At 45.4% G+C, this 111,907-nt stretch carries 129 protein-coding genes, 1 other RNA gene and 1 pseudogene (1 of these 131 cut by a window edge); 46 read left to right on the plus strand and 85 right to left on the minus strand.

Features of this window, described 5'->3' with window-relative positions; genetic code table 11:
- The 6 genes from AOC28_RS08750 to AOC28_RS08780 all read right to left on the minus strand — a co-directional run.
- Positions 1-2,975: filamentous hemagglutinin N-terminal domain-containing protein (locus AOC28_RS08750; RefSeq protein WP_143143920.1), on the minus strand; the 2,975-nt coding region annotated here is incomplete at its 3' end.
- A 357-nt stretch (positions 2,976-3,332) separates the two neighbouring features.
- Positions 3,333-5,102 carry a ShlB/FhaC/HecB family hemolysin secretion/activation protein gene (locus AOC28_RS08760; RefSeq protein ID WP_072583599.1) on the minus strand — a complete coding sequence of 590 codons (1,770 nt, stop codon included), beginning with the start codon at positions 5,100-5,102 and terminating at the stop codon, positions 3,333-3,335.
- A gap of 222 nt (positions 5,103-5,324) precedes the next feature.
- Positions 5,325-5,639 (minus strand): helix-turn-helix domain-containing protein, encoded by a 315-nt coding sequence (locus AOC28_RS08765; RefSeq protein WP_158009055.1) that lies wholly within the window; start codon positions 5,637-5,639, stop codon positions 5,325-5,327.
- Positions 5,640-5,706: 67 nt separating this feature from the next.
- Entirely contained in the window at positions 5,707-6,393 is a 687-nt protein-coding gene (locus AOC28_RS08770; RefSeq protein ID WP_072583601.1) for an ATP-binding protein, read from the minus strand.
- Positions 6,393-6,755, minus strand: a complete 363-nt coding sequence (locus AOC28_RS08775; RefSeq protein WP_072583602.1) for a hypothetical protein — start codon at positions 6,753-6,755, stop codon at positions 6,393-6,395. The genes AOC28_RS08770 and AOC28_RS08775 overlap by 1 nt, the downstream gene beginning before the upstream one ends.
- A gap of 35 nt (positions 6,756-6,790) precedes the next feature.
- Positions 6,791-7,132, minus strand: coding sequence for a hypothetical protein (locus AOC28_RS08780; protein WP_072583603.1), 342 nt, complete (start codon positions 7,130-7,132; stop codon positions 6,791-6,793).
- Positions 7,133-7,233: 101 nt separating this feature from the next.
- On the opposite strand from AOC28_RS08780, the gene AOC28_RS08785 reads away from it, so the two are divergent.
- Positions 7,234-8,130 (plus strand): transporter, encoded by an 897-nt coding sequence (locus AOC28_RS08785; RefSeq protein WP_083564282.1) that lies wholly within the window; start codon positions 7,234-7,236, stop codon positions 8,128-8,130.
- A 148-nt stretch (positions 8,131-8,278) separates the two neighbouring features.
- Here AOC28_RS08785 and AOC28_RS08790 read toward each other — a convergent pair whose 3' ends face one another.
- The 3 genes from AOC28_RS08790 to AOC28_RS08800 form a co-directional block, all read right to left on the minus strand.
- On the minus strand, positions 8,279-8,944 hold the full coding sequence (locus AOC28_RS08790; protein ID WP_072583605.1) for a nucleotidyl transferase AbiEii/AbiGii toxin family protein: 666 nt from the start codon (positions 8,942-8,944) through the stop codon (positions 8,279-8,281).
- Between the two features lie 3 nt (positions 8,945-8,947).
- Positions 8,948-9,430, minus strand: coding sequence for a helix-turn-helix transcriptional regulator (locus AOC28_RS08795; protein ID WP_072583606.1), 483 nt, complete (start codon positions 9,428-9,430; stop codon positions 8,948-8,950).
- A 65-nt stretch (positions 9,431-9,495) separates the two neighbouring features.
- The gene (locus AOC28_RS08800; RefSeq protein ID WP_072583607.1) at positions 9,496-10,668 is read right to left on the minus strand and encodes a hypothetical protein; all 1,173 of its coding nucleotides are present in this window, start codon (positions 10,666-10,668) and stop codon (positions 9,496-9,498) included.
- 282 nt (positions 10,669-10,950) lie between these two features.
- Here AOC28_RS08800 and AOC28_RS08805 point away from each other — a divergent pair, with 282 nt between their 5' ends.
- The 7 genes from AOC28_RS08805 (at position 10,951) to AOC28_RS08835 (ending at position 13,182) form a co-directional block, all read left to right on the plus strand.
- On the plus strand, positions 10,951-11,148 hold the full coding sequence (locus AOC28_RS08805) for an antitoxin VbhA family protein (protein WP_072583608.1): 198 nt from the start codon (positions 10,951-10,953) through the stop codon (positions 11,146-11,148).
- Complete coding sequence (locus AOC28_RS08810) at positions 11,145-11,663, plus strand: zeta toxin family protein (RefSeq protein WP_072583609.1); 519 nt, start codon at positions 11,145-11,147, stop codon at positions 11,661-11,663. The genes AOC28_RS08805 and AOC28_RS08810 overlap by 4 nt, the downstream gene beginning before the upstream one ends.
- Before the next feature lie 2 nt (positions 11,664-11,665).
- On the plus strand, positions 11,666-11,863 hold the full coding sequence (locus tag AOC28_RS08815) for a hypothetical protein (protein ID WP_072583610.1): 198 nt from the start codon (positions 11,666-11,668) through the stop codon (positions 11,861-11,863).
- A 192-nt stretch (positions 11,864-12,055) separates the two neighbouring features.
- On the plus strand, positions 12,056-12,346 hold the full coding sequence (locus AOC28_RS08820) for a hypothetical protein (protein WP_072583611.1): 291 nt from the start codon (positions 12,056-12,058) through the stop codon (positions 12,344-12,346).
- Positions 12,324-12,653: a hypothetical protein gene (locus AOC28_RS08825; RefSeq protein ID WP_072583612.1), complete on the plus strand. Its 330-nt coding sequence runs from the start codon at positions 12,324-12,326 to the stop codon at positions 12,651-12,653. The genes AOC28_RS08820 and AOC28_RS08825 overlap by 23 nt, the downstream gene beginning before the upstream one ends.
- A complete protein-coding gene (locus AOC28_RS08830) occupies positions 12,640-12,798 on the plus strand; it encodes a hypothetical protein (RefSeq protein WP_237767781.1) in 159 nt (52 codons plus the stop codon). The genes AOC28_RS08825 and AOC28_RS08830 overlap by 14 nt, the downstream gene beginning before the upstream one ends.
- A 192-nt stretch (positions 12,799-12,990) precedes the next feature.
- Complete coding sequence (locus AOC28_RS08835) at positions 12,991-13,182, plus strand: antitoxin VbhA family protein (protein WP_072583613.1); 192 nt, start codon at positions 12,991-12,993, stop codon at positions 13,180-13,182.
- Here AOC28_RS08835 and AOC28_RS08840 read toward each other — a convergent pair.
- Together AOC28_RS08840 and AOC28_RS08845 are read right to left on the minus strand one after the other, a co-directional pair.
- A complete protein-coding gene (locus AOC28_RS08840) occupies positions 13,179-13,721 on the minus strand; it encodes a DUF6036 family nucleotidyltransferase (RefSeq protein WP_072583614.1) in 543 nt (180 codons plus the stop codon). The genes AOC28_RS08835 and AOC28_RS08840 overlap by 4 nt on opposite strands.
- Positions 13,718-14,050, minus strand: coding sequence for a hypothetical protein (locus AOC28_RS08845; RefSeq protein ID WP_072583615.1), 333 nt, complete (start codon positions 14,048-14,050; stop codon positions 13,718-13,720). The genes AOC28_RS08840 and AOC28_RS08845 overlap by 4 nt, the downstream gene beginning before the upstream one ends.
- A 123-nt stretch (positions 14,051-14,173) precedes the next feature.
- On the opposite strand from AOC28_RS08845, the gene AOC28_RS08850 reads away from it, so the two are divergent.
- Both AOC28_RS08850 and AOC28_RS08855 read left to right on the plus strand, forming a co-directional pair.
- The gene (locus AOC28_RS08850) at positions 14,174-14,371 is read left to right on the plus strand and encodes a hypothetical protein (RefSeq protein WP_072583616.1); all 198 of its coding nucleotides are present in this window, start codon (positions 14,174-14,176) and stop codon (positions 14,369-14,371) included.
- A 153-nt stretch (positions 14,372-14,524) separates the two neighbouring features.
- The gene (locus tag AOC28_RS08855; protein WP_072583617.1) at positions 14,525-14,998 is read left to right on the plus strand and encodes a hypothetical protein; all 474 of its coding nucleotides are present in this window, start codon (positions 14,525-14,527) and stop codon (positions 14,996-14,998) included.
- A gap of 288 nt (positions 14,999-15,286) precedes the next feature.
- On the opposite strand, the gene infA is transcribed toward AOC28_RS08855, so the two are convergent.
- Together infA and AOC28_RS08865 are read right to left on the minus strand one after the other, a co-directional pair.
- A complete protein-coding gene (gene infA / locus AOC28_RS08860; RefSeq protein ID WP_072583618.1) occupies positions 15,287-15,547 on the minus strand; it encodes a translation initiation factor IF-1 in 261 nt (86 codons plus the stop codon).
- 85 nt (positions 15,548-15,632) lie between these two features.
- Positions 15,633-15,836, minus strand: a complete 204-nt coding sequence (locus AOC28_RS08865; protein WP_072583619.1) for a cold-shock protein — start codon at positions 15,834-15,836, stop codon at positions 15,633-15,635.
- Between the two features lie 395 nt (positions 15,837-16,231).
- Between AOC28_RS08865 and AOC28_RS08870 the strand changes: the two genes are divergently transcribed.
- The gene (locus tag AOC28_RS08870) at positions 16,232-16,927 is read left to right on the plus strand and encodes a haloacid dehalogenase type II (protein ID WP_083564286.1); all 696 of its coding nucleotides are present in this window, start codon (positions 16,232-16,234) and stop codon (positions 16,925-16,927) included.
- A 282-nt stretch (positions 16,928-17,209) separates the two neighbouring features.
- Here the strand turns inward: AOC28_RS08870 and AOC28_RS08875 are convergent, their stop codons facing one another.
- The 4 genes from AOC28_RS08875 to AOC28_RS08890 form a co-directional block, all read right to left on the minus strand.
- Positions 17,210-18,523, minus strand: coding sequence for a ClC family H(+)/Cl(-) exchange transporter (locus AOC28_RS08875; RefSeq protein WP_072583621.1), 1,314 nt, complete (start codon positions 18,521-18,523; stop codon positions 17,210-17,212).
- The gene (locus AOC28_RS08880; RefSeq protein ID WP_072583622.1) at positions 18,523-18,924 is read right to left on the minus strand and encodes a hypothetical protein; all 402 of its coding nucleotides are present in this window, start codon (positions 18,922-18,924) and stop codon (positions 18,523-18,525) included. The genes AOC28_RS08875 and AOC28_RS08880 overlap by 1 nt, the downstream gene beginning before the upstream one ends.
- Before the next feature lie 134 nt (positions 18,925-19,058).
- Positions 19,059-19,400: a helix-turn-helix domain-containing protein gene (locus tag AOC28_RS08885; protein ID WP_158009056.1), complete on the minus strand. Its 342-nt coding sequence runs from the start codon at positions 19,398-19,400 to the stop codon at positions 19,059-19,061.
- A 44-nt stretch (positions 19,401-19,444) separates the two neighbouring features.
- The gene (locus AOC28_RS08890) at positions 19,445-19,771 is read right to left on the minus strand and encodes a hypothetical protein (RefSeq protein ID WP_072583624.1); all 327 of its coding nucleotides are present in this window, start codon (positions 19,769-19,771) and stop codon (positions 19,445-19,447) included.
- A gap of 276 nt (positions 19,772-20,047) precedes the next feature.
- On the opposite strand from AOC28_RS08890, the gene AOC28_RS08895 reads away from it, so the two are divergent.
- The 3 genes from AOC28_RS08895 to AOC28_RS08905 are packed head-to-tail and all read left to right on the plus strand — an operon-like array spanning position 20,048 to position 23,132.
- Positions 20,048-20,641: a response regulator transcription factor gene (locus AOC28_RS08895; protein ID WP_072583625.1), complete on the plus strand. Its 594-nt coding sequence runs from the start codon at positions 20,048-20,050 to the stop codon at positions 20,639-20,641.
- Between the two features lie 3 nt (positions 20,642-20,644).
- Positions 20,645-22,402, plus strand: coding sequence for an ATP-binding protein (locus AOC28_RS08900; RefSeq protein WP_072583626.1), 1,758 nt, complete (start codon positions 20,645-20,647; stop codon positions 22,400-22,402).
- A gap of 25 nt (positions 22,403-22,427) precedes the next feature.
- Positions 22,428-23,132 carry an outer membrane beta-barrel protein gene (locus tag AOC28_RS08905; protein ID WP_072583627.1) on the plus strand — a complete coding sequence of 235 codons (705 nt, stop codon included), beginning with the start codon at positions 22,428-22,430 and terminating at the stop codon, positions 23,130-23,132.
- 159 nt (positions 23,133-23,291) lie between these two features.
- Here the strand turns inward: AOC28_RS08905 and AOC28_RS11405 are convergent, their stop codons facing one another.
- Positions 23,292-23,450, minus strand: coding sequence for a hypothetical protein (locus tag AOC28_RS11405; RefSeq protein ID WP_158009057.1), 159 nt, complete (start codon positions 23,448-23,450; stop codon positions 23,292-23,294).
- Positions 23,451-23,711: 261 nt separating this feature from the next.
- Between AOC28_RS11405 and AOC28_RS11600 the strand changes: the two genes are divergently transcribed.
- The gene (locus tag AOC28_RS11600) at positions 23,712-23,840 is read left to right on the plus strand and encodes a hypothetical protein (protein WP_255407150.1); all 129 of its coding nucleotides are present in this window, start codon (positions 23,712-23,714) and stop codon (positions 23,838-23,840) included.
- A gap of 46 nt (positions 23,841-23,886) precedes the next feature.
- On the opposite strand, the gene AOC28_RS08910 is transcribed toward AOC28_RS11600, so the two are convergent.
- The 7 genes from AOC28_RS08910 to AOC28_RS08940 all read right to left on the minus strand — a co-directional run bounded on the left by AOC28_RS08910 (position 23,887) and on the right by AOC28_RS08940 (position 29,197).
- Positions 23,887-24,822 carry a hydroxymethylglutaryl-CoA lyase gene (locus AOC28_RS08910; protein ID WP_072583740.1) on the minus strand — a complete coding sequence of 312 codons (936 nt, stop codon included), beginning with the start codon at positions 24,820-24,822 and terminating at the stop codon, positions 23,887-23,889.
- Positions 24,823-24,832: 10 nt separating this feature from the next.
- Positions 24,833-26,026 carry a CaiB/BaiF CoA-transferase family protein gene (locus tag AOC28_RS08915; protein WP_072583628.1) on the minus strand — a complete coding sequence of 398 codons (1,194 nt, stop codon included), beginning with the start codon at positions 26,024-26,026 and terminating at the stop codon, positions 24,833-24,835.
- A 119-nt stretch (positions 26,027-26,145) separates the two neighbouring features.
- The gene (locus AOC28_RS08920) at positions 26,146-26,754 is read right to left on the minus strand and encodes a glutathione S-transferase (protein ID WP_072583629.1); all 609 of its coding nucleotides are present in this window, start codon (positions 26,752-26,754) and stop codon (positions 26,146-26,148) included.
- Between the two features lie 22 nt (positions 26,755-26,776).
- A complete protein-coding gene (locus AOC28_RS08925; protein WP_083564283.1) occupies positions 26,777-27,088 on the minus strand; it encodes a hypothetical protein in 312 nt (103 codons plus the stop codon).
- A 110-nt stretch (positions 27,089-27,198) separates the two neighbouring features.
- Positions 27,199-27,351: a DUF2256 domain-containing protein gene (locus AOC28_RS08930; RefSeq protein WP_072583631.1), complete on the minus strand. Its 153-nt coding sequence runs from the start codon at positions 27,349-27,351 to the stop codon at positions 27,199-27,201.
- An 8-nt stretch (positions 27,352-27,359) separates the two neighbouring features.
- The gene (locus AOC28_RS08935; RefSeq protein WP_072583632.1) at positions 27,360-28,931 is read right to left on the minus strand and encodes a cryptochrome/photolyase family protein; all 1,572 of its coding nucleotides are present in this window, start codon (positions 28,929-28,931) and stop codon (positions 27,360-27,362) included.
- Entirely contained in the window at positions 28,928-29,197 is a 270-nt protein-coding gene (locus AOC28_RS08940) for a TIGR03643 family protein (protein ID WP_072583633.1), read from the minus strand. Before AOC28_RS08940 ends, AOC28_RS08935 begins: the two co-directional genes overlap by 4 nt.
- Positions 29,198-29,238: 41 nt before the next feature.
- Between AOC28_RS08940 and AOC28_RS08945 the strand changes: the two genes are divergently transcribed.
- Complete coding sequence (locus AOC28_RS08945; RefSeq protein ID WP_072583634.1) at positions 29,239-29,589, plus strand: HNH endonuclease signature motif containing protein; 351 nt, start codon at positions 29,239-29,241, stop codon at positions 29,587-29,589.
- A 178-nt stretch (positions 29,590-29,767) separates the two neighbouring features.
- Positions 29,768-29,986 (plus strand): hypothetical protein, encoded by a 219-nt coding sequence (locus AOC28_RS08950; protein WP_072583635.1) that lies wholly within the window; start codon positions 29,768-29,770, stop codon positions 29,984-29,986.
- A gap of 9 nt (positions 29,987-29,995) precedes the next feature.
- Here AOC28_RS08950 and AOC28_RS08955 read toward each other — a convergent pair whose 3' ends face one another.
- From AOC28_RS08955 to AOC28_RS08965, 3 genes are all read right to left on the minus strand, one after another.
- Positions 29,996-30,373, minus strand: a complete 378-nt coding sequence (locus AOC28_RS08955) for a hypothetical protein (RefSeq protein WP_072583636.1) — start codon at positions 30,371-30,373, stop codon at positions 29,996-29,998.
- On the minus strand, positions 30,373-30,600 hold the full coding sequence (locus AOC28_RS08960) for a hypothetical protein (protein WP_072583637.1): 228 nt from the start codon (positions 30,598-30,600) through the stop codon (positions 30,373-30,375). The genes AOC28_RS08955 and AOC28_RS08960 overlap by 1 nt, the downstream gene beginning before the upstream one ends.
- A 92-nt stretch (positions 30,601-30,692) precedes the next feature.
- Entirely contained in the window at positions 30,693-31,922 is a 1,230-nt protein-coding gene (locus AOC28_RS08965) for a dicarboxylate/amino acid:cation symporter (RefSeq protein WP_072583638.1), read from the minus strand.
- Between the two features lie 119 nt (positions 31,923-32,041).
- On the opposite strand from AOC28_RS08965, the gene AOC28_RS08970 reads away from it, so the two are divergent.
- Positions 32,042-32,707: a dienelactone hydrolase family protein gene (locus tag AOC28_RS08970; RefSeq protein WP_072583639.1), complete on the plus strand. Its 666-nt coding sequence runs from the start codon at positions 32,042-32,044 to the stop codon at positions 32,705-32,707.
- Here the strand turns inward: AOC28_RS08970 and AOC28_RS08975 are convergent.
- The 4 genes from AOC28_RS08975 to pmbA form a co-directional block, all read right to left on the minus strand.
- Positions 32,700-33,485 (minus strand): sulfite exporter TauE/SafE family protein, encoded by a 786-nt coding sequence (locus AOC28_RS08975; RefSeq protein WP_072583640.1) that lies wholly within the window; start codon positions 33,483-33,485, stop codon positions 32,700-32,702. The genes AOC28_RS08970 and AOC28_RS08975 overlap by 8 nt on opposite strands.
- Before the next feature lie 9 nt (positions 33,486-33,494).
- Positions 33,495-34,772 (minus strand): divalent metal cation transporter, encoded by a 1,278-nt coding sequence (locus tag AOC28_RS08980; protein WP_072583641.1) that lies wholly within the window; start codon positions 34,770-34,772, stop codon positions 33,495-33,497.
- A gap of 114 nt (positions 34,773-34,886) precedes the next feature.
- Positions 34,887-35,969 (minus strand): TRAP transporter substrate-binding protein DctP, encoded by a 1,083-nt coding sequence (dctP, locus tag AOC28_RS08985; RefSeq protein ID WP_072583642.1) that lies wholly within the window; start codon positions 35,967-35,969, stop codon positions 34,887-34,889.
- A 74-nt stretch (positions 35,970-36,043) separates the two neighbouring features.
- Positions 36,044-37,390, minus strand: coding sequence for a metalloprotease PmbA (gene pmbA, locus AOC28_RS08990; RefSeq protein ID WP_072583643.1), 1,347 nt, complete (start codon positions 37,388-37,390; stop codon positions 36,044-36,046).
- Positions 37,391-37,416: 26 nt separating this feature from the next.
- Here pmbA and mog point away from each other — a divergent pair, with 26 nt between their 5' ends.
- Positions 37,417-38,049, plus strand: a complete 633-nt coding sequence (gene mog / locus AOC28_RS08995; protein WP_072583644.1) for a molybdopterin adenylyltransferase — start codon at positions 37,417-37,419, stop codon at positions 38,047-38,049.
- 56 nt (positions 38,050-38,105) lie between these two features.
- Here mog and orn read toward each other — a convergent pair whose 3' ends face one another.
- The gene (orn, locus tag AOC28_RS09000; RefSeq protein ID WP_072583645.1) at positions 38,106-38,714 is read right to left on the minus strand and encodes an oligoribonuclease; all 609 of its coding nucleotides are present in this window, start codon (positions 38,712-38,714) and stop codon (positions 38,106-38,108) included.
- A 15-nt stretch (positions 38,715-38,729) separates the two neighbouring features.
- Here orn and AOC28_RS09005 point away from each other — a divergent pair, with 15 nt between their 5' ends.
- Together AOC28_RS09005 and rsgA are read left to right on the plus strand one after the other, a co-directional pair.
- Positions 38,730-39,983, plus strand: coding sequence for a M48 family metallopeptidase (locus AOC28_RS09005; protein ID WP_072583646.1), 1,254 nt, complete (start codon positions 38,730-38,732; stop codon positions 39,981-39,983).
- Positions 39,984-39,985: 2 nt separating this feature from the next.
- The gene (gene rsgA / locus AOC28_RS09010; protein ID WP_072583647.1) at positions 39,986-40,999 is read left to right on the plus strand and encodes a ribosome small subunit-dependent GTPase A; all 1,014 of its coding nucleotides are present in this window, start codon (positions 39,986-39,988) and stop codon (positions 40,997-40,999) included.
- Here rsgA and AOC28_RS09015 read toward each other — a convergent pair.
- The 6 genes from AOC28_RS09015 to rpsP form a co-directional block, all read right to left on the minus strand.
- Positions 40,944-41,903 carry a CobD/CbiB family protein gene (locus AOC28_RS09015; protein ID WP_072583648.1) on the minus strand — a complete coding sequence of 320 codons (960 nt, stop codon included), beginning with the start codon at positions 41,901-41,903 and terminating at the stop codon, positions 40,944-40,946. The genes rsgA and AOC28_RS09015 overlap by 56 nt on opposite strands.
- The gene (locus AOC28_RS09020) at positions 41,900-42,637 is read right to left on the minus strand and encodes a CoA pyrophosphatase (protein WP_072583741.1); all 738 of its coding nucleotides are present in this window, start codon (positions 42,635-42,637) and stop codon (positions 41,900-41,902) included. Before AOC28_RS09020 ends, AOC28_RS09015 begins: the two co-directional genes overlap by 4 nt.
- Before the next feature lie 64 nt (positions 42,638-42,701).
- Entirely contained in the window at positions 42,702-43,094 is a 393-nt protein-coding gene (gene rplS / locus AOC28_RS09025) for a 50S ribosomal protein L19 (RefSeq protein WP_072583649.1), read from the minus strand.
- A gap of 136 nt (positions 43,095-43,230) precedes the next feature.
- Complete coding sequence (trmD, locus tag AOC28_RS09030; RefSeq protein WP_072583650.1) at positions 43,231-43,977, minus strand: tRNA (guanosine(37)-N1)-methyltransferase TrmD; 747 nt, start codon at positions 43,975-43,977, stop codon at positions 43,231-43,233.
- A gap of 36 nt (positions 43,978-44,013) precedes the next feature.
- Entirely contained in the window at positions 44,014-44,580 is a 567-nt protein-coding gene (rimM, locus tag AOC28_RS09035; protein ID WP_072583651.1) for a ribosome maturation factor RimM, read from the minus strand.
- A 92-nt stretch (positions 44,581-44,672) separates the two neighbouring features.
- A complete protein-coding gene (gene rpsP, locus AOC28_RS09040; RefSeq protein WP_072583652.1) occupies positions 44,673-44,918 on the minus strand; it encodes a 30S ribosomal protein S16 in 246 nt (81 codons plus the stop codon).
- 224 nt (positions 44,919-45,142) lie between these two features.
- Here rpsP and AOC28_RS09045 point away from each other — a divergent pair, with 224 nt between their 5' ends.
- Both AOC28_RS09045 and AOC28_RS09050 read left to right on the plus strand, forming a co-directional pair.
- Positions 45,143-45,673, plus strand: coding sequence for an META domain-containing protein (locus tag AOC28_RS09045; protein ID WP_072583653.1), 531 nt, complete (start codon positions 45,143-45,145; stop codon positions 45,671-45,673).
- Positions 45,674-45,711: 38 nt separating this feature from the next.
- Positions 45,712-46,158: a hypothetical protein gene (locus tag AOC28_RS09050; RefSeq protein WP_072583654.1), complete on the plus strand. Its 447-nt coding sequence runs from the start codon at positions 45,712-45,714 to the stop codon at positions 46,156-46,158.
- A 68-nt stretch (positions 46,159-46,226) separates the two neighbouring features.
- Here AOC28_RS09050 and AOC28_RS09055 read toward each other — a convergent pair whose 3' ends face one another.
- The 5 genes from AOC28_RS09055 to AOC28_RS09075 all read right to left on the minus strand — a co-directional run bounded on the left by AOC28_RS09055 (position 46,227) and on the right by AOC28_RS09075 (position 52,455).
- Positions 46,227-48,014 (minus strand): acyl-CoA dehydrogenase, encoded by a 1,788-nt coding sequence (locus tag AOC28_RS09055; RefSeq protein ID WP_072583655.1) that lies wholly within the window; start codon positions 48,012-48,014, stop codon positions 46,227-46,229.
- Positions 48,015-48,071: 57 nt separating this feature from the next.
- Positions 48,072-49,007 (minus strand): electron transfer flavoprotein subunit alpha/FixB family protein, encoded by a 936-nt coding sequence (locus AOC28_RS09060; RefSeq protein ID WP_072583656.1) that lies wholly within the window; start codon positions 49,005-49,007, stop codon positions 48,072-48,074.
- Entirely contained in the window at positions 49,008-49,757 is a 750-nt protein-coding gene (locus AOC28_RS09065; protein WP_072583657.1) for an electron transfer flavoprotein subunit beta/FixA family protein, read from the minus strand. It lies immediately after the preceding gene.
- Between the two features lie 88 nt (positions 49,758-49,845).
- Entirely contained in the window at positions 49,846-51,498 is a 1,653-nt protein-coding gene (locus AOC28_RS09070; protein ID WP_072583658.1) for an acyl-CoA synthetase, read from the minus strand.
- 36 nt (positions 51,499-51,534) lie between these two features.
- Positions 51,535-52,455, minus strand: coding sequence for a histone deacetylase family protein (locus tag AOC28_RS09075; protein ID WP_072583659.1), 921 nt, complete (start codon positions 52,453-52,455; stop codon positions 51,535-51,537).
- Between the two features lie 95 nt (positions 52,456-52,550).
- On the opposite strand from AOC28_RS09075, the gene AOC28_RS09080 reads away from it, so the two are divergent.
- On the plus strand, positions 52,551-53,783 hold the full coding sequence (locus AOC28_RS09080; RefSeq protein WP_072583742.1) for a lytic murein transglycosylase: 1,233 nt from the start codon (positions 52,551-52,553) through the stop codon (positions 53,781-53,783).
- On the opposite strand, the gene cysM is transcribed toward AOC28_RS09080, so the two are convergent.
- From cysM to gyrA, 16 genes and pseudogenes are all read right to left on the minus strand, one after another.
- Positions 53,780-54,691, minus strand: a complete 912-nt coding sequence (gene cysM / locus AOC28_RS09085) for a cysteine synthase CysM (protein ID WP_072583660.1) — start codon at positions 54,689-54,691, stop codon at positions 53,780-53,782. The genes AOC28_RS09080 and cysM overlap by 4 nt on opposite strands.
- Before the next feature lie 41 nt (positions 54,692-54,732).
- Positions 54,733-55,161: a helix-hairpin-helix domain-containing protein gene (locus tag AOC28_RS09090; protein ID WP_072583661.1), complete on the minus strand. Its 429-nt coding sequence runs from the start codon at positions 55,159-55,161 to the stop codon at positions 54,733-54,735.
- A gap of 134 nt (positions 55,162-55,295) precedes the next feature.
- Entirely contained in the window at positions 55,296-56,027 is a 732-nt protein-coding gene (locus tag AOC28_RS09095; protein WP_072583662.1) for a hypothetical protein, read from the minus strand.
- A gap of 9 nt (positions 56,028-56,036) precedes the next feature.
- Positions 56,037-57,065, minus strand: coding sequence for an ADP-glyceromanno-heptose 6-epimerase (gene rfaD / locus AOC28_RS09100; protein WP_072583663.1), 1,029 nt, complete (start codon positions 57,063-57,065; stop codon positions 56,037-56,039).
- On the minus strand, positions 57,062-57,991 hold the full coding sequence (gene rfaE1 / locus AOC28_RS09105; RefSeq protein WP_072583664.1) for a D-glycero-beta-D-manno-heptose-7-phosphate kinase: 930 nt from the start codon (positions 57,989-57,991) through the stop codon (positions 57,062-57,064). The genes rfaD and rfaE1 overlap by 4 nt, the downstream gene beginning before the upstream one ends.
- Before the next feature lie 41 nt (positions 57,992-58,032).
- Positions 58,033-59,397, minus strand: coding sequence for a UDP-glucose/GDP-mannose dehydrogenase family protein (locus tag AOC28_RS09110; protein ID WP_072583665.1), 1,365 nt, complete (start codon positions 59,395-59,397; stop codon positions 58,033-58,035).
- 66 nt (positions 59,398-59,463) lie between these two features.
- Positions 59,464-60,675, minus strand: a complete 1,212-nt coding sequence (lapB, locus tag AOC28_RS09115) for a lipopolysaccharide assembly protein LapB (protein WP_072583666.1) — start codon at positions 60,673-60,675, stop codon at positions 59,464-59,466.
- 108 nt (positions 60,676-60,783) lie between these two features.
- Positions 60,784-61,080: pseudogene (locus AOC28_RS09120) on the minus strand (integration host factor subunit beta); the annotation flags it as partial.
- Positions 61,081-61,132: 52 nt separating this feature from the next.
- Positions 61,133-62,806, minus strand: a complete 1,674-nt coding sequence (gene rpsA / locus AOC28_RS09125) for a 30S ribosomal protein S1 (RefSeq protein WP_072583667.1) — start codon at positions 62,804-62,806, stop codon at positions 61,133-61,135.
- Positions 62,807-62,950: 144 nt separating this feature from the next.
- A complete protein-coding gene (gene cmk, locus AOC28_RS09130) occupies positions 62,951-63,613 on the minus strand; it encodes a (d)CMP kinase (RefSeq protein ID WP_072583668.1) in 663 nt (220 codons plus the stop codon).
- A 4-nt stretch (positions 63,614-63,617) separates the two neighbouring features.
- The gene (gene aroA / locus AOC28_RS09135) at positions 63,618-64,937 is read right to left on the minus strand and encodes a 3-phosphoshikimate 1-carboxyvinyltransferase (protein WP_143143925.1); all 1,320 of its coding nucleotides are present in this window, start codon (positions 64,935-64,937) and stop codon (positions 63,618-63,620) included.
- 8 nt (positions 64,938-64,945) lie between these two features.
- Complete coding sequence (locus tag AOC28_RS09140; protein ID WP_072583670.1) at positions 64,946-65,827, minus strand: prephenate dehydrogenase/arogenate dehydrogenase family protein; 882 nt, start codon at positions 65,825-65,827, stop codon at positions 64,946-64,948.
- Positions 65,827-66,945 (minus strand): histidinol-phosphate transaminase, encoded by a 1,119-nt coding sequence (gene hisC, locus AOC28_RS09145; protein WP_072583671.1) that lies wholly within the window; start codon positions 66,943-66,945, stop codon positions 65,827-65,829. Before hisC ends, AOC28_RS09140 begins: the two co-directional genes overlap by 1 nt.
- Positions 66,946-66,999: 54 nt before the next feature.
- Positions 67,000-68,079 (minus strand): prephenate dehydratase, encoded by a 1,080-nt coding sequence (gene pheA, locus AOC28_RS09150; protein ID WP_072583672.1) that lies wholly within the window; start codon positions 68,077-68,079, stop codon positions 67,000-67,002.
- Entirely contained in the window at positions 68,079-69,176 is a 1,098-nt protein-coding gene (serC, locus tag AOC28_RS09155; RefSeq protein ID WP_072583673.1) for a 3-phosphoserine/phosphohydroxythreonine transaminase, read from the minus strand. Before serC ends, pheA begins: the two co-directional genes overlap by 1 nt.
- A gap of 25 nt (positions 69,177-69,201) precedes the next feature.
- Positions 69,202-71,910 (minus strand): DNA gyrase subunit A, encoded by a 2,709-nt coding sequence (gene gyrA / locus AOC28_RS09160; protein ID WP_072583674.1) that lies wholly within the window; start codon positions 71,908-71,910, stop codon positions 69,202-69,204.
- 159 nt (positions 71,911-72,069) lie between these two features.
- Here gyrA and ompA point away from each other — a divergent pair, with 159 nt between their 5' ends.
- The 4 genes from ompA to ssrA all read left to right on the plus strand — a co-directional run bounded on the left by ompA (position 72,070) and on the right by ssrA (position 74,527).
- Complete coding sequence (gene ompA / locus AOC28_RS09165; RefSeq protein WP_072583675.1) at positions 72,070-72,633, plus strand: outer membrane protein OmpA; 564 nt, start codon at positions 72,070-72,072, stop codon at positions 72,631-72,633.
- Positions 72,634-72,729: 96 nt separating this feature from the next.
- Positions 72,730-73,419 (plus strand): bifunctional 2-polyprenyl-6-hydroxyphenol methylase/3-demethylubiquinol 3-O-methyltransferase UbiG, encoded by a 690-nt coding sequence (ubiG, locus tag AOC28_RS09170; RefSeq protein ID WP_072583676.1) that lies wholly within the window; start codon positions 72,730-72,732, stop codon positions 73,417-73,419.
- 8 nt (positions 73,420-73,427) lie between these two features.
- A complete protein-coding gene (locus AOC28_RS09175) occupies positions 73,428-74,108 on the plus strand; it encodes an HAD-IA family hydrolase (protein ID WP_072583677.1) in 681 nt (226 codons plus the stop codon).
- A 60-nt stretch (positions 74,109-74,168) separates the two neighbouring features.
- Positions 74,169-74,527, plus strand: a transfer-messenger RNA (tmRNA) gene (gene ssrA, locus AOC28_RS09180).
- Between the two features lie 71 nt (positions 74,528-74,598).
- On the opposite strand, the gene AOC28_RS09185 is transcribed toward ssrA, so the two are convergent.
- The 7 genes from AOC28_RS09185 to AOC28_RS09215 all read right to left on the minus strand — a co-directional run bounded on the left by AOC28_RS09185 (position 74,599) and on the right by AOC28_RS09215 (position 81,340).
- Complete coding sequence (locus AOC28_RS09185) at positions 74,599-76,677, minus strand: TonB-dependent receptor (RefSeq protein ID WP_072583678.1); 2,079 nt, start codon at positions 76,675-76,677, stop codon at positions 74,599-74,601.
- An 84-nt stretch (positions 76,678-76,761) separates the two neighbouring features.
- Complete coding sequence (locus AOC28_RS11605) at positions 76,762-76,941, minus strand: hemin uptake protein HemP (protein WP_072583679.1); 180 nt, start codon at positions 76,939-76,941, stop codon at positions 76,762-76,764.
- Between the two features lie 3 nt (positions 76,942-76,944).
- Positions 76,945-77,382: an energy transducer TonB gene (locus AOC28_RS09195; RefSeq protein ID WP_158009058.1), complete on the minus strand. Its 438-nt coding sequence runs from the start codon at positions 77,380-77,382 to the stop codon at positions 76,945-76,947.
- A gap of 288 nt (positions 77,383-77,670) precedes the next feature.
- A complete protein-coding gene (locus AOC28_RS09200) occupies positions 77,671-78,843 on the minus strand; it encodes a class I SAM-dependent methyltransferase (protein WP_072583681.1) in 1,173 nt (390 codons plus the stop codon).
- Positions 78,844-79,698, minus strand: coding sequence for a pirin family protein (locus AOC28_RS09205; RefSeq protein ID WP_072583682.1), 855 nt, complete (start codon positions 79,696-79,698; stop codon positions 78,844-78,846).
- 41 nt (positions 79,699-79,739) lie between these two features.
- A complete protein-coding gene (locus tag AOC28_RS09210) occupies positions 79,740-80,291 on the minus strand; it encodes a carboxymuconolactone decarboxylase family protein (RefSeq protein ID WP_072583683.1) in 552 nt (183 codons plus the stop codon).
- A gap of 35 nt (positions 80,292-80,326) precedes the next feature.
- A complete protein-coding gene (locus AOC28_RS09215; RefSeq protein WP_072583684.1) occupies positions 80,327-81,340 on the minus strand; it encodes a tripartite tricarboxylate transporter substrate binding protein in 1,014 nt (337 codons plus the stop codon).
- 88 nt (positions 81,341-81,428) lie between these two features.
- Here AOC28_RS09215 and AOC28_RS09220 point away from each other — a divergent pair, with 88 nt between their 5' ends.
- The 7 genes from AOC28_RS09220 to AOC28_RS09250 all read left to right on the plus strand — a co-directional run bounded on the left by AOC28_RS09220 (position 81,429) and on the right by AOC28_RS09250 (position 87,801).
- Positions 81,429-82,205: a sulfurtransferase gene (locus tag AOC28_RS09220; RefSeq protein WP_072583685.1), complete on the plus strand. Its 777-nt coding sequence runs from the start codon at positions 81,429-81,431 to the stop codon at positions 82,203-82,205.
- Positions 82,206-82,281: 76 nt separating this feature from the next.
- Positions 82,282-83,286 (plus strand): tripartite tricarboxylate transporter substrate binding protein, encoded by a 1,005-nt coding sequence (locus AOC28_RS09225; RefSeq protein ID WP_083564284.1) that lies wholly within the window; start codon positions 82,282-82,284, stop codon positions 83,284-83,286.
- Between the two features lie 53 nt (positions 83,287-83,339).
- A complete protein-coding gene (locus AOC28_RS09230; protein WP_072583686.1) occupies positions 83,340-84,713 on the plus strand; it encodes an MmgE/PrpD family protein in 1,374 nt (457 codons plus the stop codon).
- A 24-nt stretch (positions 84,714-84,737) separates the two neighbouring features.
- Positions 84,738-85,715 (plus strand): D-2-hydroxyacid dehydrogenase family protein, encoded by a 978-nt coding sequence (locus AOC28_RS09235; RefSeq protein ID WP_072583687.1) that lies wholly within the window; start codon positions 84,738-84,740, stop codon positions 85,713-85,715.
- Between the two features lie 17 nt (positions 85,716-85,732).
- Positions 85,733-86,281 (plus strand): chromate transporter, encoded by a 549-nt coding sequence (locus AOC28_RS09240; protein ID WP_072583688.1) that lies wholly within the window; start codon positions 85,733-85,735, stop codon positions 86,279-86,281.
- Entirely contained in the window at positions 86,278-86,802 is a 525-nt protein-coding gene (locus AOC28_RS09245; RefSeq protein ID WP_202816847.1) for a chromate transporter, read from the plus strand. Before AOC28_RS09240 ends, AOC28_RS09245 begins: the two co-directional genes overlap by 4 nt.
- 21 nt (positions 86,803-86,823) lie before the next feature.
- The gene (locus tag AOC28_RS09250) at positions 86,824-87,801 is read left to right on the plus strand and encodes a tripartite tricarboxylate transporter substrate binding protein (protein WP_072583690.1); all 978 of its coding nucleotides are present in this window, start codon (positions 86,824-86,826) and stop codon (positions 87,799-87,801) included.
- A 44-nt stretch (positions 87,802-87,845) separates the two neighbouring features.
- Here AOC28_RS09250 and crcB read toward each other — a convergent pair whose 3' ends face one another.
- Genes crcB through AOC28_RS11410 form a run of 4 tightly spaced genes read right to left on the minus strand, consistent with a single transcriptional unit; the run spans position 87,846 to position 89,374 of the window.
- On the minus strand, positions 87,846-88,223 hold the full coding sequence (crcB, locus tag AOC28_RS09255) for a fluoride efflux transporter CrcB (protein ID WP_072583691.1): 378 nt from the start codon (positions 88,221-88,223) through the stop codon (positions 87,846-87,848).
- Between the two features lie 12 nt (positions 88,224-88,235).
- Entirely contained in the window at positions 88,236-89,015 is a 780-nt protein-coding gene (gene ygiD, locus AOC28_RS09260) for a 4,5-DOPA dioxygenase extradiol (RefSeq protein WP_072583692.1), read from the minus strand.
- A gap of 9 nt (positions 89,016-89,024) precedes the next feature.
- Positions 89,025-89,162, minus strand: a complete 138-nt coding sequence (locus tag AOC28_RS11470) for a hypothetical protein (RefSeq protein ID WP_169709848.1) — start codon at positions 89,160-89,162, stop codon at positions 89,025-89,027.
- A 44-nt stretch (positions 89,163-89,206) separates the two neighbouring features.
- Complete coding sequence (locus AOC28_RS11410; RefSeq protein WP_158009059.1) at positions 89,207-89,374, minus strand: hypothetical protein; 168 nt, start codon at positions 89,372-89,374, stop codon at positions 89,207-89,209.
- Positions 89,375-89,402: 28 nt separating this feature from the next.
- Here AOC28_RS11410 and AOC28_RS09265 point away from each other — a divergent pair, with 28 nt between their 5' ends.
- Positions 89,403-90,065 carry a site-2 protease family protein gene (locus AOC28_RS09265; protein ID WP_072583693.1) on the plus strand — a complete coding sequence of 221 codons (663 nt, stop codon included), beginning with the start codon at positions 89,403-89,405 and terminating at the stop codon, positions 90,063-90,065.
- 68 nt (positions 90,066-90,133) lie between these two features.
- Positions 90,134-90,586, plus strand: coding sequence for a cytochrome c (locus AOC28_RS09270; RefSeq protein ID WP_072583694.1), 453 nt, complete (start codon positions 90,134-90,136; stop codon positions 90,584-90,586).
- Positions 90,587-90,603: 17 nt separating this feature from the next.
- On the opposite strand, the gene AOC28_RS09275 is transcribed toward AOC28_RS09270, so the two are convergent.
- On the minus strand, positions 90,604-91,284 hold the full coding sequence (locus tag AOC28_RS09275) for a cytochrome b/b6 domain-containing protein (protein WP_072583695.1): 681 nt from the start codon (positions 91,282-91,284) through the stop codon (positions 90,604-90,606).
- A gap of 42 nt (positions 91,285-91,326) precedes the next feature.
- Here AOC28_RS09275 and AOC28_RS09280 point away from each other — a divergent pair, with 42 nt between their 5' ends.
- Positions 91,327-92,532 carry an MFS transporter gene (locus tag AOC28_RS09280; RefSeq protein WP_072583696.1) on the plus strand — a complete coding sequence of 402 codons (1,206 nt, stop codon included), beginning with the start codon at positions 91,327-91,329 and terminating at the stop codon, positions 92,530-92,532.
- 22 nt (positions 92,533-92,554) lie between these two features.
- Here the strand turns inward: AOC28_RS09280 and AOC28_RS09285 are convergent, their stop codons facing one another.
- On the minus strand, positions 92,555-93,496 hold the full coding sequence (locus AOC28_RS09285) for a 3-hydroxyacyl-CoA dehydrogenase NAD-binding domain-containing protein (protein WP_072583697.1): 942 nt from the start codon (positions 93,494-93,496) through the stop codon (positions 92,555-92,557).
- A gap of 85 nt (positions 93,497-93,581) precedes the next feature.
- Between AOC28_RS09285 and AOC28_RS09290 the strand changes: the two genes are divergently transcribed.
- From AOC28_RS09290 to AOC28_RS09305, 4 genes are all read left to right on the plus strand, one after another.
- On the plus strand, positions 93,582-94,511 hold the full coding sequence (locus AOC28_RS09290) for a 2-hydroxyacid dehydrogenase (RefSeq protein WP_072583698.1): 930 nt from the start codon (positions 93,582-93,584) through the stop codon (positions 94,509-94,511).
- Positions 94,512-94,523: 12 nt separating this feature from the next.
- A complete protein-coding gene (locus tag AOC28_RS09295) occupies positions 94,524-95,450 on the plus strand; it encodes a dihydrodipicolinate synthase family protein (RefSeq protein WP_072583699.1) in 927 nt (308 codons plus the stop codon).
- A 32-nt stretch (positions 95,451-95,482) separates the two neighbouring features.
- On the plus strand, positions 95,483-96,433 hold the full coding sequence (locus tag AOC28_RS09300; RefSeq protein ID WP_072583700.1) for a TAXI family TRAP transporter solute-binding subunit: 951 nt from the start codon (positions 95,483-95,485) through the stop codon (positions 96,431-96,433).
- Positions 96,434-96,531: 98 nt separating this feature from the next.
- Positions 96,532-98,544: a TRAP transporter fused permease subunit gene (locus tag AOC28_RS09305; RefSeq protein ID WP_072583701.1), complete on the plus strand. Its 2,013-nt coding sequence runs from the start codon at positions 96,532-96,534 to the stop codon at positions 98,542-98,544.
- An 86-nt stretch (positions 98,545-98,630) separates the two neighbouring features.
- On the opposite strand, the gene AOC28_RS09310 is transcribed toward AOC28_RS09305, so the two are convergent.
- A complete protein-coding gene (locus AOC28_RS09310; protein WP_072583702.1) occupies positions 98,631-99,764 on the minus strand; it encodes a mandelate racemase/muconate lactonizing enzyme family protein in 1,134 nt (377 codons plus the stop codon).
- Between the two features lie 424 nt (positions 99,765-100,188).
- Here AOC28_RS09310 and AOC28_RS09315 point away from each other — a divergent pair, with 424 nt between their 5' ends.
- Positions 100,189-101,625, plus strand: coding sequence for a M23 family metallopeptidase (locus tag AOC28_RS09315; protein ID WP_237767782.1), 1,437 nt, complete (start codon positions 100,189-100,191; stop codon positions 101,623-101,625).
- A gap of 69 nt (positions 101,626-101,694) precedes the next feature.
- On the opposite strand, the gene AOC28_RS09320 is transcribed toward AOC28_RS09315, so the two are convergent.
- Entirely contained in the window at positions 101,695-102,135 is a 441-nt protein-coding gene (locus tag AOC28_RS09320) for a universal stress protein (protein ID WP_072583703.1), read from the minus strand.
- 86 nt (positions 102,136-102,221) lie between these two features.
- Between AOC28_RS09320 and AOC28_RS09325 the strand changes: the two genes are divergently transcribed.
- Together AOC28_RS09325 and AOC28_RS09330 are read left to right on the plus strand one after the other, a co-directional pair.
- The gene (locus tag AOC28_RS09325) at positions 102,222-102,623 is read left to right on the plus strand and encodes a DUF2177 family protein (RefSeq protein WP_072583704.1); all 402 of its coding nucleotides are present in this window, start codon (positions 102,222-102,224) and stop codon (positions 102,621-102,623) included.
- A gap of 20 nt (positions 102,624-102,643) precedes the next feature.
- Entirely contained in the window at positions 102,644-104,269 is a 1,626-nt protein-coding gene (locus AOC28_RS09330) for a SulP family inorganic anion transporter (RefSeq protein ID WP_072583705.1), read from the plus strand.
- Between the two features lie 7 nt (positions 104,270-104,276).
- Here the strand turns inward: AOC28_RS09330 and AOC28_RS09335 are convergent, their stop codons facing one another.
- Entirely contained in the window at positions 104,277-104,996 is a 720-nt protein-coding gene (locus tag AOC28_RS09335; protein WP_083564285.1) for a sulfite exporter TauE/SafE family protein, read from the minus strand.
- Positions 104,997-105,072: 76 nt separating this feature from the next.
- Between AOC28_RS09335 and fnr the strand changes: the two genes are divergently transcribed.
- Positions 105,073-105,843, plus strand: coding sequence for a fumarate/nitrate reduction transcriptional regulator Fnr (fnr, locus tag AOC28_RS09340; protein WP_072583706.1), 771 nt, complete (start codon positions 105,073-105,075; stop codon positions 105,841-105,843).
- Here the strand turns inward: fnr and AOC28_RS09345 are convergent.
- The 9 genes from AOC28_RS09345 to AOC28_RS09385 form a co-directional block, all read right to left on the minus strand.
- A complete protein-coding gene (locus AOC28_RS09345) occupies positions 105,840-106,100 on the minus strand; it encodes a hypothetical protein (protein WP_072583707.1) in 261 nt (86 codons plus the stop codon). The genes fnr and AOC28_RS09345 overlap by 4 nt on opposite strands.
- Positions 106,097-106,300, minus strand: coding sequence for a FixH family protein (locus AOC28_RS09350; protein ID WP_072583746.1), 204 nt, complete (start codon positions 106,298-106,300; stop codon positions 106,097-106,099). Before AOC28_RS09350 ends, AOC28_RS09345 begins: the two co-directional genes overlap by 4 nt.
- A gap of 26 nt (positions 106,301-106,326) precedes the next feature.
- The gene (ccoG, locus tag AOC28_RS09355) at positions 106,327-107,784 is read right to left on the minus strand and encodes a cytochrome c oxidase accessory protein CcoG (RefSeq protein ID WP_072583747.1); all 1,458 of its coding nucleotides are present in this window, start codon (positions 107,782-107,784) and stop codon (positions 106,327-106,329) included.
- A 12-nt stretch (positions 107,785-107,796) separates the two neighbouring features.
- Positions 107,797-108,723 (minus strand): cytochrome-c oxidase, cbb3-type subunit III, encoded by a 927-nt coding sequence (ccoP, locus tag AOC28_RS09360; protein WP_072583708.1) that lies wholly within the window; start codon positions 108,721-108,723, stop codon positions 107,797-107,799.
- Entirely contained in the window at positions 108,720-108,887 is a 168-nt protein-coding gene (locus AOC28_RS09365) for a cbb3-type cytochrome C oxidase subunit 3 (protein WP_072583709.1), read from the minus strand. Before AOC28_RS09365 ends, ccoP begins: the two co-directional genes overlap by 4 nt.
- 19 nt (positions 108,888-108,906) lie before the next feature.
- A complete protein-coding gene (gene ccoO, locus AOC28_RS09370) occupies positions 108,907-109,557 on the minus strand; it encodes a cytochrome-c oxidase, cbb3-type subunit II (RefSeq protein WP_072583710.1) in 651 nt (216 codons plus the stop codon).
- Positions 109,558-109,567: 10 nt separating this feature from the next.
- Positions 109,568-111,010: a cytochrome-c oxidase, cbb3-type subunit I gene (gene ccoN / locus AOC28_RS09375; RefSeq protein ID WP_072583748.1), complete on the minus strand. Its 1,443-nt coding sequence runs from the start codon at positions 111,008-111,010 to the stop codon at positions 109,568-109,570.
- 166 nt (positions 111,011-111,176) lie between these two features.
- Entirely contained in the window at positions 111,177-111,356 is a 180-nt protein-coding gene (gene ccoS / locus AOC28_RS09380) for a cbb3-type cytochrome oxidase assembly protein CcoS (protein ID WP_072583711.1), read from the minus strand.
- 9 nt (positions 111,357-111,365) lie between these two features.
- Positions 111,366-111,907: the 3' portion of a heavy metal translocating P-type ATPase gene (locus tag AOC28_RS09385; RefSeq protein ID WP_072583712.1), read on the minus strand. It continues 1,891 nt past the right edge of the window; only the last 542 of its 2,433 coding nucleotides appear in the window; the start codon falls outside the window, past its right edge; it ends in the stop codon at positions 111,366-111,368.

A 111,907-nucleotide genomic window follows, 5' to 3' on the forward strand; every position in this document is an offset into this window, starting at 1 on the left:
TAGGTGTTATCAATTGTGATTGCGCCTTTTAAGTTGATTGCGCCATTGGCTGAAATTGCCCCACCCGCTGAAATTGCATTCAAGCTAACACCTGAACCTGTCCCCGCTGAGTTATCCGTAATGGCGATTAGGGTGATTGCTTGTTTAGATCCGCTAGTGTTATTTAGCGTGAGGGTTGGCGTTAAGTTCGCACCAGTGATGTTGAAAGTTAATGCCGTAGTTTGAGTGATGGTTCCATCTGCAATGATTTGAATGCTTGTTCCAGCATTAATTGCAGTTTGGATTTGTGTTGCACTAACGTTTGTTTGATTGGTGAATAAGAGTGGATTGGTTCCGGTTGAAGTTCCAGCTGTTGTGCTAATGGTGACGTTAGTTGGATCTAGTAGCCACATTCCACCACGACCTGCATTAATACTCGATAGTAGATTAAGGGTTGCACCGGAGGTTTCGATCAAACCACCATTTTGGTTGTTGATGTCAGTTGTTTGCTGAGAGGCATTGAGACTCGTTACTTGATCTAGGCTGACAGATAAAGCAAAAGGCAATGTCCCATTTTTTGCATCATTGCCTATTAATATTTTGCCACCTTGGTTTGCGCCAGTTGCTTCGATTGAAGCATTTTGGATGGTGACATTATTGTTTGCGGATAAACCAATGCTTCCACCACGACCAGTGGAGCCGTTTGTCTGAATAATGCTGTTCTGAATATTGAGATCGCCGTTGTTAGCGATAAGAGTGATGGCGCCGCCATCTGTTGAACCGTTTGCTGCAATGTTGCCTGCTACTGTTATTTGATCGCCTGAGAATGCAATCAAACCACCTGGGCCATTATTGCCATTGGCCTGCACTACGCTACCGGATTGAGTATTGATGCTTGGGGCTGATGCATAAATAGTTCCACCCGTTGTACCGTTCGCCTTGACCTGCGCTGTAGCCTGTATGTTCAGCAAGTTGCTAGCTACGAGGTGAATCACGTTGCTATTAGATTGAGTGACAGTCGCCTGGATAGCGCTTGCATCGTTAGCTGCTGAGCTGGAGTAAACCCGATTCAGATTTTGATCGGCGCTCTGCGCTAAAAGGTAGGCAGGTAACTCATCTGGGCGCTTAGCTATGCCGTTAACGGTAACGATACTGACGCCATTGACTGGCAAGTTAGCATTCAGGCTAAGGCCACCTGATACATAGATAGCTTGAGCTAATAATTGAATGGAATTACCCAGTGAACCTGAGTTTGCGCCAAAAAGATAGTTAGTTGATTGGATAGACCCGGTGCTATAGATAGCCTGAGCCTGAACAGTGACCTTGCTTGCGTTAATAGAGCTACCTACGTTCAAGTAGGCAATAGATGAACTAATGATCACATCTAAATTTTGCCCGCTGATATTGGCATTTAGATTAAAGATACCTGCTGAGGACAAGGTTAGAGTTGTGTAATTCAATCCTGCTTTAAGGATATCGGCCCCGCTAGCAATGGTTAAGCTACCACTACCGTTTTCAGTGCAAGCGCCCATTACTGGGCAAGACGTTGTATTGGTAGTTACCGCAATCGTCACGTTGTTGTTTGATAAAGCAGCAGAAATCACATTAGCTGCTGAACTGTTAATGATGAGATCGATAGGGTCTAGTAACCATGTGCCGGTTTTGCCGTTACTTGCACCGGTATTGATCTGAGCCTGGGGAGCTAGCGCCACAGATCCTTTAGAACTAGTTTCAATAAAGCCGCCATTGCCCGATATTGCACCGCCCATAGACTTGAGAACGCCAGCAACAGTGGTTTGCACTTCAGACCAGATTGCAATTGATCCGCCATTACCTGACTTTGTTGCCGAAGTATCAATCAGAGCATTTTCTTGGACAGTCACTGTCTTGGCTAGTTGTTTGCTATTAGCGGCCGCATCAGCATTGGCTTTGATTCCAGCCTGGCTTGAAGTGTTGATCTGACTTCCGCCTGATACTACTGTGTTAGCAAGGCCGATATTGACTTGGCCACCGGCAGTTGCACCAGTAGCTGTTGTTTTGGAGTTTTGGCTAATCGTGATGTCATTACCCACGATATTGATCTGTCCACCTTGACCATTTTGGCTATTGGCACTGATCTTACCAGCCTGGGTCACCGTATTAGCTACCAGCTCAATAACACCACCATTGTTCACCATACTGCCAGCCGAGATTTTTCCAGTGTTATTGATAACGCTGGCCATGATCTGATTTGCAGAACCTACAGCAATCACCACTAAACCGCCGTTAACCTCAACTACCCGCCTATTTTCAATAAGTCCTTGATAGATCGCTTTATCCACCTTTAGGGAAACCAGGGAATTTCCCTTGAAATCGAGGGTAATTTGCTCCCCCGATCCTAAAGCAACCGTTCCAGCCCCTTTTTTAGCGATCAGGTAGCCATCATTACGAACTTCTGGAGCCAGCAATGCAATGTATCCGCCATCAACATTAGTTTTAATTTTTCCTTCGTTGATAACCTGTCCCATGCCATTACCTTTGTAGGTTGACTTACCTTCCATGAAATCTTTATCAGCAATATTCATAGTGGTCGCAACAACACCAGCAGCGTTAACTTCAGACCCCTTAGCAAAAGTTACACCGTTTGGATTTACAAAAATCACTTGGCCATTTACTCTAACTGCACCTTCGATCATCGAAGCAGATGCGCCAGTAACACGATTCAAAGTCACCGCGCTTGTATTCGGCTGATTGAAGTTGACCGTGGCATTTTTCCCAACATTAAAACTATCCCAATTGATAACCGCACGTTGTGAAGTTTGGTTCACATTCATCGTTGCCGATGTCGCAGTTTGCGTTTGCAAAATCGATGCATTACCAGCAACCACTTGACCGTTTGTTGGGAGAGCTAATTTTGGCAGAATAGGCATTGCTGGATTTGCAAATGCGCTTGCCGTTGCCATGATTGAAGTTGCAAAAAATATGCGTGCAATTGCGCCTGCGAAATGTACTTTCACAAAACAATTTTTTATTGAAATTTTTGACTTCAGGAGCGACCCGAATTCAAGCGTATTTTTCACTAGACTTTCTACTACTTATGGGAGGTACGTATTGTCCCAAAGGCTTATAGATATTGGTATTAGCTATGGGGATAACATGCTAGAGCCCCTGATTTAAGAGGCTCTCTTTAACCCCATGAGGTGTCGGAAATACAAAAACTAACAATACCTCTAAATTGATTCCAGCTTTTCAGCTTCGTGAAGTTGTTTTTGTAACTCTCAGCTCATGACAATTTAGAGTGCGAATTTGCTAAAAATAATTCTATTTTTAGATGTTGCTGCCAAGACAATTTGGCGTGCGGAATGAAGGCTGCTCTAGAAGTTGTAACTTGCCGTAATCCAACCTCTAGGCTGCGTTGTTGTGCCATCAGTATTGACTGCCTGACCATAAGAGTTATACAGTGGATTTTGACCTACTTTCCAAGCCACCATTGCTCCTAAATTCCATCCCTCATAATCCCACTTCACTCCAAAACCAGCCCCCATTAAAGAGTAAGTATTGTTGGCGTTAGTATTGCCTTGCCAAGCTGGGTACATAAATTTGTATTGCTGTACTACGCCACCATCAAAGAATGCAGAGAGCGTTAATTTAGGCTGCAACTCATGACGTACTTCCAAGGTGAAGATACCGCCCTGAGCGCCACCAGACTGAGCAACTGGATATGCTCGCACTCCATAAGGACCACCTAAATAAAACTGCTCTGCTGAGTTCAAATTAGTAGAAGCAAATTGACCAGATAAAGCGGCATACAAAGTGGTTGTGCCTTCTTCTACCAATTGTTGGTTGCGATTACCAGAAAATGTCAGCTTGCTAAAGTTACTTGGTGTAATGGGCTGGTAAATCGCTGGCGATGTACCTGGCACCGCATACATGCTGTAGTTAGCCATACTCGTTGCCAAGATATCTAGGTGTCCCAATACTGCAGTCACTGATCCACTCGTAATAGCCCCATACCCCAAGCTATCAACAAAATTACCGGATAAGCCTGCTGAGATATTGTTAATGTTATAGGCGCTGATAGTGGTGCTGGTAATTGTGTTGCGGTTGTTATAGCTCTTAATATCGTAATTGAGACTGGTATTGAGATTGCCTCCCTGCGCACGTATTAAAGGATATGCAGCACTGACTCCAGTAGTCCACGCATCACCGGCGCCGCCAGTAGATGCGTAGTTACTCACGTTCTTATATTGCAAATAGGTTCCTGCAAGACCTAGCCTTAAGCCATCCCTAGAGCCTGGTAGAGAAATGGCACCCTGCAAATACTGCGACCCCTGCGAAAAGATTCCATTCACAGAAGCTGAGTCGCCGATACCCAGGGGGCCATTGAGATTCATGGCAAAGACACCTTGGTTTGCCCCGGTCGTGCGGCTTCCGTAGTTGTTTGCTTCAACTCTCCCCTGCACCATATCTGGCTGAGTTAACTGCAAGCGCAAATTAGTTTCACCTTCTTTCTCTCCAGGCTCTAATTGGCTGGAGGCCATCACACCAGGAGTTTCATTGAGGATGACGATTGCTCGCTCAACCTTATCTAAATTGAGGGGATCACCTAGAGGATTGGCGTAAGTAATATAAGAAGCGGCGCGCTCCTTACTAAAGCGTGTTGGACCTTGTGGGTTTTCTACCTCAACCTTACCGAGCTTTGCTTCAGTGATCAGAATCTTTACAACACCATCGGCAATCTTTTGCGGCGGTAATATTGCTTGGACTGTGTAACCTTTGCTGCGGTAGAAGTTCTGAATTGCGTCGCACGCCCTTTGCAAATCATCAAAGCTGACTGGTACGCCCACCCATGACCGAATAGCCAATTGAACTTCAGCCTCAGGAAGAATACCAATTCCCTCCAATACGAATGACTTCACCGTAAAACGTAACTCACCCTCTTTGGGCGCACTCGGTTGAATTGGAGCAGCCCTTCCAGGCTCAGGAAGTGCAAGGGGGGATGGCAACGGTAACTGCTGCTCTAATCCCTGTTGCAAAGCACCAGCATCTACTTGAGCATAGGCGTGTGATGTGGCAAATAAAACCAGAATCGCACAAGATAATCGCGAAATTTGGATATGAGAAAATTTGGCAACTGAAATCACAAGAGATATTCCAATAAAGGGACATTCTCCTTACAGAGAATAGAGTTAAAAATATCCTGTAAATTTAAATGGTTATAGGAGAAATTCCCATTGGCTCTTAGGCTAATAAAGAATGGGGGAATCTAATAAGCTGATCTTAGAACCTGGAATTGTGCAGACAATAAAAAACCACTTTAAGTTTTCACCCAAAGTGGTTAAACCCGTAGGAGCGGGCAAGCAGAACTAATTATTTTTTCTTAAAAAGACTGGAATAAAGGCTTCATCATTTTTAGCCTTTATTGTTGTTACTCCAGAATGCTGTCTCCCCACACCATCTAACTCAACATCTAATGCTTTGGCATAAACCTCAGCATTACTTAAAGTATTTTTTGGTGCTTGCTTGAATCCCAGCAATTCACCATTTTCAATGCGAACCAATTCATAAATTGCTAAGCCACAAGAACCCGCAATCGCAGACAATGTCAGGCCACGCGTCTCTCGCGCATCACGAAGATGCCTACCGATCTGCCTAAAGGATTGTATGTGTGCTAAGTTCATAAGACCCTGCATAAATTAAGGTCTCTATAGACTTCCCCGCGAGGACGCTAGTCAATTAGCCGAGAGGCTAACTAGATGAAATTTCAATCACAAACTTAGCGCCGCCGCCAACAGTATCTTCATAATGGATCGAACCACTATATCTAGTGACAATATGCTTACAAAGCCATAGCCCTAGGCCCATACCGGTCTGCTTGGTTGTACTCAAGAGCTCAAAAAGATGGGATTTGAAGTCCGCAGGTACGCCTGGTCCATTGTCAGAAACACAGAGGCGGACGACCTCACCAATCTTAGTAGCCTCTATAGCAATATGACGCTGGAGCGTTCCTGAGTTAGCCAAAGCCTGTGCGGCATTGTTGACCAAGTTCAATATCACTTGTTCAATTTCAGATGGATTAACCATAATTACCAAGTCATCATCAACTCGAAGCTGAGTTTGAATATTCTTAGACTTTAGCTCTGGCCTCACAATATCTAGAACTTTTGCTATTAAATCACCCAATTGAACTTCTTGAGCATTCGCTTCACCTTCTGCAAATATTGACCTGAGTGATTTAACAATCGTAGCCGCACGCCGGTTGTCGGCCTCTAGGGAATCCAGGATTTCTTTATCTAACTCAGGATTGAGAACTCCCTTTTCTAATTTCATTTTAAGAAACTGGATATTGAGGTTAGATGCCCCAAGCGGTTGATTAAGTTCATGAGCAATAGATGCAGATAAGGCACCAGTAGCGGCAGTTTTATTAGCCTTCATCAATCCGTAGATGAGGCGCGCTCTTTTTCTTTTAAGAGCTCAGTGATTTTTTGGTTTTCTCTAGCAACTTGGATATTCTCAATACTGAGCCTTTCCATCCAATACCCCAGTACTGCTATATAGGAAAGAATATCGATGCCAAGCCAAGACCATCTAATGGCGGAGCTAATCGCACCTTCTTGATATAGATTAATGGCTGATGGAGCACCCTCAATATATAAAGCTAAAATTCTTGCAAACGTGAGGGCTAATTCAATGGCAATCGTATAGAACAAAAACCTCAGTTGAGTAGATTGAACTTTCTTTAATTTAGTTAATTCAACTAATTCCCAAATAAAGCAAGCTGCAGCCAAAAAACTCACTAGGGAAACTCGTTGCGCAAAAGATCCGCTTTGTCTTAAGTATTCAAAAAAACTGCAAAAGCCAATAACCCTACAACAATCAGAATATGAATATATTTTTTTACTGGCATCGAAAGAGCTCGACAAAATAGCCCTAAATAAAAAAAATTTGCAATAAAGCATGTGTTAGCTAAAGTAAGTAGAGTTAAAGATAAAGTTGATGCAGCTGAGAAAAGCGTGAAGGCGGACGCATTCAACGTTAGGGCAATCAACCAAAATTTTTCAGGCTGCTTATTTTTGATTGGCCTGAATACGGATATTGAACCGAATAGCAGTCCCCACAAGATTAGGGCAGCAACAAAACAAAAGATCTCATTTGGGTATTTCATGGCTGCCATCCTACTACTTTTGTACTTTATATAAGAAATATGCCTTTAAAAGACCGCTTAAAGCAAAGCAATCTACAATTCCTCCAAACATAAACCCTATCCCAGAATTAATGAAGCAATTCTTAAAAAGACTCTCGTGTTGCGCTCTGTGCCTCTACCCATTATTGGGCTGGGGGGTCGATCTGCAACCGAACGATATTGTGGCGCCATTGCCCGATAAGCGTTATGCGCAGATCACCTACTACAACACTGAAAACACCACTTACTATAAGAATGGTTCAGTAATTTCTGCTAGCCCCTTTGCTAGTCCAGTAGTTGATGCCCAAAGTGTTATCCCCAAATTTATTGGAACTTACACAATTGCCAATCTTCCAGGCGCTTCTTATGTGCAGCTACCTTACGGCACCGTTAGGCCTGCTGGCTCACTGTCAGGCACCCCTTCAGATACCGGCATTGGAGATATTGCCTTAGCAACGGCAATTTGGCCCTACTCTAATAGAGAGACTCGTACCTATCTAGGATTAGCCGCCTATCTCACTATTCCTACCGGCGGTTATTCGAGCATGCAACCTTTTAATATGGGTGGCAATCGTTACACAACTGACATTCAATTGGGATATCAACAACCCATCGTTGGCGATCTTGATGGTATGTTTGCAATTGACACTATGTGGTACGGCGGTAATAGCCAATGCTCAGTAGCATGCCTATCCTCTACTAATGTTCCACTTAATCAAAAACCAGTTACCACTACCCAAGTTGGCCCGATCTATAAGATCAATCAAATCTTCACAGTATCTGCCCAGTACTACTACGTAGCAGGTGGCGCCACCACCATTAATAATGTCTACCAGAATAATGTCATCAATACTCAGCGCTTTATGCTCAGCAGCCTCATGCATACCGATATCGGAAGATTTTCTCTACAGTATGGGCGAGATATGGGAGTGCAAAATGGGCTCATACAAACCCGTGTATTTACTTTAAGGTTTTTGAGGGAGTTTTAAATTCTCACTTAATCTTCTGCATTCATCGATATGAACTTTTAAGGCAACTTCGATTCATCTAAATAGCCCGAAGACACGCGGATCAACAATCCGACGAACATATATCGCCACTCCGTAACTAGATTACCGCGTCAAAGTGATGAAAAATTTATTTAAGAGACTGTAAAAATTTGGTCGCCCGCTGAACTGCCTCGTCGTAGCTTGGCTTGTAATTTAATACATCAATCTCAGCAAACTGCGCCTTTAATACTGATGCTCTGATTGCTATCTGACTTATAAATGGATCAGCATTCTTTCGCAAGAATTTAGCTGCTTTTATCAATGCCTCGGGCTCACGCTCAATGACTAAAGACAAGTCAAATAAATCACGGGCAGTTGCCCTGTCGCCTCGATGCCATAATTTCTTTGCCACAATCTCTGCAGCTGTTTCCACCCGAATATGTTGCCCACCAATATTCCACATCTCAAATGGTGCTTCAGTTAGGTTTGGAGAGGCTACAAAGTCAATCTCCCCCTCTGGGCGAATTAGCTTAACGTATGAACTTTGATCTTCGACATAATCTGTACTCACTGCTGCAGCTACATCGCTTAGACGCGGCGTTATAAAACCCAAGTACTGCGGATCTGGGACAAAGATATCAATGTCTTTACTAAGACGATGCTGATATCGAAACATTAATACGGTACCACCCCCGAAAGTCCAGAATGGATCGGGTGTCCCATGACTCTTAATATCTTCAATAATCGAAAGTGCATGTAGCAGCAAATCCTCCCAAACCCCTGAAGGTAAATTACGTTCAACGATAGTCGTCATCAATTAAGCCCATGCCGATCTTGGTGAATGCATCTCATGCGCCCACCGATCAATATTTTTCCAAATTAGTTTGGGGGCAACATGATTTACTGCTGCCGCCTCCTCAACTGCGGACACAATAATTTCTAAAGGCGCCTCATCTAGCAATGTTGCCACATGCGGAAAAATACTTTCCGGTAATTTTCCACATGCTAATGAATGAGATAAGTCGCTACTGTGAAGCTTAGTCTTATAACTAACGCTTGCAGTTTTACTGGCCATATCCAAGCCATGATGTTTTTTGCTGTGCTCTTGAGTGATGACATCCAAACCCAATAGGGACAGCAAGGAGAGCAATTTAGCGGCACCCAAATCCTTCAAAGTGCCTTTCTCTAAATGGTGGATAGTGGACCTTGAAAGACCGCAAAGCTTTGCCAACCGATCCTGGGATAAACCCAGATCAGCACGACGCTGCCCAACTTTGAGACCAATTTCGCGTAAGTTCATGAAGATATTATCCCATAAATTGTGTAATATATTACACATTATTTAAGTCTAATTAGCTAAAAAAGCTATATTGGGGCGCCCGGAAGGGCTTTCCCATTTCTAATCTTGTAAATAGGATCGCGTCTATTCACCTGATCCGAGGCCCAACTTACCCATAAGCGCCAATCAGGGTGTTTTTTGCGGAAATACCTATCAGCCTTCACGGCATTGATAAATGCTCTTATTTCTTGAAGAGCAGCCCATTCAGAAGCATTTTCTTGTAGCTCCTGCCACTGACGCTTTTTCCTCTCAATCTCGTCAGCCTTGTCTTGCTCGATCTTTCGCAAGCGCTCTCTCTCAAGTTCCCTCGCCTCCCTCTCAATCCGCTCAGCCCTACCCTTCACCATTAGGTCAGAGACTATTTCAGAGATTGCAGAGAGCCCCTCTTCAACCGATTTATTGGAGGAATCTTTCAGCATTCGCTCTGAATACGGATCTACATGACTAATCTTTAGTTCAAGCTTTCCACTAGCCGTGTAATTAATGCTAGCCATATAAGCCCTTCTGTGTCCGTCATAACTCATGTAGGAAGATTGGCGCCGTAGAGGTGGAATATGCCTAGTGGCAGTTTCATAAAAACTAAACTGGATAGACTCACCATCAATAACTAAAACTGGTCGGGAGCGGCTATTCGACCAACGCTGATAATTTTTAACCTCAGCACCTTTGCTCAAATACATATTGAGAATCGTTTGAAGAATTCTTTTTGCCCTGGGTACATTATCGGGAGATATCTGAGCATCAAACCCAAATGTAGACTCCCAACGCCCGAAGCGATTGGTTTTTGACTTATCCAAATCCTTAAAAGTTTCTTCAATTGCTGGATGAAATGATCGGCCCTGATAGATAGAAAATTCACCATCAGCTAGCGAAGAATCGGATGCCTCCACCGTTTCTGCAGCAGGTATAGGTTTAACCAAAGACTTAGCCTTAGCCGGCTTCTCCATTTTTTGAAGATTATCAAAGGTAGAAAACTCTGGCTCATCCCCATCATTCCAAGCATGAAGTAATGGCTTTTCAGGCACTGGCTTGCCTAACTCTTTTTTGATCCAATGGCCCATAGGTGGTTTAGGGACATCCGCAATCGAACACCATTTTGACAATGCACTATCAGCAACACCAAGTTGGCTAGAAACCTTAGAAATGGGGAGCGACCAAATTAAATCTAAGATTTCCTGTCTAGAGTATTTTTCCCTCATCTTAACCCCAGGCTTTAGTAAAAATTTAGCTTAAATCAGGAGTATGTTTATTTGTGCATTTCTGTGTTAGATTTACGTTATCAAAAGTTGCGATGTGTCAGGCGGACCCTTTTAATCCGTTGGTAGCGAGTTCGAATCTCGCCCGACCCACCAGCAATACTAAGCCTCGCTTCTGCGGGGCTTTTTTATTGCCAGCGATATCTTTTAAAACTGTCCTTTTTAGCCTGTTTTAGGATCATTTATTGGCTAGGGAATCCAATCCAAATCCAATAAAATAGCGAAATGCCAGCAAAGATTGTCACAACACATCAGCTTCGCCAAAACATCGTTTGCAACGCCATTGCCTCTGCTCGAATTGAAGGCATCGCCCTAGCAACGCAGTTTGAACAAAAACTTACTGACTATATAAACGGCAAAAAAAGTATCGCCCAATTAATAGAACAAACTAAGCAAAGTTATATTAAGAGCACAACCAAATGACGGTCAATTTAAATAAAAAAATTATCATAATTGCCGGACCCAATGGAGCCGGTAAAACTACCTTTGCCAAGAACTTCTTGCCACATGAAGCGCATACTTTTCGCTTTGTTAATGCTGATCTCATAGCTGCTGGTTTAGCGCCATTTAACCCAGAGTCTGTTTCATTCAAAGCAGCTCGATTGATGCTAAACGAATTAGATGAGTACACCAAATCAGGCGAAAGCTTTGCCTTTGAAACTACTCTATCTGGCACACATTATCTGCAACGTATTCAGGAGTGGAAAGATCTGGGGTACGTCATCAAACTCTGGTTTATTGCACTAAGTTCCTCTGAGTTAGCTATTTCACGTGTAAAAGAGAGGGTGGCACAAGGAGGGCACAACATCCCTGAAGAGGTCATTCGTAGGCGATATACCGCTGGCCTCGAGAATTTGCCCAAATATCAAAAAGTTGTAAAATCATGGATATTGTTAGATGGAGATAAAACTCCGCCCGAGCAAACAGACCAAGGTTAACCGTGACGATTCCAAGCAAAGATATACGTAATTCATCAGATCCTGATATTGCTGGATCCTACTACGCCATGCAACGTGCTGGACAAGCTGCAATAGACTTGGCAATTCAAACCAATACTGCAATCGTAACTACCGTTGATGGCAAGATTGTTCGGATCCCTGCTGCAGAACTCATCAAACAGCGTCAACTTACAGCCTAAACACCATTGGTCGCGAGTTCGAATCTCGCCCGACCCACCAGTAATACAAAAGCCTCTAGAGAAGTCTAGGGGCTTTTTCTTTTACCAATCAGCTTAATTAGCATTGTCCCTTCTCTATTGAAGCCTTAACTAGCATCTTGTTTTAATATCATGCTATAATGCATTCATGCTGCATGAATATAGGAGAATGCCATGGGCGCAGTGATAGATCATCAAGTTATTAAATCCATTGGATCCAGCGGGCAGATCTCGCTTGGCAAAGAGCATGCGGGACGTCAGGTATTAGTGGAAACGCCTGAACCTGGCGTTTGGGTGATTCGCACCGCCACAGTTATTCCCGACAATGAGCGTTGGGTACATACGCCAGCCATTAAAAAGGATTTATCAGCAGCCTTGGCCTGGGCACAAAAAACGCCGGCCAAAGCAACTGACCTTTCTAAACTAAAAACGGCTAAAGCTCATGGCGAGAAACGCAAAGCCTGAGCCCTTAGTTGAGCTTGATCTGAATAGCCCCATCTTCCAATCTACCTGGGAGAGTCTGGAGCCAACCGAGCAAGAGAAAGCCTTTGCCACTTTTGAGAAAATCACGCAATTGACCTGGAACCAGGTTTACCGCGACAAGGGATTGAAGTGGGAAAAGATTCATAGCATTCCTGTACCAAAAGATATTGATGCACTCTACTCATTTCGAGTTAGCAAATCAATCCGGGGCATTGGCTTCAGAGAAGATCATTTCCTAAGGGTTTTATTAATTGAACCAGATCATGATGCTGCTTATGGCAAAAAATAAACCGCCACACAAAAGCGTTGGTTACACCACTGTTGAGCAGATCTTCAATTCGCCTGATCCCGATATTGTTGGATCTTATTACGCCATGCAGCGTGCCGGTCAAGCGGCGATTGACCTAGCCATTAAACGAACACCGCAATCGTAACCATGGTTGATGGGAAGATCGTTCGGATCCCAGCTTCTGAGCTCATTAAAAAGCGCCAGCCTAGCGTCTAAGTGCCCTTGGTCGCGAGTTCGAATCTCGCCCGACCCACCAGTTATACAAAAGCCTCTAGAGAAATCTAGGGGCTTTTTCTTTAGATATAAAGAAAACCATAACTCTATATAAAATTCTTTAATGTCAAAAAAATACTCTAGCGAGCCTTTAAGGCGCCAATTTATTGTCAATAACGCTTTAGCATCTGCGCGTATTGAGGGATTTACGCCTTCAACAGAATTTGTTAAGAGTCTTTTAGACTACATTCAAGGCCATCGAAATATTGATGAATTGATAAAAATGGCTAAGACTCGTTATAAAAAAGAACTTTAAGTTTCTTGATCTAAATTTAGCAATTTTTTATCTTCAAAAATTCTTTGCTTGACAGATTTTTCTTCCATCTCATCTAAGAATGCAGTCTCTCGCAGGCGATAATCAATCGTAGGCATTGATAGTAATTTCGCCTTAAGTCCCTCTTGAATCCAAACGCGGTCCCGAATTTCACCGCGGGCGTATTTGGATATCGCGGCATCATTTAACTCTAAAAATAATGCCCTTACATCGCCAAAGTCATGAATCACAAAACGGTCTTCCCAACCATCTGGCAATGTTGGCAAGTCGGGACTAGCAGCATCTACATAGTATCCATACTCATCTTCAAACGGACTGCCCTGGCCAATTAGCGCAGCTATTTCGCCAGCGCGACCTGGATCATCCTTTGGGTACATGTCCACATCGATGGAGCGAACCATTTCATCCGGGGGATCCGCTTTCATCCCAAGCGCAGTCAAACTACCAATAATGACGTAGTCAGTATGGTTGGTGATCTTTTTGGCTTCGGTGAGTACGTGATGAATATGGCTCAGATTCACTGAACTTCTTTCATCAGAAAACTAAATGGTGAATTTTGGGCTAGTGCATGTGCTTGCGGAGCATCTCCACAAACCTCTCGCTCCATTTCGGAGGGGTCTGAATTTATCAGTCTTCTCCAAGAGTCTATATAGAAGCGACTACATAAATCCCGCTCTTCCCACTTTTGAATACGGCCTTCAGCTTGATGTAATACATCATTCCGGCGATCGGAGCGGAGCAAAACCAAGACGTGTTGATGCAACCTACTGAGCTTTTCATACTTCTCGGCATCAGCCTTACGAGCTAAAACACGCATAGGAATGGAGGGCTTTGACTTAATGCTTTGCATTGTTCAAGTATATATAGGAGGCTATAGAAGGGCAAGATTGGCAAAAAACCCTTCATACCATCAAGTTTTAAGCAAAACAGAGGCTTTCAGTTACGTAAAATAATCAGATAAACAGGAGGAAAGATGAAGTCCATTGTTAAAGATATTCGTAACTCTCCAGACCCCGACATTGCGGGCTCCTACTACGCCATGCGACGTGCTGGGCAAGCAGCAATTGACTTAGCAATTCAAACGAACACCGCAATCGTAACCATGGTTGATGGAAAAATAGTTCAGATCCCAGCTTCTGAGCTCATTAAAAAGCGCCAGCCTAGCGTCTAAGTATCCTTGGTCGCGAGTTCGAGTCTCGCCCGACCCACCAGCTATGCAAAAGCCACCTTCGGGTAGCTTTTTCTTTGGAATCTAGAAGCTTGGATTACGGAAGTTAATTTGGGGTAATGTATGCCTAATATTGCTTAATTTGGAGATGCAATAGTGCCATTCAAAAAATTACTGAGCATTACTTTGTTCGCCCTCTTGGCAGGATGTCAGAGCATGGGGTATCAGGAAGGCGCCGCCCCCGTGAATCCCGGCGGAGATGTCACCCTTACCTTTAATTGCACAAGTACGGTTTTTTTTGGACTTGTGAAAAGTGCCCAAGTTTATGTGGATGGCCTTAAAGTCTGTGTCATCCCCAATGCAGGTAATTGCACCGTAAACATACCTTCAGGAAAACATATTCTTAAGGTAGACGGCACAATGTCCGGCTCTTTCGGCGTATTTTCTCAAACCTATCAATTTGACAGCGGTAAAACCTATCGATTTGTTATTTCGCCAAATAGATCTGAAATGCTTTTAGAAGATCCTAGCGGCCCCGTAGGATTCATAGCTGAACCTACATACTACGAGCTCAATAAAACCGCTAACAGCAGCGATAACGGCGAGTTCACTATGAAACCAGCTGATTAGTCGTCAGTGATTGATTAGTCGCGAGTTCTAATCTCGCCCGACCTACTAGTTATAAAAAGGGATTACAGAAATGTGGCCCCTCTTCTGTTGATTGCTTGGAATGTGTCGGTAATTTGTGGTGGCAATAAGCGATCCGTTGGACCGTTGTTGCCTAGGATGGCAAACGACCAAATAAAAAACCACCCGAAGGTAGTTTTAGTATCTCTTGCTTGCCTGGGGCCACATCAAACAGGGCCTGCGATTCTTGGCAAATATTAATTTAACTTGCAGTTTTAAACCTCAAAGCTATCAATATCGTCTCTTAGGCGCACCAGCAAAAGATTGCTTCTTCTCAAGATGTCTAAATGTAATACGGCCTTTGCTCAAGTCATAAGCGGAGATCTCCAAAGAAACCTTATCTCCCGCCAATATACGGATGTGATTTTTTTTCATTTTCCCCGCTGTATAGGCAATAAGCTTATGGCCATTATCTAAAGTAATCCGATAACGAGAATCTGGCAGAATTTCATCAACCAGGCCTTCCATTTCAAGCAACTCTTCTTTTGCCATTTAACATCCTTTATAAAAATAAAAAGCCCAGTCATGCTGGGCTTTAGGCCAGGCAAATAATTTCCGCCTGGCATTTGCTTCTGATTTAAACAGGTTGAATATTGGATGCTAACTTGCCTTTAGGGCCAGTAGTAATATCAAAAGTCACTTTTTGACCTTCAGCTAAAGACTTAAATCCGCTGCTATTAATTGCTGAAAAATGGGCAAATAAATCTTCGCCACCGAGTTCAGGGGTAATAAAGCCGAAGCCTTTAGCGTCGTTAAACCATTTCACAATTCCGTTTGCCATATCTGACTATTCCTTAAAAAATATAAAAGGGGCTATGCCCCAAATGAGGCGAAAGTCAAGAATGGCGGGGGAGATGCTAAGAAGAACTATCGCAGAACTGCGGTATTAATTAATAGTACAACAACACTATTAGCTTGAAAATCGCTAAGTGTATTTTACTCTACTTTCGCTATAAAAGATTATTTATTTACAGATCACCCTTTAAAACAGCCATAGATAAAGGTAAAAGTGCCTTGGCAATCCGTTGGTCGCAAGTTCAAATATCGCCGGACCCACCAGTAATATCAAGCTCCAAATGAAGGTTCGGGGACTTTTTCTTTGGAGTTCCGCTAATATCCAATAACAGGCGTTCCTTTCCGCTAAATATCAACCCAAAAAGAACTTTAAAAATGAGTATGGACCCAAAAATACTAGCCTTTGATGTCTTTGGAACAGTAGTTGACTGGCATGGATCAATCGCGGCTGAAGCCAAAAGACTCAGCCTGCCAGTTGATCCCAATGAATTCGCTGCAGCATGGCGTAATGGTTATAAACCAGCAATGGCTAAGGTGCGCTCTGGAACTCTGCCATGGACAAAGATTGATGATTTACATCGTATGATTCTTGATGACATATTGAAGACATTCAACATTACCTCGCTGTCCGAATCACAAATACATGAATTTAATCTAGTTTGGCATCGCCTCAATCCCTGGCTAGATACAGTCGAAGGGCTGACAAGATTAAAAGGTAAATTTACTATCGTTACCTTATCTAATGGAAATCTTGGCCTGCTTGCAGATATGGCCAAGAATGCAGGACTTCCTTGGGACTTAATTCTTTCAGCTGAAGTATTTCGTCACTACAAGCCTGATCCAGAAACTTATTTAGGTGTCGCGGAGATTTTCAATGTCCTCCCCGAACAGGTGATGCTTGTGGCGGCTCACAAAGATGATCTTCTGTCAGCAAATGCCTGTGGACTTCAAACAGCTTTCATTGAAAGACCACTAGAGTTTGGCCCTAACTTCTCAAGGCAAGATTTGCATCGTGAAGAATTTACCACTTACCACGCCGAAGATCTTATGGACCTTGCAACACAATTGAATTGCTAATCCCAAATTATTGCAACAGGTATCAGGCAGTCGCTCAATCGCATATTCATCCAATAAGACCCAACCCGGGGATTACTTCAATATAGAACCACTCAATGCGGCTACTGAGTCCTGCAATATTGCCCATCCAAAATAGCTTTTATCCAGCACGCCTAGTGGATCAGCGGTGCATCAATCACTACACCCCAATTCTAGAAGCTAGACTTAAACTTGCAGGTGAACGACTGGCTCAGTTACTCAATAAAACCCTTCAATAGACTTCAAAGAGATGACAGCTGAGTTTTATTTAGTTCTATCCATTAATGCATCATAAATAGGTTCTTGTTTTAGCAAGACAGGGATGATGGAGCAAATCACACTAGTAATCAGCAGGGGAATAATTAAGCTAACTTTGCCACTCATCTCTATTGCGAGCAAAATTCCGGTAAGGGGCGCTCTAACGACTACTGTAAAAAATGCCGCCATTCCCACTAATGCAAAGGCAATGGGATCAAGTTGACCGAGTGCAAGATGGCTCAATATTGGGTTCATTGCAAGTACAAATAACACGCCAATACCAGAGCCCATCAACAGGATTGGTGAAAATATTCCGCCTGGCACTCCTGTGGAATAACTAATAGGCCCCAGAAAGAAACGGCCAAGTATCAAGAGCATGAGGGGCAGCAAGAAATAGCCTTTACTCAAGATGGATTGAACTTGTAAATCTCCTCCACCCACTAGATTTGGATAAAAATAAGCCAGTGACCCCACCCCAAAACCAATGATGAGCGCTTTGTTCACCGGAGAAATGCCAGAAAATGAATCGGTAATATTTAAGGCGCCAATAATCGTTCGACTATACAGAGTGGCTATGAAACTCAATAGCACTGCAAATACACCATAGCAATACAGACTAAAGCCAGAATCTGGCAACAGGTCACCAACTACAAATTCAATTGAATTTCCGAAGTAAGCTCGAAACACAATGACACCTGAAGCTACTGCAGCAATAGACACCATGAGTCTTTTAATGGAGATTTTTTTAGATATCTCCTCAAATGAGAATGCAATTCCCGATAGTGGCGCATTAAAAGCCACTGACAATCCTGCGCCAGCTACAGCGGTATATAAAAGTGATTGCTCAACCACTTTATGGCGGAATAATTTTCCACATTCGGAGCCAATAATGGCAGCCATCTGAACCGTTGGCCCCTCCCTGCCCAAAGCCATTCCAGATCCAATGGATAACAAGCCGCCAAAAAATTTAATTGGTAAGGCCCTAAACCTACTAGGTTTAGCTGCCCCGTGCATGACTGCCTCTACATGCTGAATACCACTACCGATTGTCGAAGGCTCTAACTGAACCAACATGCGAGCTATTCCTACACAGGAGCTAGTGATGAACCCCACTACGATAAATCCAGAAATGAACCATCCTGTATCGATGGTATGCAAATAGGCAATAAATGAAAGAAAGTGAATAGTGATGAAATTTAGTGCAGCTCTAAATGTGCCGCCCACTATGCCCACCAAAGCCCCTGCAAAGGCAGCCACCAACAACACCTTAAGAGTGTCGAATGGCGAATCAGGTAAATCTTCTGATTGAATGCTATTCATTATTCACAAAGCCCGGTCAAAAGCAGGCTTCCTGAAAAGAAACCAAATGGCTTCTTTTTTCCTTTTACAAACTCATCGATATTCAAATAATCAACAAAGGCTCCGCCACTACCTTCAGCCTTCTGCTCCCAAATTACTTTGTAGGAATTTTTCCCACCAATTGACGGAAATACTTTAGGATTATTAAGAGCATCCATTACGTCCCCAATCACCTCACCGGTACCCTTTATCACAGTAAACTTCTCCCCGACCCTTGGGCTATCTCGCAATACATCTAGAGAACCATCCGCCTTAATGTAGGCATCGCTCATCACTTGGCACTGGTAAAAATGAGGATCGGCATAGGCTTGCAATGGGGCGACTACTGCAGCCATAAAAAATAGAGTGGTTAAGCGATTCATAGTTTTATCTTTTGGCGACTGTTTAGAAATGAAAATTTGATGCGAATAGTTACACTCAGTCTACTAGAAATACAAAAGCCACCCGAGGGTGGCTTTTGTATTTTAGCTATATCAATCTTTGGGCTAAGTGGCCCTTAATGAAGGCGCTCTGCTGCAGGCAGAGCCACAGTCGCAGGATTATCCGTAAACAGCTCATTAGTACTGAGTCCCGAAGCAAAGAGTTGGGCTAGCTCAGGCGGAATGTTCTCATTGGCACAATAAATTCCTCTTTGGCAGCCAAACTTTAGAACAATCAACCCTACAGCCGCAAGCCTCTTTAAATGAAAATCCAGCGTCCCTGAGTCCACTCCAAATCTATCAATGATTTCCTTTGGTCTAACCCCGGCTTTTCCGGAACGATAGATGGACATGAATACCTTAAATCTAGTCTCGTGACCAAGAGCTTCAAAAATCGGCAAGTAAAGAGAGATTTCCATATATTTATCCCCAAACATTCAGAACGAAGATCTAGACTCTTGAACTAGTTTGATGTGCCAGTGGTGAAATCCAAGATAGGTTGTGATTGGCCATGAAAATCGCGCATAGCAACGACATGCATCGACTCCCCTACCTCTGCCACCTCTTCTCTCGCTTCATATTTAATGAGTCGGATTTCTTTGGACAGGCTTTCAGACTTCGGATTCAAATACTCAGGAATTTGATGCGGATTATTTGGATTAGCGCGAACAGCGTCATCCCCGCTCAATTGGATGTTCGTTGCGGCAATCGCCACAGAACCAAATACGAGCAATACCAGCATCAACATAGCAACGAGCTGGTGGCGACCAAAAATAGAAGTTGATAGCATGGTGGATCTCCGAAAAATTGAACTTGGACCATCCTAAGGGCGCCACTATCTCTTAGCCATAGCACTTTAGCTCTAGTCACTCAATTGACACAATTACCCGCAACTTAAATCTCAGGAAAACCCTTAAATTAGCGAGCCAATCAGGGTCTAGCAAAAGATTATTGATCTTGGTCAAGTGTTTATATAGAGCTAAAGTACTAGAAATAGAAAGATAATAGATGTCACAATCATTCTAGATAAAAACACACCCCAAATAGGCCAAGAATAAGGGTCGCCATGCATTCTGTTTCATTGTTAATCGTTGACGATCATCCGGTTTATCGGGATGCACTTCACCAGTTTTTAACCCGCAAATTTTTCTCATCAGGCAATCAGGTCTTTTCTGCAAATTCCATCACAGAAGGCTTGCAAATTGTCCGCTCCCAAAAATCCAGTTGGATCATCCTCTTAGATCTTCTTATTCCAGACTCTGAAAATCAGCTCTTTGGTATCAAAGAATTCAAAAAGCTGGATGAGGTGGTTGCAATTGCAGCCATTTCTGGTCTTGAAGAGGAAAACTTAGAAAAAGAATGTCTCGAAGCGGGCTGCAGTATCTTCATACCTAAAAGCAGCGATACCTCATACATCTATGAAAGCCTTTGTAATTTAATGGGCTTAAGCTCTGAAAATTCTAAGCTGGAGCCGCTTACCGATCGACAAAAACAAATACTGACCCATATTTCTAATGGTGACTCAAATAAGATGATCGCCTACTCCCTGAATATTAGCGAGCAGACTGTAAAGATCCATTTAGGCGATATCTTTAAGAAAATTAAAGTATTTAATCGCACTCAGGCAGTCATCAAAGCCAAAGAAAATGGATGGGTCTAGGACATGGATGCCTTCTCCATTCAAAACAACGACGAGCTACTACTAGAAGAAAAGTACCAGTTTCTTGAGACGGCTTCAAAAACGAATACTGCCGGTACGATCATCGGCCCTTTACTCACTGGAATCTTAGTTTTTCAGGAGGCTGATTTAACAGCGATTCTAATTTGGCTGATCTCTATGTTCATCTGCGTAGGATTCAGAGCCTACATGGTCTTTGTCAAAAATAAAGACCAAAGCCAATCAACGAAACGTAAGATTCTCAACTTAAATGTGGGTGTTTTTTCTGTGACAGCATGCTGGGGTCTTGGATGGCTCATAGTTACACCAACATTGCCATTTAACCTGCAATGTCTTTATCTCCTCATGAGTTCAACAGCAGTCTTTGTTGGGCTTTATGGCTACTCAATTCATCGATCAACATTCTTATGCTTTGCAGCACCGATCTTTATTGGCCAATTCATCATCTCCCTCATTCCTCCGTTTATGTTTCCGTGGCCCATTCTGATGGGTGAATTTGCGTTTTCTTTATATGCTGTCAAGATGGCCTCATATTTTTCTAAATCATGGGTCAAAACAGTTAGCCTACAAATTCAAAATCAGACCCTAAATAAGGAACTTGAATCTGAGCGTAATGTTGCAATCGCTGCAAATATTGCTAAATCAAAATTTATTGCTACTGCTAGTCACGATTTACGACAACCTCTTCATGCCGTCAATATTTATCTTGATTTGTTTGAGCCAAACAAGCTAAGCCAAAAAGAAAAAATTAACTTCCTACAAATCAGAAAAAGCATTCAAACCTTAAACTCGATGTTTAAGTCGCTACTAGATTTAAGTAAGCTGGATGCAAATAGCTCGGACAACCTTGAAAAGTCATTCGAACTAATAGAACTTGCGGGATTTTTATCTAATACCTACACCCCCATTGCAAAAAATAAGAATTTAGTTCTGCAGTTTGATTTTATGAATATGGGGATTAATGGAGATAAGCTGCTATTGCAACAGCTGCTCGGAAATTTAATCTCCAACGCCATCCAATACACAGCTTCTGGAACAATATCCATCAAGCTATCCCCCCAAAATGATCATCTTCATATTTTGATTGAAGATACAGGCTGCGGAATTGAACCAGCTCTACTAGATAAAATATTTGATGAATTTTTTAGAGTAGACAGCACCAGAAATATGCACGATGGTCTAGGTCTGGGCCTATCTATTGTTAAAAGGCTTTGCAAGATATCGGGTACTGAGCTCGCCGTTAAATCTACCCCGGGCGTTGGCACTACATTCACACTGCAAACTCAATATTTAGCTCTAGCCATGCATGATGGTGCGGAATCCTCCACTCAAAATATACTGCATGATCACCAGAATCCTCAAGAGTCGCTCTGGGAAACCAAAACCATCGCCGTATTCGAAGATGATCACACTATTTTTGAGGCCTACAAGCAAGCCTTAACCCAGAATGGCTTTGCCGTTCTCTCGTTGCCTGAAAACAGCCAAGACTTAATGAAACAGCTAGCAAACATTAATCATATTGATTGCATCCTGAGTGACTACCGCCTTGAAACTACGACGGGCGATTTGATTATTCAACAACTGAGAGACAGTTTTGGCGTAGATATACCAGCCATCATCATTACAGCCGATACATCACCGCAGCATATTCAACTCTTCAAGGAGCTTGATATTGAAGTGCTCTATAAGCCAATTGGATATAGCGATATTGTTAATGCCATTAAATTACTTTTAACCAAATAATTCATAAGAAAATAGAAGATATCAAATGAAATTTATCCAATACAGTCTCATCGCATTCATAGCCCCTCTATTGTGCTTAGGGAATGCGCATGCCCAATCCAAAACAAACCCTTGGGAAGGCGCCTACGGACAAGTAGGTTTAATTGGATATGAGAGCTATATCCCCAAAGGAATAGGCGGAACAACTACAGCGGGCGGTGTCACCTACCCCAATACCTCAACGGCAAACCATGCTAATGGTCCTGCGGCAAATATCGGCATTGGCTATAACTTTGATATCGGTAAAAACTACTTACTGGGTATTGGTGCAGCACTATACCCAGGACATTCTAGATCTGCTAGCTCAACTCTGGTAACAACTACACCTGCGGGGGCATCAGTGAAAACCGGCACGTACGATGTTTCCAACACCTTTAGCCTCTCCCTAATCCCAGGGTATGTGATTAATGAAACACGCTTAGTCTATGCAAAGATAGGTTACGCAGGATCAACTATCAATGCTAATTCGCCTGGAAACTACCCCCAGCAATCTAACCGAGTAAATGGAACGGTTTATGGTATTGGCTATAAGCAATTCATCACAGGATCAATTTATGCCTTTGGTGAAGGCAACTACGCCGTGAATCGAGCAAAGGCAATCACCGTACTTACAGATAGCGGCGCCACCGTAAAATCGACTGCCGATGCCACTGGTTATGACATTATCTTTGGAGTTGGCTACCACTTCTAGAGCCAAACTAACTGAAAAAAAACCACCCCGAAGGGTGGTTATCAATATTCAAAAAACCGTCATGGAAATTTGAATAGCTACTGGAACTCTTTTATAAAAGCAATCGTTAAGAGGAATCTTGATCCAGATCAATAATTCACTAGCGCTAGAACTAAAGTACTAGTCTTGATGCGCGCAAACCTTACCCAGCGCATCCGTCTTGCCTATCGATATCTTTAGAACATCATCAGAATCAATCCGACTTAGCGCTGATGCGCTTGCAAGACCAAAAAAGAATGCCACAACTGCTACAACTAAATTTGTACTAAGTTTTTTCACTGTAATGCCCTTTTGTAAATAAATTATTAAAGCTAATTCTTTTTAGCCAGCGAGATCTTAATCGAAGAATCTCTATAAATTATTCAAAATTGGTCACCCTAGAACAAAAGTATTAGGCAAGAAACAAAGCATTTAGAACTAAAGTTTTATATCGCAATTATTTTGGCATCTTATGATGAATCATCATTTAGTCATCAATGAAAGGAATGCCAAATGCATGCAAAAAAAGAGCCTAGTCAGACGCTAAATATAATCAGAATCATGAATCACCCTCGCCATCATGAGTTAACTAGAATTCTTGAATTAACAACTCAGAAAAGTGCTCAGCAAGAAATGGTGTCAGCGAATCAAGTCAAGACTGTTGATATGAACTTAACCGCTTTAGCTTAACCCACCTCATTCAAGCAAATGATAGGCCAACCAGATTATTTCTTATTTATTGAGCGCGGCGTAATTCATCTACATAACTAGGCTCAGAATGCAATACGTTGGTAGTGCCGGCCTTTGCCACTTGCCCGGGAACCTCGTGCCCCACAATCTTTGGTAGTTCTCTTGCTAGTTGTATTAACTTAGGAATATTCATACCGGTGTCATAACCCATCGCATCAAGCATATGGATCGCATCCTCACTAGATATATTGCCGCTAGCTCCAGGCGCGTATGGGCATCCGCCCAGGCCACCTAGCGAACCATCAAAGCGAACAATACCAGACTGTACTGCAGCTAAGACATTGGCTAAGCCCATGCCTCTGGTGTTGTGGAAGTGCAATGTCAGTTGTAGATTTGAGAATTGCTTCTGCAATGAGTCGCACATTCTCTTTACTTGATCAGGATTTGCCATGCCCGTGGTGTCGCAGATTGTTACACCTCTTACACCGAGGTCTGCAAAACGTTTTGTAAATCCTTCAACCACCACTTGAGAAACCTCCCCTTCCATGGGGCAGCCAAAACTGGTGGAGAAGGAAACATTAATAGGCGTTCTGCCATCAACATACTTAATTACTTCAGCCAATCCAGCAAAGCTCTTTTCTCGACCCATTCGTAGGTTGGCTAAGTTATGAGTCTCTGAAGTGGACATCACGAGATTAAATTCATCGGCCTTAGATTCCAGGGCGCGCTCGGCACCTCTTAAATTGGGGACTAAGACGGTGTACTCCACTCCAGGTACGCGCTTAATGCGCCCCATCACTTCCTCAGCATCTCGTAGCATCGGAATAGCTTTGGGAGAAGTAAATGAGGTCACCTCAATTTTGGCAAAGCCACACTCACTGAGCGCATCAACCAGCTTTACCTTATCGTCCGTTGGTACAAAGTTGGGCTCAATCTGAAAGCCATCCCGCATTACGACGTCATTGAAATAAATTCTGGTCATGGTTTTATCTTTATTTAGTAAATGCAATGCCGCGCTCTTTTAAAGAGGCGACCTGATCATCACTCAAACCAATGCTTTTGAGTATTTCATCGGTATTTTGTCCAATATCAGGCGCAAGAGTCTTAATGGATCCCGGTGTACGCGATAACTTCGGAATCACGCCCGGTACATCCAACTTCGTGCCATCTTGCATCTGGATCGTTTGAATATTTTCACGGGCTTTGTAGTGTGGATCGCTTGCGATATCAGCAACGGTATAAATTTTTCCAGCTGGTACAGATACAGAATCCAGTGCTTCCAAAGCTTTGGTAGTACTCACTGTTTTAGCCCACTCACCGATAGCTTGATCAAGCTCAGCCACTCGTTTGACGCGACCATCATTGGTTTCCAGCTGGGGGTCATTGCCTAAATCTTCGCGCCCAATCACTGTCATCAGGCGCTTGAAGATGCTATCACCATTGCCAGCAACCAATACATAGCCGCCATCAGCGCACTGGTAGGCATTGGTTGGGGCAATACCAGGCAAAGCGCTACCAGCCGCTTGGCGCACCTCACCAAATGCGCTGTATTCAGGCAACAGGCTTTCCATGCAATTAAAGACTGCCTCATACAATGCAATATCAATAATCTGACCCTTGCCACTGTTATGGCGTTCTTGCAGAGCTAGCAAGATACCAATCACACCATGCAAAGACGCTAAAGTGTCACCGATGCTGATACCAACGCGCACCGGTACTCTGCCAGGTTCAGCAGTGAGATGTCGCAAACCGCCCATAGCTTCCGCAACCACACCAAATCCTGGTTTATCTCTGTATGGACCAGTCTGACCATAACCGCTGATACGAAGAACAATTAACTTGGGATTGAGTTGAAGTAATTTTTCTGGATCAAGACCCCAGCCCTCCAATGTTCCAGGACGAAAGTTTTCGATTAATACATCCGCCTCTTTTACCAGTGTCCTGACAATATCTTGAGCTTCTGATTTTCTTAAATCCAGGGAAAGTGATTTCTTATTGCGTGACTGCACTTGCCACCAGACTGAAGTGCCATCTTTAAGAAGGCGCCACTTGCGCAATGCATCGCCCTCTTTGGGTGGTTCGATCTTGATAACATCCGCACCAAAATCAGCCAAGGTCTTAGCAGCAAATGGCCCGGCGATGAGCTGCCCCATCTCCACGACTTTTAACTTTGATAATGGCTCCATCAAATCCCCTGAAATATGCTTTTGTGCCCTAAGTGGGTACTTTAAATCAATCAGCAATTGATCTAATAAAAGTCCATTTTCTTAGCCTAAAACACAGCTCTTTTTAAGGTGGGTGTTACTCAATCTTTCCAGGTGGGATGTTTTTGCATCACTGAATCGAATAAATCAGATTCAAGCTGCTGATTGAGCCATTTTTTGACTGCGGGTATAGGGAGTTGCTCAAACCTCTTGGAGTCAACCATTGAAAACTGCCTAATAAATGGGAAGATGGCCACATCCACCCAAGTTAATCTACCCCCCATTAGGTATTGGAAGTTTTGCAGCACCTGCTCCATAGGAATCAACATGACTTGCAATACTTCATCGAGAACTGCTTCTGGATCTAGCTCTGGGAATCGATTAGGGTATTTGTATTGATCCAATAGAGTCTTAAATGGGCCATCATTTTTTTCAATCCAAGAATTGGCAATAGACTCATCAACCTCTTTCCACCCATGCGGGTCAGACTGTTGCAATGCCCAGTGCAAGATATCCAGGCTTTGATCTATTACGAGATTATCCATCCGTAAAACAGGGACCGTTCCCTTGGGAGAGAGTTGCAACATCGATTGCGGTTTATTGCGTAACTCAATCTCTCGGTGTTCAACCTGAATACCCGCATACTTCAATGCCATGCGGGCTCGCATGGCATAGGGACATCTTCGATAAGAATACAAAGTGGGTGTCATGCAAGCACTTTACTCCTAGCATTTAATATGCCACTCGTTGCCAGCCACTTGGACAGGCCTGTGTCTGTGGATAGTACAGTCCATTTTCAGGGCAATAGGCAGCAGCTTGTGGTTGCGGTGGATAAACATATTGCGGGGCGTAATAAACGCGCGGAGGTCTGTAGTACGCATTGGCAACAGCCACTCCAGCCACAGCACCAACCGCAAAAGGCGCCCAGCCGCCACGCCAACCGCCATATCCACCATACCAACCCCTACCACCATGAGCACTGGCTGAGCTGGCCACCCCTGCAAGCATGACACCTGTAAGCAGGCATATTAGTATTTTTTTCATATAGACCCCCATTCATAAAGGCATTAAGCCTTTTCTTACATAACGGATCAGCTTTAAGGTGGGTTGACGCTATCAAATTAAATACTTTTGTAAGCATTAATAGGCAGGTCTTAAGGGAGTTTTTTCTTCCTACAAGCATCAGAGCAGTATTTGACCGATTCCCAATTTTTGGCCCAGGATTTTCTCCAGGTCATTTCTTTTTTGCAGGCAACACAAATCTTACTTGGGAGAGCGCTTTTGTTTCCCTTAAACGTTATCTTCATGAGTGTTTTTATAGCGCGTCGAGCTGATTCAGAATCTTTTGGGCATGCAGCACAATTTCTTTTTGATCTTCATCACTAATTCTTTTGAGGTTGGCCGTCATTAACTTAGTACGTGGGCTCGCTTCAAATTGAGCACGATGCTTGATCAAAAAGTTCCAATACAAAGTTGTGACGGGGCATGCCTCTTCCCCATAGCGTATCTCAGGCTTGTATTTACATGAGCCACAATAATTGCTCATGCGTCTGATGTATGCGCCACTGGCGATATAAGGCTTACTGGTAAACCGTCCGCCATTCGCAAATAAGGCCATCCCAGCCGTATTAGGTAACTCCACCCACTCAATCGCATCTACGTAAATTGCTAGATACCAGTCACACACTTCTTGAGGCAGAATTTCAGCTAGAAGTGCAAAGTTTCCGGTCACCATTAAACGCTGAATATGGTGCGCATAACCATATTGCAGTGTTTGACCAATAGCATCTTGCATACAAGCCATCTGGGTCTGCCCAGTCCAATACCATTTGGGTAATGGGCGCTGATGTTGATAGTAGTTATCTTGTGCCATTTTTGGCATGTCAAGGTAATACATGCCCCGGACAAATTCTCGCCAGCCTAATATTTGTCGAATGAAACCCTCGATTGTTGATAGATCCAAGGCATACTTTTTCCAAGCAATGATGACCGCATCAATCACCTCACGAGGATTTACTAGCTTTAGGTTTAATGCGCTCGACAAAATAGAGTGCCATCCAAAGGGGGTATCCGTCCACATAGCATCTTGATACACACCAAAATTTCTGAGGCGGAATTCGACAAAATACTCCAGAGCTTGGAGAGCCTGGCTTCTGGTAACGGGCCAGTTAAATGACTCCAGAGATCCAGGATGATCTGGGTAAGTCTTTGTAACGAATGCCAATACTTCCTTGGTAATCACATCTACTTCAAACGCCGCAGGGGCATCGATGATGCCAGGTCCCTTTTTCGGATAGGGCTTGCGATTATCTTGATCGAAGTTCCACTGACCACCCTCGGGGTTACCTTCAGCGTCTATTAATACCTGGTGCTTCTTACGCATTAGGCGGTAAAAGTACTCCAGCCGGAGTTCTTTCTTGTTTGCCGTCCACTCCACAAACTCTTGTCGCGAGCAATAGAAATGCTCATCCTCAAGCATTACCAGCTCAATATTGAGTTCTTTTGCTAATGCCTCAATCGCCTGCTTGAGACGCCATTCACCAGGTTCAATACAAACTAAATGCTTTATCTTCTTTTGCAGAATATGCTCTTTGAGAACCTCGACAATAGGCAGATGAGAGCCTTGAACGTAAGTCAGCGTGTATTCCAGCTTTTTCAGCTCAACTGCAAAGTGACGCATTGCCGAGAGAAATAAAGCAATTTTGGCTTTGTGCGACCAAACATACTGAGCCTCATTAGCCGACTCAATCATGATGATTTCATCTACTAGAGGATCAAAGTCTCGTAATGCGGCGCTCTGCAAATCGAGCTGATCCCCTAAAATCAGAACTAAGCGTTTAGGCTCCGTGGCTTGCTGCTTGATTTGCTGCTTGATTTGCCGCTTCATTTATTTTTGTATTGAGTGGGGCAATAGGCTCGAGTCACATCTTCACTGCGCAAGGCGCTATGTTTTGTGGCTCTTCCAGTTACCCGCTTGCGCCAAAGCTCAAAGGAGCTCCGTTTCAGCTCTTTACGCATAATGGCTATCACCTGAGGCTCACCTAGGCCAAAGGTTTTCTCAATGGCATCAAATGGCGTGCGATCCTCCCAGGCCATTTCAATGAGGCGAGATAAATCGGGTTCTGCGAGGGTCTTGGGGGCTGGTTTTGGCACTCTGCAAGTTTAAGACTTATTCAATAAACTAGCTTGAGCCCATGATTGGAAAAATTCGTCAAAAACTGATTTCTCAAGAGATTCCGGCCATACAAAAGCCGGTGGCAATCATTTGCCCTATCTGTGATCGACCCATCCCAGATTCCCAGAAGGATGCCCACCACCTCATCCCCAAATCTAAGGGCGGGAAGACAACCGAATACCTTCATCGTATTTGCCACAAGCAAATACATGCCTTGTTTACCGAATCCGAGTTAGACCAGCAATACCATCATGCCCAGATCCTAAGAGAACACCCGGAGATGAAGAAATTTATTCAATGGGTAAAAGGCAAGCCCAATTCTTTTTATGAAAAAACCCGCAAGAGCACGCGCTTGAAAGGCTCTAGTTAAGTATTTACCTTGCCCTATTTAAGTGCATTAAAGAGTCTAATAGACTTATTAGCGACTCAAGAACCTTTTCTTAAAAGGCTGTCGAAGAGATTTCAATAAAAACCCCTCTTTGGTGCATGAGTTTTCGAGCTTGTGCAAACCTAAATATCGTTCTAATTATTAAAACCTAAGATACGTTATGCGTATAAAAATTACAAAGAGCCTGGTATTGCCGGCCCAAATACTCGAGACCGAAAGCATTCCTGAGGCCCTCTTTCCTGAGGGGGATTATCTTGCCAACCTCACCCCTGATGGGAAGATTGAGGTGATCAATACACGGAAAATAAAAGCCCTTTTTTCCTTCTCGCAATTTAGAGAAAGAATCTCGCTAGGCGAATTTATTGTGATGGAGGCTTGAGATCGGATTTCAGCGGGATAAATCCAGACTTACTACTACCGCCGTCATTGCAGAAACAGATTCAAATGCTTTGGAATTAACGCCACTAGTATCAACATCCTCCCAGTTGAACTCCAAGGAGAAATGGGCAGACTCGACAATCAGCTCATAACTGGTAGACACCTTATTGCCCTCAACTCCTTTAGGCTCATCACTCACAGGAACGCGTAAAGACTCGATCGCAGCAATTAATGTACTCACTTCGTTACCCGTTAACTCTCGGGTACGCAGCACATCATCTGTGCGCTTAATAGAAATCTTAGAGACCTCGTCAATCGTCACCTCGTATTGATTAAGCCCTAAATCTTCCCAAACAGTTAATTCCAGAGCAATCGGATATGTTTTCATCAATCTACCTCGTCAACATGGGGTTCGTCAAAATGCGTCTTTTGAGGTCGGGGCTTTACTGCTAGCCGAGTCCATTTACTTTGATGGATTCGGTAATCGCAATCCTCAGCATGATTCTCTAGCAAACCAAAAATGATGGTGGTGGGAATTTTGCAATGAAGGCAGCGATAAGCATGCTGATGCTCTTCAATCTTCTCTTGGGGGTAGTCGATATAAAACGGTTTCATTTGAGTCCCCCTTTTTTTATAACTAGATCAAGTTAATAAAACCATCTTACACCTGTGCTTTATTAAAGTGGGATTCATTTAAAGGTATTTAACTAGCCCTCAAGCTCACCTTCCCATTTAGAGATAACGGCCGTTGCCAAGCCATTACCCAATACATTGGTTGCTGAACGCGCCATATCCAAGAAGTGATCTACCCCAAGGATCAATAGGACGCCTGCTTCTGGCAAGTTAAATTGGGATAGGGTTGCGGCAATAACTACCAATGAGGCTCGCGGTACACCTGCTATCCCCTTTGAGGTGATCATTAACACTAGCAACATCAAGAGCTGCTGGCTGAGCTCCATCTCAATACCGTAGACCTGCGCAATAAAGATGGCAGCAAATGTGCAATACATCATCGACCCATCTAAGTTAAAGGAATATCCCACCGGCAAAACAAAAGAAGCAATATTGTTTTTACAGCCAAAACGCTCCACTCTCTCTAGAGTCATTGGATAAGCTGCTTCTGAACTCGCAGTTGTAAACGCAAGTAAAGCCGGTTCACGCAACATCTTCACTAAAGCCCATGTGCGATTTTTTAATACCAAGGAACTAATCAGAATGATGACGATCCACAAGGTGAAAATAGCAGCATAAAAACTCAGCATGAATTTTCCGTAGGTCATCAATATGCTGACACCATTTTCCGCAATGACGGATGAAACTGCCGAGAAGACTGCGATAGGAGCCATCTTCATTACTGCAGTCGTAATCTTGAGCATGATGTGGGAGAGCATATCCAGATTACGAATGAACTCATCTGCTCTAGCCCCCATGCCTGCTGCGCCAACACCAAAGAAAACAGCAAAAACTACGATCTGTAAGATCTCATTTTTAGCCATCGCATCAAAGATGCTGACCGGGAAAATATGTCTCACAAAATCTGGAAAATTAAGGCTCGCTTTATTTAATCCAGTATTGGCTGCAATCTCCGGCAGAGTTAATTCCACGCCAATACCCGGATGCAGAATATTGACCATGACCAAGCCCAACAATAAAGAAACCAGCGACATGGAAATAAACCAAGAGAAGGTTTTTAAACCCACTCTACCGATAGTCGAGGCATCACCCATTTTGGCTATACCAACAACCAAGGTGGCAAATACCAAGGGAGCGATGATCATCTTGATCAAACGCAAAAAGACATCCGTCAAGATTGAAATGTAAAGGACGTACTGATCGGGGAAAGAAGTTCCTGCACCGTATAAGTTGACGAGGTAGCCAACCAAGACACCCAAGACCATCGCCCCTAGAATAAAGTGAGTTAGCTTTTTAGAGTTCATGGATGGCCTAATTAATGAGGGGAACAGAAAGATTCTACCTACCTTTAGGCCCGCTAGGCATCAATCAAGACTGAAAAAGTTGATAATGAGTGATTGAACATACTTCATGGAAGATAAATATGCTGCCCTGCATCGAATTGGAAACCAGCCCAAATCCAACAGCTGCCGTTATCTGGTTGCATGGTCTTGGAGCCGACGGCAATGATTTTGTACCCATCATTCCTGAATTAAAGCTAGCTGGATGCCCTGGCGTTCGCTTTGTATTTCCGAGCGCCCCAAGCATGCCCGTCACCGTCAATGGCGGTTACGTTATGCCAGCCTGGTATGACATCATTGGCAGAAACCTGATGGATCAAGAAGATGCGGCAGGCATTCAAAAATCAGCAGCAGCGATTGTTCAGTTAATCGAAAATGAGGCTGAGCGCGGGATTGCCTATGACAAGATTGTTTTGGCTGGCTTTTCTCAAGGGTGCGCAATGGCCTTGCATATTGGCTTACGCTTTCCACACAAGCTTGCTGGCATTATTGCCCTATCAGGCTACCTACCCTTAGCAATGACTGCCAATATTGAAAAGCATACTGCCAATGCTAAGACACCGGTCTTTATGGCACATGGTACTTACGATCCCGTAGTTGCTCTTGATCGCGCCCAAGCATCGCATGCCTTACTAGAACAAATGAGTTATCCAGTAGATTGGAATGAATACCCCATGGAACACTCCGTTAATCATGAAGAGCTCATGGATATCTCGCGCTTCTTGCAAGAAGTATTGGCGGCTAAATAAGCCCATCCGCTATTAACTTGATGCTGGCAATCAACAAAAAGAATCTCACTGTTCGGTAATACCATTTCATTGAGATTCTTTTGGCTAAGTAAAAGCCAAAGTAGACACCTACTGGTGCGCAAGGTAACAAGATGATGGAAGTTGCCAGCTGCTGGAAGTTCAGCAGATTCAAATAGGCGTAAGGGCCTAGCTTCCCAAAATTAATGATCGTGAAAAAGACTCCTAGGGTCGAGGTGTACACCATCGGCAAAAGTTTTTCTCTGAGCATATACACCGTTATCGGCGGCCCACCAATATGCGCTACAAAAGAAGTGAAGCCAGACGTTAAGCCCATTACGCGCCCAAGCCAAGGATAAGACTTAGTCTCCTTTAAATCCATGCGTGACATGGCAAGATTCTGAATCAAAAAGAGTAGGGTAAAAATACCAATCGACAGAGTTAATACCTGAGGCGTGATGGCAGTAAAGAAAATCATTCCCAACAGAAGACCTGCTATGGCTGGCGGAATAACAATCTTCAGAATGTCCCAGTTCGCATTCTGAATGTATCGACGCAAACCCACTAAATCAATCACAATTAAGAGTGGCAACATAATTGCTAAAGCTTCATTAATTGGAGCCTGGCTAGCCATCAAAGGTAGTGAGAGGGTGCCAAGCCCGGCCCCAAAGCCGCTTTTAGATATACCTAGAATGGTGACGCTGATGACTGCACATACAAAAAAAGCAAGTGAGTGTGCGTTGAAAGATTGCACCAAGGAGGTAAAGAGTAAATCAAGCATCCAGCGATTTTACCAAGCTATGAATAGGTAGGCAGCGGCTACAGCCATAAAGCCTGTGGCTAGCCATCCGAAAATCCTCATACTCAAAGAGGCGACATGAGCCCCCATCACTGACTGTTTTGATGACAAAACCATAATGGCCACCATGAGTGGTACAGCGACGATTCCATTGATTACCGCACTCCAAAATAAGGCCTTCATAGGGCTAATGGGTGAGTATTGAATCGCCAGAGCAATCAACACGCTCAGAGCAATGATGGCGTAAAACTTGCTTGCTTGAGCAGCGCTATCCTCCAAGCTAGAGCGCCAGCCAAATACCTCTGACAAAGCATAGGCAGCCGAGCCAGCAAGAACAGGCACTCCCATCAGCCCGACGCCCAAGATCCCCAGCGCAAAAAGCAGAAAGGTAAACTCGCCGGCGAGAGGTCTCAGTGCTGATGCAGCTTGAGCAGCAGTATTGATGTCACGTATACCAGCAGCATAGAGAGTCACTGCCGTAGCGAGAATAATGCAGTACGCAGCCACATTGGAGTACAGCATACCGCTCCACGTATCCCAATGAATTCTTCTGAGTTCTGAAGTGATCACCTCGGGATTTTTCTGTTCAAGCAGACTGGGCTGACCACGCAAGTTCATATCCTCGACCTCCTGAGAAGATTGCCAAAAAAATAAATAAGGGCTAATGGTGGTGCCAAAGATCCCGACCACCACTGCAGCCGAATCTGCACTCCAAGTCAACTGAGGAAAGAAGGTGCTCCAGATGACATCGCCCCAAGAAATATGCACCGTAAAAAGGACGGCACCATACGCCAGTAGAGAAAGTGATAACCACTTCAAAAAGAAAACATAGTGGCGATAAGGAATCAGTATCTGCAAAACCAAAGTCAACAATACAAAGAGGCCGGTCATGATATGCCAATTAATACCCGTAACCAACTGTGCTACCTCACCCATCGCAGCAATATCTGCAGCGATATTGAGAACATTTGCAATCAATAGCAGCAACACTAGAGAAACCAATACAACTGGCGGAAAAGCCAACTTAATATTGGCAGATAAACCACGGCCAGTCACCCTACCGATACGAGCGCATAAGACTTGAATTGTCGACATCAAAGGATATGCAAAGGGCATTGTCCAAAGCATATTTAAACCAAATTGCGCACCCGCTTGAGAATAAGTGACGATCCCACTTGGATCATCATCCGCTACACCCGTCACCAATCCCGGACCTACCCGAGATAAAGGATGTTGCTTAATGCGGACCCAGATTTCCGAGAGATTCATATGGGTTTCGGTGAGAAGATCATCCTTTGAGTGTAGTCTTTAATAGGATATTCGGGAGGATCGGCTCAAAAGATAAGGGCTCATACAGAGCCCTTATGCTGATTGATTTAACTATCAAAGTTTCTTACTAAAACTATATTGAGCAAATGCTTGCTCAGCCACATTAAACCACTGCGCTTCCATGTTTCTAAATGCACGGTAGTCCTCAAAAATCTTTTTGAATTGCGGATTCTTGGCAGACTCCTCTGCATAGGTTTCTTGACTTGCTTTAAAGCACGCATCTAGGATAGAAGTATTGAACTTACGAAGTACGGCACCGTTTTGCAGGAGGCGTTGCAATGCAGGTGGATTAAGCGCATCGTACTTTGCGCACATATCGGTATGCGCTTCGAAACAAGCTGCCTCCCATGCTGCTTGATAGGCAGGCGGCAAAGAATCCCACTGCTTTTTATTGACCAAGAAAGAAAGTCCAGCGGCACCCTCCCAGAAAGCTGGGTAGTAGTAATTCTTGGCAACCTTTGCTAGGCCTAGCTTTTCATCATCATAGGGTCCAACAAATTCTGCAGCGTCAATCGTGCCCTTTTCCAGCGCCGAATAAATCTCACCAGCTGGAAGCTGCTGTGGCACTACACCGAGTTTTGCAAGTACCTGCCCTGCAAATCCAGCGATGCGGAATTTCAAACCCTTTAGGTCTTCTGGTGATTTAATTTCTTTGCGAAACCAGCCACCCATTTGTGTACCAGTTTGACCGCCTAAGAAATTCACAATGTTGTAGCTGGCATAGAGTTCGCGCATTAACTTCATGCCATTACCATGCAGCATCCAAGCAGATTGTTGGCGAGCAGTTAAACCAAATGGTGCAGCAGTATCGAAGATGAAAGCACTATTTTTACCTAGGTAGTAATAACTTGCGGTATGTCCACACTCTACGGTGCCGTTTTGTACGGCATCCAATACCTGAAGAGCTGGAACGACTTCACCAGCTGCAAATACCTTGACGTTAAATTTTCCGTCAGTAGCTTTACGCAAAGCGTTAGCAAATACTTCAGGCGTACCAAATAAAGTATCTAATGATTTAGGGAAGCTCGAAACCAAACGCCAGTTCAGAGTTGGCAAACTTTGTGCAAGCGATGGCGCTGCTAAGGCAGCAACTCCGGCACCAATAGTGGCTTTCTTTAAAAATGAACGTCTTTGCATTTCCGTCACCCCTTTTAAAAATAATGAAGTTTTATATTGATACTATTTTTAGAGTCCGCATTGATTGTCTTGATTTATTTTCCACCAACCGTCATTGAGCCCAGCAAAATCGATCCCGTTTCTTTGGTGCCACGAATGAGGGTATCGCTCCCAATCAACTGAATATCCATCAGCATATCGCGTAGATTGCCAGCGATGGTAACCTCTTCAACAGGGTATTGAATAACTCCATTTTCAACCCAGTAGCCAAATGCACCGCGAGAATAATCACCCGTCACGTAATTGACGCCCTGCCCCATTAATTCTGTCACCAATAAACCGGTTCCCATTTCTTTTAATAGTGCAGGCAAGCCACCCTTAGGCGTTTTCTTACTTTGTAAAGTCAGGTGATGTGACCCACCAGCATTACCGGTGGTTTTCATGCCCAACTTGCGAGCAGAATAAGTCGATAAAAAATAACCTTCGAGTATTCCTTTATCTACCACTGTTCTAGCAGAAGTTTTGACGCCCTCTTCGTCAAAAGGTGCACTACCAGTCATTGACTTCAGATGTGGATCTTCAAACAAGCTGATATGTTTGGGCAACACTTGCTTACCCAAACTGTCGAGTAGAAAGCTGGAGCGGCGATACAAAGCGCCGCCTGAAACAGCTTGTACTAGACCTCCCAATAATCCCGCAGCGAGAGGCGCTTCAAAGATCACCGGGCAACGTCGAGTTGTCAAAGATCTGGCCTTGAGACGCGACAGGGCCCGCTGAGCTGCATACGTTCCGATTGCGGCAGGATCGGCCAACTCCTCAGGAATGCGGGAGCTGGAGTACCAATCGTCACGTTGCATGTGAGCTTTCTTGCCACCTTCGCTAGCGATTGGCGCACAAGAAATATAGTGACGAGAAAAAGGATAGCCGCCCATAAATCCATGCGACGTTCCCATCATGAAATGCGCATGGTGTGCGGATACCGATGCGCCATCACTATTTTTAATTTGTTTGCTCACTGAAAATGCCGCGCCCTCAGCACTACGTGCGATTTCTACTGCAGCAGCTGCATCAATATTCCATGGATGAAACAAATCTAAATCCAGCGGACTTTTTTCTAAGAGATCAGCCTCAGCAGGACCTGCACACAAATCCTCTGCCGTGTGTTGTGCGATGTGATAGGCAGCATCAACCGTTGCCTTTAATGATGCTTTTGAGAAATCGCTAGTGCTGGCGTTACCGCGGTGATGACCCAAAAATACGGTGACCCCCACTTGCTTATCCAGACTTTGCTCGATAGTCTCAACCTCACCCTTACGAACAGTAACGGAGAGGCCCTGACCCTCTGAAACCTCCGCTACGGCATCTGAGGCACCCCTTCTTTTGGCCTCTTTGAGCATGAAATCGATGATTTCTTGAAACTGGTTGGATGTATATGTAAACATACCCTAATAATAGCTAGAATAGAAACATGAAGCATACAGAAGCCCTGAAACGAAACAGCCCTAATGAGGTCAAAATTGGCCTCATCTCCATCTCGGATCGCGCTAGCAAAGGCGTCTACCAGGATGAAGGCATTCCCGCCCTACAAACCTGGCTCATTAAAGCCATTAGCAATCCCTGTGTTTTTCATGAGCGCCTCATTGCTGATGAGTCGGAAGCCATTACCGAGTCGATCATTGAGCTTGTAGATGAGCTAGGTTGCGACCTCGTTCTTACTACAGGTGGCACTGGGCCCTCTAGAAGAGATGTGACCCCTGAGGCCACTCGTGAAGCTAGTACTCGTGAGATGCCTGGGTTTGGTGAGCAAATGCGTCAAATTAGCTTGAGCTTTGTACCGACCGCTATTCTATCCAGACAGACAGCCGTCCTCAGAGAAATTGATGGTCATGCCGCACTGGTCATTAACCTGCCCGGACAACCTAAGGCAATTGCAGAAACGCTTGAAGGCCTGAAAGACGAGAACGGTAAATCGATTGTTCCCGGCATCTTTGCAGCGGTGCCTTACTGTATTGATTTAATTGGCGGCCCGTATATCGAAACTAACGAAACAGTCATTAAAATCTTTAGACCAAAAAGTGCTCTTAAGAAAACTGGGGCTTGATTCGCTCCAACCATCAATAAAAAGGTCCGCATTGCGGACCTTTTCTTTTGAGATGGCTACTGAGGAAGCGGCACAATAAATTTCTCACGGTAATACTTTAGCTCTTCGATAGACTCTTCTATGTCTGCTAATGCTGTATGCGCCTGGTTCTTTGTGAAGCCTTTCACCAACTCAGGATGCCAACGCTTACAAAGCTCTTTCAAAGTAGAAACATCAATGTTTCGATAATGAAAGTAAGCCTCTAACTTCGGCATGTATTTCGCCATAAAGCGTCTGTCTTGCCCAATCGTATTGCCGCACATTGGGGCGATACCGGCTTTAATATATTTCTTTAAGAAGGCAATGCATTCTGTCTCCGCCGTTGCCTCATCTAGAGTGGATGCCTTCACTTTATCGATCAAACCAGATCGCCCATGCGTACCTTTATTCCAGGCATCCATGGCATCCAAAACGGCATCCTCCTGATGCACTACCCAGACTGGGGCCGTGGCAATAGTATTGAGGTGGGCATCTGTCACGATAATAGCAATTTCCAGAATCCGTTCGGTTTCCGGGTTTAGGCCTGACATCTCCATATCCACCCAAATCAGGTGTTCATTCGCTGGCGCCGCCTTGGTTGCCGCTGTGACTGCTGCTGTGGTTGTAGTGTTAGTTTGCTCGCTCATATCTATAATGATCTCATGACATTCACAATTATTTTTCTAATTGCCTTTATTGCTAGCTTTGGCTTACGCCACTGGCTTTCCCAACGTCAAATTCGCTATGTGGCGCAGCATCGTAATGCCGTCCCCACGGATTTCGCTGAAAAAGTGACTTTAGCTGAACATCAAAAAGCAGCTGACTACACCATCGCTAAATTACGCCTTGGTATTTTAGAGAATGGGGTCAGCGCTATCATTTTAATTGGCTTCACCTTATTGGGTGGCCTACAGATTCTGAACATGGCATTACTGCAATTTTTGGGCGAAGGCATTGCTCAACAAATTGCTCTACTGGTTTCCGTCGTGATCATTTCTGGCGTGATTGATATGCCTTTCTCCTGGTACAAGCAGTTCCATTTAGAGGAACGCTTTGGATTTAACCGCATGGGTAAAAAACTATTCTTCACGGACATGTTTAAAGGAATGGCAGTGGGCGGCGCGATTGGCATTCCACTACTGTGGGTCATTCTGACTTTAATGTCTAAGGCTAGTGAGTTATGGTGGCTTTGGGCATGGGCAGTGTTGACAGCATTTAGCTTGCTCATGCAGTGGATCTTCCCAACTTTTATCGCACCACTTTTCAATAAGTTTCAAGCCTTAGAAGATGGTCCTTTAAAAACACAGATTGAAGCGCTACTGAAACGCTGCGACTTTGCGAGCCAAGGTCTGTTTGTGATGGACGGCAGTAAACGTAGCGCTCACGGCAATGCATTCTTTGCCGGCATGGGTAAAGCCAAGCGCATTGTATTTTTTGACACCTTGATTGAAAAGCTTAATCCGGGCGAAGTCGAGGCGGTTCTCGCACATGAGCTTGGCCATTTCAAATGCAAACATATTCGTAAACGTCTCTTGGTCTCGTTCGCTCTCAGCTTTGGGATGTTTGCTCTATTGGGTTGGATCAGCACCAAAGTCTGGTTCTACACTGACTTAGGCGTGATGCCCAACCTCAATGGTTATAACGGTGGCCTCGCATTGGCACTCTTTATGCTGGTCTCACCTGTATTTAGCTTTTTCTTCACGCCACTTTCTAGCCTAGCCTCACGCAAGCACGAGTACGAAGCGGACGGGTTTGCTGCCGAGAAATCTTCCGCAAAAGATTTAATTGCGGCACTAGTGAAGTTATATCAAGATAATGCCTCGACCCTCACTCCCGATCCGATCTATACCGCTTTTTATAGCTCACATCCGCCTGCGCCCTTGCGCATTGCCAACTTACAGCGGTTTAGCTCATAACGATGGAGCAATTTCATGCGCTACTCATTGCCTCCTACGGAAGGCATTATTTAGCGCAGCGTTTAATTGCAGATGCTGCTGGTCAAGAATCACCTGATGGTCCATTAATACAAGTCAGCACGCCAGCTAAGCAACATATTGGCGCTGTGGGTGATCGCATGTTGCTTGAAATGACTTCAGCTGATCAAGCGCGCATTATCAAAATTGAGCCCCGAGAAAATCTTCTCTATCGCTCGGATGCATTTAAGAGCAAGTTGATTGCCTCGAATGTAGATCAAATCTTAGTAGTGCTTGCTACTCAACCCGCTTTCTCACCAGACTTATTGGGAAGAGCAGTAGTAGCTGCTGAAACCAATCAAATTGGTCTACATATTTTGCTTAACAAGTGTGACCTTAAAGACAATCTTGAGCACGCACGCAAAATCATCGCGCCCTATGCTCGTATGGGTTATCAAGTCAGCGAAGTCTCTGCCAAATTTGATCCAGCCTCAATCGATTCCCTACAGACCGCTCTACAGGGTAAGGTCTCCGTCTTTGTGGGCCAATCAGGCATGGGCAAATCCAGCCTATTAAATGCTTGGATACCGAATGCGGCCGCACTGACCCAAGAATATTCTGTGCGCCTAGATACCGGCAAGCACACTACTACTGCATGCCGTTATTTTGAATTGCCTGAGGCTTGGGGTAGAGATGCGACAGGTAAGCTTGGTGCTTTGATTGATTCACCAGGCTTTCAGGAGTTTGGTTTAGCGCACATGTCTGTTAGTGAATTGCAGCATGCCTTTAGGGAATTTAAAGACTTGCTAGGTAAGTGCCGCTTTCATAACTGCGCGCATTTGACTGAGCCAGATTGCGCAGTACGTGAAGCGGTAGATAGAAATGAAATAGCGCCAGAAAGACTGGCGCTATTTAGACAGCTGCACTCGGATTCAAAAACAGCTGATGTACAAATTCAGGGAATTAGCCAAGCCAAAGAGCGATGGTCAGCATTAGCAACAAAGCCATCCAAGCGATAACTAAGCGCCATACCAATCCTACGGCAGAGCGCATCGTACGCTCAGTAGGCTCAAGACCTACTTCATAAACAACCGGTTCACCGGCTTCAGCCATACGTAATGCCTCATCACTATCAGGCTCACTCATTGGCTCACCAAGACGCACACCCAATGCACCACTACCTGCGGCCAAAATCACTGCAGACAAAGAGTCTGACCATTTTTGCGTGAGATAGCGCCAGCCATATAGAGCACCTTCGAAATTGCCAACAATGGCAAAGCCCATTGCGGTAATGCGCGCAGGAACCCAATCCAATACGTAGAAGAAATGACGGGCAGATTCGCTGAGGTTAAAGTCACCGCGCTCTGACCAACGTTGAGAGGCAATATCAGCCAAGCGGTAGAGCACAACACCAGCCGGGCCCATTGGCATCATGAACCAGAACAACACACCAAACACATGGTGGTGTGAACCGATGATGGCGCGTTCTAGTGCCAAAGAAATCACCTCTGTCTCTGAAAGATTGGACGTGTCTAATTCAGGGCCATACCACTCACCCAAGGCCGCACGCGCAGCAGGTAAGTCATGCGCTTCAATTGCATCATGCACGGCAGTAAAAGAATGACTGAACTGACGAAAACCAAAAAACAAATAAGCGATGACGATATTCCAAAGAAAACCCAAGATTGGATAAGTCACCATACAAGTAACATACACAATGAAGACTAAAAAAGTTGGCAATATGAAGGCAACTAAACAGGCCATGCGAGCACCGACAGGGCTTGCACCGTCTTCAGTCTTGCCGCCGAATTCAGCAGCAACCCAATCTAACCAGCGAGCGCATACGCGCGCAATCCAATGGCTTGAAGTGACTGGGCGGTATTGCTCAGCAATAAGGGCGAAGAGAATAGAAAAGAAAGTCATACTTTTAATAAATGATAAAGGTTACGCAACATTCCCGCAGTGGCACCCCAAATAAAGCGGTTCTCATAAGGCATTGAATAAAAACGTCGTCCACCCTGCTCACTTTGCCACAATCTGACTTGATGATTAGCGGGATCTAACAAAAAACTCAGGGGCACCTCAAAGACATCGGCCACCTCAAACTCGTCTAAGACATATTCTGCCTGAGCTTGGACCAATCCTACTACTGGTGTAACGCTATAGCCAGAAACCGTTAAATACTGTGGCAAATGACCAATAATCTCCACTCGCCCAGGATCTAATCCGATCTCTTCTTTGCTCTCACGCAAGGCGGTGTCATTAGGACTTTGATCCTCAGGATCCATACGACCCCCTGGAAAACTAATTTGGCCCGCATGATCGCGCAAATGATTGGTTCTTTGCGTGAGCAATACTGACAAACCATGCTCCCCCAATAGAAGTGGAATCAGTACTGCTGCTTTAGTGACTTTTCCGACAGCTTGGCGCTTAGCAATAATGTCAGCCGCAATCACATGACGATTTTCATCGGTAATCTCTGGCTCCCATTGAGGGGGTGAGTTCAGCCTAGCCCTTAAACCAGCTGGCTCCAAAAATTCTGGTGCTACCCTTTTTTCACCAGCACACACCGCATGAATCGGAATCGCCTGTGCATCAAACCCTGGAGGCGCAGCAACATTGATTGCATTATCTTCAGGTGTTGAGGTCTTGGGCATATTCATATTCTAAGGCAACAAAAAAGGCGACCGAGGCCGCCTTTTTAAATCAAGCCAGCATTAATTATGCAGCTGGAGTTGCTACTGCTACTTTACGTGCAGGAAGCTTCTCTTTAATACGTGCAGACTTACCTGAACGATCGCGCAAGTAGTACAACTTAGCACGACGTACATCACCGCGACGCTTCACTTCAATGCTAGCGATCAATGGTGAGTAAGTTTGGAATGTACGCTCTACACCTTCGCCAGATGAAATCTTGCGAACGATAAAGCTGGAATTGAGTCCGCGATTGCGCTTTGCAATCACAACACCTTCAAACGCCTGAGTACGCTTACGCGCACCTTCAACAACGTTCACACCAACAACTACTGTATCGCCAGGAGCAAAGCTTGGCAAAACCTTGTTAGCACTTAAGCGAGCAATTTCTTCTTGCTCAATTTTTTCAATTAAATTCATTTTTAATCCTTAAACATCGTATTAGCGTTTAATCCCGAGACCTAAATCAACGGACCTAATAGAGGATGCAGTTAAAACAATTTCACTAAACCAAAAACTAAACCACCCATTCACCACTGCACACTACTGAAAGTATTTACAGAGAGCGAAGAAATTGTTCATCTTCTCGGGTTAGCAACCCTTTGGCTCTGGCCGATTCAATTAAGTCCGGCCTTAACCTGAACGTCAGCTCTAAAGACTTCTGCCGACGCCAATCCGCTATTTTAGCGTGATGTCCGCCCAAAAGCACGTCCGGGACGGATAAATTTTCATATATTTCGGGGCGGGTGTAGTGCGGATAATCCAAAAGACCGTTCATAAAGCTATCCTGAGTGGCAGATTCACCATCTCCAAGCGCTCCTGGAATCAATCTAATTACCGCATCCATCATCGCCATAGCGGGGATTTCACCCCCAGAAAGCACAAAATCACCGATAGAAAGCTGTAAATCAACGTTTCGATCGACAAAACGTTGGTCAATGGCCTCATATCGACCACAAATAAAGCTCAAATTGCCGTAATCCAGGATATCTGCCGCTATCTTCTGAGTAAAACGCTCGCCCTGGGGTGCCAATAAGCAAATTGGGCCTGATTTGATGTTTGCCACCTGATGGGCTGCCTTAATTCCGGCAACTGCATCTTCTAAGGGCTTGGCCATCATCACCATGCCAGGTCCACCGCCATAAGCACGGTCGTCCACGGTTTTACGAGGATCAGAGCAAAAGTCACGAGGATTCCAAAGATGCACGCTGGCTAATGATTGTTCACAGGCGCGACCAGTAATGCCCCACCGCGTTAATGCAGAGAACATTTCAGGAAACAAGGTGACTACATCAAAGCGCATATCGGTAATTATTTTTTGAAATTGATCTTTGCGTTCTTATTGCCAGTCAGACTGCCAATCAAGAGTAATCGTTTTATTTGGCAAGTCGACGTTTTGCACTACTTCTTTTACAAACGGCACCAAATACACAATCGTTTTAGTTTCTGGATTACCAATCGCGATAACACCATGTGCACCATTCTCAGTGACATCAATCACTTCCCCAAGCGCTTCGCCTTGCAAATTCACGGCATGACAACCAATCAGATCAACCCAATAATAGGAATCACTATCCGCCTTTGGAAACGCATCGCGTGCCACCAAGATACGAGAACCTTTTAATGCGAGTGCCTGATCACGATCAGTTACCCCATCCAGAGTAAGCACCACATTACCGCTATGCATCTTGGCGCTTTTCACTTTGTATTGCGTCAAAGAGGCTTGCTCTAGTGACGCAGAAACGCCCGCATCCCTACGAGGAATCAGAGACAGCCAAATGGATTTAGAAGAAAGAAGTGCTACAGGCTCTGATGAGTGAGGTCTTACCTTCACTTGGCCTTGCAAACCTTGCGCCTCAGATATGGCGCCAAGCTCAATCAAATCATTCAGGGAAGGCGTACTCATTTGTAAGACACCTTATTTTCCCAAAATAGAACTACTATAAATTCTGCCGCTAAAAACCTCATCACATCGATGAAGTTTTTAGCAATCGAATATTAAACAGCTGGATTGTTTTTGATCAAACGAACTACTGTTGGGGAAACCTGCGCGCCAACACCAGTCCAGTATGTCAAACGGTCTTGAGCAATACGCATTGCTTGCTCAGTTGCCGCTGCTTGTGGATTGAAGTAACCAATACGCTCGATGAAATTCGAGTCACGACGGTTGCGTTTATCAGTAGCAACAATGCTGTAAAAAGGGCGCTTCTTAGAACCGCCGCGTGCCAGTCGAATGACGACCATACTTATTCCTTAAAATCTAAAATGAAAACAGGTTGATTACAACCCAATGAAATTTCTACAAAAAACCTTGGGCTCCAGCTCACCAAATACAGATACGGTAGAGCGGAAAACCTCATATTCTAGACGAAAACCCCTACTTCTTCCACCTATTTAAGCATCTAAGACAGTAGAATAGAATGTGTACTTAGATAAAAAATACATTAAAAACAATAACTTAGGTAAATATGATCCTTAAATCCAGACTTTTAGACTCCCTCAGAAGGCCTTCAAAAGGGTTCTTTCTGACACTTTCTTGCCTAAGTCTTGGACTTTTAAGTGGCTGCGCAAACGTCATACCTCCATGTGGAGCCAAAATAAGCCCACCAAGCAGCGAACTCAAAAATACCAAATGGGAGCTGACCCGCTGGAACTTACCCCCCAATAGCAATGGAGAGGTGCGTTCCCGTCAAATTCCGCAAGGCGATGCCAGCAACCCGATTCAAATCATTTTTGATGCTAGCGGACAACGACTGAGCGGCTCGACAGGATGCAATCGGTTTACTGCAACCCTCGATGAAGACGCCCGCGGTTTTTCCCTTAAGCAAATCGCCAGTACCAAGATGGCTTGCAACCCTCAGCGTATGGAATTAGAAAATGATTTCCTCTATGAGTTAAATGACTATCGCAGCATTGTGCGCAATGGTGATCAATTACTCATGATCGGCACTGATCGTGAAGTACTCAGTTTTATTCAAAAGCCAAACAACACTAAGTAAGCACTCAATTATTCATTAGCAATATCACTGAAAGATTCATGAAAAAATCCAAACTTCTTTTTTGCGCACTCGGATTACTCCTTCCGGGCAGCGGCCTCAATTGTTTTTATCTACAAGGACTCAAATCTTTTTGGGCATGGGTTCAGCTATTTGCCTTGATAGGTGGCGCAGTAGGCTGGGTCATTCTTAAGGACGCCCACTTTCATTCGGCGCCAGGATGGGTGCTCGTTACTTTTGGTTTTATGGCTATTGAAGCAAGCTGGTTAACCACCATTGCCTTTGGTCTTCGCTTGGATGAGAAGTGGGATGCCCAATTTAATCCCGGCATTGAAGAACACCGACGGAGTCGCTCTGGCTGGCTCGAGATACTGACAGTAATTTTCTCTTTGGTATTGGGTGCTGGTGTAATGATGACTTTTTTAGCAGTCTCATTTGAGCAATTCTTCATTTCTCAAATCTATGAAGCAAAAAAGCTATCCCAATAATTGCAGATAGCTTTCATTTTGCAAGAGCCGCTCTTAAGCGCGGTTTTTTTATTCTCTTTTGCGCCCCTTTAGAACTGCTCTACTTCTAGGGCATTGGTAGAGTGACCGCTTTCAACAATCGAAGTTGCCAGAGCTTGTGCTTGAGGCATGAGATTCTCAGCAAAGAAACGGGCAGTAGCAATCTTCGCGCCATAGAATTTTGGATCATCATCACGCAAACGCTCAGAAGCTAACAGTGCTCTCGCCATTTGCCAGCCGCCCAATACGAAGCCAGATAAGCGTAAGTAAGCAAAGCTACCGGCATAGACAGCCTTGATGTCCGTCTTTGCATTCGCAACAATGTATGCAACTGCTTGTTCGAAGGCCGCGCGTGCCAAAGTGAGTTGCTTGAGAACCGCTTTAGCATCAGCACTTCCACTGGCAGCTAAATCTTTTTCAGTAGCAGCAATTCTTTGGGAAAGCTCTTTGGCAATCGCCCCACCATCACGTACTGTTTTTCTACCAACTAAGTCATTCGCCTGAATTGCAGTAGTGCCTTCGTAAATCGTCAAGATGCGGGCATCACGGTAATACTGCGCTGCGCCAGTTTCTTCGATAAAGCCCATACCACCATGCACTTGAACCCCCAGACTAGCCACTTCAATCGACATTTCTGTAGAAAAGCCCTTAACGATTGGGACCAAGAATTCATAGACAGCTTGATTGGCCTTGCGAACCGCTTCATCAGGAGCAGCATGCTGTGCATCATATGCAGAAGCAGCGTAGTAGGCTAATGCACGCGATGCTTCTGTGTAGGCACGCATCGTCATCAACATGCGCTTCACATCAGGTTGATGAATAATAGCAACAGGGCCCGGTGAACCGGTTAGGTCACGGCTTTGTACTCGATCTTTGGCGTATTGCACTGCCTTTTGATATGCGCGTTCTGCAACAGCCACGCCCTGCATACCTACTGCAAAGCGAGCCGCATTCATCATCACGAACATATATTCAAGACCGCGATTTTCCTCGCCAACCAAGTAGCCGATCGCACCACCATGATCACCAAACTGTAGAACCGCAGTTGGACTCGCTTTAATGCCTAACTTATGCTCAATCGAAACGCAATGAACATCATTACGTTCACCCAATGAACCATCTTTATTTACCATAAACTTCGGCACTACAAATAATGAAATACCCTTTACGCCCTCTGGCGCATCGGGTGTTCTGGCTAACACCAAATGGATAATATTCTTAGCCATATCGTGCTCACCATAGGTGATATAAATTTTGGTACCAAAAATCTTGTAAGTACCGTCACCCTCTGGAACAGCACGTGAGCGAACCATCGCAAGATCAGAGCCAGCTTGCGGCTCAGTCAAATTCATTGTTCCAGTCCACTCACCAGAAATCATCTTCGGAACGTATTGCTCCTGAAGTTCTGGGCTAGCAGCAGTTAAGAGAGCTTCAATAGCACCATCAGTTAGCAAAGGACATAATGCAAAAGAAAGATTGGCTGCATTCACCATCTCTAAACATGCAGTAGAGATCAATTTTGGTAAACCTTGTCCACCAAACTCTGCGGGATGAATGACGCCTTGCCAACCAGCAGCAGCGTATTGCTCGAAAGCTTGTTTGAAGCCGGGGGTAGTTGTCACTACACCATCTTTTAAGGAGCTTGGGGTTTGATCGCCAGCCCAATTGAGGGGGGCCACTACGTCTTGATTAAATTTGGCTGACTCCTCCAAGATCGCAGGGGCCAAATCTACATCCGCACCAGCATCAGCATAGGAGGGGTAGGCGACAACATCTGATAGCCCAGCTAGTTCATTCATCACAAACAACATATCTTTCACTGGGGCTACGTATGGCATTACAACTCCTCTTTATACAGTTAGATACTTAATTAATCTTTAGCTTCAATCTTCAACTCAACCAAGTGCTTTTGTTAACTCCGGCACAGCAATGTTCAAATCCGCCACTAGACCATAGTCAGCAACACCAAATATTGGCGCCTCTGGATCTTTGTTGATTGCTACGATAACTTTGGAGTCTTTCATACCAGCCAAATGTTGGATGGCACCAGAGATACCAACAGCGATGTAAAGCTGAGGAGCGACAATCTTGCCAGTCTGACCCACTTGATAATCATTGGGAACGTAACCCGCATCCACCGCAGCACGGGATGCACCCAAAGCAGCACCGAGTTTGTCGGCCAAAGGCGCAATGAGCTCCTGATACTTTTCACCGGAACCCAAACCACGACCACCAGAAACAATAATCTTGGCGGCGGTCAATTCTGGACGATCAGATTTAGTCAGCTCACGACCAACAAAGGATGATGAAACTTTACTATCAGCAACAGCAGCTTTTTCTACAGCAGCCGAACCACCAGTAGCGGCAACTGGATCAAAACCAGTAGTACGCACAGTAATCACTTTGATTGGATCGGTGGATTGCACGGTCGCAATCGCATTGCCCGCATAAATTGGACGCTCGAAAGTATCCACAGAGATGACTTTGGTAATGTCAGACAACTGAGCTACATCTAACTTAGCAGCAACGCGTGGCAAAACATTCTTTCCGTTGGCTGTTGCAGGAGCGAGAATATGGCTATAGCCATTCGCAATGGAGAGGATCTGCGCAGCCAAAGGTTCAGCCAATTGATCAGCCAAATTAGCGGCATCAATTTGAATGACTTTGCGCACGCCAGCAATTTGCGCTGCGGCAGCTGCAGCAGCATCAGCACCACTCCCAGCAACGAGCACATCCACCTCAGGAGAGCACTGCAAAGCAGCTGCTACAGCATTAAGGGTTGCCGCTTTTAATGATTGATTGTCGTGTTCAGCAATAACAAGTGCAGCCATTTAGATCACCTTCGCTTCATTTTTGAGTTTTTCTACAAGGGCTGCCACATCAGCAACCATCACGCCAGCAGAGCGCTTTGGCGGCTCTTCTACTTTAAGTGTTTTCAGGCGTGGGGCAATATCGACACCCAATTCTTCAGGCTTCACGATATCAATTGTTTTCTTCTTGGCCTTCATGATATTCGGCAAAGTGACATAGCGTGGTTCATTCAAGCGCAGGTCAGTGGTAATCACTGCCGGCAAAGTTAGTGCAATAGTTTCTAAGCCGCCATCGACTTCACGAGTCACAGTGGCTTTGCCGTCTGCAACTACAACCTTAGAAGCAAAGGTTGCTTGAGGAATATCCAGCAAGCTAGCCAACATCTGACCGGTTTGATTGCTGTCATCGTCAATTGCTTGTTTACCAAGAATGATGATTTGCGCTTGCTCTTTATCAGAGAGCGCCTTGAGAATCTTCGCTACTGCTAAAGGTTGCAGCTCTACATCTGTCTCCACCAGGATGGCACGATCCGCGCCAATTGCTAAAGCGGTACGGAGGGTTTCTTGGCATTGGGTTGCACCAGCAGATACTACAACCACCTCAGTTGCGACACCCGCCTCTTTTAAACGCACCGCTTCCTCTACTGCGATTTCATCAAAGGGATTCATACTCATTTTGACGTTCGCTAAATCAACTCCAGAGTTGTCTGATTTCACCCGAATTTTGACGTTGTAATCAACAACGCGTTTTACAGCCACTAAGACTTTCATCCCTCAAACCTCTCCAATAATATATAAATCGAGGATAAACCCTCAATAAAAAGCACGATCGTTTTATTTTACCTGAATATTTGCCAAATTAAACATCAATTGCGGTAGCTGAACCCGCCTGTTTCCGAAGCTCAAACTTCTGAATCTTGCCAGTCGAGGTCTTTGGTAGTTCACAGAAGACAATAGCTCTCGGAACCTTAAAGCCTGCTAAATGCTTTTTACAGTGGGCAATAATCTCCTCGGCAGTCACCTCTGAACCAGGTTTGATTTCCAAGAAGGCGCAAGGCGTTTCACCCCATTTAGGATCAGGCTTAGCAACCACCGCAGCAGCGTTAATAGCTGGGTGTCGATAGAGTACATCCTCAACCTCTACAGAGGAAATATTTTCACCTCCAGAAATAATGATGTCTTTGCTGCGGTCCTTCATCTTCACATAGCCATCTGGATTCATTACTGCCAAATCGCCCGAGTGAAACCAGCCACCTTCAAATGCCTCTTGGGTTGCTTTTTCGTTCTTCAGGTATCCCTTCATGGCAATATTGCCCTTGAACATAATTTCACCCATGGTTTCACCATCTGCTGGAACCGCCTGCATGGTTTCTGGATCAAGAACAGCAATTGCCTGTTGCATGTGATAACGCACACCTTGGCGTGCATTTAAACGAGCACGCTCACCGATATCAACATTATTCCACTCGTCTTGTTTAACGCACACAGCTGCTGGCCCATAGGTTTCAGTCAAACCATAGACGTGCGTTAAATCAAATCCTAACTTTTCCATACCCTCAATAATCGATGCAGGTGGTGCGGCACCGGCGATCAAGCCTTTAACTCCTGTGGGCACTCCCACCTTCAGCTCATCCGGCGCATTGACCAACAAGTTATGCACGATAGGTGCTGCGCAGTAGTGGGTCACACCATGCTCTTTAATTGCCGCAAAAATATGTTGCGCATCAACCCGACGCAAGCAGACGTTGACACCAGCGCGAGCAGCGATAGTCCATGGAAAGCACCAACCATTGCAATGGAACATTGGTAAAGTCCAGAGGTAGATAGGATGCTTATTAATATCCCAGTCCAGCACATTGGAAACGGCATTTATTGCAGCGCCACGATGGTGATACACCACACCCTTAGGGTTACCAGTAGTTCCTGATGTGTAATTCAAGCAAATCGCTTGCCACTCATCTGCGGGAACTTGCCATGCAAAATTTGGATCCCCTTCGGAGAGTAATTTCTCATAAGTGAGTTTGCCTAACTTCTCGCCAGGAACTTCAAACTCTTTTTCTTCAACATCTACCACCAAGAAATCACGACCAGAATCTTTCTTAGCAATCTCAAGCGCTTTTTTCATCACCCCTGAAAATTCAGGATCAACAATGACTACTTTAGCTTCGCCATGATTCAGCATAAAGGCCACTGTCTCTGCGTCTAAACGAGTATTAAGAGCATTCAAAACTGCACCCGCCATTGGAATACCAAAATGGGCTTCTACCATTGGAGGCGTGTTGGGCAACATCACCGCTACGGTGTCACCCAAACCAATACCATGCTTTTGTAAGGCGCTAGCCAAGCGACGGCAACGCTCATAAGTTTGTGCCCAGGTCTGACGCAATTTCCCATGAATAACGGCAGTTTTATCGGGGTAAATTTCTGCTGAGCGCTCTAAAAATAAGAGCGGTGTAATTGGGGTGTAGTTGGCTGGATTGCGAGCCAAACCTTGTTCATAAATATTTGCCATCTTCAGCTTTCGATTTCTGTTTTACTAAATTTTTTATTAAATATCTGCTAGCGCTTTAATATGGGCCACCACACTGCGGCCCAAAGCAGAGAGGTTATAACCACCCTCTAAGCAGCTCACAATGCGTCCTTGCGCATACTCATTAGCAATCTCTTTTAAACGTTTGGTAATCCAGACATAGTCATCCTCCACCAAGCCCATCTGACCTAAATCATCTTCGCGATGGGCATCAAACCCTGCTGAAATAATCACGAGCTCAGGCTCAAAATTACGCAAAGCTGGCAGCCATTGCTCTTCCACAATGGAGCGCACCACATCGCCCCGAGTTGCAGCAGGCAAAGGTACGTTGACCATATTGTTAGCATGATCAAGGCCGCTATAGGGATAAAAAGGATGTTGAAAAAAGCTGCACATCAAGACATTGGGGTCATTGAAAAAAGCAGCTTCAGTACCGTTCCCATGATGGACATCAAAATCAACGATGGCGACACGCTCAATGCCGTATGTTTCCATTGCATATCGCGCAGCAATCGCCACGTTATCAAATAAACAAAATCCCATAGAACGCGTTGGCTCCGCATGATGTCCTGGCGGTCTTACAGCACAAAATACGTTCTCAACCTCACCCTTCATCACAGCATCTACACCTGCAATAGCAGCGCCTGCAGCTCTGAGTGAAGCTCTGTAAGTATGGGGATTCATAATGGTGTCACCATCGAGCATGAAATACCCGCTCTCTGGGGCACGATCTCGAACAAAAGAAACGTGGTCAGGACTATGGACCAATTCCAATTGGTCTTCAGTGGCCAATGGCGCATCTAAATGATGCAAAAATTGATCAACACCGCTGCGAATCAGTTGATCATTGATCGCCTGAATTCTCTCTGGACACTCTGGATGATGGCTTCCCATCTCATGTTTCAGAAAGTCTGGATGAGTTATGTATCCTGTTGTCATTACTCGAAATCCTCAATAGCAAATTTGTAATTTTTATAATCTAATTAAACGTGCTCAACATTCGAAAATCCAATACCAATAAAAATACCTTAAGCATGAACTTTCGCGTCTCCTACCTACTGCTTGCTCTTGCGTTAGCAGGGTGCTCTAGCACCCCCACACAGCCAACCCAATCACAACAGCCCATCGTAAACCAGACTGACGATGCCGCTACCGAGGCGCGTTTTAGCCAGAACCTCAACGAACTCCTTACCCAGGTCTCCCAAAACCAAGAAATCCCACTCCCAGCCCTAGAAATGGGCTTCCTAGATGCTAAAACGGTTCCCTCAATTCGGAAATTGGTATTACCCCCATCGGGTACATTTAAGAAGAACTGGCTGGCTTATCGCAAACGCTTTATTGAGCCCGTACGCCTTAAGGCTGGCAGGGTCTTTTGGGACCAAAATCAAGCCTTTTTGAGCCAAGTTGAGCAAGAATCAGGGGTGCCAGCTGAGATTATTGTGGCCATTATTGGCATCGAAACCATCTATGGACGCCAAACCGGCAATTTCAGGGTGAAAGACGTTCTATCTACCCTCGCCTTTAGTTACCCAGATACCCCTAATAAACCAGCACGTGAGCAACTCTTCAAGGACCAACTCAAAGAACTCATTCTGATGTGCTGGACTGGGGCGGGTGGCAAGCTGCCCTCCAAAAATAGTAGTCAAGGTATCAATAGCGCACGTTTTAGTGCCTGCCTAAATCAGAATAGCTCCTATGCTGGCGCCATTGGTCTGCCACAGTTCATGCCTAGCAGTATTCGCAGCTTTGCGGTCGATGGTGACGGCGATGGTCAAATTGATTTAAAGCAAAGCCCTAAGGACGCTATTGCGAGTGTTGCCAACTTCATGAAAAAACATGGCTGGCAACCCGGTATGCCGATTTCATTTCCAGTTCAAGAAAATGGCATCAGTGCTGCCAAAGCATTGGCTGATGGTGAACCGCAGTTGAAATTTACTGTACAAGAGCTCATTGAAAAGGGAATCTTGACTCAACAACAAGGCGATCTACAAAGTGGTGGTGTAGAGCCGCAAAGCAAAGCTTTTATTGTTGACTTGCCCTATCCCGATAAAGATGGCTTGGACCAAGTGCAATATTTTGTTGGTTTAAATAATTTTCTGACAATTGTGCAATACAACCGTAGTTATTTTTATGCCCAAAGTGTTGCTGAGTTTGCCCAGGCCTTAGGATACAAAAACCAAAGCGTCGTGCCAGCAGAAAGCTCAACGAAAGCCAGTGAAAAGTTGAAACCCAAAAAATCTAGCCCTAAGAAAAAAGTAAAGTCTTAGGCTGGAAAAACACCAGTAGACAGGTAGCGGTCACCTCGGTCGCAGACAATAAAGACGATCGTAGCATTTTCAACTTGACGGGCTATGCGTAAAGCAACCACCAAAGCACCTCCAGCAGAGATGCCGCAAAAAATACCTTCTTCTGCAGCAAGACGACGAGCCATCTCTTCTGCGTCTGCTTGAGAGACATATTCAATCGCATCAACGCGATCACCTTGGTAAATCTTAGGCAGATACTCAGGCGCCCACTTGCGAATACCCGGAATCTGAGAGCCATCCTCTGGTTGTGCCCCAATAATCTGAATCGTTGGATTCATAGACTTGAGATAAGTAGACACCCCAGTGATGGTGCCGGTAGTACCCATGGCAGATATGAAATGTGTAATCTGCCCATCGGTATCACGCCAGATCTCTGGCCCAGTAGTTTCGATATGCGCCCTAGGATTATCTGGATTGGCAAATTGATCAAGCAATCTGCCGCGACCTTCTCTTTGCAATTGCATGGCGTAATCTCTGGCAAACTCCATGCCGCCGGAAGCTGCCGTCAAAATAAGTTCAGCACCGTACGCCGCCATACTTTGACGACGTTCAATACTTTGATTCTCTGGCATGACTAAAATCATTTTGTAACCGAGCATGGCTGCGGTCATTGCTAAGGCAATACCCGTATTCCCGCTAGTTGCTTCGATTAAAGTATCACCAGGTTTAATTTCACCGCGCTCCTGTGCGCGAGAGATCATCGACAGCGCAGGTCGGTCCTTTACCGACCCGGCTGGATTGTTTCCCTCCAACTTACCCAAGATCACATTGTTGCGATTCTCATTTTCTAAACCAGGAATACGCTGCAAACGAACTAAAGGCGTATTGCCCACAGTCTGCGAAATAGTAAGGTAGGAAGGTTTGCTCATAAAGCCATTTTAGCCATAAGCTGCCTTAGACACGGAAGGGTTTAATTTCTGCGACCTGATCCCGCACGCTCCTGCTGATTGCGAAGATTAGCTTGATTACGCGAATTGCGTCGAGTAGAGGCCCCACCCTCTTTCTTAGTCCGGCCATTGGGCTCCCGAAAGGAGCTAGGGGCTTCAATCGTTAATCCGTTATCGACCATTTTTTCTACTGATTTCAGACCGATGCCACGAACCCGCTTCTGCAGGTCATTGACATCCTGAAAATGACCACCATCCAAACGTTCCGCAATAATCGTTTTTGCCTTAGCTGGACCAATTCCCTTAATACTCTCGAGCTCAGTTTGAGTGGCGGTATTGACGTTAATGGGTGAGGCATATACCAACCCAGTATTTGAAGCTAATAAGGTGAAAGTTGCAGCCACAGCTCTAACTAACGTCCAAAAATTATCTACATTTAAATTGCTTGTCATACTCTCTCCAGTAGTGAATAAAAAATCCACGGGCACAAAGTGCGCGTGGATCGTTTACAACGACTTAGAGGATGAAATGTTGACTGGCTTTTTATGCTGACGTCTTAATCAGCAAATGCCGACACTACCCTCGTCTAATGACTCAGAATAAATTGGGCCGCTCGCTTAATGAGCTCGGGTTCAGTCTGATTGAAGCCATGATAAGCAAAAGAATCGCAGACGCCCCCTTCGGTAATGCCACCTTCAATAATCTCTAATTTAGACGCGGCATTTTTAGGACGTCCAGCAATGATATTTTCTGAAGCAGACAATGGAGTACCCGAGCACTGATCGTTTATATGATGAATTGCCAACACAGGCAAGGTGACATCGTTATTAACACTAGCTGTTCGAACAGTTCCAGCAATCACTATCCCCGCAAGTGCCTTGGTTTTATTACTATTAACAAAATATGTGGCTGTCGATGTGCCCATACTATGGCCAAAAATCCATACCGGGAGATTGAATTTCTGTTTATAGAAATTGATCACCTCATCGACTCTACTTAAATGGTCCTGCCGATCGCGACGATCGCCACGACGTAAATCTCCAAGATCATATGGTGTATCTACCACTACAGCCGTAATATCGTATTGCTCCCACATCCCCATGGAGCGAATAAAGGTATGTCTACTTCGCATAGAACCGTTATCAAAAATACCAACAATGCCTCCGCCACCAGGAAATAACAATACAAGAGCGCGGGGTTTAGCAGCCTGAATTAGTAAAGTCCTTGTGGGGGCCTCGTCAGCATGGGGAATATCAAAAACTTGGGCGTACGCATTAAAGCTAATTACCCAAATGGCAATTGCTAAAAATGCTTTCATCTAAGCAGTCTATTTGCTATCTAAGGGATTAGCCAAGAAACCAGAATTGGCTTCTAGCCACTCAATATATTTACCTACCCCTTGCTCAACATTTAAGAAAGGTTCTGTATAACCTGCAGCCCTGAGCTTAGTGAGGTCCGCTTGAGTAAAGCACTGATATTTACCCCTAAGCGCATCTGGAAAGGGGATGTACTCAATGGCTTTTTCCTTAACCAATTCTTGGAGGGATGCTGGGGCTGCTTTATCCATCTTACGCATTGCATTAGCCACTGCATGAGCTACATCATTAAACGGTTGCGCACGACCACTACCTAAATTGAAGATGCCGCTGATTTCTGGATGATCTAAGAAGAATAGATTTACTTTCACCACATCTTCTACAGACACAAAATCACGGCTTTGCTCGCCAGGGCCATAACCACCATACTCGCCAAAGAGCTTTACATGGCCATTAGCTTTGTATTGGTGATACTGATGAAAGGCCACCGATGCCATACGACCCTTATGAGATTCGCGAGGACCATAAACATTAAAGTAACGAAAGCCAACAACCTGGGCTGTATTTGCTTTCTCGGCAAAACGCTTACGCATTACTTGGTCAAATAAGAACTTAGAGTAACCATAAATATTAAGCGGCTTCTCATGTTCGCGGCTCTCCACAAACACATCTGAGCCACCATAAGTAGCGGCTGAAGAGGCATAGAGCAATTGAACCTTTTGCTCGGTGCAGATGTCCAATAAATCCATGGTGTAACGATAATTATTTGCCATCATGAAGATGCCATCTGTTTCCATGGTGTCAGAGCAAGCCCCTTCATGAAACACTGCTTTGACCTTACCAAAACGACCACTTCTAAAGGCTTCTAGAAATTCATCTTTATCAAGGTAGTCAATGATGTCTAAATCTGCAAGATTGCGATATTTATCCGCAGGGCGAAGATCATCCACTGCAATGATGTTTTTTTCACCACGCGCATTAAGCGCCTGAACGATATTGGCACCAATAAATCCAGCTGCGCCGGTTACGATAATAGTCACTGTAATTCCTCTGAAGTAACGGTTGCAGTACCCAACTTACCAACCACAATGCTACCAGCACGGTTTGCAAGCGCCATGGCTTTTTCTAAAGGCCATTTTGCAGCCAAGGCCACGGCCAATGTTGCAATCACAGTATCGCCAGCGCCAGAGACATCAAACACTTCACGTGCTTGGGCTTTCACGTGGCTCACACCTGAGTCAGTATATAAACTCATGCCATCTTCAGAGCGTGTGAGAAGTAGCGCCTGTAAATCAAGAGACTTTCTGAGCGCTTGGGCTTTAGCAGTCAAATCTTCTTCGCTGGTCCACTTGCCAACTACTTGACGCAGCTCGCTACGGTTAGGGGTTAAGACGGTGGCGCCACGATACTTTTCGTAATCTTCACCCTTAGGGTCAACCAGAATCATTTTGTTTTGGCTTCTTGCTTGCTCAATCATATGAGCCACTTGTCCTAATGCGCCCTTGCCGTAATCAGACAAAATGACTACATCAGCCGCACCAACCAATTTTTCAAAACGCTCTAGCTTATGGGCAAGGGCTTTTGCACTGGGGGGTTCTTCAAAGTCCAGACGAATCAGTTGTTGCTGGCGAGCAATCACACGCAGCTTCACAATAGTTGGAACATCCGCATCAATTTCTAATTGACTGTCGACACCACCAGCTCTTAATAATTCAACTACACGCTTGCCGGGTTCGTCATTACCAACAATGCCGAGAATAGTTGCTTTAGCATCGAGCGCAGCTACGTTACGAGCTACGTTAGCAGCGCCACCAAGACGTTCGTCAATCTTACCCACCTGCACCACTGGCACTGGCGCCTCAGGAGAAATACGATTAGTATCGCCAAACCAATAGCGATCGAGCATGACATCACCCACCACTAGTAGGCGGGCTTTTGAGAATTCTTCGCGATTGGCTTTTTCCATTTGGCTAATTTTTGTTTTCTGTTTTTTGCTTGGTTGCTTATTTAATTATGTCGCCCAATGCCATGGTACTCAATACCCAATTCTTGCATAGAAGCTGGCTCATAGAGATTGCGGCCATCAAAGATAATTGGGCGTTTGAGCTTTTCCATGACTTGCTCAAAATCAGGGCTTCTAAAGGCTTTCCATTCCGTCACGATGATGAGGGCATCAGCATCATCTAATGTATTCATCGGATTATCAGTCATTGATACTTGTTTGAGGCCTTCCGGGTTGCCTTGAAAGTCTAGATCTAGGCAATGTTTAGCCTCTGGCATGGCTACCGGATCATGAGCTACTATTTGAGCACCACGTTTAACGAGTTCGGCAATGATGACCCGGCTAGGCGCTTCACGCATATCGTCAGTATTGGGTTTGAAGGCCAAACCCCACAGAGCAAACTTCATCCCCTTGAGATCTTTACCAAAACGCTTTTCGATCTTTTCGACCAAGATGTATTTTTGCAATTCATTCACAGCCTCTACAGCATCCAGAATCTTCAGATCCCGGCCATGCTCTTTTGCGGTCTTAGATAGTGCTGATACGTCTTTGGGAAAGCATGAGCCGCCATAACCAGTACCCGAGTATAAAAAGCCATAACCAATACGGGAGTCTGAACCAATGCCTTGGCGCACTGCCTCAATATCAGCGCCCACTAGATCAGCAAGATTAGCCAACTCGTTCATAAAGGAGATGCGGGTGGCTAACATCGCATTGGCAGCATATTTAGTGAGCTCAGCACTTTTGACATCCATGTAATAGGTGCGCTCATGGTGACGATTAAAGGGAGCGTAGAGTTTGCGCATTTGCTCTTTAGCGTGCAATCCAGCTGGAGTGCTTTCTGTACCGATCACAATGCGATCGGGGCGCATAAAGTCTTCAACAGCTGCGCCTTCTTTAAGGAACTCGGGGTTAGAGACTACTGAGCAGAGTTCTGGAGATAAGTTTCTTTTTTCGAGCTCTTCAGTAATTGCCTCAGATACTTTATCGGCAGTACCTACTGGAACAGTCGATTTATCCACAATCACTTTGGGAGTGGTCATGTGACGGCCAATATTGCGCGCTGCCGCTACAACATATTGAAGATCTGCTGAGCCATCCTCATCGGGTGGTGTACCTACCGCAATAAACTGAATATCCCCATGGGCTACAGAAGCCGCAATATCAGTCGAGAACTGCAAACGGCCAGCAGCGCGATTGCGCTCAATCATTTCTTTAAGGCCAGGCTCGTAAATTGGCACGCCGCCAGAATTGAGAATCTCAATCTTTTTGGCATCTACGTCAACACAAAAGACGTTATTGCCTTGCTCAGCTAGGCATGCACCTGTAACTAAACCTACGTAACCGCTACCGATGATGGTGACTTTCAATTGATCTCCAACAATTCTTTATTTAAATACATCATTACATATTGAAATCATGACGGTTTAATTAATTTACATTGAAGGGCCGCTTGGTGCAGCACCCTCGCTACGCCTTGGGGAGTATGCCTCCCAATGATTACAACCAGGGCACTGCCAATAAAACCTTCTTGCCCTAAAGCCACAATTGCCGCAAGTGTAACGAGCCAGACTAGTTGTACGCTGACGCAATAGATTCAGAATAGATTGCAACTCCAACAGTCTTTCTGGATTGGCGCTACCCTCCTCCAGTGCAAGGCGGGTTTCCGCCATCTTAGACAGAGCGATGAGAGTTGGGGAATGCTGCATCACATCAGACAACATCGCATTTGCTGCCTGTGGACCACGAATTTTCATCAGGTGCTTATGCACAATATCGAGCAACTCACCAGTGGCTTGAGTTTTTAACAATTCACAGAGGCGATCTAAACCCTCACTCTCTTTATTAACTGCTGCGTGAGCAAGCATCCAACGATCGGCCAACAAATGCATATAAGCAGGGTGAGAACTAGCAATCACACTCCATGCCTCAATTGCTTGAGCGGGACGATCCATCGCCATTAAGTAATCGCCTTGCAAAATCAAAGCACGTGCATGATTCGGGACAGCCTGCAGAGCGCGCTGGATGGACTGCTCCGCCTCAACCAAGTCTTTGCGACGCAAGGCCTCTTGACCAAGCTCGCAGTGAAATTGAGCAATTTCAGTATGGTGCGATTTACCTTGCAGACCTTCAAGCTCACCTGCAGCAATGATGGCTTTTTTCCAATCATGCTCAATCTGATACATCTCCAACAAGCTCTCTTTTGCAGGCTCAGCATATTTGCCATCACCCACTCGATTTAGGGAGGCTTCTGCGCGGTCAAGCAAACCTGCCCGCAAAAAGTCACGGCCCAACTCATAGGCAGCATGATCACGATCGCGGGGCTTTAAATCATCGCGATTTGCCAGGTGTTGATGAATGCGAATAGCACGCTCCGTCTCACCACGGCGGCGAAATAAATTACCTAATGAGAAATGTAATTCAATAGTCTCTGGATCTAATTGCGCAATTTTGACTAAGGTTTCAATCGCTTGATCAGGTTGCTCGTTGAGCAAAAGACTCAAACCTTTAAAGGTAGAGCGCTGCTGACGCATACGCTCACGTTCATCCATGCGATTTTCAAGACGCAAATCCCAGCGTGCAGCTAACCAACCGATACCAAACATCACCGGCAGTAACAATAACCAAGCGGTAGCTATCTGAATCATTGTGCGCAGAATTTAAATAAAAAAATGGCCCGAATGGACCACTGAGGTTGAGCCTGAATCTTAGGCACCAGAACCCTCTTTGGGGCCCGCCTGCTTCAAAGGCTTGTAATCTACTCGCTCACGCAACTCTTTGCCAGGCTTAAAGTGTGGAACGCGTTTTTCTGGAATCAATACTTTCTCACCAGACTTTGGATTGCGCCCAGTACGCGCAGGACGATGGTGGAGTACAAAACTTCCCACGCCGCGCAGTTCAATGCGCTTACCCTCAGCCAAAGCATGAGTCATTGTATCCAGCAAAGTTTTCACCGCCAACTCTACGTCCCTAGGCAGAAGCTGCGGAAACTGTTCCGCGAGGCTCTCCACTAGTTCGGAGCGGGTGATTGCTTGTTGCTCTTGATCTGTCATGATCTATCAATAAAAAATCGCCGCTCCCCTAATGGAAAGCGGCGATATTGATTTAGCCTTGATTGTCCAATTTTGCTTTTAACAAAGCACCCAAATTGGTTGTGCCAGACTGCGCATCACCTTGGAGCTTGCTCATTGCATCTTGTTGATCAGAGCTGTCTTTTGCTTTGATTGAAAGATTGATAACGCGTGACTTACGATCAATATTAATGATCATTGCAGTAACGCTATCGCCTTCTTTCAATACATTACGTGCATCTTCAACGCGATCTGTTGAGATCTCAGAAGCACGTAAGTAAGCTTCAACTTCATCAGCCAAGTGAATAGTTGCACCCTTAGCATCAACCGCTTTCACAGTACCAGTTACGAGGCTACCCTTGTCGCTGACAGATGTGTAGTTGTTGAATGGGTCACCAGACAATTGCTTAATACCGAGAGAGATGCGCTCTTTCTCAACATCAATTGCCAATACAGTGGCTTCAACTTCATCACCTTTTTTGTATTTCTTAACAGCTTCTTCGCCTGGCTCATTCCATGAAATGTCTGAGAGATGAACTAAACCGTCGATACCGCCAGGCAAACCAATGAACACACCAAAGTCAGTAATAGACTTGATTGCGCCAGTTAACTTATCGCCTTTTTGTTGGGCACGTGAAAACTCTTCCCATGGATTAGCTTTGCACTGTTTAATGCCCAAGCTGATACGACGCTTGTCTTCATCAATGTCCAGAACCATTACTTCAACTTCGGTTCCTAATGCAGTAGCCTTGCTTGGAGCAACGTTCTTGTTAGTCCAGTCCATCTCGGAAACGTGTACCAAACCTTCGATACCAGATTCGATTTCAACGAATGCGCCGTAATCAGTCAGGTTAGTTACTTTGCCGAATAAACGGGTGTTTGGTGGGTAACGACGAGCGATACCAACCCATGGATCATCACCAAGTTGTTTCACGCCGAGTGAAACACGGTTCTTTTCTTGATCGAACTTCAAAATCTTCGCAGTAACTTCTTGACCAACAGTCAACATCTCGCTTGGGTGACGCACACGACGCCATGCCAAGTCAGTAATGTGCAAGAGGCCATCGATACCACCGAGGTCAACGAACGCGCCGTAATCTGTGATGTTCTTAACGAGGCCAGTAACAACTGCACCTTCTTTAAGGTTAGACATCAACTTAGCACGCTCTTCACCTTGGCTAGCTTCCACCACTGCACGACGTGACAACACTACGTTGTTACGCTTACGGTCAAGCTTGATAACCTTGAACTCCATCGTCTTACCTTCGTAAGGGCTGGTGTCTTTGATTGGGCGTGTATCAACGAGTGATCCAGGCAAGAATGCGCGGATACCGTTAACCATGACAGTCAAGCCGCCTTTAACCTTACCAGTAACAGTACCAGTAACGATCTCAGCTTGCTCAAGCGCTTTTTCCAAGTTCATCCATGATGCCAAGCGTTTCGCTTTATCACGGGAGAGGATGGTGTCGCCATAGCCGTTCTCAAGAGCGTCAATAGCAACAGAAACGAAATCGCCAGGAGCTACTTCAATCTCGCCAGCGTCGTTATGGAATTCTTCAACAGGAATAAACGCTTCAGACTTTAAGCCAGCGTTAACAACGACGAAGTTATGGTCGATGCGGAGAACTTCAGCCGAAATAACTTGGCCGGTCTTCATATTCGATCGGGTTAATGATTCTTCAAATAGTTCTGCAAATGATTCAGACATGTGTATTCACTTTGTGCCGTCAGAAGGCCTGACGGGTTAGATTGAAAAAGTCTTCAAGAAACACGCTAATGAAAAGTCGCGTTGTGGAGTTTCTTAAGACACCAAAAACTACTGCTTACAACTCACTGCTAAAACAACTACAAACTAAGCAATCGCAGATTGATACCAATCCAAAACTGTCTTAACTGCTTGATCTATCGACAAATTCGATGTCTCAAGCACTTTTGCACCATCTGCAACTAACAAGGGTGCGGTACCTCGACTACTGTCTCTAGCATCGCGCTCCTGCAAATCTTGCAGCAAGTCCTCAAGTTTAGCAGAAATTCCCTTAGCTATCAATTGCTTATAGCGACGCTCGGCTCTGGCAGCTGCCGTTGCAGTCAAGAAAACCTTCAAAACGGCGTCTGGGAATATGACACTTGCCATATCCCTGCCATCGGCTACCAACCCAGGAGATTGACGAAAACTGCGTTGCAGGCCCACCAAAGCGGATCTCACCTCAGGGTGGATGGCTAAAGCGGAGGCCCTTAAACCCATACTTTCAGTACGAATAGCATCTGTGACATCCTCGCCATTTAGCAAAATTCGCCCATTTTTGAATAAAATCAATAACTTAGGGACTAAAAGTCCAAGTTCTAGGCCATTTTCAACGTTAATTCCCTTTTTTTCGCTAGCTAAAGCCACTAAGCGATAGAGGGCGCCACTATCCAAATAATGAAAGCCCAGCTTTTCTGCAACGAGTGAGGCAACCGTACCTTTGCCCGAAGCGGTTGGACCATCAATAGCAATGACTGGGAAAGAGCTCATGAACTTAGTTCACTACCTTTGCAAACTCTGTGAAGTAAGTCGGGAAGGTTTTTGCTACGCAATTAGGGTCATTGATCTTGAGTGCATTTGGGCCAAATGCAGCAAGTGAGAAGCACATGGCCATGCGATGGTCATCATAGGTATCAATACCTTCAATCGGAGACTTCCAATCACCGGGTAATGCAGGGGCTTGCACAACAATATAGTCAGCACCTTCTTCAACGATTGCACCAACTTTTTTCAATTCTTTTGCCATTGCCGCAATGCGATCTGTTTCTTTAACGCGCCAGCTAGCAATATTGTTTAAACGCGTTGGGCCTTCTGCAAACAAAGCAGTAACAGCCAAGGTCATCGCAGCATCCGGAATTTCAGTGCAATCAATGGTGATGCCATTAAGCTTGCCATTGGCATTTTTCACACCAGAAACTTCGATCCAATCTTCACCAGCATTGATCTTGGCACCCATAAGCGCAAGTGCATCAGCAAAAGCCACATCACCTTGAATACTATCCTTACCAACGCCAAGAACTTTTATGGGACCAGCGCCAATAGCACCAAGAGCCAGGAAATAAGAGGCTGATGAAGCATCGCCCTCAACAGATAACTGACCAGGACTCTTGTACACAGAATCCGAATGTTTTGCAGGAATAATGAATGACTGTTTATCGGGGCAAGCAACCGTCACGCCAAAGCGCGCCATCAGTTTCAAAGTGATATCGATATACGGACGTGAGATGAGTTCTCCAATTACCTCAATACGTACCGGCTCCATCGCAACCAAAGGCAAGGCCATGAGCAATGCAGTTAAAAATTGGCTTGATACATCGCCGCGCACTTTAACAACATCTTTAATCCGAATCGCTGCAGCGGATATTCTGATCGGTGGATAGCCTTCCTGCAATTCATAGTCGATCTTTGCGCCCACTTGACGTAAACCATCCACCAAATCCCGTATTGGTCGCTCATGCATGCGGGCAACACCAGATAAACGATAGTTACCACCTTGCATTGCTAAAGCTGCGGTTAATGGACGCATCGCAGTGCCGGCATTACCCATAAAGAGGTCCGCCTCCTGCACCGGGAACTTACCACCACAACCCTCGACTACGCATACTTGATTAGGTTGATCGGTAAAGGACAATCCTAATTGACGCAAGGCACTGCGCATGACTTGAGTGTCATCTGCATCTAATAAATTCTTGAGAGTGGTTGTGCCACTGGAAAGGGCTGCAAGTAGCAATGCCCGATTTGAAATACTCTTAGACCCTGGCAAAACAATCGAGCCTTGGGCTCGCTTGAATGGACCAATACTAATATCTGGCAAACCACTCATCAAAGTACATCCAAATCTTGACGCGCTTTACTCGCCTTATTGAATAATTTTTCTAATCCAGGGCCATCGTTCTCAGCAATCAGTTTACGCATATGACTCACAATCAACAGATACTGATCTAACTCTTTCAGAATTGCAGTGCGATTACCTAAGCAAATGTCGCGCCACATCTCGGGACTTGAAGCTGCAATACGGGTGAAATCTTTAAAGCCAGCACCCACATGACTAAGCTTTTGATCAGCGTCTTCAGAATTCACTACGCTAGCCATTAAGGCATAAGACAAGATATGAGGCAGATGCGAAACTGCTGCATAAATCGCATCATGTTGTACAACACCAATCTTTTTCACCTCAGAACCAACGGATTCCCAAAAACCCGTGATCAAAGAGATATCTTCTGGTGAGTTTTCCTGCAAAGGACAAATAATGGTTTGCTTACCTTGAAATAAATCTGCCTTAGCCGCACTGGCCCCGTGCTGAGCGCCGCCTGCAATCGGATGAGCCGGCACAAATTGACATGCCTTCTTACCCAACACCTCCTTGGCAGCCAAAATCACATCGCCTTTAGTGCTGCCGGCATCGGTAATCATGGTGCGAGGCTCAAGATGTGGCTCCATCATTTCAAATGCAGCGCGCATTTGCGCTACGGGCACACAAAGTACGATGACATCAGATTGCTTGGCTGCCTCAACCAAATCCACCACACCATCAATCGCACCCATCTTTTGCGCTTGATCTAAATTTTCTTTACTACGACCTACGCCCAAAACTTTTGTCACCACACCCGCCTGCTTGAGTGCCAAACCCAATGAGGCACCAATCAAACCAACACCAACAATGGTGACGGTACCGTAATTACTTGCTGGATTAATGATGGTCATTAGGACAGTATTTCTTTTAAAGCGGCAATGAAGGCTGCATTTTCTTCTGGCAAACCGATCGAGATACGCAACCATTGTGGCAAGCCGTAGTTACCCACTGGGCGAACAATAATGCCGCGCTTAAGTAATTCCAAATTAATGCGAGCACCAGCTTGGTCATCATCACCCACCTTAACGAGTACAAAGTTGCCTGCAGACGTCAGATAGCGTAAGCCTAGTTCATCGAAAGCTTTGGTGAGCTGGGCATAGCCAGCACGATTGAGTTCAAAACCTTGCTGCAAAAATTCTTTGTCCTGAAAGGCTGCAATAGCAGCAGCCTGGGCTAGACTATTCACATTAAACGGCTGACGAATACGATTCAGTAGATCAGTTAAATGCGGTTGTGCAACCCCATAACCAATGCGCAGACCGGCTAAACCATAAGCCTTGGAGAAACTGCGCGACAAAATCATATTAGGGAAGCGCTTTACCCAAGCAATGGCATCGTAGCGTTGCTCAGGCGTGAGGTACTCGTTATATGCTTCATCAAGTACAACAACTACATTTGATGGAACTGCAACTAAAAAGTCTTCAATCTCTTTAGCTGTCAAATAACTACCAGTAGGATTATTGGGATTAGCCACAAATACCAACTTTGCCTTGTCGCCAGATGCTTTAATTGCCGCCAACATGACTGGTAGGTCGTGGCCATAAATATCCGTAGCAGCCACTTCAATTGCCTTAGCGCCAACAGCCTGAGTGGCTAAGGGATAAACAGCAAAGGCATGCTTTGAGAAGATCACTTCATCGCCCGCTTGCGCCACTGCACGGGCAGCCAATTCCAGAATATCGTTACTGCCATTACCTAAGGTAATCCAGTCTGTTGGCACACCCAATCGATCGGCTAAAACATTCTTTAACTCAAATCCATTGGAATCTGGGTAGCGGCCTAAGTCACCTGCAGCCTTGAGCATTGCATCTTGTGCGGACTTTGGCATGCCTAATGGATTTTCATTGGAGGCTAGCTTCACAATTTTATTTTCATCAAGGCCATACTCACGCGCAACTTCGCTGATAGGGCGACCACCAACATAAGGGGCGATCGCATGAATATGTTTTAAGCCAATCTTAGAAGTCATTCGAGCTTTACTAATTTATTTACTAATACACAGTTAGTTACAGTTAATCTTGGATTAGGTAGAGTGAGGATACGAGCCAAGGTTCTTATAGAAAGCTGCAACCCCTTTTAACTCTTCAAGCGCCTTCACCACTTTCGCATCATCTGCATGACCAGCAATGTCAATATAGAAGTGATATTCCCAAGTACCTTTGCGTGCAGGACGAGATTCGAAGCGATTCATAGAGACACTATGCGTTGCCAAAGGCGCTAATAAGCGATGAACGGCACCAGGCTGGTTATCAACAGAGAGCACCAAAGAGGTCTGATCTTTACCGGTTGGCTGGCAGGCGTATTTACCAACCACAACAAAACGGGTGCGATTATGCGGATCATCCTGAATCTGTGCAGCCACTGCTTGCAAGCCATAAGCTTCTTGAGCGGGATCACCAGCAATTGCAGCCAGAGTAGGATCACTTGCCGCCATGCGAGCTGCTTCCGCATTACTACTCACCGCTTGACGCTTGAGTTGTGGAGCGTGCACGCTTAACCATTGCTGGCACTGCGCCAATGCTTGAGCATGAGCGCAAACGGTGGTTACACCATCCAAGTTACCGCTCTTAGTCAACAAGTGATGACGAATTGGCAATACGACTTCGCCGCTAATACGCATAGAAGAGTCGAGCAATAAATCCAATGTGCGAGAAATCGCACCTTCATTAGAATTCTCAACAGGCACTACGCCAAATTGTGCCGCGCCCTTCTCTACTGCTTTAAAAACCTCATCCAAACTGGCACAAGGCAATCCAGCAATGGAATGACCAAAATAAGTTTGCGCAGCTTGCTCAGAGAATGTTCCAACTGGGCCAAGATACGCAATGGTTTGACGTGCTTCTAATGCTCTGCAAGCAGACATGACTTCACGCCAAATTGCAGCAATGCCATCTGGCAACAACGGGCCTTTATTAATTTCTTGCAGGCGAGCAACTACTTGGCGCTCACGTTCTGGACGAAATACTGGCGAAGCAAAACCGCCTTTAATGTGCCCAACCTCTTGCGCTGCTTTAGCACGCTGAGTCAATAAATCTAATATTTGCGCATCTAATGAATCAATTTTTTCCCGCAAGGGTGCTAAGCGCTGTTCTTCAGTACTCATTAAGCCCGCCTTTCAAAGTCGCGCATAAATTCAACTAAGGCTTTTACACCCTCAATAGGCATTGCGTTATAGATGCTAGCACGCATACCGCCTGCAGCTTTATGGCCACGCAAGGCAACCAAGCCAGCGGCGTTTGATTGCGCCAAAAACTCTGCATTCAGGTTCTCATCTTTTAAGAAGAAAGTCACGTTCATACGTGAGCGATATTCCTTGGTGACACGATTCTCATACAAGCTGCTTTGATCTAAAAAGTTATAAAGTAAATCCGCTTTTTCTTGGTTACGCTTTGCAATGGCTTTCACTCCGCCTTGCTTAAGCAGCCACTTAAAGCCTAGGCCAGCCATATAAATCGAAAATGTCGGCGGCGTATTGATCATCGACTGAGTATTGGCCTGCACAGCCCAATCCCAAATCGTGGGAGTAATGCCCATGCTGTGACCAATTAAATCCTTACGCACAATCACAATCGTCACGCCAGAGGGGCCGATATTCTTTTGCGCACCACCAAACCAAACGGCGCACTTGTTCACATCCATTTCTTTAGAAAGAATATTGCTAGAGATATCCGCAACTAGTGGAATATCACCAACGTCTGGCACATCTGGGAATTCAACACCGCCAATCGTTTCATTGGCACAGTAGAGAACGTAAGCAGCATCACCAGATAACTTCCAAGTTGATCTTGCCGGAATGGTATTGAATTTTTCTGCGGCTGAAGAGGCAGCTAAATTTGCAGTGCCATACTTCTGCGCTTCTTTATAGGATTTTTCTGACCACACGCCAGTAACGATGTAATCCGCCTTCGGTTCGCTCTTGGCCAAAGGCATCAGGTTCATGGGGATGGCTGCATTTTGCCCAAGACCACCGCCTTGCAACAGCAAAATTTCATAACTATCAGGAATATTCATGAGGGTGCGCAAATCTTGCACCACCTCCTCATACACTTCCATAAACTCTTTGCTGCGATGACTGATTTCCATCACGCTTGTACCAAGCCCACGCCAATTGAGCATTTCATCGGTAGCCTGCTTCAGCACCTCTTCAGGCAAGGTAGCAGGCCCCGCAGCGAAATTGAAAATGCGGCGGTCAAAAGTCATGATGTGTCTAGCCTAAAGGTGACGCTTAAGCGTCACCTGCCGTATCGTCATTAGAGTCGGTTGTTGGGTCAGCAGATACATCACCTTCTACTGCGCCATCAACTTCTTCGTCCGAATCGCTCTCAGCAATACGCTGCAGACCTGATAAGCGCGTACCTTCATCCACATTGATCAAAGTAACGCCTTGAGTAGCGCGCCCCATTTCACGGATTTCAGAAACACGCGTGCGAACCAAGATACCGCCAGTAGTGATCAACATAATTTGATCTTCTGGAGATACCAATGCAGCCGCAACTACCTTACCGTTACGCTCTGAAGTCTGAATGGCGATCATGCCCTTTGTGCCGCGTCCATGTCGAGTGTATTCAGCGATTGGCGTACGCTTACCGTAACCATTCTCTGTAGCTGTCAATACGCTACTTGGAATTGCAATTCCGTCCGCATCAACCACAGCCGCTTCAGCACCTTCTGCAGCTTCTGCTGGAGCAACCAACATAGCGATCACTTGATGACCTTCACCTAAGTTCATGCCGCGCACACCGCGTGCGGTACGACCCATTGGGCGAACATCGTTCTCGTCAAAGCGCACTGCTTTACCAGCGTCAGAGAACAACATGACATCGTGCTGACCATCGGTAATCGCTGCGCCAACTAAGAAGTCGTTTTCATTCAAGTCAACCGCAATGATGCCGGCCTTACGTGGGTTAGAGAAGTCAGACAAGCGAGTCTTCTTCACAGTGCCCAAGCTAGTAGCCATAAAGACGTAATGATCATCCTGGTAGCCCTTGATCGGCAGAATCACAGTGATCTTCTCGCCTTCAATCAGAGGGAACATATTGACGATTGGCTTGCCACGAGAGGTGCGACTACCTTGCGGCACTTCCCAAACTTTGAGCCAATACATCCGACCGCGATCGGAGAAGCACAAAATAATGTCATGGGTGTTCGCAACGAAGAGTGTGTCAATCCAATCTTCGTTCTTAGTAGCTGCAGCTTGCTTGCCGCGACCGCCACGTTTTTGGGCGCGATATTCACTCAGTGGTTGACTCTTCATGTAACCAGTATTTGAAAGAGTCACCACCATATCCTGCGGTGTAATCAAATCTTCTGTGAAGAGTTCGGTGGCATTCATTTCGATGAATGAGCGACGACCTGTATCACCACCAGCAATACCAAACTCCGCTTGAACTTCTTTCAACTCGGATTCGATCACTTGAGTTACACGCTCTGGCTTTGCCAACAAATCAAGTAAGTCAGAAATCTCTGACATCACTTCTTTGTATTCGTTAACAATCTTATCTTGCTCAAGACCAGTCAAGCGTTGTAAACGCATCTGCAAAATCTCTTGCGCCTGGCTATCAGAGAGGCGATATAAGCCAGTAGTTTGCATGCCGTACTCAGGCAATAATCCCTCTGGACGATAAGCGTTGCGGCCGCCTGGCGTATCAGTTTCAGCACGCGCCAACATCTCTCGCACCATCGATGAATCCCAAGCTTTGCCCATCAATTCTTGCTTAGCAATCACTGGGTTCGCAGCAGCTTTAATAAGCGCAATGAACTCATCGATGTTTGCCAATGCAACAGCCAAACCTTCTAAGACGTGACCACGATCACGAGCTTTGCGTAATTCAAAAATCGTGCGACGTGTCACTACTTCGCGACGGTGTTGCAAGAAGTACTCAAGCATCTGCTTCAAGTTCAACAAGCGTGGTTGGTTATCTACCAAGGCCACCATGTTCATGCCGAAGTTATCTTGTAACTGAGTGCTCTTATACAAATTATTGAGAACGACTTCGGGCACCTCGCCGCGCTTCAACTCAATCACAACGCGCATACCAGATTTATCTGACTCATCACGCAAATCAGAAATACCTTCAACTTTTTTCTCATTCACCAACTCAGCAATACGCTCGAGCAAGTTCTTTTTATTGACTTGGTATGGCAACTCATCAACGATGATGGCTTGACGCGCGCCCTTATCCAAATCTTCAAAGTGAGTTTTGGCACGCATCACGACACGGCCACGGCCAGTGCGATAACCCTCGCGAACACCTTGAACGCCGTAAATAATGCCGGCAGTCGGGAAATCCGGGGCTGGGATGATCTCAATAAGCTCATCAATCGTGCATTCTGGGTTGTGAAGCACGTGCAAACAGGCTGAAACCACCTCATCCAGGTTATGGGGAGGGATGTTGGTCGCCATACCTACAGCAATGCCAGAACTGCCATTTATGAGCAAATTCGGCACTTTGGCAGGCAGAATCAGGGGCTCTTTCTCGCTACCGTCGTAATTTGGCCCAAAATCAACCGTTTCCTTGTCCAAATCGGCCAAAAGCTCATGAGCTATCTTGCGGAGGCGGATCTCGGTATATCGCATTGCAGCAGCGTTATCGCCGTCTACGGAGCCAAAGTTACCCTGCCCGTCAACCAGCATATAGCGCAGAGAGAAATCCTGGGCCATCCGAACGATCGTGTCATACACCGCAGAATCACCGTGCGGATGATATTTACCGATTACATCGCCAACTATACGGGCAGATTTTTTGTAAGCTCGGTTCCAATCGTTGTTTAATTCATACATTGCGAATAAGACCCGGCGGTGAACCGGTTTGAGGCCGTCACGCACGTCTGGCAGGGCTCTGCCGACAATGACGCTCATTGCGTAGTCCAAATAGGACCGCCGCATTTCGTCTTCGAGGGATATTGGTAGTGTTTCTTTAGCGGCTTGTTCCATCTAGAAATAATATCATTTTGATGACAGGTAGGCCCTATGCTAAGATTCTGTCAGTTTGTACGAAATTGAGATGTGTCGCTTTGCAGTTTTTGCATCAAGGTAGGGCGAATTACATTTAAGTTTGACTTTAATTAAAAAAGAGATTTTTGAGGACTAAAAATGAACAAAACCCTAAGAGTGTTGCTCGCTTCTGTTATTACTGTTTCTGCAACTGCAGCAATGGCTTCTGATAACTGGCAAAACGGCGATGGCGCCCTAAACTGGAAAAACGGCGATGGCACATTGTGCTGGCGCGATAACAACTGGACTCCTGCTACCGCAGCTAAAGGTTGTGACGGTGCGTTGACTGCTGCTGCTGGCGTTAGCCAAAGCAAAATCACTTTGCAAGCTGACACACTTTATGACTTCAACAAGTCTGACTTGAAACCAGAAGGTAAAGCTACTTTGGACAAGATCGCTGCTGATTTGAGCAAGATCAAGTTAGAAGTAATCATTGCTGTTGGTAACACTGACAGCGTTGGTACAGATGCATACAACATGGCCCTCGGTCAGCGTCGTGCTCAGTCAGTTAAGACTTACCTGACAAGCAAAGGTGTTGACGGTAGCCGCATCTACACAGAATCAAAAGGCAAGAGCAATCCAGTTGCATCAAATGCAACTGCTGAAGGCCGCGCTAAGAACCGCCGTACTGACATCGAAGTTGTTGGTACAGCAGCTCAGTAATTCACTTTACTTGTAAAAAAGCCCGCTTCTAGCGGGCTTTTTTATTTCCGCTATATTCATAGACTTCTCCAATAGCCTCACAATTAGCCCATTTATATGAACGTCGACCAGTCAGAAATCACCAAATTTAGCGCCCTAGCCCATCGTTGGTGGGACCCTAATAGCGAATTCAAACCCCTGCACGCCATCAACCCACTGCGCCTGAACTGGATTAAGTCCTTTGTTAGCTTAGAAGGCAAGAAGGTGGTTGATATCGGTTGCGGCGGTGGCATCTTGGCAGAATCCATGTCCCAATCAGGCGCAGAAACCACCGGTATCGATTTATCTGAAAAAGCTCTCAAAGTAGCTGAATTGCATGCTTTAGAGGTAGGCGCAAACCTTTCTTATCGCTCCATCTCAGCAGAGGCACTCGCTGATGAGCAACCTGAACAGTATGACGTGGTGACCTGCATGGAGATGCTTGAACACGTGCCGGACCCCGCTTCGGTAGTGCGCGCTTGCGCCAAACTTTGTAAGCCTGGGGGCACGTTATTTTTTAGCACCCTCAACCGCAGCCCTAAGTCCTACTTATTTGCCATTATTGGTGCTGAATACATTCTGAAATTACTTCCCAGAGGTACTCACGAGTACGCTAAATTCATCAAACCTTCTGAGCTCGTCGCCTTTACTCGCCATGCGGGTTTAGAAATGCTTGGCATGAAGGGTATGAGCTACAACCCACTCACTCAGGTCTATAGCTTGAGTGATGATGTGGATGTGAACTACATGATTGCCGTTCGTAAATAATTCAAGATATGAGAAATCTTTTCAGCCCTTATGCCGGCATCTTTTTTGATTTAGATGGCACATTAGCCGATACTGCACCTGATTTAGTAGCGGCAACCAATCAATTGCTCGTTGCGCGCAATCTTGCGCCTAAGCCTTATGAATTTCTGCGTCCCTATGCCTCAGCTGGTGCTCGCGGATTACTCGAAGGCGCCTTTGGCATTAGCCCCGATCATGCAGATTTCACCCTATTGCGCGATGAATTTTTCAGTAATTACGAAAAAGCATTGCTGGTAGAGAGTAAATTATTCGATGACATGAGCCACTTACTGGATCAAATGGATCAAGCCAAGCTCCCCTGGGGCATTGTTACGAATAAAAGTGAGCGCTTTACCAATCCTCTTACTGAATTAATGGGTTTACGCCAAAGAGCTATTTCTACCGTTTCTGGCGATACAACACCGTATTCAAAACCCCATCCTGAGCCTATCTTGCACGCCGCCAGAATAGCTAAAGTAGATCCTACAAAATCACTTTATATAGGCGATGACATTAGAGATGTTGTGGCAGGCAAAGCAGCAGGAATGAAGACTGTCGCAGCCGCTTATGGCTACTGTGGCTGTAAAGAGCCTCCAGAGGCCTGGGGAGCCGATTACATCGTTAATCAACCCCTCGAGCTATTGCAAATCATCTTTCCCAATAGGGAATAAAAGATATTCAACAATTTAAAGCTAGCGGCTTTAAAATACCCTTTCCTAAGCATGCAATCTGGGACCGACATGGTTTCGACGTGGGTTACAAAGCATCAAGGGCATACCGAGGACCCGTTATCTCGTAAATCAATGGGAATGTTTTAACTGCAAACGACGAACGTTTCGCACTAGCCGCTTAATTGCGGTTGCCCCTGAACTGATTCTCTCTTGGGTCAGCTAGCGCAAGCTAGATCAGGGTCATTTACAAGAGATAAGATCATTTCATGTCACGGGGAATGATTCGAAAACTTAGTGAATCGTCAGCGTGGAACGTGTCAATCTGTGCCTAGCTGGCTAAATTAAATGATATGACTAAGTATGTAGAACTTGTTGTGGAGGATTTGCGGACGCGGGTTCGATTCCCGCCGGTTCCACCATTTTGAAGTAACAGTCAAACGCCACCTATCTGGGTGGCGTTTTTCTTTGCTTTAGGAATCCATCATTCTTATTAATTGAATTGATAGCTCATGCCAGCTTGGAAATTGAGAGGCGCTCCAGCAAAAATCCCATCAGGACTCCGGCTGGAAATATATCTCTTATTAAATACATTATTAATCACTCCAAACACTTTCCAATCTTTGTTGATGGCGTAGTTAGCACTCCAATTGACTGTTGTAAAGGCAGGAACCTCGCCTAAAGTTCCAATGGCATTTTGCGCAACCGTATTTGCCGAATCCGCATACTGAGCAGAAACATAATTCAGATTGACTAAAGTATTGAAGCCATTCTTTTCGTAGCTAACACCCAAATTTGAGGTTAATTTAGGCGTGTACGGAATGCGATTACCATCTCGCCCTAAAGAGCTCGTGCCAACAAACTTAGCCACCGGGATATAAGTAGCATTACCATTAATGCCCCATCCCCCTCCTAGCGCATAAGCCAAGGACATCTCGGCACCTTGATGCAAACTTTTACCGCCATTGGCTTTAGAAATTCCGGCAGCTAAGCTCTGATTCACAACTTGATTACTGAAGTTCATGCTAAAAATAGCTGAATCATAAGTAAAAGCACCAGAGCGACCACGTAGACCGAGCTCCGTATTGGTTGAGCGTTCTGGGGCTAACTGCTGATCAACTCCTTTGTCATCAATTGCGGTGGCTAACTGTGCTGGCGCAAAACCTTTATAAACACTACCGTACGCCTGCACTTGGGGAACAAGCTGCCAGGTAGCACCAATTTGTGGAATAGTTTCTACATTCTTAGCGCTACCAGCTTTTCCAGTAGCAGCATTTGAACGGGTCTGGTTATAACTTTCCACTCGTACCCCAGGAATAAGGGCAAAGTCTTTGCTCAGCAAGAAACGGTTTTGCGCATAGACCGCCACTGAATTAGCCTTGTTATCTTCCTGCGAAGTGAGTCGACCAGAATAGGTTAGAGTTTTGGAACTCACTACTTGATTGATTTGAGATTCGGTATGCATGCGCAATCCAAACTCTGCTTCATTCGAAATCCCCAGAGCCTTATAGGCATGACTTACCCGAGAATCGATGCCCAGCATTTGAAACTCTCGATTTCGTCCAATCAGACAATCACCACCTACATTGCAGGCTCTAAAGACTGTCGATTCCTGTGTACGTTTAACAATACTTTGCCGCCAATAATCTCTAGATAACCTGCTCCAATACATCAAAGTATTGATTTTGGTCTCAGGACTAATTTCGATAGCATGATTGAGATCTACTGCATTTCTTTGGGTAATAAAGCGGTCATTTGGCGCTGGATTATCTCTTGAGTGAGTGCTGTACTGATTTGGTCGCAGACCTACATATGAGGTATTGATATTGTTATCGTAATGGGTATATTTGAGACTTAACCACTGATTCTGTGCAATCTCCATCCCCCCTTTCACCAAGATGTCATACATCTTGAAACCATTGCCTTGGTATCCATTGGACTCAGATTGAATCAGATTTATTCCTCCAATGGCGCCATTCGATGATGATTTTCCCCCTGCCTCAAGCTCTGCTAAACGATATCCGTAGTTACCCACTTTGCCGGTTAACTTAAATCCTGGAGCAGGTGTTTTGCTAAGGTAATTCACCACGCCACCAATATTGGATGGGCCATATTTCAGGCCCGATGCGCCCTTTAAAACTTCAATCCCACCGATTTGCTCTACAGGTGGGCTGTAATAGGAAGCATTGGAAATGAAGAGACTTGGTTGAATGGGGGCGCCATCCTCCAGAATAAGAACCTTGGAGCTGCGACTCGGATTTAATCCCCGAATACCAATATTCGGAATAGATCCTAGGCCACCCTCATCTCCACGGACATTGACACCAGGAACTGTCTTTAATACGTCTTGTAGCGACTGAGGCTGTAACTCCTCCATCCTCTGTTGGTTAATGACATCAACCGTTCCTGGAATTTTATAAAGGGCATTCTCCTCTCGACCAACAATATCAATCCTAGGTAACTCAATATCTTGAGCATTAGCCCAAACTGAAAAAGATCCTCCATATAACAATGCAAACGATGAAAACCAGGCCAACCGAATTCGAGGACGAACAACTTCTTGATGCTTCATATACCATCTCCAGTGATAAAAACAAAAAATCGCTGGCTATATGCATATGAAAATGCTCTTGCTGGCTAGTAAGTTAATTCATATTTACTTCGTCAAAATGAGCTTCCCTAATTTAGTGATGCGCAATTGATATGAATGCCCATCATGCAAAATGAAGATCTGTTTTGTTCGCCCCAATAAGATTTCGCTTGGAATGGTTATGGGAAAAATCTGGGTTGATCGAATGCATTTTGAATCAATATCTAAGATATTTTTCTCGCTCAAGTACTAGCCTTCCAAGGTAAATTGAATTGGTGTTTGAAAGCATTGCAAAGAAAGCTGGGTGGGAGTTATTGCAATAGGCGCAAATCTCCACTGAGCCAAAGCCTTGATGACTGAACGATCTAAACCCTGAAAGCCTGAGCTCTGGGTGATGCCAACTTCTTGCACAAGGCCTTGATCGCTGACACATAGTCTTGCAATGACCAAGCCTTGTTCCTTAAGCTGTCTGCTGACTAAGGGGTAATGTGGTTTAGGGCTGTGTATGGCCTGTCTAGCTGCGCCTGCTGCTAGAAGCCCAGCCCCCTTGCTATCACTATGCGCATGGGATTCATTTACAGCACTGGAACTATCAAGCTCACTTTTAGGGGGTGTTTTGACTTGGGATGCAACCAGAGATTTTTGCTGCTGAGGTGACGGGGCACTTTTACCCACAAGATTTACCATCAGAAAATCTGGGGCAGATAAATTAGACCCCGCAAATGATCCCGATAAAAGCATCAATAGCGCTAATAAATGAGAGAAAGTTACCCCCGAAATTAGCAATACATTTCTAGACAATGCACCAGAAAGCAAATGACACCCTTAAAAAATAAATGAGAAAAACTATATTCAACTTACCGAAAAAATGTGTAGTAAGTTAACTACTGCTCTCAATGATTTTAAGGGTGATGTAGTGGATTAACAACCATGATCCCAATGGGGGCGGGGCTTGTAGGGCTATTTAATGTGGTACTACTTTTGGGTTAATCGCCAGAGTGAAGTGACTTCTTTAGATCTCGCTGCATGCAATGCATCAGCTTTATCAAATGCTTTTGGATGTGTTGGTTTGGTATCTAAATGCGCAATCACTTTCAAGCCTGCATGCTCAATCCAAATTAAAAGCTCTTCTCTCGTTCTCAATCCTAAGTGCTCTGCTAAGTCAGAAAGAATGAGCCAACCCTCACCATTTGGTAGTAGATGATCCTTTAATCCACTCAAGAAACCCTTCAGCATCTGACTCTCAGGGTCATATACAGCATGCTCTAGCGAAGAGCTTGGTCTGGCTGGAAGCCAGGGTGGATTACAAACAATGAGTGCAGCTTTTCCTTGAGGGAAAAGATTGGCTTTGTGAATTTGAATTTCAGAATTCAAACCTAAGAGATGAATATTTTCTTTCGCACAAGCAATCGCTCGATCACTTAGATCAGTCGCAATAATTTTTTGAATATCTCGTAGAGCCAAAATAACGGCTAACACTCCAGTGCCCGTCCCAATATCAAAAGCTATAGAGCTTTGTTTTATTGCTTCTGGTAACGGGGCTTTCAGAATCAAGCCAATATATTCACTACGCACAGGAGAGAAAACACCGTAGTGCGGATGAATGCGCACCTCTTGATCATCTCTGGTGAGAACTTGAATACCTGTCTTGCGCCACTCATGAGCGCTAATCACGCCAAGCAACTCACGCAAAGAAATTACATAGGAAGTTTCTTGCGTTCCATAGGCCTCAAGGCAGGCCTGCGCTACATCTGGGGCGCGTCTCAAAGGTATCGTATGGTCAGCATTCAAGTGGATGAGAACCATGCCCAAAATACGTGCGCGCTGAGATTGGGTGAGACGATGTAGATTAAATGCATCTAAGGGACTTTTGATTTTCTCTTTGGAAACTCTGTCAGCTCTAGTAGACTTCTTGGAGGGCTTATCTACCCTTCTTACCAAAGCTTGTAAGAGTTGCCGCGCATTCTGAAAGTCACCCCTATAGAGCATCGCAGTACCTTCACAAGCTAAGCGATAAGCAATATCAGCGGTCAGCGTGTCATCCGCAATCTGAATTTTTTTATGGGGGGCAATGCCATTTTCAGAATGCCATTGAGCACTATGAGTTTGTCCAGCATCCTCCCATTGAAGGGTTGTTGATTGATTCACCTAGGTAACCAAAAACCGATTGTTTTGATAATCATCGATGGCTTGTTCAATTTCAGAGCGAGTATTCATCACAAAAGGGCCGTACTGAACGATAGGCTCATGCAAGGGCAAAGCTGCTAGAACAATAAATTGTGCGCTTATAGATCCTGATCTTGCCTTTAAAAGATCGCCATCACCAAGAACAATGGCTGCCTGCTTTGGAGCTGGCATCATTGGGCCGCCTAATTCCAGCCCGCCTTCATATACATAAACAAATGCATTGAGCTCTTTTGGAATGCGTTGCTCAAACTCTGCGTTGGGTGGTAAATGCACATCTAAAAATAGAGGTGCAGTGGTAACCCCCTGAATCGGGCCTTGAACTGCTTTACCGACATCATCATATGCACCCGCAATGATCTTGACTGAGCCCCCATTTGCCAAAGCAATCTTCGGAATATCTTCAACCTGGATATCTTTATAGCTAGCCGGCTTCATCTTCTCTTTTGCAGGTAAATTAATCCACAACTGAAAGCCGCGCATGGCACCGCTCACTTGCTGTGGCATCTCAGAATGAATAATGCCGCGCCCAGCCGTCATCCATTGCACGCCACCAGTTTTCAGATGCCCTTGGTTTCCCAAATGATCCTCATGCAACATGTGACCTTCCAGCATGTAGGTCACCGTCTCAAAACCCCGATGGGGATGTGCCGGAAAGCCCGCTACATAATCATTTGGATCGCTGGAGGAAAACTCATCGAGCATCAAAAAAGGATCTAATCTGACTTGATTTTGACCGCCCAGACTACGACGCAATTTCACACCCGCACCATCAGAAGTGGCAATGCCAGGAATAATGGTTTGGATGTTGCGGATCATATTGATGAATGCTTTAACTTGGCTTTGGCTAAGCTTTAACTTTAAGCCGGAGGATGATCTTCAGGATTGACATCGAGGGCTATCAAGAATCGAGAAACCATATTGTAAGCGGCGATTACCGTGACTAATTCCACGGTATCCGTGCTTCCCAAAGCCTTTTGCAAGCGCTTCATTAATTCAGGATCCACTTTGATATTGCGCGTCATCTGAAAAGTGAGTTCGGCAGCGTCGTTCTCCACCGGAGAGTACAGATCTTTTGGAAAATTCGGTTGCCCAATGAGTCGCAAGCCTTGGACCTGCTCTTCAGTACCGCCCGCTTTCTTAAAAGGTGGCGCATGGTGAAAGAATTCATATTCAGCACCATTCAAGACGGCTACGCCACACATAGCCAACTCGCGCAACTTCGGATCCAAAGACAGGTTATTACGAATCTCTCCAATGAAATGATTCCAGCCCTCTGCAATTGGAACGCTATGCAAGAGCATGCGATCTAAATTAATAAACTGACCGCCTCGTCTTTTGCGAATAGCTGCAACCAACTCTGCTGGCTCTGCCAAATCCATTGGCTGATACGGAATTAAACGTTCTGACATATTTACCTTTTATCAATACTGCTTATCAACAACTCTTACTGAGCAGTTTCTTTAATATTGTTTTCAATCACAAACTTACCCCAGATACCCATTTGCTTGCCGATAAAGTCTTGTGCAGCAACTGGGGTGCCACCAACAATTTGAATGCCTTGCATTTTGAACTTCTCAGCGACAGCAGGCGTCTTCAAGGCTTTATTTAATGCCTTATTCATTGCATCGATCATTGCCGGAGAGGTCTTACCGGGGGCCAATACCGCCCACCAAGCTGGCGCACTAAAGCCTGGGAAGCCGCTCTCAGAAATTGTCGGCACATTAGGCAAGGATGGTGAACGCTTGGCAGTTGTAATCACTAGCGGAATAACTCCACCGTTATCGATATGAGGCTTCACCAAAAATTCCGAGCCAACAGCCAACTCCACTTGACCGCCCAAAGCATCTTGCATTAAAGGACCGCCACCACGATAAGGGATGTGATTCCAATCAAAGCCCGCTTGTTTTGCCAGACGCGCCATTGCTAAGTGACCCAAGCTACCAATTCCAATGGAGCCGTAACTAAATTGCTTGCCTGTCTTGGAAAGATCCACTAATTGCTTAAAACTGGTGATACCAGATTTTTTGCTGGCAACCAATACCATCGGTGATGTGCCAACCAAAATCACGGGAGCAATATCTTTTATCGTGTCATAGGGAAGTTTGTCTTTGAGACTAGGGTTCACACCATGGGTATCAAATACTACTGCAAAGGTATAGCCATCCGGATCGGACCGAGTCATTGCGGAGGTACCAATTACACCAGAGGCGCCACCAACGTTTTCCACAATCACGTTTTGCTTCAACTCTGCTTGCAAAGCAGGTGCCAATATACGAGCAACCTGGTCAACTGAGCCACCTGGCGGAAAGACCGCAATCAAACGAATTGGCTTTTGGGTGGGCCATGTGCCAACACCCGCATTTTGCGCCAGAGCAACACCGCTTACTCCTAAAGCCATCAAAGTGGCCAATAGGCTGTTTTTAATGGCTTTTTTAGCCATTTTCACTAAATCCTGCATGGACTTGTCTCCTCTAGATAAGACCTCAAGATTAACACCCCCTCAGCCTATTTGCTCGATAATGCTGCTGTAGCCCAGTGAGAGAAAAATGAAGTCGATTCTAAATATTGCCGCCTATTTATTTGTCAGCCTAGATGGCTTGCCAGAGCTGCGCGCCAAAATGCTGGATGAATGTACTGCGCGCCAGTTGAAGGGAACCATCCTATTGACTGGTGAAGGCATCAACATGTTCCTTGCCAGTAAAACAGATGAGCTACGTGGATTTATGGATTGGCTCCGTACCGATCCCCGTTTTGCCCCACTTCAAGCAAAGGAGAGTTGGTCCGAGGATCAGCCCTTCAAGAAGATGTTGATCAAACTCAAAAATGAAATTATTCGCATGAATCACCCAGCGATTCGTCCTGAGGAAGGTCGCGCTAATTTCATTAGCCCCAAAAAACTGCAGGAGTGGTTAGATCGCGGCACTGACGATCTAGGTCGCCCTGTAGTGATGGTTGATACTCGCAACGCCTTTGAAGTCGACTACGGCACTTTTGAGAATGCATTGCATTTCAACATTGAAAAGTTCACCGAGTTTCCAGCGGCAATTTCTGCACATAAAGATGATTTAGCCGATAAGACGCTGGTCAGCTTTTGTACGGGTGGTATTCGCTGTGAAAAATCTGGCTTATATATGCGGGAAATTGGCATGGAGCACAGCTACCAGCTAGAAGGCGGTATTTTGAAATATTTCGAAGAGGTGGGTTCCGCACATTACCAAGGCAGCTGCTTTGTCTTTGATGAACGTGAGGCGCTGGAGCCAAACCTAGACTCCATCCCCGTAGAGCACTCCATTCGAAAGAAACTCAAAGCCAGCCAAGCCTGAGCAGGGCTAACGCTACCAATAGTAAAATAACTTGGCTGTACAAAACTAACTTATAACAATAATTCGGACTCGAGACATGTCTAATACGATCAATCGGCAAAAGCCGATTTTTTTGTCATCCCTTCTCTTTGCTTTTTTGGGATTGGCATTCCATTTCAATGCGCAGGCGCAAAGTGCAGCAGTAGCCTACCCAACCAAACCTATCAAACTGATTGCACCAGTAGCTGCTGGTGGCGGATTAGATAATATTGCACGAGCTGTTGCGGAAAAACTCTCTAGATCTATTGGTCAAACAGTAGTTGTAGAAAATATGGGTGGCGGTGGCGGATCAATTGCTTCACAAGCAACTGCTAAAGCGCCAGCCGATGGCTACACACTCATGATTGCTTATGTAGGGACACACGGCACCAACCCTGCTGTCCGTAAATTACCCTACGATGCCATTAAAGACTTCACACCGATTGGCATGATTGGCGCAACACCTAACGTACTTATCATTAATCCTGATCTGCCCATCAAGAGCTTCAAAGAGTTTGTGGATTACGCAAAAAAGAATCCCGCCAAGTTAAGCTATGGATCTGCTGGCCCCGGAACACTGACCCATCTCGGCATGGAGCAACTGAAGCTAGCTGCTGGAATATTTATTGTGCATGTGCCCTATCGTGGCGTAGGTCCTGCTTACACGGATCTACTGGCTGGACAGACCCAGGCAATGTTCCCCACTCTATTTGCAGCATTACCTTATATCACCACCAATAGGGTTCGCGGGCTTGCCGTTACTGGTGCCAAACGCAGCCCAGTAGCGCCTAATATTCCGACCTTCAAAGAGCTTGGCTATAACGGCTTTGATGGCCAACAGTGGTATGGCTTGGTAGGTCCTGCAAATCTTCCACCCGCGATTGTTGCAAAGCTCAATGCTGAATTAAACAAAGTTCTAGCATTGCCAGACTTCTCAGAAAAAATGACGAGCGAGGCTTTGACTTTAATGCCAATGACACCTCCTCAATTTACCAATTACATCAAAGAAGATATTGCACGCTGGGCTAAGGTTGCCAAAGACCGTAATATTGAAATCGATTAATTTTCAATATCCACTTATTTAAAAATACTCACACTTATTCATAGGAAATTTATATGTCTCACGCTATTGCCGCAGCAGCTGATCTCAATGCACCACCAGTCACCAAAATTTTGGCGGAGTTTGTTAATACTCATCCAAGTCAAGGATGGACTCCAGAGGTTGAGCACGAAGCGCATCGTACATTCTTAAACTGGCTTGGTTGTGCGATCGGTGCAGCCAATCATGAGAGCGTTGAATCATCATTAGCCGCTATTCGTGAATTTCAACCAGCGCCACAAGCCAGCATCCTCGGCCGCAAAGATAAAGTGGATATGGGTGGAGCGGCATTGATTAACGGCATCAGCTCACATACTTTTGACTTTGACGATACTCACCTCAAAACCGTGATTCATCCAGCGGGTCCGGTAGCATCTGCAATCCTAGCCTTAGGCGAACACATTGGTGCCAACGGTCGTCAAATGATTGACTCTCTAGTTCTTGGCATTGATGTTGCCTGCCGCGTTGGTAACGCAATGTATCCAGATCACTACCATCGTGGCTGGCACATCACTGGCTCTACTGGCATGCTGGGATCTGCTGCGGCATGTTCACGCTTAATGGGTCTTGATCTGCAAAAAACAACTATGGCTTTAGGCATTGCAGCCTCCCAACCGGTTGGTATGCGCGAGCAATTTGGCACGATGACCAAACCCTTTCATCCGGGTGGCGCAGCACGTGCAGGTCAACTTTCTGCACTGTTGGCAAAACATGGTTTTACTGCAAGTCCTAAAGCACTTGAAGCGGGTCGTGGCTATATGCAAACCGTTTCTACTAAGTGTGACTGGTCAGAAATTGATCGCGCCCTCGGAAAATCTTTTGAGATTTCCTTAAATACCTATAAACCTTTTGCTTGCGGAATTGTGATTCACCCAGCCATTGATGCTTGCGCCCAATTACGCGCCCAAGGCGTGAAGGCAGGAGAGGTTGAACGCATTGAGTTGCGTGTTCACCCACTGGTACTCGAATTAACTGGCAAGAAAACACCTAAAGATGGACTAGAAGGCAAGTTCAGCGTGTATCACGGCTGCGCTGTAGGCTTGATGTTTGGTCAAGCAGGTGAAGGTGAATATGCGGATGACATCGTTAACCGTCCTGATGTCGTAGCTTTGCGCGCTAAAGTGAACGCGACTACCGATACCTCTATTAGCGAAGCATCTGTGGACGTTAAAGCCTTCCTAAAGGATGGCAAAGAAGTGCATATCTTTGTAAAGAATGCGATTGGCTCTGTAGAAAATCCAATGAGCGATGCCAACTTGGAGCAAAAATTTACAAGCTTGGCAGAGCCAGTAATTGGCAAAGAGAAAACGATTCAGTTAATTTCTGCACTCTGGAAATTAGGACAAGCGCCTGATCTCAAGCAAATCCTGAACCTTTGCACACCAGACTAATATTCAACTGAAAGATTTTCATCCATGGCCTCATTACCTAATATCGTTATTCTCGGAGACTATGAGCGTGCGTTGCGCCGTTTTTCTAATTGGGAAAAATTAGATCAACAGGCTAAGCTCACTATTCATCATGAGCCGCTTCGAGATGAGGCCTTATATGCAGCAGTCAAAGATGCTGATGCAATTGCTATCGTGCGAGATCGCTCGCCTTTTAATGAGGCGATGATTGCACGCTTACCCAAGCTAAAGTTCTTAATGTTTACTGGTGAACGCAATGGCACCCTTGAAGCATCAGCCTTAGTGTCTAGAAATATCCCCATGGCATGCACTCCTGGTGGACCTTCCAAAGAAACGACCGCAGAACTTACTTGGGCCTTAATCCTGGGTGCCTCTAAGCGTCTTATTGAAGAAAATAAACTCATTGCCTCAGGTGGCTGGCGTGATGCCTTGTCTTTACTGCCAATGCTCTCTGGCGAACGTTTAGGCATCATGGGCTTAGGCGCTATCGGTAGTCGTGTAGCACGTGTTGGCGCTGCCTTTGGCATGGAAGTGGTGGCTTGGAGTCCTCGCATGACGCCTGAACGCGCCGCAGCTGAAAATGCAAAGGCGGTCAGTCTTGATGAACTCCTTAAAACTTCCAAAGTCGTCTCTATGCACTTGGTGGCCGGCCCCGGAACTAAAGGTTTAATTAGCGCGGATCAACTAGCGCTCATGCGCCCAGATTCGATTCTGATCAATACTTCACGTGCTGCACTGATCAATATGCCTGATCTAAAAAAAGCGCTAGCCGCAGGTAGACCTGGGCAAGCAGCAGTGGATGTTTTTGATGTTGAACCCCTTCCAGAAAAAGACGCGCTTCGAAATACCCCAAATCTTTTGGTGACACCTCATCTTGGTTTCATTGCTGAGCCTATTTTTGCTACCTTCTCAAAAGGCATTACCGAAACACTAGAAGCGTGGCTAGAAAATAAACCAGTGCCACATCCTTTTAAGCCACAGTAAGCGCCTTCTATTAAAAGATGCCATCCCAACCTAAAACACTGACACCCAAGCAACTCTTTATTGGGTTTAGCAAAATCGGAATGTCTGGGTTTGGCGGCGTACTCCCTTGGGCGCGCCGCATGCTTGTTGAGCAAGAGAGGTGGCTAACTGCTGAAGAGTTCAGTGCCATGCTGGGCATCTGCCAAATTGTTCCAGGACCCAATATCGTCAATCTCGGTGTTTGTGTAGGCAGTCGCTTTGCCGGAGTACCGGGCGCTTTTGCAGCGGTACTCGGTTTAATGTTGGGACCTGTAGCTATCGTCATTCTGCTGGGCATTCTCTACGAGCATTACAGCTATATGCCGATTGTCCAGGGATTGCTAAGAGGTATCTCTGCAGTAGGTGTAGGTCTAATTGCAAGCACCGGCTTCAAAATGATGCGCTCAGAACTGAAATACCCACCCATGCTATCCGTCATCCTCTTGACTGTATTAGCCGCAACCTACTTTCATTTAGGTCTGGGTTGGGTAGTTTTACTTGCCTCACCTTTGGCTTTCTTTTTAGCATGGAAGAAGATTAAAGAATGATGGGCACTCTCATCAGCCTCTTTCTGAAACTATCCGCTTTTTCCTTGGTGGCATTTGGAGGTATTAATGCACTCCTCCCCACACTATATGACTTATCGGTCAATCAAGAACACTGGATTAGCTCCCAAACCTTCGCCGATTACTTTGCTATTGCCCAGGCTGCACCCGGGCCCAACCTCATGACAGTCACATTGATTGGCTGGAAAGTGGGCGGCGTGATTGGTGCAGCAATAGCGACCTTAGCTATCGCCTGGCCATCCTCGATCATGATTTATTTCTTGCAACGCTCTATTATGGGAATGCAGGATATTCGGAAGCAGAAAATCATCGATGCAGCAGCCGGCGCTTTAGCGGTAGGCTTAGTTTTATCTGCGGCCTGGGGAATAGCGCTCCAGATTAATAGCAGCACAGCCGCATACTTGCTGACCTTTGGTACGATTGCTATCACCTTGTTTACACGCTGGCATCCACTCTATCTCATTGCAATTGGCGGCGCTTTAGGAATTCTGGGTTTTATTTAAATCACTTTTCTTGGGATCAATATGCGACTCATTCGGAACTGTTCAGTCTGTTTAATAAGTCTAAGTACCTTATTTTCAACCGCTGCTTTTGCGCAAAACAACTACCCTAGCAAACCCATCAATTTCATCGTCCCTTATGGTGCCGGTGGTGGCGCAGACTCACGTAGTCGTCAGATTGCCCAAAAAATGAGTGTCATTCTCAAGCAACCCATCATCGTCGATAACAAACCGGGGGCTGGCGGCAACATTGGTACAGAATTCATTTCTAGAGCTGCTCCTGATGGCTACACCATTGGCATGGGCAACTTCGCGCCCATGGCTGTTAATAAAACACTCTTTGGCAATTTGCGCTACGACCCAGAAATAGATCTCACTCCTATCATTTTGATTGAAAAAGGGCCTCTAGTACTGGTGGTCAATCCAAGCTCCCCATACAAAACAGTTCAAGAAATTGTTGCGGCCGCCAAAGCTAAGCCGGGTACTCTTACTTTCTCATCAGGCGGCATTGGAGGAAGCCATCAACTATCCGGTGAGCTCTTTAAACAAAGCGCCAGCATCGATATGATTCACGTCCCGTATAAGAGTGGATCTGCTGGCTTAACCGATCTAATGGCCGGGAACGTCACCATGATGTTTGATCAAATGTATTCAGCGATGCCCAGCATCAAAGCCGATAAGTTACGCCCCATTGCGATTACTAGCAAGAAACGCTCTCCACTTCTACCGAACGTGCCTACTTTTGCTGAGGCAGGCTACCCCAAGGTTGAAGTTCTCAACTGGCAAGGACTCATCGCGCCCAAGGGAACACCTAAGGCCATTATTGATAAATTGAATGCTGCTGCAAATGAGACGCTCAAAGACCCTCAACTACGCGAACTCATGCTCTCTCAAGGGAATGAGATTGGTGGAGGGAGTCCAGCTGAATTTGCTAGCCTGATTAAAGCTGAGAGCGCCAAATGGAGTGCCGTTATAAAAACAGCCAATATCAAGCCAGAGTAAAAAATTCTATATTGAATGGCATTGGGGGCTTAGTGCCCCGAATTTTATTTGAAAGCCTGGTAGGTCAAGATGCCCAAGAAGGTCAGCACAAGTGACCCAACGAGATTGAGTAGTGCCGTACCCAAAGCCCAAGTAAATTCGCCACGTTGCATAAAGCCAACTACTTCAGCAGAAAAGCTTGAGAAGGTGGTTAGACCCCCCAAGAAGCCGGTAACCACTAATAGTTTCCACTCTGGAGAAAGACTTGGATTGTTGCCAAAGAAAGCAACTGCAATACCAATCAAATATCCACCAACCATATTCGATATAAAAGTGCCCAATGGCAGTGAAGAAGCTATCCCTACGGTGACGTAATTAAAGCCAGCTCTTAATAAAGCGCCGAAGCCCGCTCCAAAAAAGATTGCAAAGATAGGAAGCCACATAATCTGCTCTTGTTATTGAATTGAAAAACCCAGCATACCAATTGAACTCATCTCAATTCCATCTGTATAGATTTTGGCCTGCTCTCCTGCCTCCTGCAAGGCCAAGGTATACAAGGCTGGCCAATAGTGTTCTGCGGTCGGAATAGAGAGGTGCGCTGCATCACCAAAACGCTCCCAGTCAACCAATGCCTCATGATGATTGGCGCGAATTTCTGAAGCAAAAAAATCATTGAACTCTTTTGCCCATGGGTAAGGCTCAGCACCCTCTTGCCAATGGATGGTGCGCAAGTTATGCACCACATTACCACTAGATAAAATCAAAATATTTTCATCGCGCAAGGGGCGTAATTGCTTAGCAAGCTCATAGTGTTCACGTGCTGACATCGCACCATCGAGACTCAGCTGCACCACAGGCACATCCGCATTTGGATACATGTATTTCAGTACCGCCCAAGCGCCATGATCAATACCCCATTCATTCTCTTCAAGCACGACAGGGACGCTCAATAATTCTTGCACGCGATCAGCTAATGCAGGGCTACCTGGCGCCGGATATTGAACATCAAACAGTGCTTGTGGAAAGCCACCGAAATCATGAATCGTTTTTGGTTTAGTCATTGCAGTAACCCAAACTCCGCGGGTTACCCAATGTGCTGAGATCATCAAAATAGCGTCAGGACGCTTTAATGATTTTCCAAGAGCTGACCATGCCGCTGTATAGCGGTTGGGCTCTATGGCATACATTGGACTGCCATGGCCAGCAAATATTGCAGGTTGGCGATGGCTAGTCATTAATACTGATTAACCGAATACGTAACCTGTATGAGCCGCAACCAATGCAAACAAAATAGCCAAGCTAGTAGCAGCGGCCAACATCACGACCAATGTAATGATCTTTTTGTTGATCTCTTCTTTAGATTCGTTATGCCATTCGTTCATGCTAAATCCTCTATAAACACATTATTGAATAGGGTAATTATCCACTATCGACCGCGACCGGCCTTGCGCATCATGCCTTTTCCCCCACCAAAGCCTGCCTGAGGCCTTCCGGCTGGGCCAGAGGGTCCTTTTGGGACGGGTGGACGTGCTGGCGGCTTCGCTGCTAGCGCTTTTGCCGGGGTTTTTGAATCGGGTTTCTTTTCGTCAGTCACTTTGAGCTCCTATGGATATCATATTGCCATGATTACTGACTATTCTATCCAAGCTGTCGCAATTAATGCGATTCCCCTGATTTTTGCCATCACCATCCATGAGGCAGCCCATGGCTACGCAGCTCGCAGGTTTGGCGATAACACCGCCTACATGCTGGGACGGGTGAGCCTCAATCCCGCAAAACATATAGACCCTGTGGGTACCATATTGATTCCACTCGTCTTAATTCTGACGGGGTCTCCTTTTTTGGTGGGGTATGCCAAGCCGGTACCAGTCAATTTTGGGCGACTCAGAAACCCCAGAATTGACTCGATTTGGGTGGCCTTAGCGGGACCGGGATCAAATTTTGTACAGGCAATCATTTGGGCGGTCTTTTGGGTTCTAGTGCAGGGCTTCGGAATTGATGAGCCCTTCCTGACTTCTATGGCAAAAGCAGGGGTAATGTGGAATATCGGTTTACTGGCATTTAATCTGTTTCCACTACCACCCCTCGATGGCGGAAGAATTTTGGCTGGTCTTTTGCCCGCACGCCAATCCATCGCCCTCGGTAGATTAGAGCCCTGGGGATTTTTTATTGTGCTTGGCCTCGTCTTTACTGGAATTATTGGCACTCTGTGGATGGAGCCCCTCAGCAGCTTTTTCCTGGGCATCATCAATCTTCTCATGACCCCCCTCAGAATGATTTTTTAAGCGGGCAAAAATTACTATTCTGGGATATGCTCAAAATAAGCAGCCCAACTGATCAATGGAGAGCAATCATGAAACTACAAAAATTTATTTTGGCAGGCACTGCAGCTGTTTTAGCCATTGGCGCAGGCGCTGCCTTTGCTCAATTTCAAACGGCAGAAAAAGCAATTGAATATCGTCAAAGCGTCATGACAGTGATTGGCACTCATTTCGGAAGAATTGGTGCTGTTGTTAAAGGTGCGGCACCTTATAACAAAGACGATGTGAGCAAAAATGCAGAGATCGTAGCAATGATGTCTACTTTGCCTTGGCAAGCCTTTGGTCCTGGCACTGAAGGCGGTAAGGCAAAACCTGAGGTCTGGTCAGACAACGCAAAGTTCAAAGCTGCCGCAGACAAAATGCAATTAGCTGCTCTTGATCTCAATAAAGCCGCTCAGTCAGGCGACTTAGAAAGTATTAAAAAATCTTTTGGCGCGGCGGGTGCAACCTGCAAAGGCTGCCACGACGATTTCAAAAAGAAATAAGCGATTTTTATTGATCGTTATTTCGTAATTAAGTAACCGACCGCTACCGCGATCACGCTTAAAAGTATCAAAGCGAAACCGCGCTGCAACACTCCATCCTTGGAGTCACGATCCAAGTCAGCAGGCAGGTATTTAGCCTCTTCGCTTGGGTCGATTTCTTTATCGCCACTAATCATTGGCTTAATCAGATTCTCACCTTTGAATTTCTTGTAATACCAAATCGCTGCGATATGAATTGCAATAAGGGTGTAAATCACCACTTGATTACCTTCGTGAATCTCCGATAAAAATGAAGATATCGAACCAGACACATACTTTGCTAGCGGCCCTTGAAAGGAGACCTCATCATCAACAAATAAGCCAGTCAGTACTTGAACGCATAAAACAAAAATGAGTGTAAATACAGAAATTGCTCCAATGGGGTTGTGTCCAAGAACGCGGGGTGGACTTCCACTTAAGTAATCAAAAATCGCTTTTTTAGTTGGCAAGAAAGAGGCGAAGCGCGCATGGGTAGATCCAACAAAACCCCAGCCAATCCTAAAGATCAACAAGGTCAAAATGCTGTAACCGAAATAAGCATGCCATTGAATGAATTCATCACCCAAATTGATGGTCACAAAGCTACCGACTATACAAACCACCAGCAACCAATGAAATAAGCGGATTGGAAGATCCCATACTCGAATGATTTTCTTCATCCTTTAAGGATAATCCTCTTCTCCTCTAAAATGGAGGGATTCATGAATCCCGGCAAAGCTTTTAGAACCCTACTGCTGTATCGCGTTGGCGCAACCCTAAGCTACCAAATTACGATGGTAGCGGTAGGTTGGCATCTTTACGAAATCACTAATAGCGTAGTTTCACTCGGGCTGATAGGTCTTGCAGAGCTCGTTCCCTACTTTGCGCTAGCTCTATATTCGGGTCATGCGGTCGATCACCACTCCCGCAAGTGGATTGCTGCAATCGCCTGCCTCATTCATATTGCGGTTGGATTATTTTTAACAGTCATCGCATTGGGATGGCTTAGCCCACCGATACCATTGATCTACACCGCAGTAGCATTTATTGGTATTGGGCGCGCTTTATTAAGGCCTTCTTATCAAGCGCTTTTCGGACAAATCATTCCGAGAGATCAATTGCCTCGTTACACAGCGTATGCATCTTCAGCGTTTCAGATTTGCGTAGTGGCGGGCCCAGGATTAGGCGGACTCATGATTGGCTTTGCCGGTCTTGAATGGACCTATCTGCTCGCCGCCTTCTGTGGAGGAGTTGGTTTATACGGAATTACTTTCATCACCGCTGTGCAAGAAAAATCGAGCAACTTATCTAAGCACTTTCTAAAGAGCTTTTTGGAAGGGTTTCATTACGTCAGAAAACATGAACTCATTTTGAGCATCATGGCGCTCGATATGTTTGCCGTTCTCTTCGGTGGTGCAGTCTCTATTCTTCCAGCCTTTGTGAAAGAGGTGCTCAATGCGGGCCCAGAAACTCTAGGAATACTGCGTGCAGCCCCGGCAGCTGGGGCTGTACTTACTGGAATCTACCTCGCTCGGCGTCCCGTGCTAAACGACTCAGGAAAATATCTTCTGATGTCAGTGGCAGGATTTGGTGCGGCGATTATTGCCTTTGGCATCTCCAGTAATTTATGGGTCTGCGCATTCTTTCTATTTATCTCTGGATGCTTTGACTCGATATCAGTAGTGATTCGAGGCAGCATCATGCAGCTCACCACACCAGATCATATGCGCGGCAGAATTAGCGCCATTAATGGCATCTTCATTGGCTCATCCAATGAGTTAGGCGCACTTGAGTCTGGCATTGCTGCCAGCATGATCGGTTTAGTGCCATCCATCGTATTTGGTGGGGTCGCGACGATTGCTATTGTTCTGATTACTTATCGACTCGCCCCACACCTAGGCAAACTTCATCTGAAAGATATTTCTTAGTGAGCAACTAAATAACTAGTTGCTATTTAATTTCAGGAAGATCTTTCTGAATAATCTTCAAGCCAGCACGTAATGCTTTTTGATAGCGCTCACGTTCAGCCTTAATCGTTTCAGCAGTCCAGGTGAAGAAGCCTTCGCCAGTTTTCATACCAAACTTGCCACTAGCGATGCGATCACTCAAGCACTTCGCTATCGTTGGTGAATTGTTTAAGGTTGGATAGATGGTTGCGCCTCCAGCACCGTGCACCTCAAGGCCAGCATGATCTCGTTGCATGGCTGGGCCTGCGGCGATATAGCGAAAGCCAAAACCAAAACGAACGGCTTTATCAATATCTTCTGGCGTACAGATGCCTTCATCAACCATTGAAAAAGCCTCACGCGATAAAGCATGCTGCAAACGATTAGCCAAAAATCCTGGAAGATCTTTTTTCACAGTAACAGGCACCATGCCACACGCTGTCATTAAACGTGAGAGGCTTTCGCCAACCATTGGCGAAGTCTTTGCACCATATACCACTTCTACACAAGGCACTAGATGGGCAGGCATAAAGAAATGTAAGCCAATCATACGAGCAGCTGTTTTTAGGCCGTTGGCAATTTCACTAATTGGGAAGCTCGTACTATTGCTCGCCAATACCGCCTCAGGTTTTGCATATTTTTCCAACTTCGCAAATAGCTCTCGCTTGATGTCTAAACGCTCAGGCACACACTCAATCACCAAATCAATATCAGACCAATCAACCTCTTCAAGCGAACCCGCCACAGACAGTAAATGAATACGATGCTCATAACCGAGATCTGCCATGGTGCTTGCAAAGTAATCCGGCAAGAGGGCTCGTCGCTCTGTAGTTGGCTCAACCACCTGGACTGCACAGCCACCGCGTGCACAAACGGCTGCAACGTCTGCACCCATAGTGCCGCCACCGACAATAACTACCTTGGTTTCAGCTGGGGTAAATAACATGAATACTCTCCTAAAAGGGGAAGGACTTTTTCTGAAAAATCCTCTTACAATGGGGTCATTATTTCAATAAAAAAGTTAGTGAGACATGATCCCCATCAATTCGGTGCTACAGGTCGGCCATTTCCCTGAAATTATGCAGGCAGAAATAGATCGGCGCTTTACCCCTTTTCATCATCCCGATCCTCAAGCGCCTGCTCCTGCCGGAAACTTTCAGGCGATTTTGATTCGCTCCAATATCAAGCTGCCCGAGGCCCTAGTTAAACAGATTCCCAGTATTCGTATGGTTGCCACTTGTGGGGTTGGTTATGACAACCTTCCTTTGGCTTATCTCAAAGAACAAGGGATTAAAGCAAGCAACACCCCTGGCGTCCTAAACGATGCCGTATGCGAACTGGCCATTGGCATGATGCTAGCCCTACTGCGCCAACTGCCCGAGGCTCAGGAATATGTCAAAAGCACTGCTTGGTCAAAAGCGCCCTTTAGGCTCACCACCACCTTGGCTGGTAAACGAGTGGGTATCGCTGGCATGGGTCGTATTGGGCAAGACCTGGCTAAACGATTAGAGCCATTCAAAGTGGAGATAGCGTATTCAGGGCCCAATAAAAAATCTTTGCCCTACGCTTACTATCCAGATGCTCAAGAATTAGCCAAGGCCTGCGACATCTTATTTTTAGCTTGCCCAGCAACCCCCGATACAGACAACATGATTAATGCCAAGGTTCTAGAAGCTTTAGGGCCCTCAGGATATTTAATCAATATTGCCCGCGGAAGTGTGGTTGATGAGGGGGCACTTTTATATGCACTGCAACATAAAAAGATTGCTGGTGCAGCCTTGGATGTTTTTGAGAACGAACCTAACCCAAGTCATGAATTTTTAACACTTGATAATGTATTGTTAACACCGCACATTGGGAGCGCTACCTCGGAAACACGGATAGCCATGACCAACTTAGCCGTAGATAATTTAGAAGCATTCTTTAACCAACACACACTTCCATCTGAAGTAAATAACTAAAACGGAGCCAGCATGACGATTTCTCTGCACCCTTCCACCTTGCCAGCGGTGCTATCCCCTGTCATCACCCCATTTAAGGCGGACGGCAGTCCAGATGCTCCTAAGTTATTAAAACAATGCCAATGGCTAGAAGCTAATGGTGTTGGGCAGGCTATCTTTGGCACGAACTCAGAAGCAAACTCGATGTCTGCTCCGCAGAAGATGAGCACCTTAACAGCATTAGTAGAGGGCGGGTTAAAGCCTGAGCACTTAATGCCAGGTACCGGAGCAACATCGATTGATGCTACTGTCAATATGACACGTCACGCAGTCAACCATAAATGCGCGGGCGTATTAATGTTGCCGCCCTTCTACTACAAAGATGTTACTGATGATGGTCTATTCGCTTATTTTTCTGAGGTGATTCAAAAAGTAGGTAGCACTGCTTTGCAGATTTATATCTACAACATTCCACCAGTTACTAAAGTGACCTTAAGTCTCTCTTTGCTTGAGCGCTTAGCAAAAGAATATCCAAAGACAGTTGTGGGCATGAAAGACAGCTCTGGCGATTGGTCTTACACAGAATCGGTCATTAAATTATTATCGCCTTCAGGCTTCCGCGTCTATGCAGGCAGCGAAGTATTCCTAATGCGTGCCTTGCGCGCTGGCGGTGTTGGCTGCATCTCCGCTACTGCCAACGTCAATCCAAAAGCGATTGCCGATTTAGCGGCACACTGGAGAGAATCAAATGCTGATACTCTTCAAGCAAACTTGGATCAAGTGCGTGGAATTTTTGCTAAGTACCAAATGATTGCAGGCATGAAGACTGCTGTAGCCCACTACACCAAGGATTCTGAGTGGCTCAGAGTGCGTCCACCATTGATGCAGTTAAGCGCTGAGCAACAAGCGCAACTGCTCAGCGAGCTCAAAGCAATTAACTTCAGCATGCCAGGTTTGTAATTTAAAAAAATAAAAATAATTAGGAGACAACAATGAAACTACTCAAAGTCATTGCCTTATCGCTTAGCTTTCTTTGTGCGAGTGTTAGCGCTCAAAACATCTCTATCGCCACTGGCGGTACGGGTGGCGTGTACTACCCAATGGGCGGTGGCCTTGCCTCTGTTCTCTCGAGCAAGGTGCCTGGAATGTCTGCTACTGCAGAAGTGACCGGGGGCTCGGTAGATAACTTAAACCTCATCGGTACAGGCAAGCCATACGTTGGTTTCTCGATGGCTGATGCCGCTAAAGATGCTCAGATTGGCGAAGGTAAGTTTGTTGGCAAAAAAGTAGACTTACGTACTCTGGTAGTTCTTTATCCAAACCTGATGCACGTAGTAACCGTTGACTCCACTGGCATCAAATCTATGAAAGACCTCAAGGGCAAGCGCATTAGTACTGGCGCTCCTGGTAGCGCAACAGAAGTGATGGCCTTTCGCTTATTAGAGGCCGCTGGTCTTGATAAGGATAAGGATGTTAAGCGTGAGCGATTAAGCGTTGCCGAATCCGTTAATGCCATTAAAGACCGCAAAATTGATGCATTTTTCTGGGTGGGTGGATTACCAACAGCAGCAGTAACTGATTTAGCCAATACTCCAGGAACCAAGATTGTGATGGTCGACACTGGCGAAGAGGTGGCTGCAATGAATAAAAAATATGGCAACCTTTACTTTGTAACTACCATTCCAAAGGCTACTTATAGCGGCATGGCTAGAGACAATAAAGTCGCAGCAGTCGCCAATATCTTGGTGGTCAATGCCAATATGCCTGACGATCAGGCCTATAAGATTGTTAAGGCGATCTTTGATAACAAATTGGAATTGGTGCGCACTCATCAAGAATTTATGAGTGTCAGCCTAGAAAACCAGAAAACAAAATCAACCCCAGTTGACTTTCATCCAGGCGCACTTAAGTACTTTAAAGAAAAGAACGTCAAACTCAATTAAGTTGATGTTTGTATCGGGGGTGAGTGAATCTCACCCCTTTCGTTTTACGGTAGTGAAAAAATAAAGTAGTACATAAAAATAAATATAGAGGTTGAGACATGAATCAAAACGTTATTGACAACGAAACCCAAGAAAAATTAGACGCCTTTATTAAGCAAGAGGAAGGCGATTCAAATGATTACAAAGGCCTGCTAGCCAAATTCATTACCCTTGTAGCGGTAGGCATGTCGCTCTTTCACTTATATGCCGCGTATTCGATTGTGCCAACGCAAGATTTGCGCGTCATACACGTTGCTCTAGTTTTATTTTTAGTATTCCTCAGCTTTCCAATAGCTGATCGCTTCAAAAATCGCTTAATGCCCTGGGATATCGTTTTTGCGCTTGTATCCGTTGGAATTGCCTATTACATTCTGAGTGGTGGCGATGATTTTATGGACCGCAATACTGCGCCTAACTCTACCGATGTCATGGTGGGCATTGCATTAATTCTCCTAATCTTAGAAAGTGTGCGCAGAACCAATGGCATGATCTTGGTGACGGTAACAGTCCTGTTTCTGCTCTATGCATTATTTGGCAACTACTTACCAGCACCTTGGACTCACAAGGGTTACGATCTTGATCGTTTGGTAGGCTATATGTATATGACTCTAGAAGGCATCTATGGCACTGCTGTTGATGTTTCTGCAACCCTCATCATTCTTTTCACCATCTTCGGCGCTTTCTTGCAATTTACTGGCGCAGGAAAGTTCTTTATTGATTTCTCATTCGCGGCAATGGGTGGAAAATCTTCTGGGGTTGGCAGAACCATCGTAATGTCCTCCTTCTTGCTCGGCGGACCATCAGGATCCGGTGTAGCAACAACAGTTACCGTGGGCTCAGTTGCAGCACCCATGCTGGACAAAGTGGGTTACGAGAAAAATGCTGCCGGCGGCCTTTTGGCAGCAGGTGGTCTTGGTGCCATTATCTCGCCTCCTGTACTGGGCGCAGCTGCATTCCTAATTGCAGATTTTCTGAAGATTTCGTATTTAGACGTATTGCTGATGGCAACCATCCCAACCATCCTTTTCTATCTTGGCTTATTCGTGATGGTCGAAATTGATGTACGCAAATATGGCATGAAAAATATTCACTTTGAGTCTTCCGAAACAGCTTGGCAGCTCACTAAGAAATATTGGTTTCACTTCTTCTCCCTCATCTCGATTGTGGTGTTTATGCTGATGGGCTTCTCCCCTGTCATGTCCGTATTCTGGGCGACAGTAGTTTCGGCCTTATCCAGCATGTTGCGTGAAGATACTGCCATTATTCCTTGGGCATGGTTTAAAGGTAAAGAACCGATTCTCTCTGGCCTATACAACTCCAACCTGACTAAGGCACTTGCAACTGGTTCAACTGGTGTCTTAGCTATCGCCGCCACCTGTGCTGGTGCCGGCCTCATTGTGGGTACCGTTACCTTAACCGGTCTTGGCCTAAAATTTAGCTCGATTGTTATTCAGTACGCAGGTGGCTCGCTCTTGCTAACAACCATCTTTACCGCCCTTGTAGTTTGGGTGGTTGGCCTTGCTGTTCCAGTAACTGCTTCTTACATTATTTGTGCGGTAATTGCAGCGCCTGCTTTGATTAATTTAGGCGTGCCTGATTTTGCAGCTCACATGTTTATCTTCTATTACGCTGTACTTTCTGAAGTGTCGCCACCGACTGCACTCTCGCCATTTGCTGCGGCAGCGATTTGTAAAGGTAATCCCTATAAGACTACTTTGCAAACTTGGAAATATGTTGCTCCAGCCATTCTAGTTCCATTTATGTTTGTGTTAGATAAGTCAGGCGTCAGCTTGTTGTTGATGGGATCAACTAGCGCTCTTGAGCAAGCAGACTGGATGCAAATTGCTTGGGTCTCTTTCACGGCCGTTGTTGGAATCATCTGCCTAGCCGGTGGATTACAAGGTTGGTTCATTGAGAAAACCAAGATCTTTGAGCGCGTCATCATGGTGTTCTCTGGGGTTGCTCTTGCCTACCCTTCCACAGAGGCGGACTTAGTTGGCTTTGTTGGATTTGGTTTGGTGCTGGTGACTCAAACAATTACCCATTTCAAACTCAATCCCAGATCTTCTTAAGGTACACCCAATAGGTGGGAGGATCTCATCCTCAAAACAATAAGGCCCGCTTGAGCGGGCCTTATTGTTTCTAGCAATTGCTTATCTTAAGAGATCTTGGTCCAAGCGGCTTTACCTGCATATTTCTTGACAGCAGATTCATCGAACTCGAAACCTAAACCAGGGGTTTTATGCAAAATCAAGTCCCCATTCTTAAATGTCAGCTGCTTATTGATCAATCTACGGAAGTTCAGCACCTGATCATCCAAGAAGAATTCGACAAAGCGTGCATTGGGCGTGGCTGCCACCAATGGTGCATGCAAATCATGCATCCAGTGCGGACAAACTATGACGCCCTTCAAATCAGCATATGCAGAAATTCTTCTCCACTCGGTAATACCACCGCAGACAGCCGCATCAGATTGCAGGATGGCAGCACCACCGGCATCAATCAATTCTCTAAAACGCCAGCGTCCCGCTTCCATCTCACCGGTAGCAACGTTGATTTTGGTTTGGCGCGCCAAGGCAGCATGTAAATCAATCGCATCTGGAGAAAAAGGTTCTTCAATCCAATACGGGTTGTATGGTTCAAAGCGACGTACATACTCAAGAGCGGTGGGTAGATCGCGCCAGGCATTATTTGCATCAAGCGTGAGCAATACATCATCGCCCACTGCTTTACGAGCCGCTTTCACGCGTGCCTCTTCTTCCGATGGCGATAAACGCCCCACCTTCATCTTGACTGCCTTAAAGCCCTGCTTTACGTAAGACTCCATTTCTTTGCCTAATTTGGCAGGCGTTTTACCTTCAAGATAGTAACCACCACTAGCATAAGCTGGCACCCGATCATCAACCACTGAACCCAAGTATTGATGCAAAGGTAAGCCAACTGAGCGTGCATTTAAATCCCACAAAGCCGTATCCAAAATCGAGATGCCACGCATTACTGCGCCTGCACGACCTTGGAGGATGGATTCGTTATACATCTCCATCCAGAGACCTTCACTGCGGTGACTATTTTGACTAATGAGTTTGGGGGCCAGCAATTGCTCAACAGCAAGTTTGGCAATATCTCCGCCGGCACTGCCGACATAACAAAAACCGATGCCCTCATTACCATCCTTGCCGCGAACTTTTACCAGGCAGTAGTGACGCTCAGAAACAGTGCGAGTGGAAAATGAAGTGACTTTATCCAATGGTACTGCTACTGAGGCAACTTGGATGGATTCAATAATCGGCATCTAAACTCCTTAATCAAAAATTGATTGTATCGAGAATTTAATTTGCCGACAGGTGCCTGAATAAAGAATAATTAATCCATTCCATTACAAATGTACATGACGAAAATGAGCCGAGTTGTTGTTATCCGAACAGGTATCTTGTAAGTTAGATTTGCTGCAAATTGATACATTCACTCTCCAATATTCTCAAACTCCCATGTTGTGTGACAAATTTGGTTAAAAGTGGCAAAACTGGCATTGCTAAAGGCGTCGGTTTTAGACCTTGGCCAGCCGATGAGGCGGCCGCTGTAAAGCAAAATTATGAGTAAAGGCTGAAAGCAGCCTTTGAAGTTCTCAAGCTAGCGCCCGATCAAGATTCAGTCTAATTTGCTGCGGCACAGCATATTTATTCAAAGATGCTCCCACATTATTAGATAATTGAGGGGTGAATAAAAAAGTATCTCTTGGCTCCCTGTTCACTCAGGGGGTAATCATTTTGTCTGGCTGCGCCTTTCTTAGCTCAACCCCCGGCTTGGCGTATGCAGCTCAAGCCCAAAGCACGACCCAAGCACGCAAGAAGATTACCGTCCAAACCAGTAGGCAGGTTGGCTTCAAAGATAAATCAGCGGGTACTGGCTCAAAAACCAATAGTATGAGCCTAAACCCATCGCTATTCCAGCGAAAAGCCCCAGATGAGTTGATGCTCGATAGCGATGCAAACCTTGACTATCGAGTAGCCCAAGGATGTCTAAGACGTAATTTTAATGAAGATAGCCTGCCGGCTAGCGTAGGCATTGATAATCGGCAGTTCGCTGAATTCTTCAAAAATCAGACCAAAACATTTTTTGATCACATGCGTGGAGATTGCATCCCTTATGCGGTTGCCTTTGGAAGTCGTAATCGTTTCGACTCATTGAGCATCATGAATGGCCCAATCCAAGATAGCAAAACTGAAGTATGGACATTTACACCATCAGCTGTTGGTGGGTTTTTAATTCAGCAAGACTATCTTAAAGATGAGTCCAAGCGTTTAACCGAGATTCGCATTCCTTTAAGGGATGTTCTGTATGACACTCGAAAAGTAAGCGATCAATTGCCAGTTGAGCTGGTTTGGGAATTAAATTCCCTGATCAAGCAAATCTATCCTGAAGAAAACAATTCTCTTGAAAATACCAACAGCGTTGTGCGCTTGATTGTTGACTTTGGTGATCGAGAAAGATGGGCGCAAATTTGGGCTGTAGAAATTATTGACCCCGCCACCAAAGACGTCTATGCGAATGCTTTTTGGATGGAGCGCAATGATATTCCTGGGGGCTTCTATACTGGAACCGGAGAATCACTTGAGCGCTCCTTCTGGACTAACCCATTAAGCTATCGCCGTATTTCTCGGGGAGTTGGCATGGTAAGAGCCTCTTCGAGTAAGCGCAGCAAGAATCCTGCGCCAACAGCTCCAACCCAGGCGCCAGCAACAAAGCAACGCTATCGCGCCCACATGGGGATTGACTATGCCGCCCCAATCGGCACCCCCATTTTTAGTGTTGCCAATGGCAAAGTAGTGCACATAGGCTTTAGCGGTGCATTTGGAAACTTAATTGTTTTAGAGCATCCGGGTAATTACCACACATACTATGCTCATTTGAGCAGTTACAACGTAGAGCTTGAGTTGGGTAACGAAGTGCGGCGCGGCTTGGAAATTGGCTATGTAGGAACAACCGGTAGGTCAACGGGGCCACACCTTCATTTTGAATTAAGAAAAAATGGAATTTACGTAGACCCCTATGGCTCCAAAACCCAACTTGATTTATGGTCCATGCGCGATAACGAGAGTGGGCAACTGACCCGGGAGATGCTTCTGCTAGGTAGCCCTATTAAGCACAACTAAATGAATTCAGGAATGCTGCTGAAATAAAAAAGGGTCCACTTGGACCCTTTTAACTTGATACTAGGTAAATTAACCCAGAACTAATACTGGCAATGTGGAATGCACAATGACTTCATGGGTTTCGCTACCCAACAGGATCCCTTTGATACCTGTGCGCTTATGAGACGCCATAACAATCACATCCGCTTTCGCTTTTTTTGCGCCAGCCAAAATACCTTCAGATAGGTTGCTATTTTCAATGTGAAGACTTTTCACTTTAGCGCCAACTCCCAGCGCCGTTGTCGACTTCTTAAATACATCACGTGCGTAAGCTGCGCAAGCTTCTGTGTGCTGTTTCTTTGAGATTCCATAACCCATGGTGCTATCTGAATAAACCATCGGAGGGGTAGGATCGGAAACATATACCAACGTAATTGCAGCGCCATCTGCCTTAGCAAGTGCGGCGACTTTCTTTAAGGATTTTTTGCTGACATCTGAACCATCTACTGGCACCAATAAATGCTTAAACATGTTGACTCCCTTTAAATTGAACTACTCATTTGCTCTTTCCATCATAATACTAATTATTAGCCTATAAAAGAATAAAGGTAACTTAATTGATCAAGAATTTTGCTATCTATCTCTCATTTTTAATTGCCCTCATTGCAATCGATTTAGTGTGGCTTTTGGGAATCGCGAAAAACCTCTATCGCAATGAGATGGGTGACTTAATGGCCAGCGAACCTAAGCTTCTAGCTGGACTAGCGTTCTACCTGATTTACGCCTTGGGCGTCTGTATTTTTGTGATCGTTCCGGCATTATCAAAACAGTCTTGGATATATGCACTGCAATATGGCGCTTTGTTTGGCCTGTTCTGCTACATGACCTATGACCTCACTAATCTGGCGGTGGTTAGAAACTTTCCAACACAGTTAGCTTTCATTGATATCGCATGGGGTAGTTTTGTTACAGCCTTGTGTGCGAGTTTTGCCTACTGGGTTGGCAACCGTATCTCTTAGGCCATTGAAACATTCATCTTATGTTTTTTCGTCCCCGACTTTTTGACTCATTTTCTGGTTATAGCCGTGCCCTTTTCACTAAGGATGTTTTTGCTGGAATGACGGTTGGCGTTGTTGCGCTCCCATTAGCCATGGCTTTTGCAATTGCCAGCGGACTCAAACCCCAAGCGGGTATTTTTACTGCCATTATTGCTGGCGGGCTCATCTCCTTACTTGGAGGTAGCCGCGTACAAATCGGCGGCCCGGCCGGCGCCTTCATTGTCATTGTTTACGGCATTGTGGAGCGCTATGGCGTTCCAAATTTATTACTCGCAACCGCCATGTCAGGAGTATTTTTATTTCTGATGGGAGTATTTCGTCTTGGAACGCTAGTGCGCTTTATTCCGATTGCAGTCATTGTGGGCTTTACCAATGGCATTGCCTTTTTGATTGGACTATCGCAAGTCAAAGATTTCTTCGGACTTCAGATTGAAAAAATGCCGGCTCAATTTTTTCAATCAGTGCATGCGCTCTACTTAGCAGCAGACACCTTTAACCCCATTGCGCTTGGTTTAGCTTGTGGGAGTCTTGCCTTACTCATTTTATGGAAGCTATTTCAGAATCGCTTAGGCTGGCTCTCTCATCTTCCTGGCACAGTGGTAGCAATGGTGGTTGCAACGATCGTTACCAGTATTTTTAATTTACCAGTAGATACGATTGGTAGTCGCTTTGGCGGCATCCCTTCAGGGCTCCCCGCTTTTGAATGGATTTCGGTAAGCTGGGATAGCGCTCAATACATGGTGGCACCAGCCTTAACACTTGCCCTATTAGGTGCAATTGAATCCTTACTCTGCGCGCGCATTGCCGATGGCCTCATTCATGATCGCCATGAGTCAAATCAAGAGCTAGTAGCTCAGGGCATTGCTAACTTCACGATTCCATTTTTTGGTGGCATGCCAGCGACCGGAACGATTGCTCGCACGGTTACTAATATAGAGAGTGGCGGCACTACACCTATCTCTGGACTCGTCCATGTAGCAACTTTACTAGTCATCGTTTTGTTTGCGGCGCCGCTCGCCAAAAATATTCCTTTAGCTAGCCTTGCCGCCATCTTGATGTATGTGGCCTGGAATATGGGAGAGTGGCAGAAGTTCATCGATTTGAAGCAATTCCGATTGCCGTATCGAATCACCATCTTGAGCGTCTTTATTCTCACCGTTGTACTAGATCTCACGATTGCAGTAGAAGTAGGCTTACTGCTCGCCTTTATCACCTTCATTTACCGCATCTCCAGTCTATCGCGTTGCGAGCCTGCTCTAGCCAGCGATTACCCTGGACTAAATGATCAACAAGGTCGAATGGATGCCTATCGGATTCATGGTGCCATCTTTTTTGGCGCAATAAAACTCCTCGAAAAGATTGAGGCGAATTTACCCTCACAAATACTCTTGCTAGATTTAAAGAACGTAATCTACATTGATACTTCTGGGATGGATACGATCATGGAACTAGCGCACCTGTGCAAGATTCGTAATATTCGATTGATCATTTGCGGCTTAGCGCATCAACCATTAGAGATGGCAGAGCGCAGTGAATTTCTATCGGCACTACCCCAAGATTCTTTCTACCCAGATCTAAGCTCCGGAATAGAAGCAGCAACAGCTTAATAGCGACTTAAGAAATACAGAAGCCACCTTTTAATAAGGCTTCTGGCAATACCCAGGCACGATACATACCAAAGCCGCCTGCAATCAATAGAAGTGCAGCAGCCAAATACCTCACCCATAGATATTGCCCAAACTGAGTCAGCGCCGCTGAAAATTTAGAGATCAGTAATAGGTTAGGCAATGTACCCAAACCAAATGCCAACATCAGTGCGGCACCAGTTGCTACATCACCAGATAAAAAGGCGAGTGGTAAAACGCTGTAGACCAATCCACAGGGCACCAAACCCCATAGCATGCCGCTAAACCAACGTGAAGGGCCGCTAGCCATAGCACCCAAGTATTTAGCCCAATAAGCCGCAATTTTTGCACTTAACCATTTGCCGCCAAGCAGACCTTCTGACTTGCTTATTCTGAGTAGACGTATACCCATCAGAATTAAGATCAGGGAGGTTAAAGCAAATAAGGGGCGCTGGATTGGAATGAGGTTTTGCTGCCAAACAACCACCCCTACTGACGCGGCAAGAGCGCCCAATAAGACATAAGTTGTGACGCGCCCCAAATGCATGATTAATTGGAGGTAAAAAAGCTCAGATTTTGGTCTTAGAGGGGTCTCCAGGGCTTTGGGCCGCTCTATGGCAGCCGCTATCCCACCGCACATCAGAGCACAGTGCCAGCCACTCACAAGAGCGCCCAGAAAGACCGCAACGAGTAAGCTAGTTGTCAGCATGAAATCAACAGAAAATAGGTAAAAGCCATAATCTTCATACTTATAGAATAAACTGGTCCCATAGATCAGCCCTAATATGAACTACAAACCTACCGATAGCCCAACCAGCAAATGCTCAGTTTGCGTACTGGGTCAGTTTTGTCTGCCGGTTGGATTAAATAGTAGCGAAGTTTCCCAAATTGATACCTTAGTTAAAGAGCGCGTTCATCTTCAAAAAGGTGAAAGCCTTTATCGTCACGGCGATCCACTCACTTCTGTATATAGCGTTCGTTTTGGCACCCTTAAAACAGAGTTCTGTCTGCAAGACGGTCGGCAACAAGTGATTGGATTTCATCTGCCCGGTGAAATTCTAGGTCTTGATGGTATTGGTGAAGATCATTATCAGTCTGATGCGATTGCTCTTGAAGAGAGCGAAGTCTGCATTATTCGTTACGATGCTTTTGAAGATTTGGCTCGGCAGATCCCCGTCTTACAAAATCAGTTCCATAAAATCATGAGTCGGGAGCTGACTCATGATCAACGCCACCTACTATCACTTGGCACGATGCGTGCAGAAGAAAGATTGGCAGCCTTTTTATTAAGCCTCTCGCAACGTCTTGCTGCACGCGGCTACCTGAATAATGAATTCGACTTGCGCATGAGTCGTAATGATATTGGTAGCTATCTTGGGATTCAAATCGAAACTGTCAGTCGCATGCTCTCACGCTTTGCAGAGTCAGGCCTCATTCAAATTAAACAACGCCACATCAAACTTATTGATATGGACGGGTTATATGAACTAGCAGGCATCCCAAACCCAAATTGCCACGGCTGCACAAGCCCAGAAATCCCAATCAAACAGGCTTAAATTAAGCCGCGGTCGACTTCCTTGCTATCAGATGACTCAATCCCAGGCAGGATATAAGCAGTAAGCGCGCTAGAGATCGCACAGAAGGTCCAAATCACAAAGAACCCGATTGTATAAATGCCCTCATCAGAAATATCTGGGTGATAACCAAAAAATAAAAGGTCTTGTGGGTGGATCACAGTAAATAACAGGCCCTCTGCCATGCCAGCCACCAAAAAAGAGGGCCACAAAATCCAGATTAGTAGGCGGTACTTCATTTTGCTGCCTGCGCATCTTTAAGCTGCTCAACTTTTAAGCCCTGTTTCACAACGCCATCACGCAATGGTTTATCTGCATACAAATTTATAGCCAAGTAAATAGTGATAGCGCAGCCAATCACGGCGACAGCTGGTCCACTAATTAAAAGCCATGGCCATAGTTGCTTGAACCAGGGTTGAGTAGTTTGTTGTTCTGTCATATCCATCCTCTCCATTGCCTTCTAGCTTAACGGGGAATAATAAAAGTAGATTTCTCTTCGCGGGTTCTAATCACTTCCTTATCTCCCGTTAATTCTTGCGCAGTCACATCAAAATGAATTGGGTAATTTCCAGACTCATGCTCACCAATCGTAGTGCTGACTTTAATAGGCAGCAATTGATTGCTTGCTGGCGCAACTTCAATTTCTTTAATTTCTTTGCCTTGTGAATTCAGGATCTTTAAATCATCTAAACCTGTAGCCTTGACCTGCACCCTCATTGGATGCTCAGAGGCATTCATAATCTGAATGCGATAAATGTTTTCGATACGGACGCCTTCTACCTCACGAGCTAAAGCACCGCGATCACGCATCACATCAACCCGCAATGGATTGCGCGTTACCAATGAAATCAGAAAAGCGGAGGCGAGAACTGTAATAAAGGCGGTATAGATTAATACTCGTGGGCGCAATATATGGCGAATGGCACTTTGGTTTGACTCTTTATCCTCAATGGCGCGCTCGGTTGTATAGCGAATCAATCCTTTTGGATAGTTGACCTTTTCCATTACCTGATTGCAGGCATCAATACAGGCTCCGCAACCAATACACATGTATTGCAAGCCATCACGGATATCAATTCCCGTCGGACATACCTGCACACAAATACTACAGTCAACACAATCACCCAAGCCCAAAGAAGCTTGATCTGCGGATTTGCTACGACTGCCTCTTGGTTCGCCACGCACTTTATCGTATGTCACCAAGAATGTATCTTTATCTACCATCACACTTTGGAAGCGTGCATATGGGCACATATATTTACATACTTGTTCACGCATGAACCCTGCGTTACCCCATGTTGCAAAACTATAAAACCCTAACCAGAAGGTTTGCCATGGGCCTAGGGAAAGGTGCAGCAATGATGCGCCCAGAGTTTCAATCGGAGTGAAGTAGCCAATAAAGGTAAAACCGGTCCAGAAGGCGATCAGAAGCCAAAGGAAATGCTTTGTGATTTTGATGCGCCATTTACGCAAACCCCAAGGCCACTCTTCACCATCCAAACGAATCCGCGCAAAACGGTCTCCCTCGACCTTGCGCTCGATCCACATAAAGATTTCGGTGTAGACGGTCTGGGGACATGCGTATCCGCAGAATAAGCGTCCAGCCACTGCAGTAAACAGAAATAAAGCGAGCGCAGAAAGTATGAGTAAGAGGGTGAGATAAATCACATCTTGCGGCCAAAGAACTAGGCCGAAGATATAAAATTTACGTTGAACTAAATCAAAGAGAACTGCTTGACGGTCATTCCAACTCAACCAAGGCAAACCATAAAACAATAGTTGAGTTGCAAAGACCAATATGAAGCGCCAGCGGGCAAAGAGCCCAGATACTGAACGCGGGTAAATCTTTCGCCGGACCTCGTAAAGAGATTCTTCAATGACTTCTATCGGAACAGGTTTACCACCCGGCAAAATATCTGACACCAATGACTAATCTTATTTGGCTGCAGCTGGTTGTTTATTGTTAGATAAACCCCAGACATAAGCGGTTAACAGCTGAATCTTCTCAGGACTCAATACTTTGTCTTGAGCAGGCATCATAGCCATACGGCCTTTAGTGACAGTCTCCACGATCGTTGCTTCTGATGCGCCATATAACCATACTTTATCTGTCAAATTCGGAGCACCTAAGGCGATATTACCTTTACCGTCAGGACCATGACAGGCCACGCAGTTTGCGCTAAATACCTGCGCACCTCGAGCTGCTTTAGCGTTATCTGCTGGCAAGCCCGAAAGACTACGAACATAGTTGGCGACATCAATAATTTGATTGCTATCCAATTGCGGGAATGGAGGCATTACACCGCCGCGCCCATAAGTAATGGAGGCTTTGATATTTTCTGGTGAGCCGCCATATAGCCAGTCGCCATCAGTCAAATTCGGGAAGCCTTTAGCGCCTCCAGCATCAGAGCCATGACACTGTGCACAAGAATTCAGGAAGAGGCGTTGACCCATTTCGCGGGCTTTAGGATCGGCTGCCACTTGCTCAACATCCATCTTGACGTACTTCGCATAGACAGGCTTGAGCTCATCATTTGCAGTAGTCATTGACTTCATCAAAGCGCCATCAGTACTGTAGCCTAAGAGGCCTGGGTATGAACCAAGCCCTGGATAGAGAACTAAATACACTAAAGCAAAGATACAAGAGATCAAGAACATCCACATCCACCAACGTGGCAATGGGTTATTTAACTCACGCAGATCGCCGTCCCAAACATGTCCAGTATCAGCTACTTGGCCGTCAGGCTTTAGCGTTACCTTGGTCTTACGTTGAGAAAATAATAGCCAGATGCACCAAAAAATACCAACCAATGTTACTAAGGCGATATAGGCACTCCAACCGGCACCAAGAAAGTCACTCATGATTTATCCTTACTGAATTCATCGGGAAGATCGAACGGAAGTTCGGCGGATTCTTGATTAGCAGGCTGTCTTTTTGCAGACCAAGCCCACCAAACGATTCCAATAAAAACTACCAAGCCAAGCACGGTAGAGATTGCTGAGAGGTAAGGAGCAATATTTTGCATAGTTCTCAATTGCCAAGAATTACTTAGCAACCACCTCATCAACAGTGATGTATCTACGGTTAATGCCAAGACCCTGCAAGTAGGCAACCAATGCATCTAATTCGGTTTTACCTTCAAGCTCTTTGGGTGCATTAGCAATTTGCTCATCAGTGTACGGAACACCTAAACGACGCATAGCAACCATATGCGATTGAATGCTATCTGCATCAGCAGCATTCTTACCCAAGTATGGGTACGCAGGCATATTGGACTCTGGAACTACGTCGCGTGGGTTATTCAAGTGAATTTGATGCCATGCATCTGAATAGCGCCCACCTACACGTGCCAAATCTGGGCCGGTACGTTTGCTGCCCCAGAGGAATGGATGATCAAATACTGACTCACCAGCCAAAGAGTATGGGCCGTAGCGCTCTACTTCAGATCGTAGTGTACGAATTTGCTGTGAATGACAACCCATACAGCCTTCTCGCTGATAGATATCACGACCAGCTAAACGCAAAGCGGAATATGGCTCAACGCCTGGGCTTGGCTCAGTAGTTGAGTGTTGGAAAAATAATGGCACGATCTGTACCAGACCGGCAATCGAGATTGCCGCAATAGTAGCAATAATCAGCCAACCAACATTACGCTCAAGCGTTTCGTGGGAGAAAAATCGACGTTGTTCTGACATGTTCTTATCCTTAATGAGCTGCTACAGACGCTTGTGGAATTGCAGCGTCAATGAATTTTTTACCAACCACTGTTTTGTAGACGTTATAAGCCATTACAAACATACCGCTTAAGTAGCACAAGCCGCCTAACAAACGAATGACATAGAAGGGATAAGTTGCTTTAACAGACTCAACGAAGCTGTAAGTCAAAGTTCCGTCTGGCTCGAATGCTCTCCACATCAAGCCTTGCATTACCCCAGCAATCCACATAGCAGCGATATAGATCACCACGCCGATAGTTGCAATCCAAAAATGCACTTCAATTAACTTGGTGCTGTACATATCCTTCTGACCTACTAAACGTGGAATAAGGTAATAAAGGGAACCAATCGTAATCATGGCAACCCAGCCTAAAGCACCTGAGTGAACGTGACCAATAGTCCAGTCTGTGTAGTGAGACAAGCTATTCACTGTCTTGATGGACATCATGGAACCTTCGAAGGTAGACATGCCGTAGAAAGACAAGGCAACTACCAAGAATTTCAAGATCGGATCACGGCGCAATTTGTACCACGCGCCAGACAATGTCATGATGCCGTTGATCATGCCACCCCATGATGGTGCCAATAAGATCAATGAGAAAACCATCCCTAAAGACTGAGTCCAGTCTGGCAAAGAGGTGTGTTGCAAGTGGTGAGGACCTGCCCACATATACGTAAAGTTCAAAGCCCAGAAGTGAACAATAGACAAACGATATGAGTAGATTGGACGTTCAGCCTGCTTAGGAATGAAGTAATACATCATGCCCAAGAAGCTGGTAGTCAAGAAGAAGCCTACCGCATTGTGGCCATACCACCACTGAATCATGGCATCTTGTGCGCCAGCATATGCTGAATAAGACTTAAAGAGGCTAGCTGGCATTTCCATATTGTTAACGATGTGCAATACCGCAATCGTCAAGATGTAAGCACCAAAGAACCAGTTAGAAACGTAAATATGTTTAGTCTTGCGCTTGATCACAGTGCCGAAGAACACAATCGCATAAGCAACCCAAACGATTGTGATCAAGATATCAATTGGCCACTCTAGTTCAGCGTACTCTTTGGAAGTAGTAATACCTAACGGCAAAGTAATGGCAGCAGAAACAATCACCGCTTGCCATCCCCAAAAAGTAAATGCCGCTAACTTGTCACAGAAGAGTCGAACCTGGCATGTGCGTTGCACAATGTAGTACGACGTTGCGAATAGTGCAGAACCGCCAAAAGCAAAAATCACTGCATTGGTGTGTAAAGGACGCAAGCGACCATAACTCAACCAAGGAATATTAAAAGTGATTTCAGGCCAGATCAACTGGGCTGCGAGGATAACCCCCACGAGCATGCCAACAATTCCCCAAAGCACAGTAACGATGGCAAATTGGCTGACAACCTTGTAATTGAAGGTATCTTGATTACTCCCCACGGTAAGTCCCATGGTTTCTCCTTTTTTGTGACCAAACTGCGACATAATCCAAATAGACTGGATTGATTATCAAAGTAGAGCCCCAAGGGGGATTTGATCTATATCAAAAAGGGTGGGGCAAATTCAGGGAGCGCCGTAAAGATAAACCCTAGATTTCTCTAGGCTAATAGAAATTTGGCTATTTTTGAGAGTGTTCACTAACTTTTTGGGGCGCTGGAGTGTCATCATCCATCAAAATAGCGTGCCCAGGACCATCCAAATCATCAAATTGCCCACTCTTAATGGACCAGCGCAAAATCCAAGCCAAAAGGCCGACTAAGACCAGCGATAAAGGGATTAGAAGAAATAAACTTTCCATTCCTATAGTCTAAGCCTTTCGTAAACGCCAGGCATTTAAAGTCACGGCTAACGAAGAAAGCGACATTCCGATTCCAGCAACCCAGGGATTTACTAAGCCCATCATTGCGGCAGGAATAGCTAGCAAGTTGTAAGCCAAGGCCCACCATAAGTTTTCTTTGATGATTGCCTGAGTTTTATCGGCCAACAATAAAGTCTTTGCTAAAGGCTCTAAAGAACTAGCCGTCAGAGTTGCATCGGCTCCAGCAGCAGCCAACGGTGCACCAGCGCCAACTGCAATAGAAATATCAGCACGAGCAAGCAAAGGTGCATCGTTCACACCATCGCCGATGGCCCATACAAAACTATTTTCTTTTTGCAGTCTTGCAATGTAGTCATACTTATCCTCAGGCGTACAGCCACCTTGATAATGCTCGATGCCAACATGCTGGGCCCACCATGCAACCGTGGCGCGATCATCACCAGAAACTAAATGCATTGCAATCTTTCTAGACTTCACTACTTTTAGGAATTGCTCTAATCCTGCTCTAGGCGTGTCCAAAAATACAAAGC

This window comes from Polynucleobacter sp. MWH-Adler-W8 (assembly GCF_001889925.1).
Taxonomy (GTDB): Bacteria; Pseudomonadota; Gammaproteobacteria; order Burkholderiales; family Burkholderiaceae; genus Polynucleobacter.

Excerpts from the sequence above, each read along its gene's own strand:
- AOC28_RS08765 (WP_158009055.1), bottom strand. The coding sequence starts at position 5,639 with ATGAACTTAGCACACATACAATCCTTTAGGCAGATCGGTAGGCATCTT.
- AOC28_RS08770 (WP_072583601.1), bottom strand. The coding sequence starts at position 6,393 with ATGAAGGCTAATAAAACTGCCGCTACTGGTGCCTTATCTGCATCTATT.
- AOC28_RS08780 (WP_072583603.1), bottom strand. The coding sequence starts at position 7,132 with ATGGCAGCCATGAAATACCCAAATGAGATCTTTTGTTTTGTTGCTGCC.
- AOC28_RS08785 (WP_083564282.1), top strand. The coding sequence starts at position 7,234 with ATGAAGCAATTCTTAAAAAGACTCTCGTGTTGCGCTCTGTGCCTCTAC.
- AOC28_RS08790 (WP_072583605.1), bottom strand. The coding sequence starts at position 8,944 with ATGACGACTATCGTTGAACGTAATTTACCTTCAGGGGTTTGGGAGGAT.
- AOC28_RS08795 (WP_072583606.1), bottom strand. The coding sequence starts at position 9,430 with ATGAACTTACGCGAAATTGGTCTCAAAGTTGGGCAGCGTCGTGCTGAT.
- AOC28_RS08800 (WP_072583607.1), bottom strand. The coding sequence starts at position 10,668 with ATGAGGGAAAAATACTCTAGACAGGAAATCTTAGATTTAATTTGGTCG.
- AOC28_RS08805 (WP_072583608.1), top strand. The coding sequence starts at position 10,951 with ATGCCAGCAAAGATTGTCACAACACATCAGCTTCGCCAAAACATCGTT.
- AOC28_RS08810 (WP_072583609.1), top strand. The coding sequence starts at position 11,145 with ATGACGGTCAATTTAAATAAAAAAATTATCATAATTGCCGGACCCAAT.
- AOC28_RS08820 (WP_072583611.1), top strand. The coding sequence starts at position 12,056 with ATGGGCGCAGTGATAGATCATCAAGTTATTAAATCCATTGGATCCAGC.
- AOC28_RS08825 (WP_072583612.1), top strand. The coding sequence starts at position 12,324 with ATGGCGAGAAACGCAAAGCCTGAGCCCTTAGTTGAGCTTGATCTGAAT.
- AOC28_RS08830 (WP_237767781.1), top strand. The coding sequence starts at position 12,640 with ATGGCAAAAAATAAACCGCCACACAAAAGCGTTGGTTACACCACTGTT.
- AOC28_RS08835 (WP_072583613.1), top strand. The coding sequence starts at position 12,991 with ATGTCAAAAAAATACTCTAGCGAGCCTTTAAGGCGCCAATTTATTGTC.
- AOC28_RS08845 (WP_072583615.1), bottom strand. The coding sequence starts at position 14,050 with ATGCAAAGCATTAAGTCAAAGCCCTCCATTCCTATGCGTGTTTTAGCT.
- AOC28_RS08850 (WP_072583616.1), top strand. The coding sequence starts at position 14,174 with ATGAAGTCCATTGTTAAAGATATTCGTAACTCTCCAGACCCCGACATT.
- infA (WP_072583618.1), bottom strand. The coding sequence starts at position 15,547 with ATGGCAAAAGAAGAGTTGCTTGAAATGGAAGGCCTGGTTGATGAAATT.
- AOC28_RS08865 (WP_072583619.1), bottom strand. The coding sequence starts at position 15,836 with ATGGCAAACGGAATTGTGAAATGGTTTAACGACGCTAAAGGCTTCGGC.
- AOC28_RS08870 (WP_083564286.1), top strand. The coding sequence starts at position 16,232 with ATGGACCCAAAAATACTAGCCTTTGATGTCTTTGGAACAGTAGTTGAC.
- AOC28_RS08875 (WP_072583621.1), bottom strand. The coding sequence starts at position 18,523 with ATGAATAGCATTCAATCAGAAGATTTACCTGATTCGCCATTCGACACT.
- AOC28_RS08880 (WP_072583622.1), bottom strand. The coding sequence starts at position 18,924 with ATGAATCGCTTAACCACTCTATTTTTTATGGCTGCAGTAGTCGCCCCA.
- AOC28_RS08885 (WP_158009056.1), bottom strand. The coding sequence starts at position 19,400 with ATGGAAATCTCTCTTTACTTGCCGATTTTTGAAGCTCTTGGTCACGAG.
- AOC28_RS08890 (WP_072583624.1), bottom strand. The coding sequence starts at position 19,771 with ATGCTATCAACTTCTATTTTTGGTCGCCACCAGCTCGTTGCTATGTTG.
- AOC28_RS08895 (WP_072583625.1), top strand. The coding sequence starts at position 20,048 with ATGCATTCTGTTTCATTGTTAATCGTTGACGATCATCCGGTTTATCGG.
- AOC28_RS08900 (WP_072583626.1), top strand. The coding sequence starts at position 20,645 with ATGGATGCCTTCTCCATTCAAAACAACGACGAGCTACTACTAGAAGAA.
- AOC28_RS08905 (WP_072583627.1), top strand. The coding sequence starts at position 22,428 with ATGAAATTTATCCAATACAGTCTCATCGCATTCATAGCCCCTCTATTG.
- AOC28_RS11600 (WP_255407150.1), top strand. The coding sequence starts at position 23,712 with ATGAATCACCCTCGCCATCATGAGTTAACTAGAATTCTTGAATTAACA.
- AOC28_RS08910 (WP_072583740.1), bottom strand. The coding sequence starts at position 24,822 with ATGACCAGAATTTATTTCAATGACGTCGTAATGCGGGATGGCTTTCAG.
- AOC28_RS08915 (WP_072583628.1), bottom strand. The coding sequence starts at position 26,026 with ATGGAGCCATTATCAAAGTTAAAAGTCGTGGAGATGGGGCAGCTCATC.
- AOC28_RS08920 (WP_072583629.1), bottom strand. The coding sequence starts at position 26,754 with ATGACACCCACTTTGTATTCTTATCGAAGATGTCCCTATGCCATGCGA.
- AOC28_RS08925 (WP_083564283.1), bottom strand. The coding sequence starts at position 27,088 with ATGAAAAAAATACTAATATGCCTGCTTACAGGTGTCATGCTTGCAGGG.
- AOC28_RS08930 (WP_072583631.1), bottom strand. The coding sequence starts at position 27,351 with ATGAAGATAACGTTTAAGGGAAACAAAAGCGCTCTCCCAAGTAAGATT.
- AOC28_RS08935 (WP_072583632.1), bottom strand. The coding sequence starts at position 28,931 with ATGAAGCGGCAAATCAAGCAGCAAATCAAGCAGCAAGCCACGGAGCCT.
- AOC28_RS08945 (WP_072583634.1), top strand. The coding sequence starts at position 29,239 with ATGATTGGAAAAATTCGTCAAAAACTGATTTCTCAAGAGATTCCGGCC.
- AOC28_RS08950 (WP_072583635.1), top strand. The coding sequence starts at position 29,768 with ATGCGTATAAAAATTACAAAGAGCCTGGTATTGCCGGCCCAAATACTC.
- AOC28_RS08955 (WP_072583636.1), bottom strand. The coding sequence starts at position 30,373 with ATGAAAACATATCCGATTGCTCTGGAATTAACTGTTTGGGAAGATTTA.
- AOC28_RS08960 (WP_072583637.1), bottom strand. The coding sequence starts at position 30,600 with ATGAAACCGTTTTATATCGACTACCCCCAAGAGAAGATTGAAGAGCAT.
- AOC28_RS08965 (WP_072583638.1), bottom strand. The coding sequence starts at position 31,922 with ATGAACTCTAAAAAGCTAACTCACTTTATTCTAGGGGCGATGGTCTTG.
- AOC28_RS08970 (WP_072583639.1), top strand. The coding sequence starts at position 32,042 with ATGCTGCCCTGCATCGAATTGGAAACCAGCCCAAATCCAACAGCTGCC.
- AOC28_RS08975 (WP_072583640.1), bottom strand. The coding sequence starts at position 33,485 with ATGCTTGATTTACTCTTTACCTCCTTGGTGCAATCTTTCAACGCACAC.
- AOC28_RS08980 (WP_072583641.1), bottom strand. The coding sequence starts at position 34,772 with ATGAATCTCTCGGAAATCTGGGTCCGCATTAAGCAACATCCTTTATCT.
- dctP (WP_072583642.1), bottom strand. The coding sequence starts at position 35,969 with ATGCAAAGACGTTCATTTTTAAAGAAAGCCACTATTGGTGCCGGAGTT.
- pmbA (WP_072583643.1), bottom strand. The coding sequence starts at position 37,390 with ATGTTTACATATACATCCAACCAGTTTCAAGAAATCATCGATTTCATG.
- mog (WP_072583644.1), top strand. The coding sequence starts at position 37,417 with ATGAAGCATACAGAAGCCCTGAAACGAAACAGCCCTAATGAGGTCAAA.
- orn (WP_072583645.1), bottom strand. The coding sequence starts at position 38,714 with ATGAGCGAGCAAACTAACACTACAACCACAGCAGCAGTCACAGCGGCA.
- AOC28_RS09005 (WP_072583646.1), top strand. The coding sequence starts at position 38,730 with ATGACATTCACAATTATTTTTCTAATTGCCTTTATTGCTAGCTTTGGC.
- rsgA (WP_072583647.1), top strand. The coding sequence starts at position 39,986 with ATGGAGCAATTTCATGCGCTACTCATTGCCTCCTACGGAAGGCATTAT.
- AOC28_RS09015 (WP_072583648.1), bottom strand. The coding sequence starts at position 41,903 with ATGACTTTCTTTTCTATTCTCTTCGCCCTTATTGCTGAGCAATACCGC.
- AOC28_RS09020 (WP_072583741.1), bottom strand. The coding sequence starts at position 42,637 with ATGCCCAAGACCTCAACACCTGAAGATAATGCAATCAATGTTGCTGCG.
- rplS (WP_072583649.1), bottom strand. The coding sequence starts at position 43,094 with ATGAATTTAATTGAAAAAATTGAGCAAGAAGAAATTGCTCGCTTAAGT.
- trmD (WP_072583650.1), bottom strand. The coding sequence starts at position 43,977 with ATGCGCTTTGATGTAGTCACCTTGTTTCCTGAAATGTTCTCTGCATTA.
- rimM (WP_072583651.1), bottom strand. The coding sequence starts at position 44,580 with ATGAGTACGCCTTCCCTGAATGATTTGATTGAGCTTGGCGCCATATCT.
- rpsP (WP_072583652.1), bottom strand. The coding sequence starts at position 44,918 with ATGGTCGTCATTCGACTGGCACGCGGCGGTTCTAAGAAGCGCCCTTTT.
- AOC28_RS09045 (WP_072583653.1), top strand. The coding sequence starts at position 45,143 with ATGATCCTTAAATCCAGACTTTTAGACTCCCTCAGAAGGCCTTCAAAA.
- AOC28_RS09050 (WP_072583654.1), top strand. The coding sequence starts at position 45,712 with ATGAAAAAATCCAAACTTCTTTTTTGCGCACTCGGATTACTCCTTCCG.
- AOC28_RS09055 (WP_072583655.1), bottom strand. The coding sequence starts at position 48,014 with ATGCCATACGTAGCCCCAGTGAAAGATATGTTGTTTGTGATGAATGAA.
- AOC28_RS09060 (WP_072583656.1), bottom strand. The coding sequence starts at position 49,007 with ATGGCTGCACTTGTTATTGCTGAACACGACAATCAATCATTAAAAGCG.
- AOC28_RS09065 (WP_072583657.1), bottom strand. The coding sequence starts at position 49,757 with ATGAAAGTCTTAGTGGCTGTAAAACGCGTTGTTGATTACAACGTCAAA.
- AOC28_RS09070 (WP_072583658.1), bottom strand. The coding sequence starts at position 51,498 with ATGGCAAATATTTATGAACAAGGTTTGGCTCGCAATCCAGCCAACTAC.
- AOC28_RS09075 (WP_072583659.1), bottom strand. The coding sequence starts at position 52,455 with ATGACAACAGGATACATAACTCATCCAGACTTTCTGAAACATGAGATG.
- AOC28_RS09080 (WP_072583742.1), top strand. The coding sequence starts at position 52,551 with ATGAACTTTCGCGTCTCCTACCTACTGCTTGCTCTTGCGTTAGCAGGG.
- cysM (WP_072583660.1), bottom strand. The coding sequence starts at position 54,691 with ATGAGCAAACCTTCCTACCTTACTATTTCGCAGACTGTGGGCAATACG.
- AOC28_RS09090 (WP_072583661.1), bottom strand. The coding sequence starts at position 55,161 with ATGACAAGCAATTTAAATGTAGATAATTTTTGGACGTTAGTTAGAGCT.
- AOC28_RS09095 (WP_072583662.1), bottom strand. The coding sequence starts at position 56,027 with ATGAAAGCATTTTTAGCAATTGCCATTTGGGTAATTAGCTTTAATGCG.
- rfaE1 (WP_072583664.1), bottom strand. The coding sequence starts at position 57,991 with ATGGAAAAAGCCAATCGCGAAGAATTCTCAAAAGCCCGCCTACTAGTG.
- lapB (WP_072583666.1), bottom strand. The coding sequence starts at position 60,675 with ATGATTCAGATAGCTACCGCTTGGTTATTGTTACTGCCGGTGATGTTT.
- rpsA (WP_072583667.1), bottom strand. The coding sequence starts at position 62,806 with ATGTCTGAATCATTTGCAGAACTATTTGAAGAATCATTAACCCGATCG.
- cmk (WP_072583668.1), bottom strand. The coding sequence starts at position 63,613 with ATGAGCTCTTTCCCAGTCATTGCTATTGATGGTCCAACCGCTTCGGGC.
- AOC28_RS09140 (WP_072583670.1), bottom strand. The coding sequence starts at position 65,827 with ATGACCATCATTAATCCAGCAAGTAATTACGGTACCGTCACCATTGTT.
- hisC (WP_072583671.1), bottom strand. The coding sequence starts at position 66,945 with ATGACTTCTAAGATTGGCTTAAAACATATTCATGCGATCGCCCCTTAT.
- pheA (WP_072583672.1), bottom strand. The coding sequence starts at position 68,079 with ATGAGTACTGAAGAACAGCGCTTAGCACCCTTGCGGGAAAAAATTGAT.
- serC (WP_072583673.1), bottom strand. The coding sequence starts at position 69,176 with ATGACTTTTGACCGCCGCATTTTCAATTTCGCTGCGGGGCCTGCTACC.
- gyrA (WP_072583674.1), bottom strand. The coding sequence starts at position 71,910 with ATGGAACAAGCCGCTAAAGAAACACTACCAATATCCCTCGAAGACGAA.
- ompA (WP_072583675.1), top strand. The coding sequence starts at position 72,070 with ATGAACAAAACCCTAAGAGTGTTGCTCGCTTCTGTTATTACTGTTTCT.
- ubiG (WP_072583676.1), top strand. The coding sequence starts at position 72,730 with ATGAACGTCGACCAGTCAGAAATCACCAAATTTAGCGCCCTAGCCCAT.
- AOC28_RS09175 (WP_072583677.1), top strand. The coding sequence starts at position 73,428 with ATGAGAAATCTTTTCAGCCCTTATGCCGGCATCTTTTTTGATTTAGAT.
- AOC28_RS09185 (WP_072583678.1), bottom strand. The coding sequence starts at position 76,677 with ATGAAGCATCAAGAAGTTGTTCGTCCTCGAATTCGGTTGGCCTGGTTT.
- AOC28_RS09195 (WP_158009058.1), bottom strand. The coding sequence starts at position 77,382 with ATGGTAAATCTTGTGGGTAAAAGTGCCCCGTCACCTCAGCAGCAAAAA.
- AOC28_RS09205 (WP_072583682.1), bottom strand. The coding sequence starts at position 79,698 with ATGATCCGCAACATCCAAACCATTATTCCTGGCATTGCCACTTCTGAT.
- AOC28_RS09210 (WP_072583683.1), bottom strand. The coding sequence starts at position 80,291 with ATGTCAGAACGTTTAATTCCGTATCAGCCAATGGATTTGGCAGAGCCA.
- AOC28_RS09215 (WP_072583684.1), bottom strand. The coding sequence starts at position 81,340 with ATGCAGGATTTAGTGAAAATGGCTAAAAAAGCCATTAAAAACAGCCTA.
- AOC28_RS09220 (WP_072583685.1), top strand. The coding sequence starts at position 81,429 with ATGAAGTCGATTCTAAATATTGCCGCCTATTTATTTGTCAGCCTAGAT.
- AOC28_RS09225 (WP_083564284.1), top strand. The coding sequence starts at position 82,282 with ATGTCTAATACGATCAATCGGCAAAAGCCGATTTTTTTGTCATCCCTT.
- AOC28_RS09230 (WP_072583686.1), top strand. The coding sequence starts at position 83,340 with ATGTCTCACGCTATTGCCGCAGCAGCTGATCTCAATGCACCACCAGTC.
- AOC28_RS09235 (WP_072583687.1), top strand. The coding sequence starts at position 84,738 with ATGGCCTCATTACCTAATATCGTTATTCTCGGAGACTATGAGCGTGCG.
- AOC28_RS09240 (WP_072583688.1), top strand. The coding sequence starts at position 85,733 with ATGCCATCCCAACCTAAAACACTGACACCCAAGCAACTCTTTATTGGG.
- AOC28_RS09245 (WP_202816847.1), top strand. The coding sequence starts at position 86,278 with ATGATGGGCACTCTCATCAGCCTCTTTCTGAAACTATCCGCTTTTTCC.
- AOC28_RS09250 (WP_072583690.1), top strand. The coding sequence starts at position 86,824 with ATGCGACTCATTCGGAACTGTTCAGTCTGTTTAATAAGTCTAAGTACC.
- crcB (WP_072583691.1), bottom strand. The coding sequence starts at position 88,223 with ATGTGGCTTCCTATCTTTGCAATCTTTTTTGGAGCGGGCTTCGGCGCT.
- ygiD (WP_072583692.1), bottom strand. The coding sequence starts at position 89,015 with ATGACTAGCCATCGCCAACCTGCAATATTTGCTGGCCATGGCAGTCCA.
- AOC28_RS11470 (WP_169709848.1), bottom strand. The coding sequence starts at position 89,162 with ATGAACGAATGGCATAACGAATCTAAAGAAGAGATCAACAAAAAGATC.
- AOC28_RS09265 (WP_072583693.1), top strand. The coding sequence starts at position 89,403 with ATGATTACTGACTATTCTATCCAAGCTGTCGCAATTAATGCGATTCCC.
- AOC28_RS09270 (WP_072583694.1), top strand. The coding sequence starts at position 90,134 with ATGAAACTACAAAAATTTATTTTGGCAGGCACTGCAGCTGTTTTAGCC.
- AOC28_RS09275 (WP_072583695.1), bottom strand. The coding sequence starts at position 91,284 with ATGAAGAAAATCATTCGAGTATGGGATCTTCCAATCCGCTTATTTCAT.
- AOC28_RS09280 (WP_072583696.1), top strand. The coding sequence starts at position 91,327 with ATGAATCCCGGCAAAGCTTTTAGAACCCTACTGCTGTATCGCGTTGGC.
- AOC28_RS09285 (WP_072583697.1), bottom strand. The coding sequence starts at position 93,496 with ATGTTATTTACCCCAGCTGAAACCAAGGTAGTTATTGTCGGTGGCGGC.
- AOC28_RS09290 (WP_072583698.1), top strand. The coding sequence starts at position 93,582 with ATGATCCCCATCAATTCGGTGCTACAGGTCGGCCATTTCCCTGAAATT.
- AOC28_RS09295 (WP_072583699.1), top strand. The coding sequence starts at position 94,524 with ATGACGATTTCTCTGCACCCTTCCACCTTGCCAGCGGTGCTATCCCCT.
- AOC28_RS09300 (WP_072583700.1), top strand. The coding sequence starts at position 95,483 with ATGAAACTACTCAAAGTCATTGCCTTATCGCTTAGCTTTCTTTGTGCG.
- AOC28_RS09305 (WP_072583701.1), top strand. The coding sequence starts at position 96,532 with ATGAATCAAAACGTTATTGACAACGAAACCCAAGAAAAATTAGACGCC.
- AOC28_RS09310 (WP_072583702.1), bottom strand. The coding sequence starts at position 99,764 with ATGCCGATTATTGAATCCATCCAAGTTGCCTCAGTAGCAGTACCATTG.
- AOC28_RS09320 (WP_072583703.1), bottom strand. The coding sequence starts at position 102,135 with ATGTTTAAGCATTTATTGGTGCCAGTAGATGGTTCAGATGTCAGCAAA.
- AOC28_RS09330 (WP_072583705.1), top strand. The coding sequence starts at position 102,644 with ATGTTTTTTCGTCCCCGACTTTTTGACTCATTTTCTGGTTATAGCCGT.
- AOC28_RS09335 (WP_083564285.1), bottom strand. The coding sequence starts at position 104,996 with ATGCTGACAACTAGCTTACTCGTTGCGGTCTTTCTGGGCGCTCTTGTG.
- fnr (WP_072583706.1), top strand. The coding sequence starts at position 105,073 with ATGAACTACAAACCTACCGATAGCCCAACCAGCAAATGCTCAGTTTGC.
- AOC28_RS09345 (WP_072583707.1), bottom strand. The coding sequence starts at position 106,100 with ATGAAGTACCGCCTACTAATCTGGATTTTGTGGCCCTCTTTTTTGGTG.
- AOC28_RS09350 (WP_072583746.1), bottom strand. The coding sequence starts at position 106,300 with ATGACAGAACAACAAACTACTCAACCCTGGTTCAAGCAACTATGGCCA.
- ccoP (WP_072583708.1), bottom strand. The coding sequence starts at position 108,723 with ATGAGTGACTTTCTTGGTGCCGGTTGGAGTGCCTATATCGCCTTAGTA.
- AOC28_RS09365 (WP_072583709.1), bottom strand. The coding sequence starts at position 108,887 with ATGCAAAATATTGCTCCTTACCTCTCAGCAATCTCTACCGTGCTTGGC.
- ccoO (WP_072583710.1), bottom strand. The coding sequence starts at position 109,557 with ATGTCAGAACAACGTCGATTTTTCTCCCACGAAACGCTTGAGCGTAAT.
- ccoN (WP_072583748.1), bottom strand. The coding sequence starts at position 111,010 with ATGGGACTTACCGTGGGGAGTAATCAAGATACCTTCAATTACAAGGTT.
- ccoS (WP_072583711.1), bottom strand. The coding sequence starts at position 111,356 with ATGGAAAGTTTATTTCTTCTAATCCCTTTATCGCTGGTCTTAGTCGGC.